The following is an 87,275-nucleotide window of genomic DNA, read 5'->3' as shown; positions in this document are numbered from 1 at the left end:
CACGGCGCTGCTTGACAAATTGAACAAAGTCGAGCACCTCGCCCTGCAAATTGACAGGCAAGGCGGCCACCTCAGATTGAATCTGGCTCAATGTATTCATCACAACATCCTTTCATGAATAAGCTCAGTTTGACAGAACTCCGCCACGCACGACGGTGAAGACGCCATTTTGAAAGTGTTTTACCTTGATCGTGTGGGACAGCTCGGATAAATCAAGGTGCGCTTGACATCACGGGCTGATCAACCCGACGCGCATGGCGTAGCGCACCAGGCCGGTGACTTCATGAATGTTGAGCTGGCGCATCAGCTGGCTGCGGTGGGTGTCGACGGTTTTGACCGACAAATCTAGCGCACGGGCAATTTCTTTGGTGCTCAAGCCTTCGGCAATGAGTTTGAGCACCTCGCTTTGGCGGGCGGTCAGTGCCGCTTGGGCGGGTTCGTCGCGGCGCAGGCGCTGCACGTAGTCGCTCAACACCCCGCCTGAGACCGCCGGGCTGAGGTAGGTTTCGCCGCGCAGCACCACCTCAATGGCCTGCTCCAGCTCCATCAGCGCCGCGTCTTTGAGCAAATAGGCCACGGCGCCGTGGCGCAGCGCCTTGCGCACGTATTCTTCGTTTTGGTGCATCGACAAAATCAACACGCGAATCTGCGGCTGACTGTGCAACAGGCGCTCGGTGGCATCCAGGCCATTGAGGCCGGGCATGGCAATGTCCATCAGCACCAGGTCGGGGCGGTGTTGCTCGGCCAGCTCAAGCAGTTGCAGGCCGTAGCCAGCCTCACCCACCACGGCAATGTTGGGCATGGCCTCCAGGATTTTGCGCAAGCCGGTGCGCACCAGGGTGTGGTCGTCGGCCAGCAGCACGCGCACTGTGCTCATGCGGCCTCCGGCAGATTGCGCCAGGGGGCACGCAGTTGCACCGTGCAGCCTTGCCCTGGCGCGGCGCTGATGCTCAGTGTGCCGCCCAGCAAAATGGCACGCTCTTGCATGCCCAGCACACCCAAACTGCCACCCGCGCTGGCACGCTCTTGCATGGCAGCCAGGTCGAAACCTTGGCCGTCGTCATGCACGCTCAGCAGCAGGTCGGCACCGTCGCGGCGCAAGGCAATGTCCACATGCCGGGCTTGGGCGTGGCGGCTGATGTTGGTCAGCGCCTCTTGCACGATGCGAAAACAAGCGGTCTCGATTTCTGGTGCCAGCCGCACCTGGGTGCGCTCATGGTGAAAGGTGACTTCAAATTCACTGCGGTTGGCGCTTTGCTCGGCCATCCACTTGAGCGCAGGCGCCAACCCCAGGTCGTCGAGCATGGAGGGGCGCAGGCCGGTGGCCAGGTGGCGCACTTGCTTGAGGGCTTCTTCCACAATGCGCAGGTTTTCGGCATACAGCTCGGGCGGAGCGCGGTCTTTGTAGCGCTCGCCCAGCTGCAGGTTGATTTTGATGGCGGTCAGCGACTGGCCCAGCTCGTCATGCAGCTCGATGGCGACGCGGCGACGCTCTTGCTCTTGCACCTCCAGCACGCGCTGCGACAAGGCTTTGAGCTGGCGGGTGCTGGTGCGCAGGCGGGCTTCGGCCTGGTGCTTGTAGAGCGCTATGGCCAGCACAGTGCCAAGTTCGCGCTCGGTGAAGGGTTTGAGGATGTAACCAAAGGGCTCGGTCAGCTGGGCACGCGCCAGCACGTCGTCGGCCGAAAAAGCGGTCAAAAAAACCACGGGCAAGGCCAGCTGGCTGCGGATGGCTTGCGCCGCCGCAATGCCGTCCATGGCGCTGGCCAGCTGCACGTCCATCAACACCAGCGCGGGTTTGAGCTCGCAGGCCATGGCCACCGCCTGCTCGCCAGTGCTGGCCATGCCAACCACGTGGTAGCCCAGCGCTTGCAGCTGCTGGGCAATGTCACGCGCCACAATCAACTCGTCTTCAACCACCAACACATTGGCTTTGGCGGGGGGCAGGGCAGCAGAGGTGTTCAAGGGGTGTTCTCGGCAAAGGGCTGACAAGTGCAGGACGTGGGTTCAGGCGTTGCGGGTGGCCGCCCTGGCTTCTTGGGGGGTTTCAAAAATATGAGCTGCTAGCCCACGCTGTTCAAGGGCCGCACCTAGTTTTAACCGCATAAAAGCGCTGGTGGTGTAGCGTGCCACATCGGTGTAGTAGGCGTCGCTGAGGGCTTTGACCATGGCGGCGTAGTCGTCCACCACGGCCTCGTCGATCTGGAAGTTGTCGTAGTTCACCACCACCGCAATTTTCTTGCCCAGCGGCGCGCACAGCGCGCGGGCGGCTTGGGCAATGTCTTGCACGTCTTGCGGGCTGTGCACGTGCAAGCCCTGAAAGTTGTAGTAGGCGGTGCCTTGCTTGGCATCAAACTGCATGCGGTCAACCAGGCTGATGGACAGCAGGGTGTCGTTCAAGCGCATCACTTCAGGGAGAAAAATGCGCGCATCCATGAGGCGGGGCTGGTCAATGAGGGGCTTGAAGTCCATCTGCGCCAGGATGTCTCGCTCAATGTCAATGCCGGGCGCCACTTCCACCAGCGCCAACCCCTGCTGCGTGAGTTTGAAAACACAGCGCTCGGTGACATACAGCACGTTTTTGCCTTCTTTGGCGGCATACGGCCCGCTGAAGGTGACTTGCTCAATGTGCTGCACAAATTTGCGGGCGCGCCCTTCTTGCACGATGCGCACCTGGCCGTCTTGCAGCGCCACTTTCAGCCCGCCGGCGGTGAAGGTGCCCACAAACACCACGGTGCGGCTGTTTTGGGTGATGTTGATGAAGCCCCCGGCACCGGCCAGTTTGGGGCCAAAACGGCTGACGTTGATGCTGCCGTGGGGGTCGCATTCGGCCAGCCCCAGGCAGGCCAGGTCGAGCCCACCCCCGTCGTAAAAATCAAACTGCTGGTTCATGTCGATCACGGCTTCGGGGTTGGTGGCTGCGCCAAAGTAAATGCCCGAGGCCGGCACGCCACCAATCACGCCGGGTTCGGCGGTCAGGGTGAGGTATTTGAGGATTTTTTCTTCGTTGGCCACCGCCGCCACGCCCTCGGGCATGCCAATGCCCAGGTTGACCACGGCGTTGGGTTTGAGTTCAAAAGCGGCACGCCGCGCAATCACTTTGCGTTCGTCAAACGGCATGGGCTCCAGGGCATCCAACGGCACGCGTACCTCGGCAGAATAAGCCGGGTTGTAGCCACCACCCAGGTTTTGCAGGTGGTTCTCGGGGGCGGCCAGCACCACGCAGTCAACCAAAATGCCGGGCACTTTGACCTGACGTGGGTGCAGTGAGCCGCGCTCCACCAGTCGCTCGACCTGCGCAATGACCACCCCGCCGCTGTTTTTGGTGGCGGTGGCAATGGCCAGCACGTCTTGCGTCAACACCTCGCGCTCCAGTGTCAGGTTGCCTTCAGCGTCGGCACTGGTGGCGCGAATGAACGCCACCGAAATCGGCATGGCCTTGTAAAACAGCAGCTCCTGGCCGCCCAGGGTGACCACGCTGACAAGGTCTTCGGTGGTTTTGCTGCCAATCTTGCCGCCCTCTTGGCGCGGGTCGACAAAGGTGCCCAAACCCACTTTGGACACGGTGCCGGGCAAGCCGCAGGCAATGTCGCGGTAAAGGTGCGAGATCACGCCCAGCGGCAGGTTGTAAGCCTCAATTTGGCTTTGCAACGCCAGTTTGCCCAACTGCGGCAACATGCCGTAGTGGCCCCCCACCGCGCGTTTGACCAAGCCCACATGCGCCAGGCGGTTCAGGCCACCTTGCGCCGCGTCGCCCGGGCCTCCACCAAACAGCAGGGTCAGGTTGAGCGGGGCACCGGTGTCTAAAAACCGCTTCTCCAGCGCCAAAATCAGTTCAACAGGCACGCCGTTGGCACCAAAACCAGAGCAACACAGGGTGTCACCTTCTCGCACCAAGGCAATGGCTTGCGCGGCCGAGACCACTTTTTTACGCATGAGGAACTCCAGAAAAAATAACAGGATGCGGCGTCGCAAATGTTGGCACCGAGTATAGAAAACCGCCATCGCTCGACGAAGCACAAGATTGGCGCGTTTTTTGCTTTTATTTGGTGCGTTGGCTCTTAAACCAGCCCATACGCACCAAATCAAAACAATTTATCTCAAGAGGTTCTCATGGAAGCACTCAAACAGGGCGCAGACACCCTGTTCATTCTTCTTGGCGCAGTGATGGTGCTGGCCATGCATGCGGGTTTTGCGTTTTTGGAGCTGGGCACGGTGCGGCGCAAAAACCAGGTCAATGCCTTGGTGAAAATTTTGGTCGATTTCTCCATCAGCACGGTGGTTTATTTTGCGGTCGGCTACGGCGTGGCCTATGGCACCCATTTCTTTGTGGGTGCGCAAGAGCTGGCCGCCAAAAATGGCTACGAGCTGGTGAAGTTTTTCTTTTTGCTGACCTTTGCCGCCGCCATACCCGCCATCATCTCGGGCGGCATAGCCGAGCGCGCCCGGTTTTGGCCACAGTTGATTGCCACAGCGGTGATCGTCGGCTTTGTCTACCCCTTTTTTGAAGGCATCGCCTGGAACCAGCACTTTGGCGTGCAGGCCTGGCTGAAGCATCTGACCGGGGCCGAGTTTCATGACTTTGCGGGCAGCGTGGTGGTGCATGCGGTGGGTGGTTGGATTGCACTGCCGGCCGTGATGCTGCTGGGCGCGCGCGCCAATCGCTACCGCAAAGACGGCGGCATGTCAGCGCACCCACCCAGCAGCATTCCGTTTTTGGCGCTGGGCGCCTGGATTTTGACGGTAGGCTGGTTTGGTTTTAACGTGATGAGTGCTCAAACGCTGGACAAAATATCGGGCCTGGTGGCCGTGAATTCCCTCATGGCCATGGTGGGCGGCACGCTGGCGGCGCTGGTGGTGGGCAAAAACGACCCGGGCTTTGTGCACAACGGCCCGCTGGCTGGGTTGGTGGCGGTGTGTGCCGGCTCAGACGTCATGCACCCATTTGGTGCTTTGGTGGTGGGTCTGGTGGCTGGCGCACTGTTTGTGAGCATGTTCACCCTGACGCAAAACAAGTGGAAGATTGACGATGTGCTGGGCGTTTGGCCGCTGCACGGCTTGTGTGGCACCTGGGGCGGCTTGGCTGCGGGCTTGTTTGGCAGCCAGGCACTGGGTGGCTTGGGTGGTGTGAGCCTGACAGCGCAGGTGCTGGGCACAGTCATGGGCGTGGCGTGGGCAGCGGTGGGCGGGCTGCTGGTGTATGGCACGCTCAAGCGCACGCTGGGTTTGCGCTTGAGTCAAGAAGAAGAGTATGACGGGGCTGATTTGTCCATCCACAAAATCAGCGCCACGCCCGACCGTGAGGCCAGTTGGTAAGTTACGAATGCAGCGGCTGGGTTGTGAACACCTTCGGGCTGACGGCGCCCATGGCGTTTGCCACGATGTTGCCAATCATGTCGGCGGTCATGGCCGACAGCGTCAACCCCAGGTGGCCGTGGCCGGTGTTGTAAAACACACAAGCGGCACGGCCACGCCCCACCCGTGGCATCAGGTTGGGCATCATGGGGCGCAGGCCAGCCCAAGGCACCACGCTCTCGGTGCGCACGGCCGGAAAGCATTGCTGCACCCAATCCACCAGGGGTTTGATGCGGTCGGCGCGAATGTCGCGGTTGTAACCATTGAATTCAGCGGTGCCCGCCACGCGCAGGCGGTCGTCGCCCAAGCGGCTGGTGACCAGCTTGGTATCGTCGTCAAGCAAACTCACCACCGGTGCGCCCTTGCGGCTAGCCTCGTCAAGCAAATTGACGGTGATCGAATAGCCTTTGACTGGGTAAATATTGACCCGGTCACCCAGCTGGCTGGCCAAGTCGCGGCTGGCGGTGCCGGCACACACCACCACGCCATCAAACACGCGCTGTTGTTCGCCCTGGTCTGAATTGGCCGTGATCGTGACGGTGCTGCCGTCGGTGCGAACTGCCGTGATGTCTTGACCGTAAAGCGTGGTCACCCCCAAGCGCTGCGCAGCTTGCGCCATGCCAGTGGTGAACTTGTGAATGTCGCCCGTGGAGTCGCTTTGCGTGAAATAGCCACCATAGTACTGACCCGCCAAGGTGGGCTCGATCTGGCGCATTTCAGCCAGCGTGACCGGATGCCGCTCCAGCCCGCCCTTGGCCAACAATTCGGACACTTTGCCAGCGTGGTCAAAGGTTGCTTTGTCGCGGTAAATGTGCAGGATGCCTTCTTTTTTGTGGTCAAAGTCCAGCCCCTCTTCGGCCGCCCACTGAAACAGATGCTGGCGTGCAGCCACGGCCAGACGCGCGGTTTCGATGGTGTTGGCTTGGTAGTGCGGTATGGCCGCTAAAAACTCGGCAAACCACGACAGTTTGTGCCAACTTGGTTTCGGATTCACTAGCAAGGGGGCATCGTTTTTGAACATCCACTTGAGCCCTTTGAGCACGGTGCTCCACTCGTTCCAGACTTCGGCGTTGGAGGCCGAAAACTGCCCCCCGTTGGCAAATGAGGTTTCCATGGCCGCGTAGCGGTGTTTTTCAAGCAAGGTGACGGTGAAGCCACGTTTGGCTAAAGCGTATGCGGTGGTCACGCCCGTGATCCCGCCACCAATGACAGCGATTTTTTTCATTGAATCAGTCCAAAAAAGTCGTGGGTGGAGACGGTTTTGACCCTTCAAAACCATCGCCCCCTCTGTTTTGGACCTGAGAGATTCACGCGAGCCCCGGCGGCTCTGTCGCTTGCTCCTGCGGTGGGCCAGATGACAAAGCCTGGCCACTCTTCAGAGATTATTTACCGTTGACACCGGTCTGGGGTACCTGAGAGTTTCCGGGGCGGTTGCTCCTTCGGTGCTGCTTGCCACTGCATGGCAAACAGTCTCTTCCGGTGTCGGGTGATAAATGTAGCAGGAACTGGCCTGGCTTGTATCATGGGGTTTCAGCCTCTCGCACAAGGAGCACACCATGGCTTTGATGGACTTTATTCGCAAGCAATTCATCGACATCATCCAGTGGACAGAAGACACGGAGGGCACGCTGGCCTGGCGTTTTCCAATGGCCGACATGGAAATCCAGAACGGCGCGCAACTGCTAGTGCGCGAGAGCCAAATGGCGCTGTTTGTCAACGAAGGCAAGGTGGCCGATGTGTTTGGCCCGGGCACCCACACACTCAGCACACAAACGCTGCCGCTGCTGACCTACCTGAAAAACTGGGACAAATTGTTTGAGTCGCCCTTCAAAAGCGATGTGTACTTTTTCAGCACGCGCCAACAGATTGACCAAAAATGGGGCACGCCGCAGCCCATCACCTTGCGCGATGCCGACTTTGGTGCGGTGCGCCTGCGCGCTTTCGGCAACTACAGCTATCGCGTGGGCGACCCCCAACGGTTTCATACCGAGATTTCTGGCACGCGTGGCGACTATGGCGTGGCCGATCTGGACGGTCAGCTGCGCGGCCTGGTGCTGCAAAACATCAGCCACGCGGTGGCCGCCAGCGGCATCGCATTTTTGGACTTGGCCGCCAATCAGCTGCTGTTTGCGCAAGCCTTGACCACGCAACTGGCGCCTGAGTTTGTGAACCTTGGCCTGCAACTGGAGTGCGTGACGGTGCAAAACGTCTCACTGCCCGACGAGCTGCAAAAAGTGCTGGACCAGAAAATTGGCATGGGCATGGTGGGCAACGACATGGCCCGGTTCATGCAGTACCAAACCGCGCAAGCCATCCCCAAATTTGCCGAAGGCGGTGCCGGTGGGGGTGGCAGCGGCATGGCCGGTGATGCCATGGGCTTGGGCGCAGGCGTGGCACTTGGCCAGGTGCTGGCGCACAACCTGACGACGGGTTTGCAAGCTGCACCGCTGGCGGCGGGGGCGGCACAAGCGGCGAACACAAAGGCCGAAGAAGTAATTGCCACGCTGGAAAAACTCGCTGAACTCAAAGGCAAAGGCGTCTTGACACAAGAAGAGTTTGACGCGAAGAAAGCCGAGTTGCTGAAAAAGTTGGTGTAGCCCACGCGGCTTTTGCGCCTGCTTAAGGCAAGGTTGCCCGTGACGCGCAACCGCGTGCACCGAGCCATACTTTTTGAAGGGTTGTAAAAATAATTATTTAAAAACAAAAACCTGTCGTATCATGCGCCACGCATTGTTTAGGAAAACAGTGTGTGGTTTGCGGTGAATGTCAGTCTCACGTCTGCTCTAAGTCTTTTCAGGTTTGGTTGTTGCGGTTTTGGACTCCATCGCGTTTTGAGTTATTTTGAGGAGTCCTTTCATGGGCAACAAACTTTACGTAGGCAACCTGCCATATTCTTTCCGTGACGAAGATCTGCAACAAGCTTTTGCAGCACACGGTTCCGTCACCAGCGCCAAAGTCATGATGGAACGTGACACCGGCCGCTCTAAAGGTTTCGGTTTTGTCGAAATGGGCGACGATGCCCAAGCACAAACCGCAATTGCAGCCATGAATGGCCAGCAATTCGGTGGCCGTGGCCTCGTGGTGAACGAAGCTCGCCCCATGGAACCCCGTCCTCCCCGCTCTGGTGGCGGCTTCGGCGGCGGTAATGGTGGTGGCGGTTACGGCGGTGGCGCTGGTGGTGGCCGTTCAGGTGGCGGTGGCTACGGCGGTGGCGCTGGTGGTGGCCGTTCAGGCGGCGGCGGTTACGGCGGTGGCCGTAGCAGCTACTAAGCACTGCGCCAACCGGTCAGGCGCTAGACCTGATCAAATCAAGGGTTCTTCGGAACCCTTTTTTATTGGCGGTTTAATCCGGTAAACGTGAGCTTTGGCGTGGCTTGCGTGGGCGCCCGGCCAGCAGACGGTCAAACAGGGCGTTGGGCAGCAGGCGCAACATCTTGGCCACCACGCCCATTTGCCACGGAATCACGCGGTAGCTGTCAGCCGCCGCAATGGCTTGAGCCGCTTGCCTGGCAAAAGCCTGCGGCTGCATCAAGAACGGCATGTTGTAACTGTTGTTTTGCGTCAAGGGCGTGGCGATGTATCCCGGGCACAGGGTCACCACCTTGACCCCACTGCCGCGCAGTTCACCGCGCAAGCTTTCACAGTAGTTGATGACGGCGGCTTTGCTGGCACAGTAAGCGCCATGACCCGGCAGGCCACGAATGCCCGCCACACTGCCTATGCCAACCAGCGTACCCGAACCACGCGCTTGCATGGGGGCAATGAATGGCCCCAAGGTGGCCGCAACACCAAGCACATTGGTGGTCAAAATGCGCGCCATCACCTCCAGGTCTGCACGCTCCGATGAATCTACGCCGTGGCTGATGCCGGCGTTGGCAATCACCACATCAGGCACGCCCTGGCGTGCCATGCAGGCGCTGGCCATGTGCGCCGTGCTGTCGATATTGGCCACATCAGCACTGTAAATTTCATAGCTATCCGTGCTTATTTGACAAGCCTCAAGCCATGATTTGATTACATCACCGCGGCGTGCCACCAAAGCCAACCGGGCACCCGCTTGGGCGTAGTGCAGTGCCAAGGCCTGGCCGATGCCGCTGGAGGCACCAGTGATCAACACCAAGGGCTTTGAGGACGCAAGTGGCTTGCTCATGGTGCAGATTTGCCGGGCATCAATTGACCGCGCACGCGACCACGCAGCAGCATCACGCGGTCGAGATTGTCAAAGTCCATGCTGTCTGCGGTAAAGCGGTCATTGCCACGAATCAGCTCGACCGGCTTGTGGGAGATGACGCGTTCAGTCTTCATGAAAGCGTGCAAGAACTCGCCTGCGAAAGTCAAACTTGCCAGGGTTTGACCATTGGCAGCGCGCATGGCAGCACGTTCCACCCGTGCGTTGCCAAAGAGCTGCACCTCTGAGGCGTCGCCGTTGGTGATGGCATGGCGAGCCGTGGCGGTGGTGAGTCGGCCTTGCTCGTTGAAAGAATGAATGCGAACCTGGTCAATCTCCAGCGTATCGGTGTCGGGGAAATGGCGCGCCTCTGCGCCACTGACTTCACTTTTCAGTTGGCCGTTGGCCGCATAGGTTTTCACTGCGAATTGGCGCAAGAAGTAATCTGGTTCGTGCACCAGCGGTGTTTCTGGCTCGGGCACATTGGGCGCGGGTGTGCTGCGCACCAGCCAGTAGCTGGCCATGGCCAGCAGCCCCATCAGCAGCACTGGCAAATACAACGCCAACCGCTCCCACAGGGCGCGCACGCGGTTCATCCCAAGGCCTCTTGTAGCAGCTCTGCGTAGCGCCCTTTGGCCACCAACAGCAAGTCGCACAGCTCACGCACCGCACCGTGGCCACCGGCCGAAGCGGTGACATGGTGCACCCGCGCGCGCACATCGGCTTGGGCATTGGCCGGCGCACAAGCCAAGGCACAGCGCGTCAGCACCGGCAAGTCTGGCCAATCGTCGCCCATGGCAGCCGCTTGCGACCAGCTCAGCCCCAGGGTGGCAAGCGTGGCCGCGGCAGCAGGGCGTTTGTCTTCGGTGCCAAAGTGGGCATGGCTGATGCCCAGCGCGGCCAGGCGCACGCGCAAGGCCGCCGAGTCGCGCCCGGTAATCACCACCGGGGTAATGCCCGCACGCTGCAGCAGCTTGAGGCCATGACCATCAAGCGTGTGAAAGCGTTTGAGGGCTTCACCATGCTCAGAGAAATACAGCCCACCATCGGTCAGTACGCCGTCAACATCAAAAAACACCACTTGCACCGGTTGCGCTTTGAGCAACAGCTCGGGGGCGAATTGAAGGGTGGGCGTCATCAGATCACCTTGGCGCGCATCAGGTCGTTGCTGTTGAGGGCGCCGCACAGCACGCCCGCGGGGTCCACCACCAGCACGCTGGTGATGCAACGCTGCTCCATCAGCTCAGCGGCATCAACCGCCAGCGCATCGTGGGCAATGGTGCTGGGCTGGCTGTGCATGACTTGCGCGGCGATGCAGCTGCGCAAGTCGGCACCTTTTTCAATCAGGCGGCGCAAATCACCATCGGTAAAAATGCCTTGCACATGACCCGCCTCGTCCACAATGGCCGCCGCGCCCAGCCCCTTGTTGCTCATCTCACGCATCAATGCACTGAAACTGGCCGAACCAGGCACGCGCGGCACTTGGTCACCGCTGCGCATGATGTCGCTGACCAACGTCAGCAACTTGCGTCCCAATGCGCCACCCGGGTGCGAACGAGCAAAGTCTTCGGCTTTGAAACCACGGGCATCGAGCAGTGCCACGGCCAACGCATCACCCAGCGCCAGTTGCGCGGTGGTGCTTGCGGTGGGCGCCAGGTTCAGTGGGCAGGCTTCTTTGTCGACGCTGCTGTTCAAGAACACATTGGCATAGCGTGCCAAGGTGGACTGTGGGTTGCCGGCCATGCCTACCAGGGGCGCACCCAGGCGCTTGATCATGGGCAAGATGGCGTTGATTTCCTCAGATTCGCCGCTGTTGGAGATGGCCAGCACCACGTCGACCGGCTGGATCATACCGAGGTCGCCATGGCTGGCTTCGGCCGGGTGCACAAACATGGCCGCAGTGCCGGTAGAGGCCAAGGTAGCAGCAATTTTGCGGCCAATGTGACCACTTTTGCCCATGCCCATCACCACCACCCGTCCGCGCACAGCCAGCATCAAGCCCACGGCCTGGGCAAAACTGGCATCCAAATGCCGCTTGAGCCCGAGCACGGCGGCGGCTTCGATGTCAAGCGTGGTGTGTGCCAAGGCCAAGGCGCGATCGGCATCCAGCGGCAGTGCTGAGAGAGGGGTCGTTTTCATGGCGGCATTCTATCGGGCAGGCTGCGCAGGGCAGATGTGGCGCATGCCTGTTGTTAGCATTGGGGGGTGAACCCACTTGACCTGACCCTGTTGTACCTGTTGGCTGCCGTGCTGGGCGTGGTGGCGTGCCGCTATCTGAAACTACCACCCATGTTGGGTTATTTGGCGGTGGGGGTGGTGATTGGCCCGAACGCCCTGGCACTGGCCAAAAATGCCGATGGGGTGCGCCATTTGGGCGAATTTGGCGTGGTGTTTCTGATGTTCGTGATTGGGCTAGAGTTCAACCTGCCCAAGCTGCGCAGCATGCGCAACCATGTGTTTGGATTGGGGTTGTTCCAGGTGGCGTTAACCATGCTGGTCACTACCGGTGCCAGCATGGCGTTTGCGCTGCTGGCACCCACCCATTGGGGCATGGACTGGCGCACCGCGTTGGCCTTATCCAGCGCCATGGCCATGAGCAGCACCGCCATTGTGGTCAAACTCATGAGCGAGCGGCTGGAGCTGGAGTCTGAGCACGGCAAGCGCGTCATGGGGGTGTTGCTGTTTCAAGATTTGGCGGTGGTGCCGCTGCTGGTGTTGATTCCAGCCCTGAGCGCCACACCCGAGCAAATGGCAGAGACGCTGCTGTGGGCGCTGTTCAAAGCGGTGGCCTTGATCACCGTGCTGCTGGTGGGCGGGCCGCGTGTGATGCGCGCCTGGCTGAACCTGGTGGCACGGCGCAAAAGCGAAGAATTGTTTGTGCTCAATCTGCTGCTGGTGACCTTGGGACTGGCTTGGCTGACTGAGCTGGCTGGCTTGAGCCTGGCGCTGGGTGCGTTCATTGCGGGCATGCTGATCTCTGAAACCCAATACAAACACCAGGTTGAGACTGATATTCGGCCGTTCCACGACGTGCTGTTGGGGCTGTTTTTCATCAGCATTGGCATGATGCTGGATTGGCGCCTGGTGCTGGAGCGCTGGCCATTGGTGTTGCTGTTGCTGACCATACCGGTGCTTTACAAAGCCGTGGTGGTGACTTTTTTGACGCGTGCCTTGGGCGCCACGCAAGGTGTGGCTCTGCGCACCGGTTTGTACTTGGCGCAAGCCGGAGAGTTCGGCTTTGTGCTGCTGACGCTGGCACAAGCCCACAAGCTGGTACCGCCCGAGCTGCTGAACCCAATTTTGGCTGCCATGGTGCTGTCCATGCTGGCTACGCCCTTCATCGTGATGCACAGCAACCAGTGGGTGATGCGCCTGGTAAGCAATGAATGGCTGATGGAGTCGGTGCAAATGACCACCATTGCCCGCCAAGCCATCAAAAGCAACAAGCACGTCATCATTTGCGGTTTTGGTCGCTGCGGTCAAAATCTGGCGCGCATGTTGGACAAGGAAAATATTCCCTACATGGCGCTCGACCTGGACCCTGACCGGGTGCGACAAGCCGCCGCCGCTGGCGACTCAGTGGTGTTTGGCGATGCAGCACGGTTGCAGGCCTTGATGGCAGCGGGCTTGGCGCGCGCCAGCGCGGTGGTGGTGACTTACCTTGAAACCCCAAGCGCCATGAAGGTGCTGGCACACATCCATGAACATGCACCCCAAGTGCCCGTGGTGGTGCGAACCTCTGACGACCATGACCTGGAGGCCTTGCGGCAGGCCGGTGCCACCGAAGTGGTGCCAGAGGCGATTGAGGGCTCGTTGATGCTGGCCAGCCACGCCCTGGCACTGGTGGGCGTGCCCATGCGCCGGGTGATTCGCATCGTGCAAGAGCAGCGCGACGCACGCTACAAAATTTTGCGCGGCTTTTTCCGTGGCGCAGATGACGGCACGGTTGACGAAGTGCATCAAGAGCGGCTGTGCACCGTCAGCCTGCCCGCAACGGCACGCGCCATCGGACGCAGTGTGGTGCAGCTGAATCTGGCGCTGCTGGAGGTGCGGCTGGTCAGCCTGCGCCGCGCCACCGGTCAAGTGATGCCACTGACCGATGAGTTGCTTTTGATGGATGGCGATGTGCTGGTGTTGGCCGGGCAGGCTGACAAACTAGAACTGATTGAAAAACGGCTGCTTAAAGGGCCGTTTTGACCCACCATGGAATTTACTTAAGGCTTGAGATGCAGAACTTGACCGTCAATCGTTACCTTCGTGAGCACATCCGCACCGTGCTCGACTGGCCAGCTCCTGGCGTCGAATTTCGCGACATCACCCCCTTGCTGCAAGACGCCAAGGTGTTTCGGGTGTTGATTGATGCGTTTGTCCAGCGTTACATGGAGCCGGGTCGCCGCCCCAGTGTGGTGGCCGGGCTGGATGCGCGCGGCTTCATTTTGGGCTCGGTGGTGGCGTATGAGCTGGGCGTGGGGTTTGTGCCGATTCGCAAAAAAGGCAAACTGCCTTTCACCACGGTGGAAGAAACTTACGAGCTAGAGTATGGCAGCGCCACCGTTGAGCTGCATACCGACGCCGTCAAGCCGGGCGACCGGGTGCTGCTGATAGACGACCTGATTGCCACCGGTGGCACCATGATGGCGGGCAAAAAATTGCTTGAAAAACTCGGCGCCGAGGTGATTGAAGGCGCCGCCATTGTGGATTTGCCCGAGCTGGGGGGCTCCGCCAAAATCCGCGCCAGCGGCTTAGCGCTGTTCACCTTGGTGGATTTTGAGGGACGTTGAACCCCAATGCTTGCTTATAACCCGCCAAACTGGGTTTTGCTCAATGGCGAGGCCGCATCATCTGGCTCAAGCAGCTGGGTGTCCTCGTAGCCGGTGGCGGGCTGTGTGGCGCTGGCGGCAGGCTTGGGCGACATCACGGGTTTGGGCTGGGTACCGGCCAAGACCGCTTGTTGAAAGGCCAAAATTTCCTCCGGGCTGATGGCTTCAAAGCCTGGGCGAACTGGCGGTTTGGCGGCAAATGCACGTGATGCGGTGAGGCTTGGGTGTGGCGCATGAGACCCAGACTTGATCGACTCTTCAATTTGATTGACCCGCCAGTACACGGCCTTCACCTGCAAGTCGTGCTGTTGGGCGGCGGTCGTGGCAATTTGCCGCTCAATGTCCATGAAACGATCTCTGTCCAAATCATCGGTGTTGAGCAAGTCCATCATGACCAGAAACTGGCGGCCACGCACATCCAGCGAGAGCACTTTGAATTTGTACCTGGACGCCAACACCTCACTGCGCAGCATGACATCACGCACCACCGCATACAAATGCTCGCGCCGCTCTTGTCGCTGGAATTTCAGGTCATCCAAATGGTCAGTGGCCTGCGCCATGGGTGCACCTGGCGAGGGTGGCACAGTCAGGCCGTCGGCCGGCAGACCCGAGCTTTGAGCTTCTACAGGTTTGGCTTTGAGCCAGTCAAAAAGTGCCACGATCACCCCCTCGAAAAAAGTCTACTTGCCAATGCAAAAACTTGAAAAAATCACACCCAACAAATCGTCAGAAGTGAATTCCCCGGTGATGTCACCCAGCGCATTTTGCGCCAAACGCAGCTCTTCAGCCACCAAATCCAGGGCTTGCGGCGGCACATTCAAGTGCGTCAGGGCGCCCTGCAGGTGCACTTGAGCCATTTTCAACGCCTGCACATGCCGGGCGCGGGCAATAAAAATACCCTCTGCGGCGGACTGCCAACCAGCCAGCTGCAACAAGCGCTGGCGCAAGTCGTGCAGACCTAAGCCGGTCTTGGCCGAGAGCTGCAGCCCGGTTGCCAAGGCATCTGCGGGCGCAGCATCGGCCTTGTTCCAGATGTCAATGACCGCCACAGTTTGATGAAGTTTTTGGGCGATAGCGCTTGCTATGCTTGCATCAGCAGCTATGTATTCAGGATCGTTTTGACGCGTCAGGTCATGCAAAAAAAGCACGGCATCGGCCTGGCCAATGGCCTCCCAGGCGCGCGCTATGCCAATTTGCTCAACCTCGTCCAAGCTTTCGCGCAGACCCGCGGTGTCGACCACGTGCAGCGGCACGCCCTCGATTTGAATGGTTTGCTGTACTTTGTCGCGGGTGGTACCAGGCACGGCCGTGACGATGGCCAACTCAGCCCCCGCCAAGGCATTGAGCAAAGACGACTTGCCCGCGTTGGGCTGACCGGCAATGACCACCTTGATACCTTCGCGCAACAGCGCACCTTGCTGCGCCCGGCTCAATACCTGCAGCAAAGACTGCTGCACATTGAAGAGCTGCCCACGCGCATCGACCTGGGTCAAAAAGTCGATGTCTTCCTCAGGAAAATCAAGCGTGGCCTCGACCAACATGCGCACATGGATCAAGCCGTCGCGCAGGCGGTGCACTTCTTGCGAAAACACGCCCGAGAGTGAGCGCGTGGCGCTGCGTGCGGCGGCTTCAGTGCTGGCATCAATCAAATCCGCAATGGCTTCGGCTTGTGCCAAGTCGAGCTTGTTGTTGAGGAATGCGCGCTCTGAAAACTCGCCTGGCAAGGCCAGGCGCAGCCGTGACAACAGGGGTTGACCCGCTGCATCCAGCTGGGCGGCGGCCTGCAGACAGCGGGTGAGTAACAGTTGCAGCACCACCGGCCCGCCATGGGCTTGCAGTTCCAGCACGTCTTCGCCGGTGAACGAGTGGGGGGCAGGGAAATAAAGCGCCAGGCCTTGGTCGATGGCGGTGCCGTCCCCGTCCAGAAATGGGCAGTAGGTGGCCGCGCGCGGTGTCAAGTGGCGCCCGCAGAGAGCCTGAGCCAAAGCCGAAAGATGGTTGCCACTGACACGCACGATGCCCACCGAGCCACGCCCAGGCGCGGTGGCAATGGCGGCAATGGGGTCGTGCTGGCGCGCCAAGCTCATGTCAGCTCTGGCGGAATCTTTAAGTTAAAACTTGGGCAGATGGAACTTGGGCGGCACACCCATGCGCACATTGATAACCCACTGCTGGGCAATCGACAAGATGTTGTTGGTGATCCAGTACAGCACCAGACCGGCCGGGAAGAAGAAAAACATCACACTGAACGCCAGCGGCATGAACCACATCATTTTGGCCTGCATCGGATCCGGCGGCGCCGGGTTGAGTGAGGTTTGCAGCAACGTGGTGAGCGCCATCACCACCGGCAAGATGTACCAGGGGTCAGGCGAAGACAAGTCTTGAATCCAGCCGATCCAAGGCGTATTGCGCATTTCCACGCTGGCCAGCAGCACCCAATACAGGGCAATGAACACTGGAATCTGAATCATGATAGGGAAGCAGCCACCCATTGGGTTGACCTTTTCTTCGCGGTAGATGCGCATCATCTCCTGCTGCATTTGCTGCGGGTTGTCTTTCAGGCGCTCACGCATTTCCATGATGCGGGGGTTGACCGCTTTCATTTTGGCCATGCTGGCATAGGCCTTGGCGTTCAGCCAGTAAAAGGCAACTTTCAGCAGCAGCACCAACGCCACAATCGACCAACCCCAGTTGCTGATCAAGCTGTGCAGTGTGTCAAGCAACCAGTACAGCGGCTTGGCCAAAATGGTGAGCCAACCGTAGTCTTTGACCAGCTCCAACCCGGGCGTGAGTGACTCCAGCAATTTTTCTTCTTGCGGCCCGGCAAACAGCTTGGCTTCCACCGTTTTGCGTGCGCCTGGGGCAATGCTCTCCAGCGGGGCAATCATGCCCACCGAATACAAATTGGTGTCGACCTTGCGCATGAACAAGTCGCGCTGCATGCCGTCTGCCAACAACCAGGCGCTGGCAAAGTAGTGCTGCACCATGGCCACATACCCATTGGTCGCGGTTTTTTCGATGTCAACCTTGCCTTTTTCAATGTCGGCAAACTCCACTTTTTGGTACTTTTTAGCCTCGGTGTAAATGGCTGGACCGGTGAAGGTGGAGTAGAAAGACGACTCACCCACCGGCTTGTTGCCATCGCGCACCAGTTGCAAATAAAGCTGTGGCGACAGCGCTGTGGCGCCGAGGTTGATCACTTCATGCTTGACGGCCACTGCATAGCTGCCGCGCGTCAGGGTGTAGGTTTTCACCAGCTTAACGCCACCCACCTCGGCCGACTCAAAGCGCAGCTCAAGCGTTTGACTGCCCTCGGCCAACGTGCGCTCGCCTGGCATCAAGGTCATGACCGACTTGTGCGTGGGCAAGGCGCTGCCACCGGCGGCTGGAATCAAGCCGGTTTGAGCCAAATAAACCCGGTCTTTGCTGTCATCAAGCAGCACAAACGGGCGGGCTTTGTCAGCCATGTCGGCATGTTTGAGCAGCTCAACTTGCACCAAAGAGCCACCTTCGGTGTCAAAGGTCAGCTTGAACACATCGGTATGCACCACCACCCGCTCATGCGCCACCGCAGGTGCATTGTTTTGTAAGACATTTTGACCTGTAGCGCTTGCTATACCTGCACTATTAGCTACACTATTTATAGCTTTTGGCACGCCATCTGGGGTGCTGGCAGCGCCGGCTGGTTGGGGTGCCGTGGCGGTGCTCTGTACCGCGCTGGGGAAAAAAGTGGGCTTGCGGCCGTTGTACACCTGCCATTGATCCCACAGCATGACCAGGGAAAAACCAAAAATCACCCACAAAATGGTGCGACGAATATCGTTCATGAGGACTTCTTTTGAGTGGAAGAGGAAATCAACCGGGAAAACAACCGGGGCGTGACCGAGGTGCCACTTTCAGGCACCGGATCAAGACCACCTTGACACCATGGGTGACAACGACCTATGCGAGCCAACGTCAAATAACTGCCCTTGGCCGCGCCAAAGCGATCCAAAGCCTGCAAGGCATACACCGAACAAGTCGGTTCAAACCGGCAAGATGACCCCAACCAAGGGCTCAACAACAACCGGTAGGCTTTCACCACGCCCATCAAGATGGTCTTCATCAAGCCACACCCTGCACCGTGCGGACACGAACGCCTGAAAACAACTGCTGTAGCTCAGCGCGCACAGCCGCTTTCAAGACAGCTGAGGTCGCGCTGATAAAACGAGTTTTGTCAAACCCCGCACGCAACCGCACCACGTGAGCCGCAGCTTGCAACGGCGGCTCAACCCCTTGGCTCACCGCATAAATCTGGCGTTTGATGGTGTTGCGTGTGACGGCGCGCTTGGCCCAGCGCTTGGGCACCATGGCACCCATCCAGACCCCATGCGAGGGAAACAACGGCGCATTGGCAGCCATGTCGGGCGTAACCTGAGGCAAAGCCAAACAGTGCAAGGCAAAGTGCGGTGTGCGCGACAAAACGGTTCCAGCCAACACAGCTTGAAACTGAGGCCGGGTTTTAAGGCGCTGCAAAACAATTAGCCTAAACAGAACCCAAAACCGCTTAACAACAGTTCAGGCCCGCAGACACTTAGACAGCCAAACGCTTGCGGCCTTTGGCACGACGTGCGTTGATCACGGCACGGCCGCCACGGGTTTTCATGCGAACCAGAAAGCCATGGGTACGGGCGCGGCGAATCTTGGATGGTTGGTAAGTGCGTTTCATTTTTAGAAATCCTCAGAGAGATCGTGGGCGTTTTTACCCTGCCATGAGCTTCATGCCAAGAGCAAATTCGGTGTTCAGATTCCACCTGAACAGTTCAGGGGAACCTTGGATTATCGCAAACTTTCCAAGTGGTGCGAATTTCGCCATTTTTGGCACACCATCTGCCCATGCTGCAGCAGGGAATCGCAAGGTATATTATGAAAATGCAACAGAACAAGCCGCAGATTTAAGTGCTGCGTTTTTTCTGTAAGTTGCAAGATCAATACCTTGCATCTGTCCCATGGATTTTCTCGAATAAACGCCACACACATGACCCACCCTATCCTCATTACCGGCGGCGCAGGCTACATCGGCTCTCACACTGCGCTGCAGTTTTTGCGAGCAGGTCACACGGTCACGGTGCTCGACAACCTGAGCAACAGCTCTCCAGAATCGCTGGCACGTGTGCAGACGCTCTCAGGCAAACCCATCCGCTTTGTCGAGGGTGACATTACCGACCCCGAGTGCCTGGCGCAGCTCTTTTCAAACAACCACTTTGCCGCCGTGATTCATTTTGCCGGGCTCAAAGCGGTGGGCGAATCCGTCGCGCAACCGCTGCGTTACTACCAAAACAATGTTGCTGGCACGCTGTGCCTGTTGCAGGCAATGGACGCAGCCAATTGCCGCACGCTGGTTTTTTCATCGTCTGCCACCGTGTACGGCGACCCGCAGCAGCTGCCCATTTCTGAGAGCGCACCACGCTCTGCCACCAACCCCTACGGGCGCAGCAAGCTCATGATCGAGGAACTGCTTGAAGACCTGTACGCTTCAGACCCACGCTGGCGCATCTTGTGCTTGCGTTACTTCAATCCGGTGGGCGCAGACCCGTCTGGCCGCATGGGTGAAGACCCGCAAGGCATCCCCAACAACCTCATGCCCTTCATCAGCCAAGTGGCGTGTGGCGCGCGTGCTCAGCTATCGGTCTTTGGCGGCGACTACGCCACACCCGACGGCACGGGCGTGCGCGACTACATTCATGTGGTGGACCTGGCCGCCGGGCACCTGGCAGCACTTGACTACCTGCTGGCACAACCACAAGGCGAGTGGCTTGCCGTCAACCTGGGCACTGGGCACGGCATTTCGGTGCTCGACATGGTGAAAACCTTCGAAGCCGCCAGTGGCCAAAGCGTGCCCTACAGCGTGGTCGCACGTCGCCCGGGCGACATTGCCGCCTGCTACGCGGATGCCAGCAAAGCCCACCAACTCCTGCACTGGCAAGCCACGCTAGGACTGCAAGAGATGTGCGCAGACACTTGGCGCTGGCAAGCCCAAAACCCACAGGGTTACCGGTTGAGTGCAAGCGCTGGTGACAAGAAAAGTTAAGTCAGTCCCAAGCTGCATCCTGAGCAAGGCGGTGAATCGCCAACTTGCCGACCTACCGTCTGCTAACCTTCAAGCGCCCCCAACGGCTTGAATGGGGCTCAACATCCATCAGAGCCACCTCCGAAGGTGCAAAACAGGCTGTGGATAAGCGTTTGATAAATTAGAATCTATGGCGCAGCAATTTATAACTATCCACACCAAGCTGATTTCAAAATGACCGCGGGACCTCACCCACAAACCACCTTTTCAGAGCCCTCCGCCAGCACCGATGTGTGGCAGGCTTGCATTGACCAACTGGCCCTGGAGTTGCCCGAACAACAATTTCAAACCTGGATCAAACCGCTCACCGCGCAGGTGGCCGATGACTTTTCTAAAGTCACGGTGTTTGTTGCCAATCGCTTCAAAATGGACTGGATTCGAGCCCAATACAGCGCCCGCATTGCGCTGCAACTGGAGCGCCTCACCGGCCAAGCCATGACGGTTGATTTGGCGCTTGCCCCTCGGGAACCCATTGCCCGCAGCCAGCCGACGGCACGCCTGATGACGGTGGCTGCAGCTGAAATCAGTGCCCCGGCAGAGCCCCGCGCCCCCGAGCCCTTTAAAAACCGGCTCAACGCCATGCTGACGTTTGACACCCTGGTCGAAGGCAGCGCCAACCGCATGGCGCGCGCAGCAGCCATGCATGTGGCCGGCATGCCAGGGCATTTGTACAACCCGCTTTTCATCTATGGTGGCGTCGGTTTGGGCAAGACCCACTTGATGCATGCGGTGGGCAATCAGCTCATGGCCGACCGCCCACAATCGAAAGTTCTTTACATCCATGCCGAGCAGTTCGTCACCGATGTGGTTAAAGCCTACCAACGCAAGGCATTTGATGAGTTCAAAGAGCGTTACCACTCGCTCGATTTGTTGCTGATTGATGACGTGCAGTTTTTTGCCAACAAGGAGCGCACGCAAGAGGAATTCTTCAACGCGTTTGAAGCCTTGCTGGCCAGAAAGTCACACATTGTGATGACCAGCGACACCTACCCCAAGGGGCTGACCGACATTCACGAGCGCCTGGTGTCGCGCTTTGACTCCGGCCTGACAGTGGCCATAGAGCCGCCTGAACTTGAAATGCGCGTGGCCATTTTGATCAACAAAGCACAAGCTGAAGGCATTGCCATGCCTGAAGAGGTGGCGTTTTTTGTGGCCAAAAACGTGCGCTCCAACGTGCGTGAGCTTGAAGGTGCATTGCGCAAAATTTTGGCTTATTCGCGCTTCAACCAAAAAGAAATTTCAATTTTGCTGGCACGCGAGGCATTGCGCGACCTGCTGTCGATTCAAAACCGGCAAATTTCGGTTGAAAACATCCAGAAAACCGTGGCTGACTACTACAAGATCAAAGTCGCCGACATGTACTCCAAAAAACGCCCGGCCAGTATTGCCAGGCCGCGCCAAATTGCCATGTTCCTGGCCAAGGAGCTGACGCAAAAAAGCCTGCCTGAAATTGGTGAGCTGTTTGGTGGCCGTGACCACACCACGGTCTTGCATGCAGTGCGAAAAATTGCCGCCGAGCGCCAGCAAATGACCGAATTAAACCAACAATTGCATGTGCTTGAGCAAACCCTCAAAGGCTAAAAACAGCGCCAATGAGTGGGAAAATAACCGCCATACCCCCCAGATGAATCACCACAAGAGGAAGACATGATTGTTCTCAAAGCCCCCCAAGACCAAGTGCTCTCGGTGCTGCAAGCTGTTGCTGGCATTGTGGAGCGGCGCCACACCTTGCCAATTTTGGCCAATGTGCTGATCCGCAAAACCGGCGACGCGTTGCAGCTCACCACCAGCGACCTCGAAATTCAGATCCGCACCACCGCCCATCTGGGTGGCGATGTGGAAGACTTCACCACCACCGTGGGCGCACGCAAACTGATTGATATTTTGCGCAGCATGCCGTCTGACCAAACGGTGTCGTTGGAGTCGAGCGCCGCCAAGCTGATCTTGAAAGGTGGCAAGAGCAAGTTCACGCTACAAACCATGCCGGCTGAAGACTTTCCGCTGGTGCAGGAAGCTGCCAACTTTGGCCCGGTGTTTTCAGTGCCGCAAAAAACCCTCAAAGCGCTGCTCAGCCAAGTGTCTTTTGCCATGGCCGTGCACGACATTCGCTACTATCTCAACGGCATTTTGTTTGTGGCCGAAGGCAAGCAGCTCAGCCTGGTGGCCACCGACGGCCACCGCCTGGCCTTTGTGTCTGCCACCCTTGACGTGGAAGTGCCCAAGCAAGAAGTGATCTTGCCGCGCAAAACCGTGCTGGAGATGCAACGCCTGCTGTCAGACGCAGAAGGTGCGATAGACATGCAATTTGCCAGCAACCAAGCCAAGTTCAGCTTTGGCGGCATGGAATTTGTCACCAAACTGGTCGAGGGTAAATTCCCCGACTACAACCGGGTGATTCCGCGCAACCACAAAAACAACATCATTTTGGGTCGTGCCGCCCTGTTGGCCACCCTGCAGCGCACCGCCATTTTGACCAGCGAAAAATTCAAGGGTGTGCGCCTGAACCTTGACCCCGGCACACTGCGCGTGGCCGCCAACAATGCCGAGCAAGAAGAAGCGGTGGACGAACTCGACGTTGACTACGGCGGTGACAGCATTGAAATTGGTTTCAACGTCACCTACCTGATTGATGCCCTGGCCAACATGAGCCAGGACATGATCAAAATCGAACTCTCCGACGGCAACAGCTCAGCGCTGTTGACCATTCCTGACAACGAGCAATTCAAATACGTCGTCATGCCCATGCGCATTTGACACCCGCGCGCCCTTTGCCCCTGCCGACATTTATTTACCCAAAGCTCTCCATGACCGAAGAAAACACGCCTGCGCCTACCACCCCAACGTCTGAAAATGCCGTTCACACGGGCGAAAGCACAGCAGACAGCTCCAACTTTCAGCCCACCATTGACGCGCACCAGGTGGGCGCCTCCGAGGCTTATGGCGAAGGCTCCATCCAAATTCTGGAAGGCCTGGAAGCGGTGCGCAAGCGCCCCGGCATGTACATTGGTGACACCAGTGATGGCACCGGTCTGCACCACCTGGTGTTTGAAGTGGTCGACAACTCGATTGACGAATCGCTGGCCGGCCATTGCGACGACATTCTGGTCACCATCCACACCGACAACTCGGTCAGCGTGGTCGACAACGGGCGTGGCATTCCCACCGGTGTCAAGATGGATGACAAGCACGAGCCCAAACGCAGTGCCTCTGAGATCGCCCTGACCGAACTGCATGCCGGCGGCAAGTTCAACCAAAACAGCTACAAAGTCTCTGGCGGCCTGCACGGCGTGGGCGTGAGCTGCGTCAACGCCCTGAGCAAAATGCTGCGCCTGACCGTGCGCCGCGACGGCAAAGTGCATGTGCTTGAATTCAGCAAAGGCTTTGTGCAAAACCGCTTGACTGAGATGGTGGGCGGCGTGGAGGTCTCGCCGATGAAGATCACCGGCGAAACCGAACGCCGGGGCACCGAAGTGCACTTTTTGCCCGACACCGACATCTTCAAAGAAAACAACGACTTTCACTACGAAGTGCTGGCCAAACGCCTGCGCGAGTTGAGCTTTTTGAACAACGGCGTGCGCATTCGTCTGAAAGACGAGCGCAGTGGCAAAGAAGACGACTTTTCCGGTGCCGATGGCGTGCGCGGCTTTGTGAACTTCATCAACAAAGGCAAAACCATCCTCAACCCCAACATTTTTCACGCCATGGGTGACCGCCAAAGCGACCAAGCCACCAACATTGGCGTTGAAGTGGCGATGCAATGGAACAGCGGCTACAACGAACAAGTGCTGTGTTTCACCAACAACATTCCCCAGCGCGACGGCGGCACCCACCTCACCGGCCTGCGTGCCGGCATGACACGGGTCATCAACAAATACATTGACGACAACGAGCTAGCCAAGAAAGCCAAAGTAGAAGTCACCGGCGACGACATGCGTGAAGGCCTAACCTGCGTGCTCTCGGTCAAGGTGCCCGAACCCAAGTTCAGCAGCCAGACCAAAGACAAGCTGGTTTCCAGTGAAGTGCGCGGCCCGGTGGAAGACATTGTGAGCAAGCTGCTGTTTGATTACCTGCAAGAACGCCCGGCAGATGCCAAGATCATCGTTGGCAAAATCATCGAGGCCGCCCGTGCCCGCGAAGCCGCCCGCAAAGCCCGCGACATGACCCGCCGCAAAGGCGTTTTAGATGGCATGGGCTTGCCCGGCAAACTGGCCGACTGCCAGGAAAAAGACCCGGCACTGTGCGAGATTTACATCGTCGAGGGCGACTCCGCCGGTGGCTCCGCCAAGCAAGGCCGCGACCGCAAGTTCCAAGCCATCCTGCCCCTGCGCGGCAAGATTTTGAATGTGGAAAAAGCCCGCTACGAAAAGCTGCTCACCAGCAATGAAATCCTGACCCTCATCACCGCCTTGGGCACCGGCATCGGCAAAGCTGGCGGCAGCACTGGCAATGACGACTTTGACGTGGCCAAGCTGCGCTACCACCGCATCATCATCATGACCGATGCCGACGTTGACGGAGCGCACATCCGCACCTTGCTGCTGACGTTTTTCTACCGCCAGATGCCTGAGCTGGTGGAGCGTGGCCACATTTACATTGCCCAGCCGCCGCTCTACAAGGTGAAAGCCGGGCGCGAAGAACTCTATTTGCAAGGCCCAGCTGACCTTGACACCTTTTTGCTGCGGGTGGCCTTGGTCAACGCCAGCGTGCACACCGGTGGTGAAAACAGCACACCCTTGACTGGCGAGCCCTTGGCAGAATTAGCTAAAAAACACCAGCAAGCCCAGGCCATCATTGCGCGGCTAGCTCACTTTTTAGATGTGTCCGCCTTGCGCGCTATTGCCGATGGTGTGGCGCTTAACCTCGACACCGTGGCCGATGCCGAAGCATCTGCAGCCGCGTTGCAAGCCTTTTTGCCCGATGCCGAAGTGGCCGGTGAATTTGACGTGCGCACCGACAAACCCATTTTGCGCATCAGCCGCCGTCTGCATGGCAACATCAAAAGCAGTGTGCTGACGCAAGACTTTGTCCATGGGGCCGACTACGCTGCCCTGGCTGAAACCGCCAAAACCTTCAAAGGCTTGCTCAGCGCCGGTGCCAAAGTCACCCGCGGTGAAGGCGAGCGCCAAAAAGAGCAAAAAGTAGCCGATTTCCGCGAAGCCGTGGCTTGGCTGATTGCCGAGGCCGAGCGAGCCTCGTCACGCCAGCGTTACAAAGGCTTGGGCGAAATGAACCCTGAGCAGCTCTGGGAAACCACCATGGACCCGACCGTGCGCACCCTGCTGCGCGTGCAAATTGACGATGCCATTGAAGCTGACCGCGTGTTCACCATGCTGATGGGCGACGAAGTGGAACCCCGGCGCGACTTCATCGAAACCAACGCCTTGCAAGCCGGCAACATCGACATTTGACCGGGGGCAATATGGCCAAGGGTTCAGTAACCCTTGGCCACGTTCACCACGCCTGTGACTGGCTCGCCGCGTGCCAGTGCGGCCATCTTGGCCACCATTTGCGCCATGCTGTCGTCCAGCAAAGTGCGCGCTGAGGTGTGCGGAGTCAGGGTAATGCGCGGCTCGTGCCAAAACGGGTGCTCGGCAGGCAGCGGCTCGGTGCGAAACACATCCAGCGTGGCACCCGCCAGGTGGCCGGATTGAATCAGCGCCAGCAAGTCAGCATCCACCACATGGGCGCCACGCGCCACGTTAATGACATAGCCGCCCCGCGGCATGCGGCCAAGCATGTCGTGGTTCAGCAGGTTCACGGTCTCAGGGGTGAGCGGCAGCAGGTTCACCAGCACCCGGCTGCAGGCTAAAAAGTCGTTGAACTGCGCCGCCCCCACAAATGGGGTCAAGCCGGTCAGCGCTTTGGGCGTGCGGCTCCAGCCGTTGACCGGAAACTCAAACTGCGCCAAGGCCTGCGCCACGCGCGCGCCCAGCACACCCAAGCCCATCACCCCCACAGCAAAGTCGCTGCGCTGGCGCGGCGGGTAAAAGGTCCAATGCCCGGCCTGCATGTCGGCGGCATAGGCATTGAGGTCGCGAAAGTGGCGCACCACCGCTTGGCACACGTATTCGGCCATTTGCACGGCCATGCCCGCATCTTCCAGCCGCACCACCACCGCCTGGGGTGGCAAGCGCAGTTTCAGCAAGGCATCGACCCCGGCACCAATGTTGAAAATGGCTTTGAGCTGGGGTTGCTCATCAAAAAAAGCTTGCGGCGGCTGCCAGACCACCGCCATGTCGGCCGCCGCTGCACCCGGCTGCCACACGCTCACCTCGGCCTGCGGCATGGCGGCGCGCAAGCGCACCAGCCACGGCTCAGGCGCCGTGTTGGCGCAGCAAAAGCTGATGCGCATCATTTGATCCACAGGCGCAGCGCATCCCAAGCGCGACCCAGCACATTGGCTTGCTCCACGCCCTGCAAGGCCAGCAGCGGAACCTCGGCCACCGCTTGACCCGCGCTGCTAATTTTCAGCATGCCGACCTGTTGGCCTTGGCTCAGCGGTGCCACCAAGGGGTCGGGGCGCGCCACCTGGGTGGTCAGCTTGGCAGCGCTGCCGCTGGGCACCGCCACCACAATGGCGTGCGGCTGGCCCAGGTTGACGGTGGCTTGTTTGCCTTTCCAGACCGGTGGGCTGACCACGGCTTGGTTGGCATCAAACAGCTTCACGGCTTCAAACGCGGTGTAGCCCCAGTTCAGCAGCTTTTGCGACTCGCTGGCGCGGGCGTTTTCGCTGGCGGTGCCCAGCACAATCGACAGCAAGCGGCGGCTGCCCAGCCCCGGCACGTCGCGGTGTGCGGTGGCAATCAGGCAATAGCCAGCGGCTTCGGTGTGGCCGGTTTTCAGGCCGTCCACGCTGGGGTCACGAAACAGCAGCAGGTTGCGGTTGTTGTCGTTGGCTGCAGGGGTGCCAGGGTAGCGGTATTTTTTGATGGCGTAGTAAGGCACATATTCAGGAAAGTCTTGCATCAAGCGGGTGGCCAACACGCTCAAATCGCGCGCCGTGGTGGTGTGGCCGGCTTGCGTGAGGCCTTCGGGGTTGTGGTAACCGGTGGCCTTCATGCCCAGCAGCTGGGCCTGGTCGTTCATCAGTTGCACAAAGCGCTCTACCGTCCCGCCCACACCTTCGGCCAAAGCCACCGTGGCATCGTTGCCGCTTTGCACCACCATGCCCTTGATCAAGTCTTCCACTGGCACCTGCATTTTGGGGTCGATGAACATGCGCGAACCCGGCATCTTCCAGGCGCGCTCACTGACCGGCAGGGTTTGCTTGAGATCGATTTTTTTGCTGCGCAGGGCATCAAACACCAAGTAGGCCGTCATCAGCTTGGTCAGCGAAGCCGGCTCGACCGCAGCATCAATGTCTTTGGCGGCCAGAATTTGGTTGGCTGTCACGTCCAGCAGCAGGTAAGAGCGCGCTGCTATTTCAGGCGGCACCGGCGTTTGCGCCGCCACCGACAGGCTCAACGCGGCCAGCAAAGAAAACAAGAATTTTTTCATGGGATTGGATGTGTGTGTCAGTTTGTGCATTGAATTTGATATTAAATATATAGCTTCTCATGCTTATAGAATAAGCGCTACAGGCATAAAAAGCTTATAAAAATAATTGGCAGCTGTGGTATGCCAGCCCCCACCCCTGCCCTCCCCCAGAGGGGGAGGGGAAAAGCTGCAAAAGCCTAGCGCCCTACGTCTGCGGGCAGCCGCAGGCGCTCGACGATTTGGCCATTTTTCAGGTGGGAGTCGACAATTTCATCAATGTCGCTGTTGTCCACGTAGCTGTACCACACCGCCTCGGGGTAAACCACGGCCACCGGGCCACCGGCGCAGCGGTCTAGGCACCCGGCTTTGTTGACCCGCACTTGGCCGGGGCCGGCCAGGCCAGCGGCCTTGACTTGAACTTTGCAGTGGTCAAAAGCAGCTTGTGCGCCGTGGTGGCTGCAACAGTCTTCACCGGGTTGGCGTTCGTTCAAGCAAAAAAAGATGTGCCGTTGGTAGTAGCTGGGGGCAGAGTCTGCCGGGGCTGAAGACAAGGGGAGCGGGGATGGGGTTTGAAGGTGCGTCATGCGGCTGATTTTAGGATTCTGGTGCCCTGTCCCACAGCACATTGAGCACATACACCGTGGCGGCAAAAGGCCACAGCCAGCCTAGCCATTGCGCCAAGCCATAAAAGCGGATGAATTGCCCTTGCTCCCAAGAAAACAGTGTTTGCGCTACATACGAGCCCATGGGGGTCTGGTTGATCAAACTCAAGTCCAACCCCAGCGCCAGCAAGGCCAGTGCCGCGCTGGCACGCCGTGGCAGCCAAAGCAGCGCCGCGGCCAACACCGCCACGCACACCATGGCGGCTTTGACGGGGGTCGTCAACCACAGCCAGGCGTAGGCGGGGCCATAACTCAAGGCATTGCTCAGCGCCGTGCTAGCCACCCCCACCCCCACCAACAGCACCACAAATCGCACGCGTTTGAGCCAAGCGCCAATGATGCAGTAACCCAGCAAACACGGTATCCACAAGCCCAGCAACACGGCCGACCACTCCACCGCGGGCAGCATGGGCTGCAGTTCAACCTCGCGCAGCGGCAGCCACTCCTGCAGGGGGCTGTTCACCAGCCACTGCGCCAAGGCGGCTTCTAGCCGCTCCAGCACTTGCCCCAGGCCAAACGGCACCACCGTGGGAAACAGCAGCGCCACGGGCCACAGCGCCAGCAGCACCAAGCCACCCCGCGCATCGGCCACAAACCAGTGCGCCCGAAAACGGCTCCAGCGCAGCAACACGCCCAGCCGCTCCAGGCTCCAGGCACTGGCTGCACCCAGCGCTCCGCCGCCGATATTGAGCAACAAATCCAAGTTAGAGGGCACCCGGCCAGGCAAATACACCTGCAGTGTTTCCATGCTCAGCGACAACCCGGCACAGGCCAGCAGCGCCATCGGCAGCGCCACCGCCGAGCGGCCGCTGCGCAAAGCTGCCAAAGCCAGAAAAAACCCAAACGGCATGTAGCCCAACACGTTCGACACCACATCAAAACCCGTCCAATAGGTGAGCAGTGGCGCCGTCAAAAAAAACCACGGCGCAATGCCTTGGTCACGCCAAGGGGCAAACGGGTACAGACTGGCGTAAAGAATCAAGCCCAGACAAACCCAGGCCAGTGGCCATGCCGAGGTTTTGTGTGTCGGCATCACGCCGCCCTAAAAGGGCTTGAGCACCACCAGGCAGACGATGATCAGCATCAAGATCACCGGCGCTTCATTGAACCAGCGGTACCAGACATGGCTGTGGCGCTGCTCACCACGCTCAAACTTCTTCAGCATCACACTGCAGGCATGGTGGTAGCCCAGCACCACCAGCACTGCGGTCAGCTTGGCATGCATCCAGGCATTGCCCGGGCCCCAACCGATGCCGTAGCCCACCCACAGCCAAATGCCCAACCCCAAGGCCGGAATGGCAATGATGGTCATGAAGCGCAGCAACTTGCGCGCCATCAGCAGCAAGCGCGCGCGCTCGGCACCCGAGTCAGCCGGCACCATGGCCAGGTTGACATAAATACGCGGCAGGTAAAACAAGCCAGCAAACCAGCTGGCCACAAAGACAATGTGTAAAGATTTGATCCAGAGCATGATTCAAGTTTAAGTGATTCCGTTTTCAGATCGATACGACATTAGGCGCGAAGCCGCAGACAGTGCCAGCGCACGGCATGGCGTTGCAACAACATGTCGGATGGATATAGAAATGGAATGAGACCCGGCAAGGGAAATTTTGAGCAAAAAAAAACCCCAGCACAAGGGCTGGGGTGGTAAGCCTATTTGCTGTCACACATCAAGGCCCCGCTCAGGGAGGAAAAGCGGGGAGCAGTAAACTGCTCGGGACGTAATTTAACAAAAATTTTTGCAGTTTTCACCAAACCTGAAAAAAAACCTGAAAAAAATGTCATTACGATGACATCTCTTCACCTGGAGCCCCCTCAATGACACCTTATGCCGCCTACCCCATGGGTCGCCCACGCCGCTTGCGCCGCGACACCTTTACCCGCAACCTGGTGCGTGAAAACACCCTGACCGCCCACGACCTGATCTACCCGGTGTTTGTGGTGGACGGCTCTCAGCAGCGCCAACCGGTGGCATCCATGCCCGGTGTAGAGCGCTTGAGCCTGGACCTGCTGCTGCCGGTGGCTGAAGATTGCGTCAAGCTGGGTATACCCGTGATGGCGCTTTTCCCGGTGGTAGACCAGTCGCTCAAAACCTACGACGGCCGCGAAGCCCTGAACCCCACCGGCCTGGTGCCGCGCGTGGTGCAAGCCCTGAAGAAAGAATTTCCCGAGCTGGGCATCATGTGTGACGTGGCGCTGGACCCCTTCACCAGCCATGGCCAAGACGGCCTGCCTGACCCCCGCCCGGAAGAAAACGGCTACATCATGAACGAGGCCACGATCGACATGCTGGTCAAGCAAGCCCTGACCCAAGCCGAGGCCGGCGCCGACATTGTGGCGCCCAGCGACATGATGGACGGCCGCATTGGCGCCATACGCCAAGCGCTTGAGGCCAACCACTTCATCCACACCCGCATCATGGCCTACAGCGCCAAATACGCCAGCAGCTTTTACGGGCCGTTTCGCGATGCCGTGGGCTCGTCAGGCAACCTGGGCAAAAGCAACAAAAAGGTCTACCAAATGGATCCCGCCAACAGCAATGAAGCGCTGCGCGAAGTGGCGCTGGACATTGCCGAAGGTGCCGACATGGTGATGGTCAAGCCCGGCATGCCCTACCTAGACGTGGTACGCCGCGTGAAAGACACTTTTTTGGTACCCACTTTTGCCTACCAGGTGTCAGGCGAATACGCCATGCTGAAAGCCGCCGCCCAAAACGGCTGGCTTGACCACGACGCCGTCATGCTTGAGAGCCTGCTGGCCTTCAAGCGCGCCGGTGCCGACGGCATCTTGACCTATTTCGCCCGCGATGCCGCCAGATTAATACAAAATTAATAGCTTCTTACGCTTGTTTCATAAGCGCTACAGACCTAAATGCTATTGATCTGCAGCCACACACTTTGACACCTGCATGCGACTCCTCTCGATCCACGCCAACCAAGTCACTGAGCGCCAGTTGGCCGACCCCGCCCAGCTGCTGGCAAGCGTGCCACTGTCTGAGCAAGGTTACCTGTGGCTGATGTGCACGCGCGAGGAACTGGCCCAGTTTCACACCCAGCTGCAAGCCGCGCTGCTGCGCCTGTGCGGCGTGCAAATGGTCGACCTGCATGTGTCTGACCTGCTCAATGTGCAACTGCCCTCGCGCTACGACTTCACTTCGCAATACGACCTGCTGGTGTTTCGCCGCCTCAGCACCCGCCCAGCCGACAACGCCACCGCCACCGAGCCCGGCCTGAAGCTGGGGCGCAAAGGTGGCCCGCCGATCTTGCGGCGCATTGACACCAGCCCGATTGGCTTTGTGGTGTTTGAACGGCTGCTGCTCAGCGTGCACCCGCAAGATGTGGCCCCGCGCGACGCCTATGTCAACCGGCTGCTGGCCACCACCAGCCTGGCCACCCAGCCGCTGCTTGCAGACAACGCGCCAGACAACCGCTCCACCGGCGCACGTGGCATTGCCGCCGACCCGGCTGACCTGATGCTGCGCATCGTCAACCACATGGTGGACGGTTTTTTGGCACTGCGCCGCGAACTCAGCCAACAGCTAGACCACTGGCAAGCCGAGCTGCTGAACCCCAAAACACGTTTCAGCAACTGGAGCGCCCTGCTCGACGCCCGGCTGGCGTTGCACCAGCTTGATGCCCTGTGTGAAGACCAGCGCAGCGCCATGCAAGACTGGCTGGAGGCACTGAAAACACAGCCCGAATGCAGCAGCTTGCTGGGGCAGCACGCGCACGACATGCTGCAAGTGCGCAGCCGCGATGTGCTGGAGCACATTGAGCGCGTGGTGCACCACGTGCGCCGGTTAGAGCAAAACGCCGAAACTGCAGTGCAAATGCACTTCAACGCACAAAGCCACCGCACCAACGAGATCATGCGCACGCTGACCGTGCTGACCGCCATTTTTCTGCCGCTGAACCTGATTGCCGGCATTTTTGGCATGAACTTCGAATTCATCCCGCTGCTGCACCAGTCCAACGGCTTCTGGCTGGCCATGACCGCCATGGTGCTGATTGCGACCAGCCTGGTGGCGTTTTTCTGGCGCAAGCGCTACCTGGAGCGCTCGGCCCGCTGAACTGAATTGGAAACCCATGCGCATTGAAGCCACCGCGCACACCCTGCCCCGGCTGCACCTGGCTGGCACGTTGGCCATTGTGGTGCTGCTGACACTGCTGCTGGGTGGTTACTACAGTTGGCGTAGCGCGCAAGACCACCAGGCTTCGCTGGCGCGCATTGCCCAAACCGTGCAAGCCCAGCAGCACAGCCGCCTGACGGCCGAGCTTGACTCGGCGGTGAATTTTTTGGAATTCACCCGCAACCGTACCGAGGCGGTGCTGAAAAAGAGCCTGCGTGAGCAAGTGGACGTGGCCATGCAGGTCGCGCAAGCCATTTATGACCGCGAGTCGCCGCAAAAAAGCCCCAGTGAGGTCAAGCATTTGATCACCGAGGCACTGCGCGGGGTGCGGTTTTACGATGGGCGTGGCTACTATTTCATTGACGATTTCAAGGGCCAGTTCATTTTGTTGCCCACCGCCCCGCAGCTTGAAGGCCGCACCAACCTGGACAACCGCGACGACAACGGCCATTTCATCATGCGCGGTTTGATTGCCGCCGCACAAAGCCCCGACGGTGCCGGCTATTCACGCTACCGCTGGTACATGCCCGACCAGCCCCAGGTGATGGCCGACAAATTGGCTTATGTGCGCCGTTTTGCCCCCTATGACTGGCTGATTGGCACCGGCGACTACACCTACAAATGGGAAGAGCAGCAACAAAAAGAAGTGATTGACCGCCTGCGCGCGCTGCAATTTGGCCGCAGTGGCTACATTGGCCTGCTGGATCGCCAAGGGGTGTCGTTGCTCTCACCCTCTGATAACCGGCTAGAAGGTCAGCACTACCAGCGCATGCCTGCAGCACAGCAACAAGCACTGGCACTGCTGCTGGCCAAGGCGCAAGCCGGCGGAGGCTTTGTCAATTACGTCTGGCCAGACCAGCGCACTGGCACGCAAGTTCACAAAACGGCTTTGGTGCGCCAGGTTGAGCCCTGGGGTTGGGTGCTGGTGGCCACCCTGGCTGACAATGAGATGCAGGCCGCGCTGCAGCATGATTTAGAAGCCTATGGCCTCAGCGGCCAACCCTCATGGCGCCACCTGCTATGGCCGCTGGCACTGGCGTTGGCCTTGGGGCTGGCAGCTTCTTATGCCTTTGCCCGCTGGTCGCGCACGCTGTTTCAGCGCTACCAGGCCAACCTGCAAGCACAAACACAAGCCTTGCAAGAGCGCGAGGCCTTGTTTCGCGCGGTGTTTGACAACGCAGCGGTGGGCATTGCCCAAATTGCCCCTGATGGCAAGTTTTTGCAAATCAACCAACAGTTTTGCCAACTGATTGGCTACAGCCATAAAGAGGTGATGGCGCAGGGCTTTGACTTTCAGCGCATCACCCTGCCCGAAGACCTGGCGGCTGACTTGGCTCAGGTGCAGCGCCTGCTCTCGGGCCAAGCCAGCAGTTACCAGCTAGAAAAGCGCTATGTGCACCAAGACGGCCATTGGGTTTGGGTCAACCTGGCAGTGCAACTGGTGCGCAACGCGCAGGGGGAACCGCTTTACTTTATTTCAGCGGTGTCTGACATCAGCGCCCGTAAAGCGGCTGACCAAGCCCTGCAGCTGGCCGCCAGCGTGTTCACCCACGCCCGCGAGGGCATCATGATCACCGCGCCAGACGGCCGCATTGTCAACGTCAATACCGCTTTCAGCCGCATCACCGGCTACAGCCGCGACGAGGTGCTGGGGCGCAACCCGCACCTGCTCAGTTCGGGTCGGCACGACCAGGCTTACTTTGAGGCCATGTGGAAAGGCTTGCTGGAAAAAGACCACTGGTACGGCGAAATTTGGAACCGGCGCAAAAGCGGCGAGCTGTTTGTGGAAATGCAAACCATCAGCGCGGTGCGCGATGCACAGGGGCAGATTGGGCACTTTGTGGCCTTGTTTTCAGATATCACGGCGCTCAAGGCGCACGAGCAGCAGCTTGAACATATGGCGCATTTTGATGCCCTGACTGGCCTGCCCAACCGCGTGCTGCTGGCCGACCGCTTGCACCAGGCCATGCACAACGCCCAGCGGCGTGGCCTGCAACTGGCCGTGGTGTACCTTGACCTGGATGGCTTCAAGCTCATCAACGACACCCATGGCCACGAAGTGGGCGACCAGCTGTTGATGACGCTGGCCGAGCGCATGAAGCAGGTCTTGCGTGAAGGCGACACGCTGGCGCGCCTGGGGGGTGACGAATTTGTGGCGGTGGTGGTGGACTTGCCGCAGCGCGAAGCCTGTGCGCCGCTGCTGCAACGGCTGCTGGATGCCGCGCACACGCCGGTGGCGCTGCCCGAGGGGCAGGTGCAAGTGTCGGCCAGCCTGGGCGTGACGTATTTCCCGCAAACCGAAGAGATTGATGCTGACCAGCTTCAGCGCCAGGCTGACCAGGCCATGTACCAGGCCAAACTGGCCGGCAAAAACCGCTACCACGCCTTTGACACCGAGCAAGACCGCCACCTGCGCGGCTCGCGCGAGAGCCAAGACCGCATTCGTCAAGCCCTCGAACAAGGCGAGCTGGTGCTGTATTACCAACCCAAAGTCAACATGCGCAGCGGGCAAGTGGTGGGGGCAGAGGCCTTGATTCGCTGGCAGCACCCCGAGCGCGGCTTGGTGCCACCGATTGAATTTTTGCCCGCCATTGAAAACCACATGTTGATGGTGGAGGTAGGTGAATGGGTGATGCACACTGCGTTGACCCAACTGCAGGCCTGGCAAGCCATGGGGCTGAACCTGCCGGTGAGCGTGAACGTGAGCGCACGCCAAATGCAGCAACACAATTTTGTGCCCCGGCTGGAAGCCATCTTGGCCGACCACCCCGGTGTCAGCCCGGCATTGCTGGAGCTTGAGGTGCTGGAAACCAGCGCGCTGGAAGACATTGGCTCGGCCTCGCACGTGATCGAGCAGTGCCAACAATTGGGCTTGCGCTTTGCGTTGGATGACTTTGGCACCGGCTACTCGTCGCTCACCTACCTCAAGCGGCTGCCGGTGGCGCAGCTCAAAATTGACCAAAGCTTTGTGCGCGACATGTTGGAAGACCCTGACGACCTGGCTATTTTGAAAGGCGTGATTGGGCTGGCAGAGGCCTTTCACCGCGAGGTCATTGCCGAAGGCGTGGAAACCGTGGCGCACGGCGCCGCCCTGCTGGCCTTGGGCTGCGAGCTGGGTCAAGGCTATGGCATTGCCCGCCCCATGCCCGCCGCAGAACTGCCCGGCTGGGTGCAGCAGTGGCGGCCAGATGCGGCCTGGATCAGTGCCTGACCTGGGTGCCGTTCACAGGCAAGTGTGCTGCAATGGACGCGTTGCTTGGCGCAAATGACACCATGCATTTATATATAATTTATGGCTGTAGCCCTTATGAAATAAGCGTGAGTAGCTATAAAAAATTAATAACACCAACCTTGCCAGATGCCAAACCATAGCCTGACCGACTGGGGCGTTGTGGCCATCTTTGGCACGGTCTACCTCGGCATGATTTTGGGTGGTTTGCCGCGCTTGAAGCTCGACCGCTCGGGCGTGGCTTTGCTGGGTGCCATTGGCGTGGTGGGCTTGGGCGACATGAGCGTGGCGCAAGCCGCCCAGGCGGTGGACTTGCCCACCGTGCTGCTGCTGTTTTCATTCATGGTGGTGTCGGCACAAATGCGTTTGGGTGGGTTTTACACCTGGGTCACGCAGCGCGTGGCGGCCTGGCCACTGGGGCGCCACGCGCTGCTGGGTGCCTTGATTGCGGTGGCGGGGGTGCTGTCAGCGGTGTTCTCCAACGACATCATTTGCCTGGCCATGACGCCGGTGGTGGTGCAGCTGTGCCGCCAGCGGCAGCTGGACCCGGTGCCCTTTTTGCTGGGGCTGGCGTGCGCGGCCAACATCGGCTCGGCTGCCACGCTGATTGGCAACCCACAAAACATGTTGATTGGCTCGGTCATGCAACTGCCTTTTGGTGGCTATGTGCGCCACGCCTGGGTGCCGGTGGGTTTGAGTTTGCTGCTGCTTTGGGCATGGCTGGTGTGGGGGCCTGCCGCGCCGGGCAGGCAGGCTGGCGCCCCTCACATCGATGCGCCAGACCCCTGGGTGCCAGCTGCAGCCACGTTGCCAGTCCCGGCTTTTGATGTGTGGCAAAGCGCCAAAGGGCTGCTGGTGGCGCTGGCGCTGATGGTGGTGTTTGTGTTCACCCCGTGGCCGCGTGAGGTGGCGGCGCTGGTCGGCGCGGGGCTGCTGCTGCTCAGTCGCAAGCTGCACTCATCACACGTCATGGGGCTGGTGGACTGGCCGCTGCTGGTGCTGTTCATGGGCTTGTTTGTGGTCAACCAGGCGTTTGAGTCCACCGGGCTGGCGGCGCAGGCGGTGGCCTGGCTGGCAGCGCAAGGTGTGCATTTGGCAGACCCCGGCATGCTGTTGGTGGCAACGCTGGGCTTGTCAAACCTGGTCTCCAACGTGCCCGCGGTGATGCTGCTGCTGCCGCACCTGCAGGGTTTTCAGGCCGGTTTGACGCTGGCGCTGGTCAGCACCCTGGCGGGTAACCTGCTGCTGGTGGGCTCGATTGCCAATTTGATTGTGGTGGACCTGGCGCGCCAAAGCGGCGTGACCATAGACTGGCGCATGCATGCCCGCGTGGGCGTGCCGGTGACGCTGCTGACACTGGCGCTGGTGTGGGCATGGCTGCGCTGGGCAACCCTTGGGTAAGGCAGTCTGTGGTGTTTTCAGCAAGATTGGTGCACTCGCCTTATGATCAAAGTCCACCCTGTAATGAATGAAAATTTGCCCACTCTGCTATGCCTACCGCCGAACATTTGATCGCCCAGACTGATATTTTTCCGTGGAGTGACACGTTTGCCACCGGCATTGAGGTGATTGACGCGCAGCATCACAAATTGGTCGATTTGCTCAACAAACTGGCCGGGCACATGGCATTTGGCTCAGATGAGTTGATCTTGACTGCGGTATTTGACGAACTGGCTGATTACGCCGTCTACCATTTTCAAACTGAAGAAGGTGTGTGGGCACGCCACCTGGGGCAAGACAGCCTGGTGCTGGCGCACCACCAAACCCACCGTGAATTCGTCGCGCAAGTGGGGCAGGCACGGCTGAAGTTGAGCCAGATGAGCTCGGACGCGACGGTCGAAGAGATGGTGTCTTTTTTGACCCACTGGCTGGCGTTTCACATTCTTGAAGACGACACCCACATGGCCAAGCTGGTGCTGGCGGTGCAAAGTGGCTGCAGCATGGATCAGGCCAAGGCTCAGGCGACCGCCCAAATGAAAAGTGCCGCGCATGTGCTGATCACCACAGTGCTGAGCATGTATGACAACCTGTCCATGCGCACCTTGGCGCTGCTGCGCGAGGTCAGCCAGCGCCGCCGCGCCGAAGAAAAGCTACGCTTGTCAAGCAACATCATTGAGAGCTCCACAGACGGCATTTTCATCACCGACACCCAAGGGCTGGTGATTGATGTCAACCCGGCCTTTTGCCTTGAATTGCAGCGCACGCACGCCACCTTGCTGGGGCAATCCATTGTGGCGCTGATGCCCAGTTTGCTGGGCACCGAGCCAGGGCAAACCGCTTGGCAAGCCTGCACCGAGGCGGGCCACTGGGCTGGCGAGCTGAGCATGCGCAAGCCCGATGGCGAGCTGGAAACCATTTGGTTGAAACTCACACGGGTGTTAGACGAAACGCTGCAAGTGCAGCATGTGGTGGGCATGATTTCATCCATTTCGCAATTGGTGGCACGCCACCAGGCGCTAGAGAACGCGGCCAACCATGATGTGCTGACTGGTCTGCCCAACCGCCGCCTGCTGACCGACCGGCTGGCACAGGCGCTGCAACACAGCAAGCGCAACCGCACGCCACTGGCGGTGTGCTACTTGGATTTGGATGGGTTCAAGCCCATCAACGACCGGCTTGGGCATGCCGCAGGCGACGAGGTGCTGCGCGTGGTGGCGCAGCGCATGCAGCACGCCCTGCGCGGTGCCGATACCGTGGCGCGCATGGGCGGCGACGAGTTTGTGCTGCTGCTGGGAGATGCGGGTGGCATGGATGAGGTCACGCACCGGCTGCACCAAATGATGTCTGAACTGACCGAGCCGATTGAAACCCACGCGCAGGCAGTGCGGGTGGGCATCAGCATGGGGCTCACGCTGTTCCCCGCCGACCCGGCCAGCGCTGATGACTTGCTGCGCCACGCCGACCAAATGTTGTACGCCGCCAAGGCCGACGGCAAAGGCTGCCTGCGCGTGTATGCAAGCAGCGCTGGATAAAGTTTTATCTGGTGGTGTCGGTCAGCCTAATGGAGGTGAGCACCTCATCAATGGCTGGTGTGCTGATGGCTGGCATGGCTCAAGCGCTTGCCGTGGGGCAAGTCACGCAACCGGGTGAACATGTCGCGGCAATAGCCGTCAATTTTCAGACACTTGTTGATCTCATCGATCGGCAGCGGGCCTGACACCACCACGATGTCGTTGGCATGCTCAAGTGCACCACTGGCACGCAAGCGCCGACGCGTGTTGTTGGCCCAGCAATGAATGCGCTGCGGGCTGCCGTGTTCACGCAGCGCGCCCGTGCTGGCCTCAAATGCAATCGCCACCGTGTCGGTTTTGAGGCGCAGGCGGTGCTCACCCGTGACCTTGCTGACCGGCGTGCTGAGGTCGTACAAATGGTAGTTTCCTTCTTTGAGTTGGTATTGCAGCGTCATGGTCTTGTCCTTGGTTGCTGACATTTTGCAAGACCCACCCCTGGCTTAAAGGCCAAAAAGACCCTAAAAACAAGTTTTCAAGATGGAATTTAGGGTAAACCCCAATGATTTTTGAGGCCTCGCTGCCGACTGCAAGCCTCACCCGAGCGTCTGCAAGTCAGGGGGCTTGCATCAGTTCTAGAATGAATTTCATGAAAGTTATCAGCCACATGAATTCAATCAAACGCCATGAGCACTTTTGACCCTGACGCGCTGGAATGCCTGGCCACCATTGTGGAAGAAGGTGGTTTTGAGCGTGCAGCGGTGCGCTTGTCGATCACCCAGTCCGCCGTGTCGCAGCGGCTGCGCTCGCTGGAGGTGCAGGTGGGCACGGTGCTGATTGTGCGCAGTCGCCCGCTCAAAGCCACCACCGCCGGGCGCTTGCTGCTGAAACACGCCATGCAAATGCGCCTGCTGCGTGCCGACCTGGAGCACGAGCTCAAAGACATGGCACCCGGCGCTGCCGGGATGGCGGGCGAAGATGAGCGCATCTCCATTGCCATCAACGCCGACAGCATTGCCTCGTGGGCACTGCCAGCCTTGAGCCCGCTGGCGCACCAGGGTTTGGGGCTGGAGATCATCACCGACGACCAAGACTTCACGGTGGAGTGGCTGCGCGAAGGCCGCGTGCTGGGCTGCGTGACCACGCTACCGGCGGCTCTGCGCAGTTGCAAAGTCACACCGCTGGGCGCCATGCGCTATGTGGCAGTAGCGCAAACGGCTTTTGCCCAGGCGCGCTGCCCGGCCGGCCTAACGGCACACAACTTCAGCCAGTTGCCCTTCATCGCCTTCAACCGAAAAGACGATTTACAAAGCGAGTTTGTGGCGCAAAAGTGTGGCCTCAAACAAGTGGGTTTGAGCCAGCTGTATGTGCCCAGCTCCACCGGACAAGTGCGCGCTGTGCTGGATGGCTGGGGGGTGAGTGTGCTGCCAGAGCTGCTGGTGCGTGAGCATCTGCGCAGTGGCGCCTTGGTGGACGTGATGCCCGGCCAAGCACTGCATGTGGCGCTGTACTGGCACTGCTGGAACCTGGAGTCTGCGCTGCTCGATGCACTCAGCAACACCCTGAAAAAAGCCGCCGACATTGCGCTGGTGCGCATGGGCGGCGGCTTGACACAAAACAGTGGCAGTTAGCGCACGATCAGCACCGGCACTTTGCAGCCGGCCAGCACCTCGGTAGCCACCGAGCCCACCACCAGATTGATCAATGTGCCGTGGCCGTGGGAGCCCATCACCACCAGGTCAAACTTGCCCTCTTCGGCCATTTTGGAGATCAAGTCACCGGGCTTGCCGGTCTTCCAGGAGCACTTGGCCTCAACCCCATGGCGCAACAAAAATTTGGTCACCGGTGCCATCACGCGCTGGCCTTCGTCCTCGTAGTATTTGGCCACCAACTCTTTGCCCAGCGCCGCCCGCGCTTGGGTGGGCAAGACCATTTGGGCGGTGAAAGCGGCGTATTCGTTTTTGAGCGAAAACAACTCATGCGCTGCCAGATAAGCCAGCATTTTTTTGGTGTAACTGCTGCCGTCAACGGCCAGAAGAATCTTCATGGGGAACTCCTATTGAATGGATCGGTTCAGTTTACCCAAGGGCTTGAGCCACGTGTTGCCTCATGTCAAGAAAATGCCAGGAAACCAAGGGTAAACCCCTGGATAAATTCTCACTTCAGGCCATCGTAAATTTCAACCGCAAGCACTTCATTTGACCCGCGTGCCCACCCAGGCCGCGCCCACAATCAGCAAGGCCGCCAGCCCCACCGACCCACTAAAACCGCTGTCCGTGACCCACAGCAGCAAGCTGGTAGACAACAGCGGGGTCAGGTAGCTCAAGATGCCAATGTGGCGCGCATCACCTGTTTTGAGTGCCTTGTCCCACAAGAAAAACGCCGCGCCCATGGGTCCTAGCCCCATCAAACCAATCAGCAGACCGTCACCCAGGGTCAGGCTCACCGGGGTCTCCAGCCAGACATGGCACAGCAATGACAACGCGCCTGAAACCCAGGCAAAAGTGCCAATAGCGGCGGTAGGGAAATGCGCCACCCGGCGGGTCAGCAGCGAATAACTGGCCCACATGAATGCCGCTGCAGCTGCGGCCAAATAGCCCCACAGAGTGTTACCAGCCAGAGGTGTGGAGGTACTGTGGCTGGGCGCTTGCCCCAAAATCACCACTGCTGCACCAGCAAACCCCACCACGGCAGCGGCCACATGCTGCCAGCGCAAGCGCACCCCCGGCAACACCAGGGGTGCCAGCACCACCATCAGCAAAGGCCACAGGTAATTGACCAAATTGGCGGCCACCGGGGGCGCATGACGCAGCGCCACAAACAACAAAAAGTGGTAACCAAACAAACCGTACACGCCCAGCGCCAGCGTGGGCAACGGCACCCGCCAGGCCGCCAGTTTGAAACCCGACAGCGGCAAGGCAATCAGCCCCCCCACCGCCAGCGACAAACCCGTCAGAAAAAACGGTGGCAGGTGGCTCAAAGCCACGCCCAGGCTGGCCAAGCTGCTCCACAGCGCAATGGCACCCAGCGCCAACAAATGCGGGTGCGGTTGAGACTCGCGCGCGCTCATGCAGCCTCTTGTGGGGGTGGGCTTGCCCATGGGCGGCGCGACAGTGCCAGCGTCATAGGCGCTGATCTGTGCTGGGGCGTTGCCACAGGTTGATGCCGCCTTCCACCGCGTGCTGGTCAATCAGCGCCAACTCTTCGGGGCTGAAGCTGGGTTGCGTGAGGGCAGCCACCAGCTCGGTGATCTGCGCTGCCGAGCTGGCGCCAATCAGTGCGCTGGTGACCCGCGCGTCACGCAGCACCCAGGCCATGGCCATTTGCGCCAGACTTTGGCCGCGTGCTTGCGCCAATTCGTTCAGGGCGCGCACATGCGCTAGGTTTTGTGGGCTTAAAAATTCGGGCTTGAAGGAACCGCCACCGGGGCGGTTGATGCGTGCGTCAGTGGGCACGCCGCTGAGGTATTTGTCAGTCAGCAAGCCCTGCGCCAGCGCGCTGAACGCGATGCAGCCCATGCCAGTGTCTTGCAGCGCGTCGAGCAGCCCGCCCTCAACCCAGCGGTTGAGCAGGCTGTAAGACGGTTGGTGAATCAAGGCACGCACGCCCATGCCTTGCAACAGGGCGGCCACCTCGCGGGTTTTGCCTGCCGAGTAGCTGCTCAGACCTACATACAAGGCCTTGCCCTGCTGCACGGCGCTGGCCAGTGCGCCACAGGTTTCCTCTAGCGGGGTGTCGGGGTCGAAGCGGTGGCTGTAAAAAATGTCCACATAGTCCAGCCCCATGCGCTGCAGGCTTTGATCCAGGCTGGCCAGCACATACTTGCGCGAGCCGCCGCCTTGGCCGTAGGGGCCTGGCCACATGTCGTAACCGGCTTTGGTGGAGATGATGAGTTCATCCCGGTAGGGCTTGAAGTCGCGGCGCAAGTGTTCGCCAAAATGGGTTTCAGCGCTGCCGTAAGGTGGACCGTAGTTGTTGGCCAAATCAAAGTGGGTGATGCCTGCGTCAAAGGCGGTGCGCAACATCTCACGCTGGGTGTCAAACGCGGTGGCATCGCCAAAGTTGTGCCACAGCCCCAGGCTGATGGCGGGCAGTTTCAGGCCACTGTGGCCACAGCGGCGGTAAGGCATGGCGGCGTAGCGGGTGGCAGCAGCGGTGTAAGACATGGGCGGTTTTGGGGTAAAGAGGAAGACGCGCGAGTGTAGGGCGGGGTGACGCAGACCTTAGGCAGGGGCAGGGGCGTGGATGCTCACCGCACTGAACAAACACCGCCGCTCGCATTTTTTGCAGCCCGTGCAGGCCGCCTCGTCGTGCACCGCCGCGGTTTTTCTGAAGCCTTGTGGTGACAGGGACAGCAGGTGCAGTGGGCAGGCGGCCACGCACCAGCCGCAGCCGCAGCCGGTGCAGCGTGCCGGGCTGATGACAACTTTGAAAGTGGACTTATTGACGGCCAAAGCCAAAGATGTCGGGGGTCACAATGCCCTCCACCTGGTCAACCAAGCGCAGCAGCGGTTTGAGCTCACGGTAGCGGGCGCAGGTGGTGCGGATGTAGCCAATGAAGCGCGGGGTGTCGGCCAGGTACTGCGGTTTGCCGTCGCGCAGGGTCAGGCGGGCAAAAATGCCTGCCACTTTCAGGTGGCGCTGCAGCCCCATCCACTCGACAGCACGGTAAAACTCGCCAAAGTCATCCCCCACCGGCAGACCCACTTGGCGCGCCTTTTGCCAGTAGCGAATGGTCACATCCAGGCAAAAGTCTTCGTCCCAGCTCAAAAACGCGTCGCGCATCAAGCTGGCAATGTCGTAAGTGATAGGGCCATACACCGCATCTTGAAAGTCCAGCACCCCCAGCTGACCTGCTGGCGTGGGGGGCAGCGCTGCACACGCAGTGGCAAGCGTGGGGGCCATCAGATTTCTGGGCATGAAGTCGCGGTGCACAAATACGCTGGGCTGGGCCAGGTTGTTGGCCACAATCTGCTTGAAGCTGTTGTCAAGCGTGAAGCGCATGGCTGCGTCGATCGCCAGGCCTTTGTACTGGCCGATGTACCAGTCTGGAAACAGCGCCAGCTCGCGCATCAGCAGCGCTTCGTCATAGGGCGGCAAGACCCCCGGTGCGGAGCTGAGCTGCCAGGCAATCAGCGCGTCGACCGCTTGCAGGTACAGCGGCAAATTGGCTGACGCGTCATGCGGCTGGATGATGTGCATCAGCGTCTGCTGACCCAGGTCGGTCAGCAGCATGAAGCCTTGCGCCTGTGCCCAGGCCAGCACCTGAGGCGCGTGCACGCCTGCGGCTTGCATCAGAGCCGCCACCTTGACAAAGGGTTGGCAGTTTTCTTGCGCTGGCGGGGCATCCATGATGATGTATGAAATAGGTCTCAAATCCTTGTCATCATTGCATGAGCCACTCTCAATTCTGAAGTACCTGCGAAAACTTGCATCGGCACTGGCCAGGCGCAAGGTGCTGGGTTGCAGGTTGAATTGGGGGGCAGTTTGATGCAGCCAGCGGTCAAATTGGCGCGCGCGCTCGGCATCAGGGAAGGCAATGTCTGAAACCTGGGCAGTGGGGGGAAGGGGTTCTTGGCTCATGGATAATGAGATTCTAAAACCCGACCCAACCCCGCTTCGTCATGCCCGTCTCTGCCGTTAACTTTGTGATTGCCTCATGCGCCGGGTAAAGCTGCCTGTGGTGGCACAGCCAGTGCTCGTGCCTGCTCACTGGGGTGTGACTTCTTGTCACATCCTGAAGGCCTTGCTGCCCCTGATGGTGGTCAACGCGCACGCCCAAACACCCGCAGAGCCCGCGCTGCAGCTGCAGGCCAGCCCGCAGTTGCAAGAGGCCATCGATGCTAACGTGCGCCGCCAGTTGCCCACCTTTGTGACCGGCGCGCACATCAGCGGCCGCCCAGACCTGAACACCCTGGTGCAAGGTGCTGCCGAGCTGCGCAAGGGCGACATGGTCATTCGTGCCGACCAGTTGGACTACGACCAGCCCACCGACCTGGCCAAAGCCAGCGGCCATGTGCGTATCAACCGTGCTGGCAATGTTTACGAGGGGCCGCTGCTTGAGCTGCGACTAGACGCTTTTGAAGGCTTTTTCAACACCCCCAACTACCATTTTTTACGCAACGACGCCCATGGCCAGGCGGACCGGATTGAGTTTCTGGACGCGCAACGCTCGGTCATCCACAACGCCACCTTCACCACCTGCAAGCGCTTGCCCGGCCCAGACTGGATGCCCGACTGGATTTTGCGAGCCAGCCAGATCACCCTGGACAACGATGAAGATGTGGGCACCGCCACTGGCGCCGTGCTCAGCTTCAAAGGGGTGCCGGTGCTGCCCGTGCCCTATGTGAGTTTTCCGCTGAGTGACCAGCGCAAATCTGGCGTGCTGCCGCCCACGCTGGGCGTGGACAACGTCAATGGCTCCGAGGTGTCGGTGCCCTACTACTGGAACATTGCGCCCAACCGCGATGTCACCGTCACGCCCACCGTCATGACCAAGCGCGGGGTGAATCTGGACACCGAGTTCCGCTACCTTGAGCCCGACTATGCGGGCACCCTACGCGCCAACTGGATGCCTTCAGACAAACTGCGCAGCAGCAACCGCTGGGGGCTGAACCTGAACCACCAAGCGCGCCTGCAAAGCCCCTGGACGGCTGGCCCCGCGCTGCTGGCCCTGAACCTGAACCGCGTCAGCGACGACAACTATTGGCGCGACTTCACCCGCGCCAATGCCTCGCTGACACAGCGCCTGCTGGCCAACGATGCCATCCTGAACTGGAGCAGCGGCGCCTGGGCCAGCTCACTGCGCACGCTCAAATGGCAAACGTTGCAAGATGTCACCGCGCCCATCATCCCGCCTTATGACCGCTTGCCACAGCTCACCACCCGCACCAGCCGCAACTTTTGGGGCGGCGGCCTGGATGTGACCCTGGAAGCCGACTACACCCGCTTTCAATCCAGCCGCGCCCTGACCCTGCAGCCCAATGCCGAGCGGGTGTTTTCGGTGCTGCAAGCCAGCCACACCTTTCAGTCACCGGCGGGCTACATCCGCCCCAAGATTCAGCTGCACGCCACCAACTACCAGTTTGACGCAGCGCTCAAAGATGGTTCAACTCAAGCCAACCGCACTGTGCCCAGTCTGAGTCTGGATGCTGGGGTGGTGTTTGAGCGCGACACCCAGCTGTTTGGCCGGGCGCTGCTGCAAACGCTGGAGCCACGCGCCTTTTATGTCAACACGCCCTACCGCGACCAAAGCCTGCTGCCCAATTACGACTCGGGCGCTTACGACTTCAACTTTGCCACCATTTACCAAGAAAACGCGTTTGTTGGCAACGACCGCATCTCAGACAGCAACCTGCTCACCCTGGGCGTGACGTCGCGCTTTTTGAACCTTGACACGGGTGCAGAAGTGGCTCGCGTGGGGCTGGCACAACGGCTGCGCTTTCGTGACCAAAACGTGACCCTGCCCGGCGTGCTGCCGGCCACCGACCGCCTCAGCGACATTTTGCTGGGCGGCTCGCTCAACTGGGACACGCGCTGGAAATTGGATGGCACGGTGCAAATCAACCCCACCACCGATGAGTCGGTACGCGCCACACTGGCGGCGCGTTACAACCCCGGCCGCTACCGCACCCTCAACATGGCCTACCGGTTTCAGCGCAACTCTAGCGAACAAATTGACCTGGGTTGGCAGTGGCCTTTGCACAGCCTGATGGGGGGTGCCAGCCCGGCCGCCGGCACTGACCCAGTGCCCGGGCGCTGGTACAGCGTAGGCCGCCTGAACTACAGCATGAACGAGCGCAAGCTGGTGGACTCGGTGCTGGGCTTTGAGTACGATGCCGGTTGCTGGCTTGGGCGCATCGTGCTGGAGCGGCTGCAAACCAGCAGCGTCACAGCCACCCAGCGCCTCATGTTCCAGTTGGAATTTGTCGGTTTCTCGCGCTTGGGCGTGAACCCGCTCAAGTCGCTCAAAAGTAACATTCCCAATTACCAAACCTTGCGTGAACCTGCTGCCAGCCCCAGCCGCTTCAGCAACTACGATTGACCTGCCATGAACATTCGTCCGAACTCATTGAGCCTTGCCCTGGCCTTGTCACTGACCGCTGCCAGCGGCTGGGTGCAGGCGCAAGGCTTGCACCTTGTCACCGCCCCCAGCCTGACCACAGGCGCCGCGCCCGCGGCCACCTCGCAGGCTGATTTCATTGTGGCGGTGGTCAACTCGGAGCCCATCACCAACACCCAGGTGCGCCGGGAAGTGCAACGCGTGCTGCAGCAAATTGCCCAGCAACGCCAAGCCCAGCCTGATGTGCGGGTGCTGGGTGCCGAGGTGCTTGACAACCTGATCAACCTCAAAGCCCAGCTGCACCACGCCAAAGACACCGGCGTGCGGGTCGAAGACTCGGCCGTCGACATGGCCATGCAAACCGTGGCGCAACAAAACCAGATTGATGTACCCGAGCTGTTGCGCCGGGTGCAACGTGATGGCATGTCAGAGGCAGATTTCAAAACCCAGCTGCGTGACCAAATCACCTTGCAGCGCCTGCGCGAGCGCGAGGTCGAAAGCCGGGTGCAAGTCTCAGAGCTTGACATTGACCAGTACCTGCAGGAGCAAAACAGCAACCAAAGCCTCAGCGCTATTCAGTTGAACCTGGCGCAAGTGCTGGTCTCGGTGCCCGAGTCTGCCAACCCTGAGCAACTGGAAGCTTTGCACAAACGTGCCCAGCGGGCTTGGGAGCGCGCCCGCCAAGGAGAAGACTTTGCCGCCCTGGTGCGCGAGTTTTCTGATGCCGCCGACCAGGTCAACGCCGGTCAACTGGGGCTGCGCGAGGCCAGCCGCTACCCGGCGCTGTTTGTAGACGCCACCAAAGCACTCAAAGTGGGCGACGTGGCCGAGCTGGTGCGCTCACCGGCTGGGTTTCATGTGCTCAAGGTGGTCGAAAAAATCCACGCCGGTCTGCCTACGGCCGTGGTCACACAAAGCCACGCCCGGCATATTTTGCTGGTGCCCAATGCGCGCATCAGCGAAACCGAGGCACGCCAAAAATTGGCCGAATTCAAAAAACAACTGGTCGGCGGCCACGCTGACTTTGCCACCTTGGCACGTGAATTTTCACAAGACGGCAGTGCCGCCAGTGGGGGCGACCTGGGCTGGGCCAGCCCCGGCATGTTCGTGCCCGAGTTTGAAGCCGTCATGAACCGGCTTGCCCCCGGCGAGGTGAGTGACCCGCTGGTGTCGCGCTTTGGCGTGCATTTGATTCAGTTGCAAGAGCGCCGCCAAGCCAGCTTGAGCCAAGCACAACAGCGCGAGAGTGTGCGGGGGTTGTTGCGCGAGAAAAAGATTGAAGACAGCTACCGCACCTGGGCGCAAGACCTGCGCGCCCGGGCTTATGTCGAGCTGCGCGAGCCACCGCTTTAAGGCCCAAGCGGTGAAACACAGCCTCCACATTGCCCGCAAGCGCTTTGGCCAGCACTTTCTGACCGACGGCGGCATCATTGATGCCATCGTGCAAGCCATTGCGCCCCAGCCGGGTGATGCCATGGTTGAAATTGGCCCAGGTCTGGCGGCACTCACGCAGCCGCTGGTGGAGCGCCTGGGTGCGCTGACCGTGATTGAGCTCGATCGCGACCTGGCGCAGCGCCTGCGCAGTCACGGCCAGCTCAAGGTGATTGAATCTGATGTATTGAAAGTGGACTTTACGCAGGTGGCACAAGCGCAGGATGCTATCAAATTAAGAGTTGTTGGCAACCTGCCCTACAACATCTCCACACCCATTTTGTTTCACTTGCTCAACGCGGTAAACGTGGTGCAAGACCAGCACTTCATGCTGCAAAAAGAAGTCATTGACCGCATGGTGGCCAAGCCTTGCACAGCCGCGTATGGCCGCTTGAGCGTGATGCTGCAATGGCGCTACGCCATGGAAAACGTGTTGTTTGTGCCACCCGAGAGTTTTTCACCGCCCCCGCGCGTGGACAGCGCCGTGGTGCGGATGCTGCCGCGCCCTGATGCCGCGCCGCTTGATGTGGCGCAGCTGAGTGAAGTGGTGCAAGTGGCGTTCAGCCAGCGTCGCAAAATTTTGCGCCACACTTTGGGAGCTTGGCTGCAAAACAAAAATTTTGCCGGCCAATTTGACGTGCAACGCCGCGCTGAAGAAGTGCCAGTGGAAGAATTCCAAGCACTGGTGATGGCGCTGACACCCTCAGGGGCGTGCCCAGTGCCATTGGCAGTTCAATGATTAATTGGCCGTCCAGTAACCTGCATTGAACGGGCTGCTCATGCGCAGGGCTTGGGGGGAAATGTCGAGCAATTTGTCGGTGGGCATTTTTTCGCCGTTTTCAGTCAGCACTTCAATGCTGCCCACGCTGTTGGTCGCGCTGGCGTGCGCTGCATCTGCATGCGCTGCGCGTGCCACCGAGAAGGAGTAAAAGCAGCGGAACGGCACTTTGCGGTCACCCCAGTAGTCCACCGTGTCGCGGAAAATGTCGAGCAACTGCTCACGTGCTTCTTTGTCAAACTTGGCATGGGCTGGAATATGCTCTAACACCACCACAAAGCCTTGTTGCGGGCCAGACTTGTGCACCGGGTCAGTCAGGCTGTCATAGAGCGAATCAAAGTTTTTACCTACTGCCACATTCAGCATGAACTGCTTGCCAATCTGATCAAGCACGTCTTGCTTGCTTTGCGCAGTGGCCAGGTTGGCATACAAGAAATGATGTCCGAGCGCTTGAGCGGCCACTTGCAGATCTGGCACACGAAATGCCCGAATAGACTGCACGATGTTGCTGCGTATGCCGCGCAAAGCCATCTCTGCGGGGTTGGTAGGGGTAGCAACTGGGGGTTGAGCAAGTGACATGATGTGCTTTCTTTATGATTTCGTTAAATGACTGTATTCAGGGTTCAATCTTGCGAAAACTCGCATAGTGATCCGCGGTGTAGTAGCAAATGTCTGGCGTGGTGGGGCGCCCCCCACACACAATTCTTCGAGTGCCACGATGTTTCAAACCTGGTGTGGGCACCGTGTATTCACGGTAATAACCACGTTTGCTCATCGGCAAAATTCGCTCACGGTTACCAAACACCACACCATCTTTCTCAGAGGCAAATGGACCGCCCTGAAAAATGAGTGTGTAGGTTTGAACCCCTTGGGCAGGCAAGTCACGCAAGCTGATGGTGCTGAGCAAGCCTGTCGATGCCGGTGCTCTGGCCAGCACCGCAGTGCAGGCCAGCACCACAGCCAGGCTTGCCCACACCCACTTCAGCTTGATCTGTTGCAACATCCACATTTCCCTGTAAACCACGGGTTAACCCGAACTTTTAAGGGCGCTAGTGTCGTTGATCTGCCCCAAAAAAGCAAGCCATTGCCCAATAAATAGGCAATGGCTGCAAGGGCAATGACAGCCCGGGCGCGATGAACCCGGTGGCTGGTTTAACGAACAGCGTTGGCGTCTGCCACTGTCAGCGCCGTCATGTTGACAATGCGCCGCACGGTGGTGCTGGCCGTCAAAATGTGCACCGGCTTGGCGGCGCCCAGCAACACGGGACCTACAGCAATGTTGCCACCCGCTGCGGTTTTGAGCAGGTTGTAGGCAATGTTGGCGGCGTCAATATTGGGTAACACCAGCAAATTCGCATCGCTTTGCAACGTGCTGTGCGGCATGATGATGCCGCGCGCTGCGCTGTCAAGTGCCACGTCACCATGCATTTCGCCATCCACCTCAAGCCACGGCGCTTGAGCACGCAACAAGGCCAGGGTGTCGCGCATTTTGATGGCGCTGGGCTGGCTGCTGCTACCAAAATTGGAGTGGCTGAGCAGTGCCACCTTGGGCGGAATGCCAAAACGCAGCATTTCTTCGGCCGCCATCACGGTGATTTCGGCCAGCTGTTCAGCACTGGGGTCGTAATTGATGTGGGTGTCAACCAAAAACACCTGGCGGCCGGGCAACATCAGGCCGTTCATGGCGGCATAGGTTTTGACACCTTCGCGCTTGCCAATGACTTGATCGAGATATTGCAGGTGCAACGAGGTGGTGCCCCAGGTGCCACAAATCATGCCGTCGACATAGCCCTTGTGCAGCATCATGGCGCCAATCAGCGACAAGCGCCGACGCATCTCGATCTTGGCCACCGGTACGGTCACGCCCTTGCGCTCGGTCATGCGGTGGTAGGTTTGCCAGAAATCGCGGTAACGGTCGTCGTGCTCGACATTGACCACCTCGTAGTCCACACCCTCTTTCAGGCGCAGGCCAAATTTTTCAATGCGCTCGGCAATCACCTTGGGGCGGCCAATCAGGGTCGGCATGGCCAAGCCTTCGTCCACCACAATTTGGGCGGCGCGCAAGATGCGCTCATCTTCACCTTCTGAGAAAGCCACGCGTTTTTTGAGCGCTTTTTTGGCGGCTGTAAAGATCGGTTTCATGACCGTGCCAGAGGCGTAAACAAAGCTTTGCAGGCGTTCGCGGTAAGCGTCCATGTCAGTCACGGGGCGCTGCGCCACGCCGCTGTCGGCGGCGGCTTGCGCCACGGCTGGTGCCACCTTCATCATCAGGCGCGGGTCAAACGGCTTGGGAATCAAATACTCACGGCCAAACGCCAGCGGCTCGCCCGCATAAGCAGCGGCCACCACTTCGCTTTGCTCGGCTTGCGCCAGCTCGGCAATGGCATGCACCGCGGCCATTTCCATCTCGACCGTGATGGTGGTGGCACCCGCATCCAGTGCGCCGCGGAAGATGTACGGGAAACATAAAATATTGTTGATCTGGTTCGGGTAGTCGCTGCGGCCGGTGCCAATGATGGCATCGTCTCGCACCGCTTTGACTTCCTCGGGGGTGATTTCTGGGGTGGGGTTGGCCAGGGCAAAAATGATGGGGTTGGGCGCCATGCACTTGACCATGTCTTGCTTGAGCACACCACCAGCGGACAAACCCAAAAACACATCGGCGTTGTCAATCACTTCACCCAGTTTGCGGGCGCTGGTGGGTTGGGCGTAAATGGCTTTGTCGGGGTCCATCAGCTCCACCCGGCCTTCATAGACCACACCCGCCAAGTCAGTGACCCAGACGTTTTCACGCCGCACACCCAGTTTCACCAACAGCCCCACGCAAGCCAACGCGGCCGCACCGGCGCCAGAGGTCACCAGCTTGACCTTGCTGATGTCTTTGCCAGCCACCTTCAGGCCGTTCATGATGGCTGCACCCACGGTGATGGCCGTGCCGTGCTGGTCGTCGTGAAACACCGGAATCTTCATGCGTTCACGCAGCTTGCGCTCAACATAAAAGCAGTCAGGCGCCTTGATGTCTTCCAGGTTGATGCCACCAAAGGTGGGCTCCAACGAGGCAATGATGTCCACCAGCTTGTCAAGATCGTGTTTTTCGTTGATTTCAATGTCAAACACATCAATGCCAGCGAATTTTTTGAACAGCACGCCCTTGCCTTCCATCACCGGCTTGCCCGCCAGTGGACCGATGTCGCCCAGCCCCAGCACCGCCGTGCCGTTGGTCACCACACCCACCAGGTTGCCGCGGCTGGTGTATTTGTAGGCGTTGTTGGGGTCTTTGACGATTTCTTCGCACGGAATGGCCACTCCGGGGGAGTAAGCCAAAGCCAGATCGTGCTGGTTGATCAGCTGCTTGGTGGCGGCAATTGAAATTTTGCCGGGCGTTGGAAACTGGTGGTATTCAAGGGCGGCACGGCGCAGCTCGGCGCGTTTGTCTTCAGCGGTAGCTGGGGCGGCTTGAGTCATGAGGTCTCCTGCTTATGAGTGCCAGCCCGCAGGCCAGCTTGATGCGAATCAAAGCGGAAATTGTAGACCTTGAGATATGCACAGCCGCTGATGAGGTGGCCAGCGACGCGGCTACACCTGCGGCAACAGGTAGCGCCGCTCCCAGGCGCTGACCTCGCGCTCAAAATGCGCCATCTCGAGCGCTTTCACAGCGCAATAACCCGTGACAAAATCATCCCCTAGCGCTTGTCTGACAAAGAAACTTTGCTCCATTTTTTGAATTGCCTCAGCCATCGAACGCGGCAAACTGTGCGCCTGCTCATAGCCGTTGCCAGACAACGGCTCGGTGGCGCTCAAGTGGGCTTGCAAGCCCTTGAGACCCGCAGCCAGCGACGCGGCCATGGCCAGGTATGGATTGGCATCTGCCCCAGCCACCCGGTTTTCAACCCGCCGCGCGGCCGGTGCGCTGGTGGGCACACGCAGGCCGGTGGTGCGGTTGTCATAGCCCCACTGCATGTGGGTAGGGGCTTGGCTGCCCGCCACGTAGCGGCGGTATGAATTGACGTTGGGGGCAAACATCAGCATCAGCTCGGGACCAAAGGTTTGCAAACCCGCCACAAAAGGCATGAACTGCGGGCTCTCACGCCCATCTGGCAGGCTGAACACGTTTTGCCCCTGCGCGTCCACCAGGCTGATGTGCAGGTGCATGGAACTGCCCGCGCTTTGCGCCATGGGCTTGGCCAAAAACACCGCATTCAGGCCATGCTTCAGGGCGATTTCGCGGGCCGCATATTTGAACAAAAACGCTTGGTCGGCCACCGCCACCGCCTCGCCGTGCAGCAAGTTGATTTCAAACTGGGTGGTGCCCACCTCGTGAATCCAGGTGTCGGTGCGGATGCCCAGCGTTTGGCAGGCATCGCGAAATTCATTCCAAAACGGTGCCAACTCGTTTTGCAGGTTCAGGCTGAAGGCGCTTTGCCCAACCTCGGCGCGGCCGTGGCGCAGCGCGGGGGCTTGCAGCGGCTGGCTGGGGTCAGCTTGAGCCGCAGTCAGGTAAAACTCGATCTCGGGCGCCACCACCGGGGTCAAGCCCATGGCGGCGTAACTGGCCAGCACTTTTTTAAGCACACTGCGCGGGGCAAACTGGCACGGCGTGCCGTCCAGCTCCAGGCAGTCGTGCACCGCCACCGCACGCGGCACACTGGCCCACGGTGCCAGCGCCACCGTGGCGTAATCGGGTTGCAGGCGCACATCGGGGTCTGCATCTGGAAACACCGGGTGGTAGGAATAGTCGCCCGTGACCGCTTGCATCGGGATGGCCTGGCAAATGCGCAGCTCGGTGCCAGCCAAAAAACTGGTTGCGGGCATGAGCTTGCCGCGCGGGTAACCCGTGATGTCAGGAAAAATGCATTCGATGTCTTGCACGCCGTGCTGGGCAAACCAAGCATTCAGGCGTTTGGGCACGCCGGGCGTTGGGGTGGCAAGGTCGGTTGGGGGGTGAGCAGGGGTGGGCATGAAACCAGGTGCATGAATGGTGATGCACCCAGTTTAAGCCGGCCAGCCCATGCGCCGCCACCCCGACCTTCCCCCGGCGGGGGAAGGCGGAACAACCAGCGGGGTTACTGCGCTGCGCTGGCCACAGTGATGTTGGCAGCCACTGCGGGGGCGGCAAACTGGGTGTCGGCTTGCAGCGCTGGTGCGGGCTGGGTGGCGCGGCCAATGCCGCGCTCGGCCAAAGCAAGGCGCATGGCGTTGACGCGGGCCAGATCTTGCGCGCTGCCGGTGCGGCGGTACTGCGCTTGAGCTTGGTGGCTGAGCTTGATCATGCTGGCCACATCATGCGACATGACGGCTTTTTCAGGGTGCGTGACCGCAACTTGGATCACACGGGCAGGGGCTTCTGAGGTGCTGGCGCTTTGGGCGTATGCGGCATTGAAAGACACGACAGAAAGCAGGGCAACCAACAGGGTAGAAAAAGATGTGTTCATGGTGAAAACTCCAAAAAAATAAGGTCTGAAACAAACGGGTCTGATGTTTAAAAAAGACCCCTCGGGCATCGATGTGGCTCAACTTTAACGGGCTGTTTTGACCCTTTTAAGTCAAACGTAACGCCCTGGCGCTGGGCGTGACATCCGTTACAAATGCTTGCGCTTCAAACCTGCTTTGTCACAGTTTGGTGTGAAATAACCACGCATTCATGAGCAATGGAGGGAAAAGTTGACATGACTCGCACCCTCAACCTGAGCCTGAGGCTTTGGATTTTTTAACAAACTCAGCTTTCAAAAATGAAATGAAGAGGGTTGATATACTGAACTAGCGCCGATTTGCCAAAGCTTGCGGGCGCTTAACAAGTTCCGCTAAAGATGCCCTACTTAATGGGTTTGAACGATTGCGAAACCCCTGCCCGCCAAGCCCACCGTGTTTCACGCACCCCTCTCCCCACTGCTGAAGATGTGCTCAAAATGATCGTTACCCCACAGTCCATGCCCTTTGCTGAGCCTTTGCAATTGCAAAGTGGCGCCATGTTGCACGGCTACACGTTGAGTTATGAAACCTATGGCACGCTCAACGCCAGCCGCTCCAATGCCGTGCTGATCTGCCACGCCCTGAACGCCTCACACCATGTGGCCGGGGTGTATGCCGGGCAAGACAAAAGCGAAGGCTGGTGGCACAACATGATTGGCCCGGGCAAGCCGCTTGATACCCGCAGGTTTTTTGTCATTGGCGTGAACAACCTGGGCTCGTGCTTTGGCTCAACCGGCCCGATGCACATCAACCCCAACACCGGTCAGGTGTATGGCGCTGATTTTCCAGTGGTGACGGTAGAAGACTGGGTCAACGCGCAGGCGCGACTGCTGGATGCGTTGGGCATCCAAACCCTGGCGGCGGTGATGGGTGGCAGCTTGGGTGGCATGCAGGCGCTGAGCTGGACGCTGCAATACCCCAGCCGGGTACGACATGCGTTGGTGATTGCCAGCGCGCCCAACTTGACCGCTGAAAACATTGCTTTCAACGAGGTGGCGCGGCGTGCCATCACCACCGACCCAGATTTTCATGGCGGCCATTTTTACGCGCACGGCACGGTGCCCAAGCGCGGCCTGCGCATTGCCCGCATGATTGGCCACATCACTTACCTGAGTGACGATGTGATGAACGAGAAGTTTGGCCGCCAGCTGATTGCCGCCAGCCAAAGCGAGGCCGACCGCGCCTTCTTTTACAGCACGCTCGAGGCCGAGTTTCAAATAGAGAGCTACTTGCGCTACCAAGGCGACAAGTTTGCCGAGTATTTTGATGCCAACACCTACCTGCTGATCACCCGCGCGCTGGACTACTTTGACCCGGCGCGGGCTTTTGGAGGCAACCTGAGCCAGGCGCTGGCCAGAGCCACCGCCAAATTTTTACTGGTGAGCTTCACCACCGACTGGCGCTTTGCCCCTAAGCGCAGCCGCGAGATGGTGAAGGCACTGCTGGACAACCAGCGCGACGTGAGCTATGCCGAGATCAACGCGCCCCACGGGCATGATGCATTTTTGCTTGATGACGCCCGCTACATGGGCGTGGTGCGCTCATATTTTGAGAGTATTGAGGTGACCGCATGAGTGACCCCCATTTGATGCTGGCGCTGGCCAACCTGGTGCCCGAGGGCGCACGCGTGCTGGATCTGGGCTGTGGCGACGGTGCCATGCTGGCGCACTTGCAAAACAGCCGCGGCTGCACTGGTTATGGCGTGGAGATTGCCGATGCCAACGTGCTGGCCTGTGTGAAGCGCGGCGTGAATGTGCTGCAGCTCAACCTGGACGAAGGCCTGAGCATGTTTGCCGACGCCAGCTTTGACGTGGTGCTGCAAATTGACACCTTTCAGCACTTGCGTAACGCCGAGGTGATGCTGCGCGAGACTGTGCGTGTAGGGCGCATGGGCGTGGTGGCGTTTCCCAACTTTGCCCATTGGCCCAACCGCTTGAGCGTGCTGCAGGGGCGCATGCCGGTGACCAAACGGCTGCCTTACCAGTGGTTTGACACGCCCAACATTCGGGTTGGCACGCATGCCGACATGGGTGTGCTGGCGGCGCGCAATGGCCTGCGGGTGCAAGACAGTTTTGGCCTGCAAGACGGCCAGGTGGTGCGCTGGCTGCCCAATTGGCGGGCGGGCACCTCGGTCTACAAGCTGTCGCGCTAGCGGCTTTGCGCCACCACGCAAATCAATGAGCCACCGGACGCCTTGGCACACCCATGCTGCGCTGCGCTGGCTGGTGTTGCTGGCATTGAGCGGCTTGTTTGGCGGGCTGCTGCAGTTGGCTCAGTTTCCGGCTGGGGTGCTGCTGGGTTGCATGATGGCGGCCATCTTGCTGGCGCTGCAACTCGGACCGGTGGGCTTGCCCAAGCCGGTGTTTGTGCTGGCACAAGCGGTGCTGGGCTGCCTGATGGCGCAAAGCATGCAGCCGCCAGCGCTTGACCAGGTGCTGGCGCGGTGGCCACTGTTTGTAGGCATCAACGTGCTGGTGATGACTGCGGGTGGCTTGCTTGGCTGGTGGCTGGTGCGGCGCAAGGTGTTGCCGGGCACCACGGCGCTGTGGGGCATTGCACCCGGGGCAGCGTCAGCCATGGTGCTGATGGCCGAGAGCTATGGCGCAGACATGCGGCTGGTGGCTTTCATGCAGTACACCCGGGTGGTCATCGTCACCGCGGTAGCGGCCTGGGTGGCGCATTTGGCCATGTCGGTGGCAGACACACCCACGCTGGCACCCAACATGCTGGTGGTGCACGACCTGCGCCATGTGGTGGCCACCGGGCTGCTGATGCTGGTGGCGGCGGTGCTGGCGCAGCGGCTGAATTTGCCAGCGGGGGGCATGGTGCTGGCTCTGGTGGCGGGCACCGTGCTGCAAACCGCAGGGTGGCTGGTGATTGAGTTGCCGCCGCTGCTGCTGATGCTGGCTTACGCCGCCATTGGCTGGAGCGTGGGGCTGCGCTTTACCCGCTTGATTTTGATGCACGCCTGGCAAGCGCTGCCGATGGTGCTGGTGGCCATTGCCGCGCTGATGGGTTTGGGGCTGGTGCTGGCGCTGCTGCTGGTGTGGCTGGCCGGCGTGGCACCGCTGACCGCTTACCTGGCCACCAGCCCAGGCGGCGCCGATTCGGTGGTGGTGATTGCGGCCACCAGCGCGGTGGATGTGGGCTTTGTGATGGCCATGCAGCTGGTGCGTTTTTTGATGGTGCTGGGTCTGGGGCCGCGCTTGACGGCCTGGCTGGCCAGGTAGTGTGCGGCGTGCACGGGGGGCAATGCAAAGTGGTGTGATGGGGCGTATGGGTGTCCAGGGTGTCTAGGGTTTAACCCGGCAGGGCGACTGGGTCAGGCGACCGGGCTTTGGGGGCAAAGGCGCGCGCAAGCGGTGCTGGCGCACTGAGACATCAGCCCCGCGCGTGTTTTGCCCCCAAAACCGCATGCACCTGACCCAGCCGCCGCGCCGTGCCAGAGCCACCCAAGTAGCAGAGCGCCAGAGAAACCCTCACCGCCACCATGCCAGAGACACCCCAACACCAGCCAAACCAGCCAAAGCGACACGGCCATCCACCCACACCTTAGAGAGCGGGAACAAGTCCACATCAATTTGAACCGCAACCGCGGGTACGCCCTAAACTTGGTCAACTCCCTCAACCCGATTGATCTTTATGCGCATTCTGTTGGCCGAAGATGAACCTGCCTTGGCCACCTGGCTGGTGCAGGCGTTGCAGCAAAGCCAGTTTCAGGTGGACTGGGTCAATGACGGCCGCTTGGTGCGGTCAAGCCTGAAAGCCAGCCGCTATGACGCGCTGATTCTTGACCTGGGGCTGCCCGGGCGCGATGGCCATGATGTGCTGGCTGAACTGCGTGACGCGGGGCAGCGTTTGCCGGTGCTGATTTTGACGGCACGCGACTCGCTGATGGAGCGCGTGAGCACGCTGCGCGAAGGCGCTGATGACTTTCTGGCCAAGCCGTTTGAGCTGGCTGAACTGGAGGCGCGCTTGCTGGCATTGATTCGCCGCGCCCGCGGCAGCGACCATCCGCGCTTTGCCTGCGGCCCACTGGTGTATGAGCCGGTGAGCCAGCAACTGCTGTTGAAACACGTGCCCCTGAGCCTGACACCGCGTGAGCACGCGGCACTGTGCGCGCTGGTGCAACACAGTGGCGAACCAATGTCCAAGCGCGACTTGATGGAGCGCGTGTTTTCAGACGAGGTTGACGTGCAGCCAGAAGCCATGGAAGTGCTGGTGCACCGACTGCGCAAACGCCTAGACAAAACTGGCGTGCACATCACCACCGTGCGTGGCCTGGGCTACGTGCTGGAGAGCGACTGATGTCCAACTCCGATCCGCCATCTGACGACACCGAGCCTGCACCAGCGGGTGAACCACGGCGCGGGTTCGGTCTTCACCGCCTGCGCCGTTTAAGCCTGCGCCGCACGCTGCTGCTGGTGTTGCTGCCCGGCATGCTGCTGGTGATGGGGCTGGAAATTGTGGTGAGCTGGCGCACTGCGTTGGCTGCTGCCAATGCCGCTTACGACCGCTCGCTGCTGGGTGCCATCAAGGCCATGGATGCCAATATTTCGACTGCCAGTGGTGGGCTGTCGGTCGAGCTGCCCTACCGCATGCTGGAGTTTTTTGAGCTAACCGCCAACGGCCGGGTGTTTTACCGCGTGGCCAGCGGCGACGGCCTGGTGGAGATTGGCAACGCCGACCTACCTGGGGCACCCCGCCCACTGGTCAATGGCCAGCCGCAGTTCAGCGACGCGCTGTATTACGGTGAGCCGATTCGGCTGGGCTCTTATGCGCGTGCGTTGGCACGGCCACTGTCAAGCGGCTCCAATTCGCGCCAGGTGGTGATTCAGATTGGTGAAACGCTGGAGAGCCGGCAAGACTTCACCCGCCAGCTGGTGATGGAAACCGTGGCGCGCGACCTGCTGCTGCTGCTGGCTGGCCTGGCGCTGCTGGTGCTGGCGGTGAACTGGTCGCTGCGGCCGCTGCAGCGCTTGCGCCAAGAGGTGTTGCAGCGCGACCCGCAAGACCTGACCCCGCTGGATGCGCACCACATTGCCCAAGACGTGCAGCCCTTGGTGGAGGCTATCAACCACCATGTGATGCGCTACCGAGAAGCCATGCAGGCGCGCAGAAGCTTCATTGACGATGCCTCACACCAACTGCGCACGCCCCTGACCACGCTCTCGACACAGGTCAGTTTTGCCCTCAGAGAACCCGATGCAGCGCTTATGAAACAAGCGCTGGTAGCTATTAAATTGCAAGTGGATGACACGGTGCGACAAACCAACCAAATGCTGGCATTGGCCCGCGCTGACACGCTGGAGTGGCACATGGAACCCTGTGACCTGATCGCATTGGCACAAGCGGTCACACGTGCGGCCTGGCCTGACGCGCGCTCACGGCACATTGACCTGGGCTTTGAGCCTTTGGGCAATTTGCCAGCCGAAGTCAGCACCCATGCGGGTTTGCTCAAGGAGGCGCTGACCAATTTGCTGCACAACGCTCTGCACCACACGCCACCGGGCTCCAAAGTCACGGTGCAGGCTGGCATTGAACAACCAGACCTGCCTGCATTGAGCCCCGCACAAGCCGTGCTGCGGGTGATCGACAACGGCCCGGGCATGACCAGCGCAGAGTTGGCGCGCGCTGGCGAGCGTTTTTACCGTGGCAGCGCCCAAAGCAGTGGCTCAGGTCTGGGGTTAGCCATAGCCAAAGCCATCGTGCAACGCCACGGCGGAGATTTAAGTTTGCGGACCACCGACGCAGCAAGCCCCACACCAGGGCTTACCGTGACCCTGCATTGGCCACTGTAGCCGGGGCTTGCACATGTGTTGGTGGCGGTCGGATCATGGTTTTTTGAAGGCTGTTCGCCAAAGCCCTCTGAACATCCTGACGGAATCCTGATACGCCGACCGTTTGCTCATCAAGCCTGATGCCAGTTCAGCCACTGCAGGCCCGGTACACGAGAAAATTCGCGCACGTTGCGTGTGACCAGCGTGGCTTGATAACGCAGGGTGGTGGCGGCAATCAGCGTGTCGTGTGCGCCGATGGGTGTGCCTGCGGCTTCCAAGGCGACGCGAATACGCGCCGCATGGTTGGCGCATTCGCTGTCAAACGGCAAAATTTGCAAGGGTTGCAGCCATTGAGCCAAGGCCGCCAAGCGAGGTGCGGCCGCCTCGGGAGCCATACGCTGCAGCCCATAGCGCAGCTCATATTCCACAATGGCTGGCACACCCAAATCGATAGGGCGCAGAGCCTGCAGACGCGGCACCACTTGTAGGTCGCCTCGAAAGTAGTAGCTGATGATGTTGCTATCGAGAATCAGCATGGCAGGCCATCAAAAGCTGATGCGTGGCGCATCGTCAGGCAGCGTGCCAGAGCTGTCATTGCACAGAGGAAAGTCAGGAAACCGTCCTGCCAATGCCAGGCAATCTTGCGGCCATTCATGGGAGGCATATTTGCGGATGATGTCTGTCACCCAGCGGCTTTTTGACAACCCATGCGCCTTGGCAGCTTGGTCAACCAGTGCCTGTGTGGCATCGTCAAGGTACAGCGTGATTTGAGACATGGCGCAAACTCCTTTGATTCAATCTGACAAGTATGTTTTCAAGTATATGTAGAACAGATACCTCGTCAAGTTGACACGCTCTAGTTGCAGCTGGTTTATGGCAAATATTAAGTGCCAAATAAGGCTCTAGCGCTTATGTATAAAGCATAAGCAGCTATTTATTCAGTAGTTTTTTAACCTCAAACTTCAGCGCGTTGGGTTGCAGTCAAACCGGTCTAGGTTCATCACCTTGACCCACGCGGCGACAAAGTCGTTGACAAACTTTTGTTGCGCATCGTCAGCGGCATAGACCTCAGCGATGGCGCGCAACTGGGCGTTTGAGCCAAACATCAAATCAACCACCGTGCCGGTCCACTGGCGTTCACCCGTGCTGCGGTTTCGCCCCTCCAGCACCCCTTGCGTGCTGGCTGATTTTTGCCATTGGGTGCCCATGTCAAGCAAGTTGACAAAGAAGTCATTGCTCAACACCTCTGGCCGGTGGGTGAACACGCCGTGTGCGCTGTGGTCAAAGTTAGCGTTGAGGGCGCGCAAGCCACCAATCAATACGGTCATTTCGGGGGCCGTCAGGGTCAGCAGCTGAGCCTTGTCGATCAGCAATTCTGCAGCCGCACTTTCGCACCCGACTTGGGCGTAGTTGCGAAAACCGTCGGCGTGTGGCTCCAGCACGGCAAAGGCAGCCACATCGGTGTGGTCTTGCGCCGCGTCCATGCGCCCGGGCGTGAATGGCACGGTCACAGCAACACCAGCTTTTGCCGCAGCGGCTTCGATGGCCGCACAGCCACCCAACACAATCACATCTGCCATGGAAATTTGCTTGCCACCAGACTGAGCCGCGTTGAAAGCCTGTTGGATGGCTTCAAGCTGTGGCAGCACTTGCGCCAACTCGGCCGGTTGGTTGACCGCCCAATCTTTTTGGGGGGCCAGGCGCAAGCGCGCGCCATTGGCACCACCGCGCTTGTCACTGCCGCGAAAGGTGGCTGCGCTGGCCCAAGCTGTGCTCACCAGTTGCGCAATGGACAGCCCGGATGTCAGCAGGCTGGCTTTGAGCGCAGCCACGTCTTGGGCGTCCACCAGCGGGTGGTTCACAGCCGGAATGGGGTCTTGCCACAGCAGCACTTCAGACGGCACTTCTGGGCCCAAGTAGCGCGAGACTGGCCCCAGGTCGCGGTGCGTCAGCTTGAACCAGGCGCGGGCAAATGCGTCAGCAAACTGGTCTGGGTGTTCAAAGAAACGGCGCGAAATTTGCTCGTAGGCCGGATCAACCCGCAGCGCCAAGTCGGTGGTGAGCATGGCGGGGGCGTGGCGCTTGCTGGGGTCATGCGCATCGGGCACGGTGGCTGCGCCCATGCCGTGTTTGGGCGTCCACTGGTGTGCACCGGCGGGGCTGCGGGTCAGTTCCCACTCGTAACCAAACAAGTTCCAAAAATAATTGTTGCTCCATTGGGTTGGGGTGCTGGTCCAGGTCACTTCCAGACCGCTGCTGATGGTGTCACCGGCATTGCCGCGGCCAAAGCTGCTGTGCCAACCCAGGCCTTGGGCGGCAATGTCTTCGGCCTCGGGCGCGGGGCCCACTTGGGCGGCATCGCCCGCGCCATGGGTTTTGCCAAAGGTGTGGCCGCCGGCGATAAGTGCCACCGTTTCTTCGTCGTTCATGGCCATGCGGGCAAAGGTTTCGCGAATATCGCGCGCTGCGGCCAACGGGTCGGGGTTGCCGTTGGGGCCTTCCGGGTTGACGTAAATCAGCCCCATTTGCACGGCCGCCAGCGGGTTTTCCAGCTCACGCTCGCCGGCATGGCGCTGGTCTGCCAACCATTGTTTTTCAGCGCCCCAGTACACATCTTCTTCGGGTTCCCAAATGTCTTCACGGCCACCGGCGAAACCGAAGGTTTTGAACCCCATGGACTCCAAGGCCACATTGCCAGTGAGGATCATCAGGTCAGCCCAGGAGATGCTGTGACCGTACTTTTGTTTGATCGGCCAAATCAACCGGCGTGCCTTGTCCAGGTTGACGTTGTCTGGCCAACTGTTGAGCGGTGCAAAGCGCTGGTTGCCATGACCAGCGCCACCACGCCCATCGCTGGTGCGGTAGGTGCCCGCGCTGTGCCAGGCCATGCGCACAAACAACGGCCCGTAGTGGCCAAAGTCAGCAGGCCACCAGTCTTGTGACTGCGTCATCAGCGCCTTCAAATCCTGCTTGACTGCGGCCAAGTCCAGGCGCTTGAAGGCTTGGGCGTAGTTGAAGTCTTGTCCCATGGGGTCAGACTTGGCCGAGTGCTGGTGCAACAGCCCAAGCCTGAGCTGCTGCGGCCACCAATCGGCATTGACGGTGCCTTTGGGGGCGGGTTTGACTTGGGTGGCACCCGCAAACGGGCATGTGGCTTGGGTTGACATGGTGAGCTCCTTGAAAAGGGGGTTGAAGGGGTGAAATGAACTGTAGAACGCTGGGTTTGATAAAGCCAGTCAATTCATTCAATAGGGTCAATGAACTATGACTATGACCATGAATAAAGTCACCAAGGGTTTCCACTGATTTTTGAGCCGGGTTTTTGAAAGGTGATTGACAGGCTCTTTTTTCTACAGTCACCCCCATGTCGCAACCACCGGCTGGCGGTCAAGCGGCATGTTCAACATACTTACAGGAGATTTTTCATGCGTCTGCATCATGTTTCATGGGCCGCTGTGGCCTGCGTTGCTGGGTTGAGTTTGTCGGCATTGGCCGGCCCACTGGACAAAACCGAATGTGTGGCACCGGCCAAGCCAGGTGGTGGCTTTGATTTGACTTGCAAGCTGGCGCAAGGCGCGTTGCTAGACGGCAAATACACCGCCGACCCGATGCGTGTGAGCTACATGCCCGGCGGTATTGGCGCCGTGGCCTACAACGCCATCGTGGCGCAACGCCCGGCGGAAAACAACACCATCGTGGCATTTTCGGGGGGCTCACTGCTGAACCTGGCGCAAGGCAAGTTTGGCCGCTACAACGAAAACGATGTCCGCTGGCTGGCCGCTGTGGGCAGTGACTTTGGTGCGGTGATCGTGGCCGAAAACTCGCCCATCAAAACTATGCAAGACTTGGTGACTGCCATCAAGGCCGACCCGAGCAAGGTGGTGTTTGGCGCTGGCGGCAGCGTCGGCAGCCAAGACTGGATGAAAGCCGCACTCACAGCACGCGCCGCCGGGCTGGACCCCAAAGCGATGCGGTTTGTCGCCTTTGAAGGCGGTGGCGAGGCCATCACGGCACTGCAAGGGGGCCATGTGCAGGTGTATTCGGGCGATGCCTCTGAGGCTGAAGAGCAAATGAAAGCCGGAGCCAAGATTCGCGTGGTGGCGGTGCTGGCAGGCGAGCGCCTGGAGGGCAAGCTCGCTGGTGTGCCAACCATGAAAGAGCAGGGCTACAACGTCCAATGGCCCATCATTCGCGGCTTTTACATGGGGCCCAAGGTCAGCGATGCCGACTACAAAGTGTGGAGCGACACCTTTGCCAAGATGATGGCCACCCCCGCCTACGACAAGCTGCGTGTGGAGCGCGGCTTGTTCAAATTTGCCCTGACAGGAAAAGAGCTCGACGGCTTCATCAAAGAGCGCATGACAGCCTACCGCCAATTGGCCAAAGACTTCAATTTGAAGGTGGCGAACTAACTGGTAAATTGGCCTCTAGCGCTTATGGAATAAGCGTGAGCAGCTCTACTTTTTAAGGTTTCATGATGGGTGATCGCATCTTGGGAGGTGTCTGCCTGGTGGTGGCTTTGGCCATGGCTTGGGCGGCACACGGCTATGCAGCCGAAATTTCTTACGAGCCGGTGGGGCCGCGTGCCTTTCCCACCTTGCTGGCGACCTTGATGGGCTTGGCCGGTGTCTGGCTGTTGGTTAAAAAACCTGCACATGGCGTGGCATCTGGCACGCCGGTGCTGGCGGCCACCTCAGCACTGGACTGGAAAGCTGTGACGCTGTGTGCGGCCAGTTGCCTGATCTACACCGCTTTGTTCCAAACCCTGGGGTTTTGGCTGGCCACCAGCTTGATGGCAGTGCCGGTGGGCATGGCGTTTGGCGGCACGCTCAAGAAGACGCTGCTGGGTGGGGTGGTGATGGGGCTGGGGTTTTACCTGATGTTTGACAAACTGCTCGACGTGGTGTTGCCCACCGGCGTGCTGTCATTTCTGCTTGGAGGGCGTTGATGGACACCTTGAATCATCTGCTGGAAGGCTTTGGCGTAGCGTTGATGCCGATCAACCTGCTGGTGGCTGCCATTGGCGCGTTCATTGGCACCATTGTGGGCATGTTGCCCGGCCTGGGGCCGATCAACGGCGTGGCGCTGTTGATGCCGCTGGCGTTTGCCCTGAAACTGCCGCCTGAGACCGCCTTGATTTTGCTGACTGCGGTTTACATTGGCTGTGAATTTGGTGGACGCATTTCGTCGATTTTGCTCAATGTGCCAGGCGATGCTGGCGCCATCATGACGGCCATCGACGGCCACCCCATGGCAGTCAAAGGGCAAGGCGGCGTAGCGTTGTCCATTTCAGCCTGGAGCTCTTTTGTGGGTTCAACCTTTGCCACCACCGGCATTGTGCTGTTTGCGCCGCTGCTGGCACGCTGGGCGCTGGCCTTTGGCCCGGCAGAATATTTTGCGCTGATGTGTTTTGCCTTTGCCTGCATCACCGGGCTGATGGGCAACGAGCCGCTCAAGGCGGTGCTGGCAGCGGTGATTGGCTTGTCGCTCTCGACCGTGGGGCTGGACTCCAACTCAGGCGTGTACCGCTTCACCGGTGACAACGTGCATTTGAGCGACGGCATCCAGTTCATTGTGGTGGTGATTGGGCTGTTTTCGGTCAGTGAGATTTTGCTGATGCTGGAGCACCGGGCCAACGCCAGTGGCTTGATCCGCAAGACCGGGCGCAACCTGTTCAATTTGCAAGAAATGGCACACACTTGGTGGTGCACGGTGCGCTCGGCGGTGATGGGTTTTATAGTGGGTGTGCTGCCGGGTGCGGGCGCCACCATTGCCAGCGCCATGGCCTACACGGTTGAGAAACGCTTGAGCGACAAATACGGCACGTTTGGCAAGGGCGACATTCGCGGCGTGTGTGCGCCAGAGGCAGCCAACAATGCCTCGGCCAACGGCTCGTTCATCCCGATGCTGACGCTGGGTGTGCCGGGCTCCGGTACCACGGCGGTGATGGTGGGCGCGCTGTCGCTCTACAACATCACACCCGGCCCGGCACTGTTTACCCAGCAACCGGCGCTGGTGTGGGGCTTGATTGCGTCGATGTTCATTGGCAACGTGCTGCTGCTGTTGATTAACATTCCGCTGGTGGGCTTGTTCACACGCATTTTGCTGGTGCCCAACTGGCTGCTGGTGCCAGGTATTTTGGCCATCAGCGCGGTCGGGGTGTACTCGGTGCATGCCACCACGTTTGATTTGGTGCTGATGGCTGGGTTGGGCATTGGCGGCTATTTGCTGCGCAAGCAAGGCATTCCGATGGCGCCGCTGATTCTGGGCTTTGTGCTGGGCGACTTGATGGAGCAAAACCTGCGCCGCGCATTGTCCATCACCAATGGCGAGCTCGGCATTTTGCTGGAGAGCGCCATTTGCAAAGGCCTGTGGATCGGTGTGGTGACCATGCTGCTGGTGCCACCGCTGTACCGGCGTTGGAGTCAGCGCACCAAGGTGCTCTGATTTTTACATATAGAATAGAGCTCTATTTTTAATAGCAATTCATGGCCTTGACTTGGACACACAAGACAGCGCATCAACGTGCATCAGGCAGCTCAATCTTGACTTCAAGCACTTCCAGGTTGTCTTGACGTTCCAGGTTGAGCTTGACGTCGTTGGGGTTGATCTTGACGTATTTGCAGATGACATCAATCAACTCGCGCCGCAGGGCTGGCAGGTAGTCGGGGTCTGAGGCATTGCGGCCACTGCGCTCGTGCGCCAACATCATGACCAGCCGTTCCTTGGCAACAGAGGCGGTCTTTTTCTTCTCGCCCAGGAGAAAAGAGAGGAACGAAGCCATGGTTTATTTCCCTCGAAACAGCCGTTTGAGCAAGCCCTGCTTGGGTGGCTCGGTGAACCGCAGGGGCGTGTCTTCACCCAGAAAACGGGCAATCACGTCTTTGTAGGCTTCAGACACATCACTGCCTTCCATGTGCACCGCGGGCACGCCTTGGTTAGAGGCTTGCAGCACGGTTTCGCTCTCAGGAATGACACCAATGAGTGGAATGCGCAAGATGTCTTGGATGTCTTGCAGCGATAGCATTTGTCCCTGGTTGACGCGTGACGGGTTGTAGCGGGTGATGAGCAAATGCTCTTTGATCGGCTCAAGCCCTTGCATGCCACGTTTGGTTTTGCTCGACAACATGCCCAAAATCCGGTCAGAGTCACGCACGGACGACACCTCTGGGTTGGTCACCACCAAAGCTTCATCGGCAAAGTGCATGGCCATCAGGGCACCGGTTTCGATGCCCGCGGGGGAGTCGCAGACGATGAATTCAAAGTCCATGGCGCTCAGGTCAGAGAGCACCTTTTCAACCCCGTCTTGGGTCAGGGCGTCTTTGTCACGGGTTTGCGAGGCTGCCAGCACAAACAGGTTGTCACACTGCTTGTCTTTGATCAGGGCTTGGTTCAGATTGGCCTCGCCGTGGATGACGTTGATCAGGTCATACACCACGCGGCGTTCACACCCCATGATGAGGTCCAGGTTGCGCAGGCCGACGTCAAAGTCAATCACCGCAGTTTTATGACCGCGCAGCGCCAAGCCGGTGGCAAAGCTGGCGCTGGTGGTGGTTTTGCCTACGCCACCTTTGCCGGAGGTGACGACAATGATTTTGGTCATGTTGGGTGTATCTTTCTAAAGGGTTGTTCAGGCGTTCAGGGCTTCAAACAGCAATTTGTCTTGGCCGTCTATGCTGCTCAAGCGCACTTGGGCAGGTTTGCCCTGAATGTGGCTGTCAAGGGGATGTTCGCTGGTGCGGTAGACACCAGCAATCGAAATCAATTCGGGCTCCAGGCAAAGCGAAAAAATGCGTGCCTGGGTGTTGCCACTGGCGCCTGCCATGGCCTTGCCGCGCAATGGGGCGTAGACGTGGATGTTGCCGTCAGCCACCACTTCAGCACCCATGTTGACCATGGCCAACAGCACCAGGTCGGCACCGCGAGCGTAAATTTTTTGACCTGAACGCAGGGGCTTGTCAATCACCAAGGTGGCCGGACCAGGAACTTCGCGCACCACCTCTTTGACGACTTCAGTGACCACTTCGCGAACTACCTCACGCACTGGCTCTTGCTGAGCACCATGGGCGGTTTTTTTGCTGGCATTGGCTTTGCCACGTGGCATGTCGGCCGGCGCTTCGATCAGCCCGCTGGCTTTGGCCAACTGCAACCAGGGCTCAGAAGCGCTTCTGAAAGCCAAGGGTTTCAAACGGCACTGTGTCAGTGTGGTCAGCAAGGCTGAAAACTGGGGCAGTGTGACGCTGCCGGTGACACCAGACAAGTCAAGCACCAGGCCGTCGTGGTCAAAAAAATCAGGGCTGTCGCTTTGAGGACCAAATTGTGAAAGCAGATCTTGAGTCACTTGCTCAAGGTTTCCGGTTTTCAGCAGCAGGGCAATCAGCGGAAGCTGTGCGCTTTTGATTTCAAAGGTGGTTGCCACGTGAGCGCTTGGAGATAAAGGATTGAAAACTGAAAAGGTTGGTGCAGATGTGCACAAAAAAACCGGTGTTTTTTGCGAGAGGCTAAATCTTACTTGATGACGTCATCATAAAAGCCCGAAGGCGGCGCTATTTTTGGCTTATGCACAGATGAAATTTAAAAAAATGAACGGGGCCAGCAAAGACGGTGGAGGATGTTCAATTGACTTACTCTTTATTTATTTTTTTAAAGTAGTAGTGGTAGATAGAGTCGCCAGGAAGACGTGGATAAGTCTTTTTTTTTGTTTTAAATCATGGTGTTGAAGCACCTTGACTGTTGTGGAAGAGCGCTGGTTTGAGATGTACCTTAAACGGGGGTAACTTTGAGGTTTTTAAAAAAACTGTGGATAACTTTGCGTTTCAAGTTATTTTATGCACAGGGTTATCCAGTGCTTCAAGCAAAAAAAACCGGCCTGAGCCGGGGTGGGTGGTTGTGATGAGATCGTAAAAAGAGGTGAGGGAATGTGTTGTGGGTTGGGGTGTCTGCGGTGTCTAGGGTTTAACCCGGCAGGGCGACTGGGTTAGGTGCGTGCGGTTTTGGGGTGAAAGCACGCGCGGGGCTGACGGTTCAGTGTGCGAAAACTTTCTTCGCGCGCATTTCACCCCAAAGCCCGGTCACCTAACCCAATCACCCTGCCTTGCGTAGTTTGAACTCGACGATTTATAAGAAAACAGGCTGTAGGCCATGTAATACAAGCATAAACAGCTATTATTTTTATTGTTTTTCTACAGCCAAAAAACTCTAGTTCCGCACGTACTGATAACGTGAAAAACAAGCATTGCATTTGAATTGGGCTTTGTAGCCACACAGATAAGGTGTGGTGGTTGGGTTAGGTGACCGGGCTTTGGGGGCGAAGGCGCGCGCAAGTGGTACTGGCGAAATGAGGCCTCAGCCCCGCGCGTGTTTTGCCCCCAAAACCGCACGCACCTGACCCAGCCGCCGCGCCGTGCCAGAGTCACCACAGCGGCACTCGAGCAGCTACGCCCCTGTGTAAACCAAAAAAGCAGCGCCTATTTGCCTTGACCTGCCAACCGTTTGGCATCCGCAATTTCAGCTTGAATGGCTTTCACATCGGGTGAGTTGGCAGGCAACACCGTCAAGGCGGTTTCCCAATGGCCAATGGCTTGGCTGTACTGGCCTGCCTGGTAAGCAGCTTGGGCTGCCATCATCAGCGCCATGGGGTGCTTGGGGGCAATCTTCAGGGCATGGTTGATCAGCTCAGTGGGTTTGCCTTTCAAGCTGCCATCGCGTGCGGCCAAGGTGTCGGCGTATTGGGTCAACAGGTCGGCATCGGTGTCGAGCAGTTTGCCGGTTTTTTCATAGGCACCCACTGCCTCATTGAGGCGGTTCTGCACTTTGTAGGCGCGTGCCAGCCGTGCCCAGCCTGGCAGGTCTTGCGGGTTGTCTTTCAGGCGTGCAGCCAAGCGGTCAACCATCTCGTTGATTTTTTCAGGGGTCATGCCAGCTGCTGCGCCAGCGGGCACTGGCGGCAACTTGTTGCTTGCACTATCGCTCGCTGCCAGGCCACCTTTGCTGCGGGCATCGTCAATGTTGGCCTGCATTTGCTGGGCATCGGGGGAGTCAGATGGCATTTGGGCAAGCAATTTTTCCCACCGAGTTACCGCTGTTTTGAAGTCACCGGCTTGATAAGCCGCCACACCGGCCATCATCAGCCCCATGCTGTGCTCAGGGTTCAGGCGCAAGGCCTCAAGAATCAGTTCTGAGGGCTTGCCTTCAAGTGAGTTGCCAGCCTGGATGCCCAACAACTCGGCGTAGTCCACCAGCAGATCGGGGTCGGTTTTGACCATGTCACCGGCCTTGTCATAGGCCTGGCGGGCTTCGTCAAAACGCCCCAATACTTTGTAAGAGCGCGCCAGCATGACCCAGCCTTTGGGGTCGTTGGGGTTGGCTTGCAGCTTGGCCACCAGTTTGCCCAGCATCTCGTTGACCTGCTGTTCATTGGCACGGCTCTGTGCCATGGGGTCAATGGCTGCGGGGGTGCCCAGTTGCAGGTAAATGCCCGCCGCAAAAACGGGCAGGGTCAAAGCAACGGCCAAAGAAGTACGTTTGGGTGTCCAAAAATGGGTGGTGGATTGCTGGGTGTGGGCTTCAAAGCTTTCGGTGTCATCAAGCAAGCGCAGCTGAAGCTCATCGCGGGTGGTGTCAAAGTCGGCCTGGCTGATGGCACCGCGTGCCAAATCGAGTTCGAGGGCATGCAGTTGGTCGCGGTGGATGGCGGCATTGAGTTTTTCGCTCGTCACACCATTGCCAGCAGACTTGCGCAACAAGGCAAAGGCAAGCCAAGCCACCACCAGCAGCGTCAAAAGCGCTGCGCTTGCAATAAATACATTCATTTGGAGGAATCAGTTTCTTGAAGAAGCGCTTGTGCTTTGGCTCGTTGAGCAGCATCAAGGGCGGGGGTGTTGGCTTGTTTTTGACCGCTACGAATGATACGAATCAGCAGCCAGATGGCTCCCAACAGCAGCAGCAAAGGGCCAAACCACAGCAGCCAGGTGGTGGGTTTGACGGGTGGACGGTACAGCACAAAGTCGCCGTAGCGGCTGACCAAAAACTCTTTGATTTCAGCATCTGATTTGCCGGATTTGATCAAGCTGCGCACTTCGCGGCGCAAGTCATTGGCCAGGTCGGCACGCGAGCCAGCCAACGATTCGTTTTGACACACCAGGCAGCGCAGTTCTTCAGCAATGGTGATCAAACGTTGTTCAACCACCGGGTCTTCAGCCAGCGGTGCGGCTTCATTGGCTTGCGCGCTCAGTGCGCAGTGAAGTGCCAGCAACAAGGTCAGGAAAAATTTCACAGGTTGAGCTCCTTGACCAAAGGAATGAGCTTGTCACGCAGTGCTTCTTCGGTGAAGGGGCCGATTTGCTTGTAGCGAATGACGCCGGCTTTGTCGATGAGAAAACTCTCTGGCACGCCGTAAACGCCAAAATCAATGCCAATGCGGCCATCGGCATCAACCACCGCTTGGGTGTAGGGGTTGCCGTAGCGGGCGAGCCATTTCAGGCCATCGGCTTCTTTGTCTTTGTAGTCCAGGCCAATGATGATGAGTGGGTTGGTTTTGACAAACTCCACCAGCAAGGGGTGCTCTTGGCGACACGCCACGCACCAACTGGCCCAGGTGTTGAGCAGCCAGACCTTGCCCAGCATGTCTTTGCTGGCAAAGGTTTGGCCGGCTTGGCCAAGCACCGGGGCCGTGAACACCGGTGCCGGCTTGCCAATCAGGGGCGAGGGAATTTCATGCGGGTCACGCGTCAGGCCAATGGCCAAAAACACCAGCAACACCATGAACAAACCTAACGGAATCAACCGCTTCTTCATGCTGCCACACCTTTGAGGTCGTTCAGGTTGAGTTTGGCGGCCACTTTTTTGCGGTAGCGTTTGTCCAGCGCTGCCATGGCGCCACCAAGTGCCATGAACAGGCAGCCAAACCAGATCCAGGTGACAAACGGCTTGTGGTACACGCGCATGGCCCAGGCTGGCTTGCCCGTGCCTTCGAGTTTTTCACCCAAAGACACATACACGTCGCGCGTGAAACCACTGTCGATGGCGGCCTCGGTCATGGGCATGGTGGAGGAGAAATAGGTGCGCTTTTCTGGGTGCAAGGTGCGCAGCACACGGCCATCTTTGATCAAGTCAACGGTGCCTTGATCGGCCTTGAAGTTAGGGCCAGGAACTTCTTTGATGTCCGTCAGACGGAAGGTGTAGCCACCCACTTCAACCGTGTCACCCATGGCCATGCGCACGTCTTTTTCGGTCTCATAACCTTTGACCATGGTGATGCCCACCACGCACACCGCAATGCCAATGTGCGCCACGTGCATGCCCCAGTAGGAAATAGGGGTGGATTTCCAGTTGGCAGTGTCTCTGAACTGGCGCACCATTTGCACCGCAGAGGCCAGCACAATCCAGATGGCAAGGGTCAGCCCCATGGCCACCAGTGCCGACCACGGCCCAGCCAGCAGCGGCGCTGCGCAGCCCAGCACCACCGAGACGATGGCGATGGGGCGCAGTTTTTTCACCAGCTCGGCCACACTGTCATTCTTCCAGCGGGCAAAGCTGCCCACCACCATGAACAACAGCACAGGCGTCATGATGGGCGCAAACACGGCATTGAAATAGGGTGGGCCAACCGAGAGTTTGCCCAGGTTGAGGGCATCGATGATCAAGGGGTAAAGCGTGCCCAGCAGCACGGCCGCCGCGGCCGTGGTGAGCAGCACGTTGTTGACCAGCAAAAAGCTTTCGCGCGAGACCAGCGAGAACGAGCCGCCAGAGCGCACTTTGCCAGCGCGGGCGGCAAATAAGATCAACGACCCGCCCACCACTGCGGCCAAAAACATCAAGATAAAGACACCCCGCTTGGGGTCGGTGGCAAAGGCGTGCACCGAGGTCAACACCCCCGAGCGCACCAGGAAAGTGCCCAGCAAGCTCAATGAAAACGCAATCAGCGACAGCATGATGGTCCAGCTGCGGAACAAGCCACGCTTTTCAGTCACGGCCAAGGAGTGGATCAGCGCCGTGCCCACCAGCCAGGGCAAGAACGAGGCGTTTTCAACCGGGTCCCAAAACCACCAACCGCCCCAACCCAGTTCGTAATAGGCCCACCAGGAGCCCATGGCAATGCCAATGGTCAGGCAAATCCAGGCGGCGGTGGCCCATGGCCGGGTCCAGCGTGCCCACGCTGCATCCAAGCGGCCGTTCAAGAGCGCAGCAATGGAGAACGCAAAGGGAATCGACATGCCCACATAACCCATGTAGAGCATGGGCGGGTGAAACACAAGGCCGGGGTCTTGCAGCAGGGGGTTGAGGTCACGGCCATTGTCTGGGATGTCGCTCAAGCGAATGAAGGGGTTGGAGGTGATCAGCATGAACAGCAAAAACCCGACTGCAATCAACCCCAGCACACCCAACACCCTTGAGACCATCACGTCTGGCAGTTGGCGAGAAAACAGCGATACCGCCATCATCCAGGTGGTCAGCATCAGCAGCCACAGCAGCAGCGAGCCTTCGTGCCCGCCCCAGACCGCAGCGATGCGGTAAATGTCTGGCAGCAGCGTGTTGGAGTGCTGCGCCACATACAAAACCGAGAAGTCACTGGTGTAGAAGGCGTAGGTCAGGCACAAAAAAGAAAAGCCGGTGAGCAAAAACAGCGCTTGGGCACCTGGCTTGGCCAGCGCCATCCAGTCTGCACGGCCTTTTTGGCCACCAGCCAGGCTCAGCGTGCCCATGGTGGCAGCCACCAGCAAGGCCAATATCAACGCAAAGTGTCCTAGTTCAGGAATCATGGGAAGGTCTCGGTTCGGGTTTCGGGGCGCTTATTTCAGGGTTTGGCTGGCTTTTTGGATTTGTGCTTGATCCATGGCGTGTTGCGCCTCGGGTGGCATGTAGTTCTCATCATGCTTGGCCAGCACTTCAGCCGCAGTGAACTGGCCAGTGCTGCCCAATTGGCCTTGCGCCACCACGCCTTTGCCTTCTTTGAACAGGTCGGGCAGGATGCCGGTGTAAGTCACGGGCACTTCTTTGGCGGTGTCGGTCACGATAAATGAAACGGTGAGGTTGTCACGCTTGAGTGAGCCCTCTTTGACCATGCCGCCAATGCGAAAGGTGCGATTTTTGGGTGCCTCGCCCGAATCGACCTGGCTGGGCGTGAAGAAAAACACCAAATTGCTTTGAAAAGCATTCAAAACAAAATAAGCAGCCAAGCTGATGCTGGCAAGGCCACCGAAGATGATGGCGGCGCGTTTGTGACGTGGTTTCATGGGGTGTGTTGCTGTAAATCGGTATCTGAGTCGTTTTGGCTGAAAAGGTTTCGCAAAATTTCACGCCGATGCGCGCGCACTTGCCAGATTTCAAGCGCCACCACCGCGACGGTGATGCCAAAACTGCCCCACACATAGAAGGCATAGCCCCCCATGTTGAAAAAATCTGCCACGCTAAGCCACTGCATGTTTCACCCAATCTGTATGACGTTCACGGTCAAGAATGATGGTGCGCACCCGCACCAGCGCGATGGCAATGGTGTACATCCAGAACGCCAGCACCATGATCAGCATGCCCATCAACATGGGGGTGGCCATGGAGGCGCCTTTCATGGACACCGAAGCCCCTTGGTGCAAGGTGTTCCACCATTTCACCGAGAAATAAATGATGGGCACATTCACCGCGCCGACCAAGGCCAAAATGGCACAGGCTTTGTCAGCCCGGCGCGGGTCGTCAATGGACGCCTGCAAGGCCAAAAAGCCCAAGTACAAAAACAACAAAATCAGCTCTGAGGTTAAGCGCGCGTCCCACACCCACCAGGCGCCCCACATGGGCTTGCCCCACAGCGCACCAGTGACCAATGACAAAAACGCAAACAGCGCGCCCGTGGGCGCCAGGGCGGAGGCCATCATGCCCGACAGCCGGGTGTTGAAAGCCAGCCCAAAGCCGGCCCACGCAGCCATCACCAAATAAATGAACATGGACATTTGCGAGGCCGGCACATGCACAAAGATGATGCGGTAGCCCTGGCCTTGTTGGGCGTCAATGGGCGCCACAAAAAACGAAATCCACAACCCCACCAGCGTGAGCACCGTGGCCAGCGCAGCAAACCAGGGCCACAGCTTGCCGGCCAGGCCATAAAAGTTTTGCGGCGAAGCAAACTTGAACCAATGAATCACACGTGTTTTCATTCCAACGAAATCCTTAAAGCGGCAGCCGTGGCCAGCGGAGAGAAAAAGAGCGACAGCACCAGCAGTGCGGCCATCAGTGACAAGTGCCCCCCAATGCCCAGCCCCGCAGCGTCGGCTTCAACCGCGCCGGCACCAAAAATAAGAACCGGAATATACAAGGGCAGGATTAACAGTGACAACAAAACCCCTGCGCCGCGTACGCCCAAGGTCAGCGCAGCGCCAATGCTGCCAATCAAACTCAGGGTCGGCGTGCCCAGCAGCAAAGACAGCATCAAGATGACCAACGCACGGCTGTCCAAGCCAAATTGCAAGCCCAGCACCGGCGCCATCAGCACCAGTGGCAAGCCTGCCAAAACAAAATGTGCCAGCGCTTTGGCCAGCACCAGCAGTGCCAAGGGGGTGCCAGACAGTGCCATTTGCTCCAGCGAGCCGTCGGCGTAGTCAGTGGCAAACATGCGTTGCAGCGACAACATGGCCGCCAGCAGGGCGCTGACCCACAGCACACCGGGTGCCATGCGCAGCAGCAAGGCTGTCTCAGGCCCCACGCCCAAGGGGAACAAGCTGGCAATCACGACAAAAAACACCAGCGGCGTCAGCACCTCGCCCTTTTGCCGCAGCCCGAGTGAGATTTCGCGCCGCAGCACGGCCCACAGCACGTGTGGCAGCGCCAGGGTTTGGATGGCGGCGTTCATTGCGGTTGTAACTCCAACATCAAGGGGGAAACTTGGCCAATGGCCACGCGCTGGTGGCTGGTCAGCACCGCCATGCCACCTTGGGCCAGGTGGTTTTCAATCAGCTGTGCCAGCATGGTGATGCCCGATTCGTCCATGGCCACGTAGGGCTCATCCAGCACCCACAAGGTGGCGGGGCTCAACGCCAAACGCGACAAGGCCACGCGGCGTTTTTGGCCTTGTGACAAATGTCGCACCAGCTGCTTGCCACGTCCGCGCAGGCCAAAGTGTGCCAAGGTGGTCTGGGTCTGCAAGGCGCTTGGTGCTGTACCGCTCAACGCTGAAGTGAAGGCCAGGTTTTCATCCACTGTCATGGATTCTTGCAATGCATTCAGATGCCCCAAGTAGCACAGCTCACGCCGATAGGCATCGCGCTGGGCGTGAATGGGCTGGCCGCGCCAGAGAATGTCACCCGACTCAATGGGCGCCAGGCCACACACCATGCGCAGCAAGCTGGTTTTGCCCACGCCATTGACACCGGCCACGTACAGCCACTGGCCGGCGGTCAAGGTGCAGTCCACATTTTTAAAAAGCTGCCGTCCACCCTTGATGCAACCGAGCTTGGAAAACGACAAAGAGGGGGTGGTATTCAATGGAGTGCAGTCTTGCGATGAAAGGCCAAATTATCTTACGACTGGTTCGGGCACTGCGAGTGCTGCGCCGGCAACCCTTGCAGCGCTTAAGGTAGTCTTTTGAATCATGTCCTGATTTGATGGGTGTTGGTCTTTTATAAAATGGCTTTACGCTCTATGAATGTGCATGATAGGGCTTTTAAACTGCCAAGGATTGATATGAAAAAATGTCTTGTTTTGATTGATGCGCAAGAGTCATTTCGCCAAAGACCGTATTTCACAAGCACCGACTTGCCCGCCTTCATGGCGGCGCAAAACACGCTGATTCAAGCCTGCTTGACCCAAGGCGTGCCGTTGGTGCGTGTGCTGCATGTGGATGGCCCTGCGCTGGCCAGCAACCCGTTTGCACTGGCATCTGGGCTGGTGCGCCCGTTGGCAGAGTTGCAACCGTTTGAGGCATCAGCCACTTTTTACAAACACCGCCACAGCGCGCTGGTGGGCACAGGGTTGGAGGTGTGGCTGACCCAACACAGCATTCAAACGCTGATCATCAGCGGCATTCGCACCGAGCAGTGCTGTGAAACTACTGCCCGCCATGCTTCAGATCTGGGCTGGGCCGTGCGCTTTTGCCTGGATGCCACGCTGACTTGGGACATGCAGCACCTGGACGGCACGGTGCTCTCAGCCGCAGACATCAAGGGACGCACCGCTGCCGTCTTGAAAGACCGTTTTGCCCGCATCTGCACGGTGGCGCAAGCGCTCGATGATGTGATCTCATCATGAGCCGATTGCCCAGCGCCGCGCCTGACCCGGTGACCATTCAGGTGCTGTTTGTGCTGTTGCCTGACAGTCTGGCGCTGGACTGGGCTGGTGCGGCTGAGGCATTGCGTTTGGCCAACCAAGCGCTGCAGTCGCAGGGCAAACCCGCACGTTTTGAGCTGCGGTTTGTCGGACCCTTGAGCCAAACCGTCAGCTCGGTAGGGCTCATGCTTTGTGGCCTGGAGCCGTTGCCAGCGGTGTTGCGTGAGCCTTCGTGGGTGGTGTTGGTGGGGCAGCCGGGCACGACCATGCCCATGTCGTCTGAGGCCACACAGGCGGTGCTGCATTGGCTGCGCGGCCTGACGTTGCAGCCGCAGCGTTTGGAGTTGGTGACCATTTGCGCTGGCGCTGTGCTGGCCGCGCACGCGGGCTTGCTGACCCGCCGCCATGTCACCACCCACCACCACCATTTGGCTGAATTGCAGGCGGCTGATGTGGGCTGCCACGTGGTTGAAAACCGGGTGTTTGTGGCTGATGCGCCGGTGTACAGCAGTGCCGGTGTGACCACCGGGATTGACTTGACCTTGGCGCGCATTGCCCAAACCTGTGGTGAAGCCATTGCCGCGCAGGTGGCACAAACCATGGTGTTGGCGCTTCGCCGCAGCGCGCAAGACCCCGAGTTGTCGCCGTTTTTGGCTTACCGCAACCATTTGCATCCGGCCTTGCACCGGGTGCAAGATGCGGTCAGCGGTCAACCCGCGGCGGATTGGCATCTGGCCAGCATGGCGGCAGTGGCCTGCACGTCACCACGGCATGTGACGCGCTTGTTCATGGCGCACGCCCAGATTGCTCCGCTGCAGTATTTGCGCCGCATTCGCTTGGCGATGGCACAAACGGCTTTGAAAACGGGGCACAGCGTCACGCAGGCGGCGGCGCTGTCAGGTTTTGGTTCAGACACGCAGCTGCGCCGCGCCTGGCACCAGTTGGGTTTGCGCGGCACACCCAGCCACCCGGAATGATCTGCCTGCCAGTCGCCAGCCACTCTGGGCTGGCGTGCACGGTTATTGGGCTTTACAAGCCCTTAGCGCTGAATCACTACTTTTTGGTAAAGACCGCCGAAGTAGGTTTGTTTGTCAAGTGGCAGCTGTTGGCAGTGGGCGGGCAACCAGTCTGAAATTTGGCCGCGCCACAAGTCCATGGCAAAAGGCTCCAGCGTGGTCAAGATCGGCACCATGAGGTAGCGAAACGGGCTGCTGGCACGGGGGCGGTGGTAGTCCACAAACACAATTTTTCCGCCTGGTTTGGTGACACGCATGGCTTCCGCCACGGTTTTTTGGCGCACTTCCAGGGGTTGCTCGTGCAGCAAGAAAAACAGCACCACCGTGTCTTGGCTGGCATCGGCAAATTGCAGCGCCGTGGAGTCTTGCTGAAAGATGCTGACTTGCTTTTGTGGTCCGATCTTGTTGTGCAGGTTGGTGATCTGCACTGGCGCCACATCAATCACGCTCAAATGCCCTTGCGGCCCCAGACGGCGCAACACATGCTCAGTGAAGTTGCCATAGACGCAAGCCACTTGTAGCACACGGCCGTTGATGGTGTCGCCCATTTCGTCCAGCGCCAGGTCACGCAACTTGGCGAAATTGCCCCACAAAATCAAATTGACCAGCCACTGCCGCTCGAACACGCGCACGGCGTTGGGGTGGGTGTAGGCCCACCAGTATGTTTTTTCAAGGTATTCGGGCAAGGCAACCGTGCTGGATGCGCTTGAAATGGCCATGGGTGCAGGAGTCATTGGTGGCACAGGTTTAATGAGTGGGTGGTTGCAGTGTCAACCATGCAGCTGGTACAACAGTTGTGTGAGTGCGTTGAAATTCGGACAAGAATCAATCAGCTTGGTTCTATGCTAACTTAAGTTTTGTTTCCCCATGGGGTTGGGGTGGAATCCATGGCAGGGTTTGTACCGAAGGGTTTTTACGCAAGGGTTTTCGATAGTTTTTTGAGTGAAAAGGGCTTTGAAATCCCTTCTCTGTTGATCTAAATCAACTTATTGGGGTTTCAGGTTTATTTTCATGAGAGTAGGATGACACCCCATCAAATCTTAAGTTTTTGTTAATTTTTTAAGTCAAAGAGGATGTATATGAAACAAGTTCAATTTTCAAATGTGTTGCGCGCGTTGTTGGCAGTGGGTTTGACCGCTGGTGCTTTGGCTGTGCAAGCCCAAGCGGTGGATGTGGCTGCGGCCGAAGACCTGATCAAAGTCAACAAATGTGGCAAGTGCCACTCGGTGGACAAGCAAAAAGATGGCCCGTCATTTCAAAAGACAGCTGCCAAATACAAAGGCAAGGCCGACGCCGAAGCCAAGCTGTTTACCCACCTGACCACCGCGCCCACCATTGAAATTGATGGCGCCAAAGAGCAGCATCAAAAAATGAAAGCCAAAGATGACGCAGCAATCAAAAACGCTGTCAAGTACATCTTGTCGCGTTGATCGGTAATTTGCCATGAAAGAAATTTTTCAAATCTTGCGTCGGCGGTGGAAGCTGACGGTGAGCCTGCTGTTTGGTTTGTTCATCTTTTCTGTGGGCGTGGGTGTGTCGGGTGCTTATGTGCTGGCCTACACCAGCACCGAAGAGTTCTGCACCGGTTGTCATGAAATGACCTACAACTTGGCTGAATACAAAGGCACGATTCACGACACCAACCGCACCGGTGTGCGTGCCATTTGCACCAACTGCCACGTGCCGCACGAACCCGGGCCACTGGTTTGGGCCAAGATCAAGGCGTCTAAAGATGTGTTTTACACCTACATCTCGCCTTCCATTGACACACCTGCAAAGTTTGAAGCCAAGCGTGCCACCATGGCGCACCGGGTTTGGAAAGACATGATCGAGAGCGACTCGCACCAATGCCGCAGTTGCCACCGTGCCGACAAGATGAGTGTGGATTTACAGTCTGAAAAGGCTCAAAAGCGCCATGCCAAAGCCAAGGAAGATGGCAAAACATGCATTGAGTGCCATTTTGGGATTGCGCACCATGAGCCAGAAGGCCCAGGGCCAAGTGAGTTGTTTGGCAAGGCTGCGGCCAAGACAAACTGATGTTGAGTTTTAACCTGAAGGAGATAGAGATGATGAAATTGAACCGTGTGGTTGCCGCTGTCTGTGTGGCTGTGGCTGTGCCTGTGATCTTGGGTGCCTGTGCGGCAACGTCTGCGGCCACTGCCCCAGCTGCGCCTGCCACCCCAGTGGCCGCTGTTAAAAACACCGCCCTGCCCGCTAAAGAGGTGGTGTCTTACCGCAAAGATGTGGCGCCCATGTTCGCCAAGTACTGTGCCGACTGCCATTCAGCCAAGGCTGGCGCGCCCACCTTGAAAGAATACGACTTGAGCGTAGACCATTACAAGAAAGAAAAATTGGGCCCACGCAACGACACCTATGAAACTGTCATTCAGCTGATTGCTTACCCAGATGCAGGTGCATTCATGCGCCGCTTGGATGACGGCACCAGCCAATATGCTGGTGGCAAACCGGGCAACATGTACAAATACCTGTGCGAAAAAGGCAACGACGCTGAGTGCGCTGCCAATTTGAAAGTGCTCAAGGCTTGGCTGGGTGAAGGCGCCTGGAACCTGAACCGTTTCAAAGCCCGTGGCACTGTGCCCGCCATCACCAAGGCAGAGCTTGACAAGTTGGTGTTGGCTTATTGATTGAGAGCTTCACCGCCATGAAAAAAGCCGCTGCAAAGCGGCTTTTTTCGTTGGAGGCGACGGGGTTTATTTGATCAAGCCTTCAGCGCGCATCGCGGCTTGAACAGCAGGCCGTGCAGCCACCCGAGCCATGAACGCCACCAGGTGACTTAAACCCGAGATGTCAACCGCCACATGTTTGCTCCAGCCGGCCACCACAAACAAGTAGGCGTCTGCCACCGTGAAGGTGTCGCCCATCAGGTAGGTTTTGCCTGCGAGTTCACCATCGACCCAAGTCAGGCGTGACTGCAGGCGGGTTTTGGCCATGTCTTTGGCCTCGGCGGGCATGCCGGGCGTGAACAGTGGCGAAAACCCTTTGTGCAACTCGGTGCTGATGGTGTTGAGCCATTCCTGCAGTTTGTAGCGCTCCCAGCTGCCGTTGGCCGGTGCCAGCTGTTGGTCTGGCACTTGGTCGGCAATGTATTGCACGATGGCTGGTCCCTCGTGCAAGGTGCGGCCATCATCGAGCACCAAAAAAGGCACATAGCCCAATGGGTTGATGGTGTAGTAGTCTGTGCCGTCAAGCAATTTGTGGGTTTTGGTGGGGGCGGCAATGGCTTCAAACGCCAGGCCGGACTCTTTCAACACAATGTGTGGCGACAGAGAGCATGCACCGGGGGAATAATAAAGTTTCAAAGGGTTCTCCTTGAGGGTAGGGGTGAGTCACTGAAAGCTGCAAATCTGAGAGCTACAGATGCGTTAAATCGTACCTTGCACGGCGACAATGCGCTTCCAATAAGGGTATTCAAACGCTATGCTAAAAATAGCTACTCACGTTTAATATATAAGCACTAGAGCCTTATTTGTTCATTAAAACCTTGGCCACCGGGTTGTGCCTGAGTCGAAAAGCGTCAGGCATGCCAGAGCCCAGCAGGGGGCGCAAATACAGGCGAAAAGCGTCGGTGACATCGGTGCCGCTGGGGGCGATGAATTCGTCTTCCATCACGCGGGTTTTGCCGGCCACTTCTTCGATGGGCAGCAGTTCATAGTCCACCGAGTAAAAGCCGGTGCGTTTGATGGCCACCGAGCCATCGCGACCGCCCCACATGGCAAATTGCACGGCCTTTTCGCCCACCTCGCGGGCTTCGCGCTGATCCACATCAGAGACGCATCCAATGAAGCTGCGTTGCAGGTAACCAAAGGTGTCGCCACGCACGCGCTTGATGCCCAGTTTTGACTTGATCTCTTCGCACAGCAGGTCGGCTAGGGCGCCATTGCCCGAGAGCTGCACATTGCCGTGTGCATCATGTTCCATTTCCTTGGCCAGCAGCGCGGCGATGGGTGTGCCAGTGGCATCGTGAATGCCCTCAGACACCGCAATCACACAACGGCCATAGCGTTCGTAAGTGGTTTTGACATCCGCCAGAAATTTCTCCAGCACAAAGGTGCGCTCCGGCAGGTAGATCAGGTGCGGGCCGTCGTCTGGAAACTTTTTGCCCAAGGCCGATGCGGCGGTTAAAAAACCCGCGTGGCGCCCCATGACCACACCCACATAAACGCCGGGCAGGGCGGCGTTGTCGAGGTTGGCACCGGCAAAAGCTTGCGCCACAAAGCGTGCCGCAGAAGGGAAACCGGGTGTATGGTCATTGCCCACCAGGTCGTTGTCGATGGTTTTTGGAATGTGGATGCAGCGCAGGTTGTAGCTGGCGGCGCGGGCTTGCTCGCTGACAATGCGCACGGTGTCTGAAGAGTCATTGCCGCCAATGTAGAAAAAGTGACCAATCTGGTGTGCTTGCAGCACCCGAAATATTTCTTTGCAATAAGCCACGTCAGGTTTGTCGCGCGTGGAGCCCAGGGCACTGGACGGCGTGTTGGCCACTTGTTCGAGGTTGTGACTGGTTTCTTGGGTGAGGTCGACAAAGTCTTCGTCCACAATGCCGCGAACACCATGGTGGGCGCCGTAAATGTGGCCAATTTGAGCAAAGCGGCGGGCTTCTAACGCCACGCCCACCAGCGATTGGTTGATGACAGCAGTCGGGCCACCACCTTGAGCAACGAGTATTTTTCCAGAGGCCATGAAGAAGAGTCCTGTGTAAGCTGTGAAATGGAACTTGTCATTGTGCACTTGATGGGGCGCGTTTTGGCTAAAACGCTGCAGCGCGGGTTTTGGGCTGTAAGGTTGGTGCTATGGTGTTTTTTATGTGCCTCATCTGCTGTTGTGGTTTCTCTGGCACGGCGCGGCGGCTGGGTCAGGTGCGTGCGGTTTTGGGGGTAAAGCACGCGCGGGGCTGAGGCTTGAGTACACCAACACCTCTTTCGCGCGCCTTCACCCCCAAAGCCCGGTCACCTGACCCAACCACCACGCCTTATCTGCGTGGCTGCGGTTTGGGATTGAAGAACGTTATTACGGCAGAAAAGCAACAAAAATAATAGCTGCTTACGCTTGTCATACATGGGCTACAGGCTGTTTTAATATAAATATTCGAGTCCAAGCAACGTGAGGCAGGGTGATTGGGTCAGGCGACCGGGCTTTGGGGTGAAATGCGCGCGAAAGAGGTGCTGGCGCTCCAAGGCCGCCAGCCCCGCGCGTGCTTTCACCCCAAAACCGCATGCGCCTGACCCAGTCGCCCTGCCGGGTTAAACCCTGACCCCTTGATCCCCTCAGCACCAAAGCACAACACTTTGAACCGCCCCCATCGCTGCAGTTTTTGTCTGCCCCAGTAAAATCAAGCACTTGTTTGTCTCCCTTTGGCGCGCAGTGTTTGAGGCGCCCATCACCGATTGCTCACCATGCTTTATCCACAACATTTCGACGTGATCGTCGTCGGCGGCGGCCATGCTGGCACTGAGGCCGCTTTGGCCGCGGCGCGCATGGGTTGCAAAACCTTGCTGCTCAGCCACAACATCGAAACCCTGGGGCAGATGAGTTGCAACCCCAGCATCGGTGGCATTGGCAAAGGGCATTTGGTCAAAGAGGTCGACGCCTTGGGCGGCGCCATGGCAGCTGCTACCGACGAGGGGGGGGTGCAGTTTCGGATTTTGAATTCATCCAAAGGCCCAGCTGTGCGTGCCACCCGTGCCCAGGCAGACCGCATTTTGTACAAGGCCGCGATTCGCCGCAGATTGGAAAACCAGCCTAACTTGTGGCTGTTTCAGCAAGCCGTGGATGATTTGATGGTGCAGGGTGACCGGGTGGTGGGCGCGGTCACGCAAGTGGGCATTCGCTTCAGCGCCAGCACGGTGGTGCTGACCGCGGGCACTTTTTTAGATGGCAAGATTCATGTGGGACTGAACAACTATTCCGCTGGCCGTGCGGGTGACCCCCCTGCCGTGTCTTTGAGCTCGCGCTTGAAAGAGCTCAAGTTGCCGCAGGGCCGGCTGAAAACTGGCACGCCGCCACGCATTGATGGCCGCAGCATCGACTTCTCAAAATGCACCGAACAGCCCGGCGACGGCATGCCAGGTGGCATGAGTCCGGTGATGCCGGTTTTCAGCTTCATGGGGCGCCCTGAGCAGCACCCGCAGCAAATGTCGTGCTGGATCACGCACACCAATGCGCAAACGCACGACATCATTCGCAGCGGGTTTGACCGCAGCCCCATGTTCACCGGCAAGATTGAAGGCGTGGGTCCGCGCTATTGCCCCAGCGTGGAAGACAAAATCAACCGTTTTGCCGACAAGGAAAGCCACCAGATTTTTCTGGAACCCGAAGGGCTGACCACCAACGAGTATTACCCCAACGGCATCAGTACCAGCTTGCCGTTTGACATTCAGTACGGGCTGGTTCGCTCCATGCCCGGGTTGGAAAACGCGCACATTTTGCGCCCGGGTTATGCCATTGAATATGACTACTTTGACCCCACGCAGCTGAAGAGCTCGTTCGAAACCAAGGTCATTCAGGGCTTGTTTTTTGCGGGTCAGATCAATGGCACCACGGGTTACGAAGAGGCGGCGGCGCAAGGTTTGTTTGCGGGCATCAACGCTGCCTTGCAGGTGCGTGCCATGGGCGGTGGTGACGTGGCTGCCAGTGCCGCGGGCAGAGCTTCGTATGCGGCCGAGGCTTGGTTGCCAGCGCGTGACCAAGCTTACCTGGGTGTGTTGGTGGACGACCTGATTACCCAAGGCGTGAGTGAACCCTACCGCATGTTCACCAGCCGTGCCGAGTTTCGCTTGCAGCTGCGCGAAGACAATGCCGATGCCCGTTTGACAGAGGTGGGGCGCCAGCTGGGTTTGGTAGACGATGCCCGTTGGACGGCTTTCAATCAGAAACGCGACGCTGTTTCACGTGAAACAGAACGCTTGCGCTCGCTGTGGGTCAGTCCCAAAAACCTGAGTTCAGCCGAGTCTGAGCGTGTGCTGGGCAAAGCCATTGAACATGAATACAGCTTGGCCGAGCTGTTACGCCGTCCGGGAGTGAGCTATGCAGACCTCATGTCGCTGGAGTCTGGCAAGTTTGTCCAGCCCGAGCTCACGCCTGCTGTTTCACGCGAAACATCACCTGAGGGGTTGACCCCTGCATGGCCAGAGTCTTTTGTGGCCACGGTGATCGAGCAGGTTGAAATTGCTGCCAAATACGCAGGCTACATTGACCGACAAATAGACGACGTGCAGCGCGCCTCTCATTACGAACACCTGAAGCTTCCGCAAGACATGGACTACATGCAGGTGGCGGCGCTCAGCATTGAAGCACGGCAAAAGCTGAACCGCCACAAGCCTGAGACGCTGGGGCAAGCTTCGCGCATTTCAGGCATCACCCCCGCCAGCATTTCTTTGCTGACCATCCATTTGAAAAAAACCAAGTTCAAGGGTTTTGAGCGACAAGCGCAAGCGGGTAAGGGTGCCGCTGAGGCTGTCGACTTGGGCGTGGCAAACTGATGCGCACTTTAGAAACACCCCTGCGTCAAGGTGTAGCCAGCCTGGGGTTGTCGCTGTCAGAGCAGCAGGTGTCAGACTTGTTGCGTTATGTGGCTTTGATTGAAAAATGGACCAAGGTCTACAACTTAACGGCAGTGCGCGACCCTGTGGAAATGCTGACGCACCATCTGCTGGACAGTCTGGCCGTGGTTGCGCCGTTGCGCCAGCGGCTGCAGGCATTCACGCCACATGCCGATACCGCACCACGTTTGCTGGACGTGGGTTCGGGTGCTGGTTTGCCGGGTGTGGTGATCTCCATTTGTTGCCCAGACATTCAGGTGGATTGTGTGGATGCGGTGGGTAAGAAAGCAGCTTTTATTCAGCAAGTGGCCGCTGCGCTGAAACTGCCTAACTTGCGTGGTGTGCATGCGCGGGTCGAACAGCTCACAGGTCAGTACCAAGTCATCAGTTCACGTGCCTTTGCCAGCCTGGCAGACTTCACCCAAGGCTCTCGCCAGTTGCTGGCAGAGCAGGGGTTTTGGATGGCCATGAAGGGGAAGCATCCCGTTGATGAATTGGCTGCATTGCCGCCAGCGGTTGAGGTGTTTCACGTGGAACAACTGCATGTGCCTGGGCTTGATGCAGAGCGGTGCTTGATTTGGCTGTGTATGGCTGATTGACCTAATTTTGTTTGAACTTGGACGTGTCGTGAGGTGTCGCGACGCGCTTTGCTTTAGTTTGCATGAGGCGCTGAAGCTGTGTGTTGTATTTCTTTGGCATGGTTCGGCTGCTTTGGTGGCTCTGGCACGGCGCGGCGGCTGGGTCAGGTGCGTGCGGTTTCGTGGGTAAGGGCTTGTAAAGCAATAACATGCGCATTTGCTCAGCCATCTTTGGGCGCATGGCGTTGTTGCAAATCGCTTGTTTAGCAGAGCTAAACGGCGCGCTTTGCGCCTAGCCCTGCATCCCAAATCTGGCGATCAAAATGCACAAGTTATTACTTTACAAGCCCTAAGCACGCGCGGGGCTGAGGCCTCATTTCGCTAGCACCTCTTTCGCGCGCCTTCACCCCCAAAGCCCGGTCACCTGACCCAACCACCACGCCTTATCTGTGTGGC

81 protein-coding genes, 1 pseudogene and 2 riboswitches are annotated in these 87,275 nt (G+C 58.8%); of the genes and pseudogenes, 34 read left to right on the top strand and 48 right to left on the bottom strand.

Annotated features, from left to right (window positions below):
- Positions 1–229: 229 nt before the first annotated feature.
- From PHT20_RS04990 to PHT20_RS04980, 3 genes are read right to left on the bottom strand one after another with little or no spacing between them, the layout of a single operon-like run.
- The gene (locus PHT20_RS04990; protein ID WP_301019675.1) at positions 230–877 is read right to left on the bottom strand and encodes a response regulator transcription factor; all 648 of its coding nucleotides are present in this window, start codon (positions 875–877) and stop codon (positions 230–232) included.
- Complete coding sequence (locus PHT20_RS04985) at positions 874–1,965, bottom strand: response regulator (RefSeq protein WP_300087786.1); 1,092 nt, start codon at positions 1,963–1,965, stop codon at positions 874–876. The genes PHT20_RS04990 and PHT20_RS04985 overlap by 4 nt, the downstream gene beginning before the upstream one ends.
- Before the next feature lie 42 nt (positions 1,966–2,007).
- On the bottom strand, positions 2,008–3,936 hold the full coding sequence (locus PHT20_RS04980; protein ID WP_301019674.1) for an acyl CoA:acetate/3-ketoacid CoA transferase: 1,929 nt from the start codon (positions 3,934–3,936) through the stop codon (positions 2,008–2,010).
- 177 nt (positions 3,937–4,113) lie between these two features.
- Here PHT20_RS04980 and PHT20_RS04975 point away from each other — a divergent pair, with 177 nt between their 5' ends.
- Positions 4,114–5,316: an ammonium transporter gene (locus tag PHT20_RS04975; RefSeq protein WP_301019673.1), complete on the top strand. Its 1,203-nt coding sequence runs from the start codon at positions 4,114–4,116 to the stop codon at positions 5,314–5,316.
- A 1-nt stretch (position 5,317) separates the two neighbouring features.
- Here PHT20_RS04975 and PHT20_RS04970 read toward each other — a convergent pair whose 3' ends face one another.
- Positions 5,318–6,580, bottom strand: a complete 1,263-nt coding sequence (locus PHT20_RS04970; protein WP_301019672.1) for a D-amino acid dehydrogenase — start codon at positions 6,578–6,580, stop codon at positions 5,318–5,320.
- Between the two features lie 52 nt (positions 6,581–6,632).
- A riboswitch (glycine riboswitch) is annotated at positions 6,633–6,744 on the bottom strand.
- Positions 6,745–6,844: riboswitch (glycine riboswitch) on the bottom strand. It lies immediately after the preceding riboswitch.
- 67 nt (positions 6,845–6,911) lie between these two features.
- Between PHT20_RS04970 and PHT20_RS04965 the strand changes: the two genes are divergently transcribed.
- Together PHT20_RS04965 and PHT20_RS04960 are read left to right on the top strand one after the other, a co-directional pair.
- Positions 6,912–7,952 carry an SPFH domain-containing protein gene (locus PHT20_RS04965; RefSeq protein ID WP_301019671.1) on the top strand — a complete coding sequence of 347 codons (1,041 nt, stop codon included), beginning with the start codon at positions 6,912–6,914 and terminating at the stop codon, positions 7,950–7,952.
- Between the two features lie 259 nt (positions 7,953–8,211).
- Complete coding sequence (locus tag PHT20_RS04960; protein WP_300088033.1) at positions 8,212–8,625, top strand: RNA-binding protein; 414 nt, start codon at positions 8,212–8,214, stop codon at positions 8,623–8,625.
- 73 nt (positions 8,626–8,698) lie between these two features.
- Here PHT20_RS04960 and PHT20_RS04955 read toward each other — a convergent pair whose 3' ends face one another.
- Genes PHT20_RS04955 through PHT20_RS04940 form a run of 4 tightly spaced genes read right to left on the bottom strand, consistent with a single transcriptional unit; the run spans position 8,699 to position 11,662 of the window.
- Entirely contained in the window at positions 8,699–9,505 is an 807-nt protein-coding gene (locus tag PHT20_RS04955; RefSeq protein WP_301019670.1) for an SDR family oxidoreductase, read from the bottom strand.
- Positions 9,502–10,119, bottom strand: coding sequence for an LPS export ABC transporter periplasmic protein LptC (gene lptC, locus PHT20_RS04950; protein ID WP_301019669.1), 618 nt, complete (start codon positions 10,117–10,119; stop codon positions 9,502–9,504). Before lptC ends, PHT20_RS04955 begins: the two co-directional genes overlap by 4 nt.
- Positions 10,116–10,661 (bottom strand): HAD hydrolase family protein, encoded by a 546-nt coding sequence (locus tag PHT20_RS04945; protein WP_301019668.1) that lies wholly within the window; start codon positions 10,659–10,661, stop codon positions 10,116–10,118. The genes lptC and PHT20_RS04945 overlap by 4 nt, the downstream gene beginning before the upstream one ends.
- A complete protein-coding gene (locus PHT20_RS04940) occupies positions 10,661–11,662 on the bottom strand; it encodes a KpsF/GutQ family sugar-phosphate isomerase (protein ID WP_301019667.1) in 1,002 nt (333 codons plus the stop codon). The genes PHT20_RS04945 and PHT20_RS04940 overlap by 1 nt, the downstream gene beginning before the upstream one ends.
- Before the next feature lie 66 nt (positions 11,663–11,728).
- On the opposite strand from PHT20_RS04940, the gene PHT20_RS04935 reads away from it, so the two are divergent.
- Together PHT20_RS04935 and PHT20_RS04930 are read left to right on the top strand one after the other, a co-directional pair.
- Positions 11,729–13,720, top strand: a complete 1,992-nt coding sequence (locus PHT20_RS04935; protein WP_301019666.1) for a monovalent cation:proton antiporter family protein — start codon at positions 11,729–11,731, stop codon at positions 13,718–13,720.
- A gap of 29 nt (positions 13,721–13,749) precedes the next feature.
- Positions 13,750–14,304 (top strand): adenine phosphoribosyltransferase, encoded by a 555-nt coding sequence (locus PHT20_RS04930; RefSeq protein WP_301019665.1) that lies wholly within the window; start codon positions 13,750–13,752, stop codon positions 14,302–14,304.
- A gap of 14 nt (positions 14,305–14,318) precedes the next feature.
- Here the strand turns inward: PHT20_RS04930 and PHT20_RS04925 are convergent, their stop codons facing one another.
- The 6 genes from PHT20_RS04925 to rpmH are packed head-to-tail and all read right to left on the bottom strand — an operon-like array spanning position 14,319 to position 19,051.
- Complete coding sequence (locus PHT20_RS04925; RefSeq protein ID WP_301019664.1) at positions 14,319–15,002, bottom strand: hypothetical protein; 684 nt, start codon at positions 15,000–15,002, stop codon at positions 14,319–14,321.
- Between the two features lie 21 nt (positions 15,003–15,023).
- Positions 15,024–16,430, bottom strand: a complete 1,407-nt coding sequence (gene mnmE, locus PHT20_RS04920) for a tRNA uridine-5-carboxymethylaminomethyl(34) synthesis GTPase MnmE (RefSeq protein ID WP_301019663.1) — start codon at positions 16,428–16,430, stop codon at positions 15,024–15,026.
- Positions 16,431–16,454: 24 nt separating this feature from the next.
- Positions 16,455–18,170, bottom strand: coding sequence for a membrane protein insertase YidC (gene yidC, locus PHT20_RS04915; protein ID WP_301019662.1), 1,716 nt, complete (start codon positions 18,168–18,170; stop codon positions 16,455–16,457).
- The gene (gene yidD, locus PHT20_RS04910) at positions 18,167–18,451 is read right to left on the bottom strand and encodes a membrane protein insertion efficiency factor YidD (protein WP_301019661.1); all 285 of its coding nucleotides are present in this window, start codon (positions 18,449–18,451) and stop codon (positions 18,167–18,169) included. The genes yidC and yidD overlap by 4 nt, the downstream gene beginning before the upstream one ends.
- Positions 18,448–18,858, bottom strand: coding sequence for a ribonuclease P protein component (locus PHT20_RS04905; RefSeq protein WP_301019660.1), 411 nt, complete (start codon positions 18,856–18,858; stop codon positions 18,448–18,450). The genes yidD and PHT20_RS04905 overlap by 4 nt, the downstream gene beginning before the upstream one ends.
- A gap of 58 nt (positions 18,859–18,916) precedes the next feature.
- A complete protein-coding gene (rpmH, locus tag PHT20_RS04900; RefSeq protein ID WP_006299042.1) occupies positions 18,917–19,051 on the bottom strand; it encodes a 50S ribosomal protein L34 in 135 nt (44 codons plus the stop codon).
- A 43-nt stretch (positions 19,052–19,094) separates the two neighbouring features.
- Between rpmH and PHT20_RS04895 the strand changes: the two genes are divergently transcribed.
- From PHT20_RS04895 to gyrB, 5 genes are all read left to right on the top strand, one after another.
- Positions 19,095–19,301 carry a hypothetical protein gene (locus PHT20_RS04895; RefSeq protein WP_301019659.1) on the top strand — a complete coding sequence of 69 codons (207 nt, stop codon included), beginning with the start codon at positions 19,095–19,097 and terminating at the stop codon, positions 19,299–19,301.
- Positions 19,302–19,360: 59 nt separating this feature from the next.
- On the top strand, positions 19,361–20,413 hold the full coding sequence (gene galE, locus PHT20_RS04890) for a UDP-glucose 4-epimerase GalE (protein ID WP_301019658.1): 1,053 nt from the start codon (positions 19,361–19,363) through the stop codon (positions 20,411–20,413).
- 213 nt (positions 20,414–20,626) lie between these two features.
- Entirely contained in the window at positions 20,627–22,033 is a 1,407-nt protein-coding gene (dnaA, locus tag PHT20_RS04885) for a chromosomal replication initiator protein DnaA (protein ID WP_301019657.1), read from the top strand.
- A 66-nt stretch (positions 22,034–22,099) separates the two neighbouring features.
- The gene (dnaN, locus tag PHT20_RS04880) at positions 22,100–23,206 is read left to right on the top strand and encodes a DNA polymerase III subunit beta (RefSeq protein ID WP_301019656.1); all 1,107 of its coding nucleotides are present in this window, start codon (positions 22,100–22,102) and stop codon (positions 23,204–23,206) included.
- Between the two features lie 50 nt (positions 23,207–23,256).
- Positions 23,257–25,860 carry a DNA topoisomerase (ATP-hydrolyzing) subunit B gene (gyrB, locus tag PHT20_RS04875; RefSeq protein WP_301019655.1) on the top strand — a complete coding sequence of 868 codons (2,604 nt, stop codon included), beginning with the start codon at positions 23,257–23,259 and terminating at the stop codon, positions 25,858–25,860.
- A 23-nt stretch (positions 25,861–25,883) separates the two neighbouring features.
- Here the strand turns inward: gyrB and PHT20_RS04870 are convergent, their stop codons facing one another.
- The 5 genes from PHT20_RS04870 to PHT20_RS04850 all read right to left on the bottom strand — a co-directional run bounded on the left by PHT20_RS04870 (position 25,884) and on the right by PHT20_RS04850 (position 30,061).
- Complete coding sequence (locus PHT20_RS04870) at positions 25,884–26,804, bottom strand: glyoxylate/hydroxypyruvate reductase A (RefSeq protein ID WP_301019654.1); 921 nt, start codon at positions 26,802–26,804, stop codon at positions 25,884–25,886.
- Complete coding sequence (locus PHT20_RS04865) at positions 26,804–27,949, bottom strand: D-alanyl-D-alanine carboxypeptidase family protein (protein ID WP_301019653.1); 1,146 nt, start codon at positions 27,947–27,949, stop codon at positions 26,804–26,806. The genes PHT20_RS04870 and PHT20_RS04865 overlap by 1 nt, the downstream gene beginning before the upstream one ends.
- Before the next feature lie 176 nt (positions 27,950–28,125).
- Positions 28,126–28,512, bottom strand: a complete 387-nt coding sequence (locus PHT20_RS04860) for a (2Fe-2S) ferredoxin domain-containing protein (protein WP_301019652.1) — start codon at positions 28,510–28,512, stop codon at positions 28,126–28,128.
- 10 nt (positions 28,513–28,522) lie between these two features.
- The gene (locus tag PHT20_RS04855; protein ID WP_301019651.1) at positions 28,523–29,623 is read right to left on the bottom strand and encodes a VanZ family protein; all 1,101 of its coding nucleotides are present in this window, start codon (positions 29,621–29,623) and stop codon (positions 28,523–28,525) included.
- Positions 29,624–29,632: 9 nt separating this feature from the next.
- Entirely contained in the window at positions 29,633–30,061 is a 429-nt protein-coding gene (locus PHT20_RS04850; protein ID WP_300084315.1) for a CopD family protein, read from the bottom strand.
- A 347-nt stretch (positions 30,062–30,408) separates the two neighbouring features.
- Here PHT20_RS04850 and hemB point away from each other — a divergent pair, with 347 nt between their 5' ends.
- From hemB to PHT20_RS04825, 5 genes are all read left to right on the top strand, one after another.
- Positions 30,409–31,422, top strand: coding sequence for a porphobilinogen synthase (gene hemB / locus PHT20_RS04845; protein ID WP_301019650.1), 1,014 nt, complete (start codon positions 30,409–30,411; stop codon positions 31,420–31,422).
- Between the two features lie 76 nt (positions 31,423–31,498).
- A complete protein-coding gene (locus PHT20_RS04840; protein WP_301019649.1) occupies positions 31,499–32,659 on the top strand; it encodes a magnesium transporter CorA family protein in 1,161 nt (386 codons plus the stop codon).
- A 16-nt stretch (positions 32,660–32,675) separates the two neighbouring features.
- On the top strand, positions 32,676–35,930 hold the full coding sequence (locus PHT20_RS04835; protein ID WP_301019648.1) for a cache domain-containing protein: 3,255 nt from the start codon (positions 32,676–32,678) through the stop codon (positions 35,928–35,930).
- A 147-nt stretch (positions 35,931–36,077) separates the two neighbouring features.
- On the top strand, positions 36,078–37,349 hold the full coding sequence (locus PHT20_RS04830; protein ID WP_301019647.1) for an anion transporter: 1,272 nt from the start codon (positions 36,078–36,080) through the stop codon (positions 37,347–37,349).
- Between the two features lie 89 nt (positions 37,350–37,438).
- A complete protein-coding gene (locus PHT20_RS04825; protein ID WP_301019646.1) occupies positions 37,439–38,920 on the top strand; it encodes a bacteriohemerythrin in 1,482 nt (493 codons plus the stop codon).
- Positions 38,921–38,967: 47 nt separating this feature from the next.
- Here PHT20_RS04825 and PHT20_RS04820 read toward each other — a convergent pair whose 3' ends face one another.
- Entirely contained in the window at positions 38,968–39,354 is a 387-nt protein-coding gene (locus tag PHT20_RS04820) for a hypothetical protein (RefSeq protein ID WP_300084301.1), read from the bottom strand.
- A gap of 228 nt (positions 39,355–39,582) precedes the next feature.
- On the opposite strand from PHT20_RS04820, the gene PHT20_RS04815 reads away from it, so the two are divergent.
- Complete coding sequence (locus tag PHT20_RS04815) at positions 39,583–40,527, top strand: LysR family transcriptional regulator ArgP (RefSeq protein WP_300084299.1); 945 nt, start codon at positions 39,583–39,585, stop codon at positions 40,525–40,527.
- Here the strand turns inward: PHT20_RS04815 and PHT20_RS04810 are convergent.
- From PHT20_RS04810 to PHT20_RS04790, 5 genes are all read right to left on the bottom strand, one after another.
- Entirely contained in the window at positions 40,524–40,943 is a 420-nt protein-coding gene (locus PHT20_RS04810) for a universal stress protein (protein WP_300084297.1), read from the bottom strand. The two genes, PHT20_RS04815 and PHT20_RS04810, sit on opposite strands and share 4 nt — an antisense overlap.
- A gap of 147 nt (positions 40,944–41,090) precedes the next feature.
- Positions 41,091–41,966, bottom strand: coding sequence for a DMT family transporter (locus tag PHT20_RS04805; protein ID WP_300084295.1), 876 nt, complete (start codon positions 41,964–41,966; stop codon positions 41,091–41,093).
- Between the two features lie 52 nt (positions 41,967–42,018).
- Complete coding sequence (gene mgrA / locus PHT20_RS04800; protein ID WP_301019645.1) at positions 42,019–43,062, bottom strand: L-glyceraldehyde 3-phosphate reductase; 1,044 nt, start codon at positions 43,060–43,062, stop codon at positions 42,019–42,021.
- Positions 43,063–43,119: 57 nt separating this feature from the next.
- Entirely contained in the window at positions 43,120–43,356 is a 237-nt protein-coding gene (locus PHT20_RS04795; RefSeq protein ID WP_301019644.1) for a 4Fe-4S dicluster domain-containing protein, read from the bottom strand.
- Positions 43,337–44,479 carry a phosphotransferase gene (locus PHT20_RS04790; RefSeq protein WP_301019643.1) on the bottom strand — a complete coding sequence of 381 codons (1,143 nt, stop codon included), beginning with the start codon at positions 44,477–44,479 and terminating at the stop codon, positions 43,337–43,339. The genes PHT20_RS04795 and PHT20_RS04790 overlap by 20 nt, the downstream gene beginning before the upstream one ends.
- A 76-nt stretch (positions 44,480–44,555) precedes the next feature.
- Between PHT20_RS04790 and PHT20_RS04785 the strand changes: the two genes are divergently transcribed.
- The 3 genes from PHT20_RS04785 to rsmA are packed head-to-tail and all read left to right on the top strand — an operon-like array spanning position 44,556 to position 49,128.
- On the top strand, positions 44,556–46,940 hold the full coding sequence (locus tag PHT20_RS04785) for an LPS-assembly protein LptD (RefSeq protein WP_366520893.1): 2,385 nt from the start codon (positions 44,556–44,558) through the stop codon (positions 46,938–46,940).
- A 6-nt stretch (positions 46,941–46,946) separates the two neighbouring features.
- Entirely contained in the window at positions 46,947–48,311 is a 1,365-nt protein-coding gene (locus tag PHT20_RS04780; RefSeq protein ID WP_301019642.1) for a peptidylprolyl isomerase, read from the top strand.
- A gap of 10 nt (positions 48,312–48,321) precedes the next feature.
- Positions 48,322–49,128, top strand: a complete 807-nt coding sequence (gene rsmA, locus PHT20_RS04775; protein ID WP_301019641.1) for a 16S rRNA (adenine(1518)-N(6)/adenine(1519)-N(6))-dimethyltransferase RsmA — start codon at positions 48,322–48,324, stop codon at positions 49,126–49,128.
- A gap of 180 nt (positions 49,129–49,308) precedes the next feature.
- Here rsmA and PHT20_RS04770 read toward each other — a convergent pair.
- From PHT20_RS04770 to PHT20_RS04750, 5 genes and pseudogenes are all read right to left on the bottom strand, one after another.
- Positions 49,309–49,746, bottom strand: a pseudogene (locus tag PHT20_RS04770) (barstar family protein); the annotation flags it as partial.
- A gap of 37 nt (positions 49,747–49,783) precedes the next feature.
- Complete coding sequence (locus tag PHT20_RS04765; RefSeq protein WP_301019639.1) at positions 49,784–50,176, bottom strand: ribonuclease; 393 nt, start codon at positions 50,174–50,176, stop codon at positions 49,784–49,786.
- A gap of 143 nt (positions 50,177–50,319) precedes the next feature.
- Positions 50,320–52,632 (bottom strand): NADP-dependent malic enzyme, encoded by a 2,313-nt coding sequence (locus tag PHT20_RS04760; protein WP_301019638.1) that lies wholly within the window; start codon positions 52,630–52,632, stop codon positions 50,320–50,322.
- Positions 52,633–52,743: 111 nt separating this feature from the next.
- Positions 52,744–54,126, bottom strand: a complete 1,383-nt coding sequence (locus PHT20_RS04755) for a glutamine synthetase family protein (RefSeq protein WP_301019637.1) — start codon at positions 54,124–54,126, stop codon at positions 52,744–52,746.
- Positions 54,127–54,230: 104 nt separating this feature from the next.
- On the bottom strand, positions 54,231–54,599 hold the full coding sequence (locus PHT20_RS04750; RefSeq protein WP_300082455.1) for a hypothetical protein: 369 nt from the start codon (positions 54,597–54,599) through the stop codon (positions 54,231–54,233).
- Between the two features lie 474 nt (positions 54,600–55,073).
- On the opposite strand from PHT20_RS04750, the gene PHT20_RS04745 reads away from it, so the two are divergent.
- From PHT20_RS04745 to PHT20_RS04725, 5 genes are all read left to right on the top strand, one after another.
- Positions 55,074–56,210 carry a homoserine O-acetyltransferase gene (locus PHT20_RS04745; protein ID WP_301019690.1) on the top strand — a complete coding sequence of 379 codons (1,137 nt, stop codon included), beginning with the start codon at positions 55,074–55,076 and terminating at the stop codon, positions 56,208–56,210.
- Complete coding sequence (gene metW / locus PHT20_RS04740; RefSeq protein WP_301019636.1) at positions 56,207–56,788, top strand: methionine biosynthesis protein MetW; 582 nt, start codon at positions 56,207–56,209, stop codon at positions 56,786–56,788. The genes PHT20_RS04745 and metW overlap by 4 nt, the downstream gene beginning before the upstream one ends.
- Positions 56,789–56,813: 25 nt before the next feature.
- Entirely contained in the window at positions 56,814–57,866 is a 1,053-nt protein-coding gene (locus PHT20_RS04735; protein ID WP_301019635.1) for an AbrB family transcriptional regulator, read from the top strand.
- A 412-nt stretch (positions 57,867–58,278) separates the two neighbouring features.
- Entirely contained in the window at positions 58,279–58,944 is a 666-nt protein-coding gene (locus PHT20_RS04730; protein ID WP_301019634.1) for a response regulator, read from the top strand.
- Complete coding sequence (locus PHT20_RS04725) at positions 58,944–60,437, top strand: sensor histidine kinase (RefSeq protein WP_301019633.1); 1,494 nt, start codon at positions 58,944–58,946, stop codon at positions 60,435–60,437. The genes PHT20_RS04730 and PHT20_RS04725 overlap by 1 nt, the downstream gene beginning before the upstream one ends.
- A 110-nt stretch (positions 60,438–60,547) precedes the next feature.
- Here the strand turns inward: PHT20_RS04725 and PHT20_RS04720 are convergent, their stop codons facing one another.
- The 3 genes from PHT20_RS04720 to katG all read right to left on the bottom strand — a co-directional run bounded on the left by PHT20_RS04720 (position 60,548) and on the right by katG (position 63,583).
- Positions 60,548–60,952: a PIN domain-containing protein gene (locus PHT20_RS04720; protein WP_301019632.1), complete on the bottom strand. Its 405-nt coding sequence runs from the start codon at positions 60,950–60,952 to the stop codon at positions 60,548–60,550.
- Between the two features lie 9 nt (positions 60,953–60,961).
- Entirely contained in the window at positions 60,962–61,192 is a 231-nt protein-coding gene (locus PHT20_RS04715; RefSeq protein WP_301019631.1) for a CopG family transcriptional regulator, read from the bottom strand.
- Positions 61,193–61,378: 186 nt separating this feature from the next.
- On the bottom strand, positions 61,379–63,583 hold the full coding sequence (gene katG, locus PHT20_RS04710; protein WP_301019630.1) for a catalase/peroxidase HPI: 2,205 nt from the start codon (positions 63,581–63,583) through the stop codon (positions 61,379–61,381).
- A gap of 258 nt (positions 63,584–63,841) precedes the next feature.
- On the opposite strand from katG, the gene PHT20_RS04705 reads away from it, so the two are divergent.
- The 3 genes from PHT20_RS04705 to PHT20_RS04695 all read left to right on the top strand — a co-directional run bounded on the left by PHT20_RS04705 (position 63,842) and on the right by PHT20_RS04695 (position 66,863).
- Complete coding sequence (locus tag PHT20_RS04705) at positions 63,842–64,828, top strand: tripartite tricarboxylate transporter substrate-binding protein (RefSeq protein WP_301019629.1); 987 nt, start codon at positions 63,842–63,844, stop codon at positions 64,826–64,828.
- A gap of 65 nt (positions 64,829–64,893) precedes the next feature.
- A complete protein-coding gene (locus tag PHT20_RS04700) occupies positions 64,894–65,364 on the top strand; it encodes a tripartite tricarboxylate transporter TctB family protein (protein ID WP_301019628.1) in 471 nt (156 codons plus the stop codon).
- Positions 65,361–66,863: a tripartite tricarboxylate transporter permease gene (locus PHT20_RS04695; RefSeq protein ID WP_301019627.1), complete on the top strand. Its 1,503-nt coding sequence runs from the start codon at positions 65,361–65,363 to the stop codon at positions 66,861–66,863. Before PHT20_RS04700 ends, PHT20_RS04695 begins: the two co-directional genes overlap by 4 nt.
- Positions 66,864–66,936: 73 nt before the next feature.
- Here PHT20_RS04695 and minE read toward each other — a convergent pair whose 3' ends face one another.
- The 12 genes from minE to ccmA form a co-directional block, all read right to left on the bottom strand.
- On the bottom strand, positions 66,937–67,200 hold the full coding sequence (minE, locus tag PHT20_RS04690; protein ID WP_300082373.1) for a cell division topological specificity factor MinE: 264 nt from the start codon (positions 67,198–67,200) through the stop codon (positions 66,937–66,939).
- Between the two features lie 3 nt (positions 67,201–67,203).
- Positions 67,204–68,019, bottom strand: a complete 816-nt coding sequence (gene minD / locus PHT20_RS04685; protein WP_301019626.1) for a septum site-determining protein MinD — start codon at positions 68,017–68,019, stop codon at positions 67,204–67,206.
- 27 nt (positions 68,020–68,046) lie between these two features.
- Complete coding sequence (minC, locus tag PHT20_RS04680; protein WP_301019625.1) at positions 68,047–68,835, bottom strand: septum site-determining protein MinC; 789 nt, start codon at positions 68,833–68,835, stop codon at positions 68,047–68,049.
- Positions 68,836–69,883: 1,048 nt separating this feature from the next.
- Positions 69,884–71,227, bottom strand: a complete 1,344-nt coding sequence (gene ccmI / locus PHT20_RS04675) for a c-type cytochrome biogenesis protein CcmI (RefSeq protein ID WP_301019624.1) — start codon at positions 71,225–71,227, stop codon at positions 69,884–69,886.
- On the bottom strand, positions 71,224–71,691 hold the full coding sequence (locus PHT20_RS04670; protein WP_301019623.1) for a cytochrome c-type biogenesis protein: 468 nt from the start codon (positions 71,689–71,691) through the stop codon (positions 71,224–71,226). The genes ccmI and PHT20_RS04670 overlap by 4 nt, the downstream gene beginning before the upstream one ends.
- A complete protein-coding gene (locus PHT20_RS04665; RefSeq protein WP_301019622.1) occupies positions 71,688–72,212 on the bottom strand; it encodes a DsbE family thiol:disulfide interchange protein in 525 nt (174 codons plus the stop codon). Before PHT20_RS04665 ends, PHT20_RS04670 begins: the two co-directional genes overlap by 4 nt.
- Complete coding sequence (locus PHT20_RS04660; protein WP_301019621.1) at positions 72,209–74,176, bottom strand: heme lyase CcmF/NrfE family subunit; 1,968 nt, start codon at positions 74,174–74,176, stop codon at positions 72,209–72,211. Before PHT20_RS04660 ends, PHT20_RS04665 begins: the two co-directional genes overlap by 4 nt.
- Positions 74,177–74,206: 30 nt before the next feature.
- Complete coding sequence (gene ccmE, locus PHT20_RS04655; RefSeq protein ID WP_301019620.1) at positions 74,207–74,650, bottom strand: cytochrome c maturation protein CcmE; 444 nt, start codon at positions 74,648–74,650, stop codon at positions 74,207–74,209.
- On the bottom strand, positions 74,647–74,838 hold the full coding sequence (ccmD, locus tag PHT20_RS04650; protein WP_300082350.1) for a heme exporter protein CcmD: 192 nt from the start codon (positions 74,836–74,838) through the stop codon (positions 74,647–74,649). The genes ccmE and ccmD overlap by 4 nt, the downstream gene beginning before the upstream one ends.
- Positions 74,825–75,562 carry a heme ABC transporter permease CcmC gene (gene ccmC, locus PHT20_RS04645; RefSeq protein WP_300082347.1) on the bottom strand — a complete coding sequence of 246 codons (738 nt, stop codon included), beginning with the start codon at positions 75,560–75,562 and terminating at the stop codon, positions 74,825–74,827. Before ccmC ends, ccmD begins: the two co-directional genes overlap by 14 nt.
- Entirely contained in the window at positions 75,559–76,254 is a 696-nt protein-coding gene (ccmB, locus tag PHT20_RS04640) for a heme exporter protein CcmB (protein WP_301019619.1), read from the bottom strand. Before ccmB ends, ccmC begins: the two co-directional genes overlap by 4 nt.
- On the bottom strand, positions 76,251–76,886 hold the full coding sequence (gene ccmA / locus PHT20_RS04635) for a cytochrome c biogenesis heme-transporting ATPase CcmA (protein WP_301019618.1): 636 nt from the start codon (positions 76,884–76,886) through the stop codon (positions 76,251–76,253). The genes ccmB and ccmA overlap by 4 nt, the downstream gene beginning before the upstream one ends.
- A gap of 198 nt (positions 76,887–77,084) precedes the next feature.
- Here ccmA and PHT20_RS04630 point away from each other — a divergent pair, with 198 nt between their 5' ends.
- Together PHT20_RS04630 and PHT20_RS04625 are read left to right on the top strand one after the other, a co-directional pair.
- The gene (locus tag PHT20_RS04630) at positions 77,085–77,648 is read left to right on the top strand and encodes an isochorismatase family protein (protein WP_301019617.1); all 564 of its coding nucleotides are present in this window, start codon (positions 77,085–77,087) and stop codon (positions 77,646–77,648) included.
- The gene (locus PHT20_RS04625; protein WP_301019616.1) at positions 77,645–78,643 is read left to right on the top strand and encodes a helix-turn-helix domain-containing protein; all 999 of its coding nucleotides are present in this window, start codon (positions 77,645–77,647) and stop codon (positions 78,641–78,643) included. The genes PHT20_RS04630 and PHT20_RS04625 overlap by 4 nt, the downstream gene beginning before the upstream one ends.
- A gap of 62 nt (positions 78,644–78,705) precedes the next feature.
- Here the strand turns inward: PHT20_RS04625 and rquA are convergent, their stop codons facing one another.
- Positions 78,706–79,416: a rhodoquinone biosynthesis methyltransferase RquA gene (gene rquA, locus PHT20_RS04620; RefSeq protein WP_301019615.1), complete on the bottom strand. Its 711-nt coding sequence runs from the start codon at positions 79,414–79,416 to the stop codon at positions 78,706–78,708.
- Between the two features lie 345 nt (positions 79,417–79,761).
- Between rquA and PHT20_RS04615 the strand changes: the two genes are divergently transcribed.
- The 3 genes from PHT20_RS04615 to PHT20_RS04605 are packed head-to-tail and all read left to right on the top strand — an operon-like array spanning position 79,762 to position 81,327.
- Positions 79,762–80,112, top strand: a complete 351-nt coding sequence (locus PHT20_RS04615; RefSeq protein WP_300082331.1) for a c-type cytochrome — start codon at positions 79,762–79,764, stop codon at positions 80,110–80,112.
- A gap of 13 nt (positions 80,113–80,125) precedes the next feature.
- The gene (locus tag PHT20_RS04610; protein WP_300082328.1) at positions 80,126–80,719 is read left to right on the top strand and encodes a NapC/NirT family cytochrome c; all 594 of its coding nucleotides are present in this window, start codon (positions 80,126–80,128) and stop codon (positions 80,717–80,719) included.
- Between the two features lie 29 nt (positions 80,720–80,748).
- Positions 80,749–81,327 (top strand): cytochrome C, encoded by a 579-nt coding sequence (locus PHT20_RS04605; protein WP_301019614.1) that lies wholly within the window; start codon positions 80,749–80,751, stop codon positions 81,325–81,327.
- 66 nt (positions 81,328–81,393) lie between these two features.
- Here the strand turns inward: PHT20_RS04605 and gstA are convergent, their stop codons facing one another.
- Both gstA and PHT20_RS04595 read right to left on the bottom strand, forming a co-directional pair.
- The gene (gene gstA, locus PHT20_RS04600) at positions 81,394–82,002 is read right to left on the bottom strand and encodes a glutathione transferase GstA (protein WP_301019613.1); all 609 of its coding nucleotides are present in this window, start codon (positions 82,000–82,002) and stop codon (positions 81,394–81,396) included.
- A 163-nt stretch (positions 82,003–82,165) separates the two neighbouring features.
- A complete protein-coding gene (locus PHT20_RS04595) occupies positions 82,166–83,383 on the bottom strand; it encodes a 6-phosphofructokinase (protein ID WP_301019612.1) in 1,218 nt (405 codons plus the stop codon).
- Positions 83,384–84,096: 713 nt separating this feature from the next.
- Here PHT20_RS04595 and mnmG point away from each other — a divergent pair.
- A complete protein-coding gene (mnmG, locus tag PHT20_RS04590; protein WP_301019611.1) occupies positions 84,097–86,181 on the top strand; it encodes a tRNA uridine-5-carboxymethylaminomethyl(34) synthesis enzyme MnmG in 2,085 nt (694 codons plus the stop codon).
- Complete coding sequence (gene rsmG / locus PHT20_RS04585; RefSeq protein WP_301019610.1) at positions 86,181–86,840, top strand: 16S rRNA (guanine(527)-N(7))-methyltransferase RsmG; 660 nt, start codon at positions 86,181–86,183, stop codon at positions 86,838–86,840. Before mnmG ends, rsmG begins: the two co-directional genes overlap by 1 nt.
- Positions 86,841–87,275: the final 435 nt, after the last annotated feature.

Origin of the sequence: Rhodoferax sp., assembly GCF_028715765.1 — a bacterium.
GTDB lineage: Bacteria > Pseudomonadota > Gammaproteobacteria > Burkholderiales > Burkholderiaceae_C > Rhodoferax.
The sequence above is the reverse complement of the archived record's forward strand: the minus strand, read 5'-3'. Positions and strand labels throughout refer to the sequence as shown.

Bases quoted from the DNA above. Each gene is read 5' to 3' on its own strand.
- PHT20_RS04660 (WP_301019621.1), bottom strand. From the start codon at position 74,176: ATGATTCCTGAACTAGGACACTTTGCGTTGATATTGGCCTTGCTGGTG.
- PHT20_RS04780 (WP_301019642.1), top strand. From the start codon at position 46,947: ATGAACATTCGTCCGAACTCATTGAGCCTTGCCCTGGCCTTGTCACTG.
- PHT20_RS04665 (WP_301019622.1), bottom strand. From the start codon at position 72,212: ATGAAGAAGCGGTTGATTCCGTTAGGTTTGTTCATGGTGTTGCTGGTG.
- katG (WP_301019630.1), bottom strand. From the start codon at position 63,583: ATGTCAACCCAAGCCACATGCCCGTTTGCGGGTGCCACCCAAGTCAAA.
- PHT20_RS04955 (WP_301019670.1), bottom strand. From the start codon at position 9,505: ATGAGCAAGCCACTTGCGTCCTCAAAGCCCTTGGTGTTGATCACTGGT.
- PHT20_RS04720 (WP_301019632.1), bottom strand. From the start codon at position 60,952: ATGCTGATTCTCGATAGCAACATCATCAGCTACTACTTTCGAGGCGAC.
- PHT20_RS04705 (WP_301019629.1), top strand. From the start codon at position 63,842: ATGCGTCTGCATCATGTTTCATGGGCCGCTGTGGCCTGCGTTGCTGGG.
- PHT20_RS04595 (WP_301019612.1), bottom strand. From the start codon at position 83,383: ATGGCCTCTGGAAAAATACTCGTTGCTCAAGGTGGTGGCCCGACTGCT.
- PHT20_RS04830 (WP_301019647.1), top strand. From the start codon at position 36,078: ATGCCAAACCATAGCCTGACCGACTGGGGCGTTGTGGCCATCTTTGGC.
- PHT20_RS04870 (WP_301019654.1), bottom strand. From the start codon at position 26,804: ATGCGCATCAGCTTTTGCTGCGCCAACACGGCGCCTGAGCCGTGGCTG.
- PHT20_RS04820 (WP_300084301.1), bottom strand. From the start codon at position 39,354: ATGACGCTGCAATACCAACTCAAAGAAGGAAACTACCATTTGTACGAC.
- gyrB (WP_301019655.1), top strand. From the start codon at position 23,257: ATGACCGAAGAAAACACGCCTGCGCCTACCACCCCAACGTCTGAAAAT.
- rsmG (WP_301019610.1), top strand. From the start codon at position 86,181: ATGCGCACTTTAGAAACACCCCTGCGTCAAGGTGTAGCCAGCCTGGGG.
- PHT20_RS04860 (WP_301019652.1), bottom strand. From the start codon at position 28,512: ATGACGCACCTTCAAACCCCATCCCCGCTCCCCTTGTCTTCAGCCCCG.
- minE (WP_300082373.1), bottom strand. From the start codon at position 67,200: ATGGCTTCGTTCCTCTCTTTTCTCCTGGGCGAGAAGAAAAAGACCGCC.
- PHT20_RS04940 (WP_301019667.1), bottom strand. From the start codon at position 11,662: ATGAAAACGACCCCTCTCTCAGCACTGCCGCTGGATGCCGATCGCGCC.
- mnmG (WP_301019611.1), top strand. From the start codon at position 84,097: ATGCTTTATCCACAACATTTCGACGTGATCGTCGTCGGCGGCGGCCAT.
- mnmE (WP_301019663.1), bottom strand. From the start codon at position 16,430: ATGAGCTTGGCGCGCCAGCACGACCCCATTGCCGCCATTGCCACCGCG.
- PHT20_RS04825 (WP_301019646.1), top strand. From the start codon at position 37,439: ATGCCTACCGCCGAACATTTGATCGCCCAGACTGATATTTTTCCGTGG.
- rquA (WP_301019615.1), bottom strand. From the start codon at position 79,416: ATGACTCCTGCACCCATGGCCATTTCAAGCGCATCCAGCACGGTTGCC.
- PHT20_RS04630 (WP_301019617.1), top strand. From the start codon at position 77,085: ATGAAAAAATGTCTTGTTTTGATTGATGCGCAAGAGTCATTTCGCCAA.
- PHT20_RS04815 (WP_300084299.1), top strand. From the start codon at position 39,583: ATGAGCACTTTTGACCCTGACGCGCTGGAATGCCTGGCCACCATTGTG.
- PHT20_RS04625 (WP_301019616.1), top strand. From the start codon at position 77,645: ATGAGCCGATTGCCCAGCGCCGCGCCTGACCCGGTGACCATTCAGGTG.
- PHT20_RS04765 (WP_301019639.1), bottom strand. From the start codon at position 50,176: ATGTGGATGTTGCAACAGATCAAGCTGAAGTGGGTGTGGGCAAGCCTG.
- yidC (WP_301019662.1), bottom strand. From the start codon at position 18,170: ATGAACGATATTCGTCGCACCATTTTGTGGGTGATTTTTGGTTTTTCC.
- PHT20_RS04610 (WP_300082328.1), top strand. From the start codon at position 80,126: ATGAAAGAAATTTTTCAAATCTTGCGTCGGCGGTGGAAGCTGACGGTG.
- PHT20_RS04735 (WP_301019635.1), top strand. From the start codon at position 56,814: ATGAGCCACCGGACGCCTTGGCACACCCATGCTGCGCTGCGCTGGCTG.
- PHT20_RS04725 (WP_301019633.1), top strand. From the start codon at position 58,944: ATGTCCAACTCCGATCCGCCATCTGACGACACCGAGCCTGCACCAGCG.
- PHT20_RS04990 (WP_301019675.1), bottom strand. From the start codon at position 877: ATGAGCACAGTGCGCGTGCTGCTGGCCGACGACCACACCCTGGTGCGC.
- ccmB (WP_301019619.1), bottom strand. From the start codon at position 76,254: ATGAACGCCGCCATCCAAACCCTGGCGCTGCCACACGTGCTGTGGGCC.
- PHT20_RS04930 (WP_301019665.1), top strand. From the start codon at position 13,750: ATGCAGAACTTGACCGTCAATCGTTACCTTCGTGAGCACATCCGCACC.
- PHT20_RS04715 (WP_301019631.1), bottom strand. From the start codon at position 61,192: ATGTCTCAAATCACGCTGTACCTTGACGATGCCACACAGGCACTGGTT.
- PHT20_RS04960 (WP_300088033.1), top strand. From the start codon at position 8,212: ATGGGCAACAAACTTTACGTAGGCAACCTGCCATATTCTTTCCGTGAC.
- mgrA (WP_301019645.1), bottom strand. From the start codon at position 43,062: ATGTCTTACACCGCTGCTGCCACCCGCTACGCCGCCATGCCTTACCGC.
- ccmE (WP_301019620.1), bottom strand. From the start codon at position 74,650: ATGAAACCACGTCACAAACGCGCCGCCATCATCTTCGGTGGCCTTGCC.
- PHT20_RS04615 (WP_300082331.1), top strand. From the start codon at position 79,762: ATGAAACAAGTTCAATTTTCAAATGTGTTGCGCGCGTTGTTGGCAGTG.
- minD (WP_301019626.1), bottom strand. From the start codon at position 68,019: ATGACCAAAATCATTGTCGTCACCTCCGGCAAAGGTGGCGTAGGCAAA.
- hemB (WP_301019650.1), top strand. From the start codon at position 30,409: ATGACACCTTATGCCGCCTACCCCATGGGTCGCCCACGCCGCTTGCGC.
- dnaN (WP_301019656.1), top strand. From the start codon at position 22,100: ATGATTGTTCTCAAAGCCCCCCAAGACCAAGTGCTCTCGGTGCTGCAA.
- PHT20_RS04805 (WP_300084295.1), bottom strand. From the start codon at position 41,966: ATGAGCGCGCGCGAGTCTCAACCGCACCCGCATTTGTTGGCGCTGGGT.
- lptC (WP_301019669.1), bottom strand. From the start codon at position 10,119: ATGAACCGCGTGCGCGCCCTGTGGGAGCGGTTGGCGTTGTATTTGCCA.
- PHT20_RS04975 (WP_301019673.1), top strand. From the start codon at position 4,114: ATGGAAGCACTCAAACAGGGCGCAGACACCCTGTTCATTCTTCTTGGC.
- ccmI (WP_301019624.1), bottom strand. From the start codon at position 71,227: ATGAATGTATTTATTGCAAGCGCAGCGCTTTTGACGCTGCTGGTGGTG.
- PHT20_RS04785 (WP_366520893.1), top strand. From the start codon at position 44,556: ATGCGCCGGGTAAAGCTGCCTGTGGTGGCACAGCCAGTGCTCGTGCCT.
- PHT20_RS04700 (WP_301019628.1), top strand. From the start codon at position 64,894: ATGGGTGATCGCATCTTGGGAGGTGTCTGCCTGGTGGTGGCTTTGGCC.
- PHT20_RS04840 (WP_301019649.1), top strand. From the start codon at position 31,499: ATGCGACTCCTCTCGATCCACGCCAACCAAGTCACTGAGCGCCAGTTG.
- ccmC (WP_300082347.1), bottom strand. From the start codon at position 75,562: ATGAAAACACGTGTGATTCATTGGTTCAAGTTTGCTTCGCCGCAAAAC.
- PHT20_RS04945 (WP_301019668.1), bottom strand. From the start codon at position 10,661: ATGACGCCCACCCTTCAATTCGCCCCCGAGCTGTTGCTCAAAGCGCAA.
- PHT20_RS04745 (WP_301019690.1), top strand. From the start codon at position 55,074: ATGATCGTTACCCCACAGTCCATGCCCTTTGCTGAGCCTTTGCAATTG.
- PHT20_RS04810 (WP_300084297.1), bottom strand. From the start codon at position 40,943: ATGAAGATTCTTCTGGCCGTTGACGGCAGCAGTTACACCAAAAAAATG.
- PHT20_RS04605 (WP_301019614.1), top strand. From the start codon at position 80,749: ATGATGAAATTGAACCGTGTGGTTGCCGCTGTCTGTGTGGCTGTGGCT.
- ccmD (WP_300082350.1), bottom strand. From the start codon at position 74,838: ATGCAGTGGCTTAGCGTGGCAGATTTTTTCAACATGGGGGGCTATGCC.
- PHT20_RS04790 (WP_301019643.1), bottom strand. From the start codon at position 44,479: ATGAGCCAAGAACCCCTTCCCCCCACTGCCCAGGTTTCAGACATTGCC.
- PHT20_RS04865 (WP_301019653.1), bottom strand. From the start codon at position 27,949: ATGAAAAAATTCTTGTTTTCTTTGCTGGCCGCGTTGAGCCTGTCGGTG.
- rpmH (WP_006299042.1), bottom strand. From the start codon at position 19,051: ATGAAACGCACTTACCAACCATCCAAGATTCGCCGCGCCCGTACCCAT.
- PHT20_RS04850 (WP_300084315.1), bottom strand. From the start codon at position 30,061: ATGCTCTGGATCAAATCTTTACACATTGTCTTTGTGGCCAGCTGGTTT.
- PHT20_RS04835 (WP_301019648.1), top strand. From the start codon at position 32,676: ATGCGCATTGAAGCCACCGCGCACACCCTGCCCCGGCTGCACCTGGCT.
- PHT20_RS04980 (WP_301019674.1), bottom strand. From the start codon at position 3,936: ATGCGTAAAAAAGTGGTCTCGGCCGCGCAAGCCATTGCCTTGGTGCGA.
- PHT20_RS04750 (WP_300082455.1), bottom strand. From the start codon at position 54,599: ATGAACACATCTTTTTCTACCCTGTTGGTTGCCCTGCTTTCTGTCGTG.
- metW (WP_301019636.1), top strand. From the start codon at position 56,207: ATGAGTGACCCCCATTTGATGCTGGCGCTGGCCAACCTGGTGCCCGAG.
- galE (WP_301019658.1), top strand. From the start codon at position 19,361: ATGACCCACCCTATCCTCATTACCGGCGGCGCAGGCTACATCGGCTCT.
- dnaA (WP_301019657.1), top strand. From the start codon at position 20,627: ATGACCGCGGGACCTCACCCACAAACCACCTTTTCAGAGCCCTCCGCC.
- PHT20_RS04855 (WP_301019651.1), bottom strand. From the start codon at position 29,623: ATGCCGACACACAAAACCTCGGCATGGCCACTGGCCTGGGTTTGTCTG.
- PHT20_RS04965 (WP_301019671.1), top strand. From the start codon at position 6,912: ATGGCTTTGATGGACTTTATTCGCAAGCAATTCATCGACATCATCCAG.
- PHT20_RS04755 (WP_301019637.1), bottom strand. From the start codon at position 54,126: ATGCCCACCCCTGCTCACCCCCCAACCGACCTTGCCACCCCAACGCCC.
- PHT20_RS04970 (WP_301019672.1), bottom strand. From the start codon at position 6,580: ATGAAAAAAATCGCTGTCATTGGTGGCGGGATCACGGGCGTGACCACC.
- PHT20_RS04730 (WP_301019634.1), top strand. From the start codon at position 58,279: ATGCGCATTCTGTTGGCCGAAGATGAACCTGCCTTGGCCACCTGGCTG.
- PHT20_RS04760 (WP_301019638.1), bottom strand. From the start codon at position 52,632: ATGACTCAAGCCGCCCCAGCTACCGCTGAAGACAAACGCGCCGAGCTG.
- PHT20_RS04895 (WP_301019659.1), top strand. From the start codon at position 19,095: ATGAGCTTCATGCCAAGAGCAAATTCGGTGTTCAGATTCCACCTGAAC.